Source organism: Bordetella sp., from assembly GCF_057362025.1.
In genome coordinates, this window is record NZ_JBMQQZ010000074.1 from 1 (window position 1) to 113,751 (window position 113,751).

Annotated in this window: 103 protein-coding genes and 1 pseudogene; 57 read left to right on the plus strand and 47 right to left on the minus strand. The window is 66.3% G+C overall.

From position 1 onward, the window contains the following. The 14 genes from ACO1P8_RS14235 to ACO1P8_RS14300 form a co-directional block, all read left to right on the plus strand. Positions 1 to 964, plus strand: a 964-nt coding sequence (locus ACO1P8_RS14235; protein WP_486296542.1) for a lysylphosphatidylglycerol synthase domain-containing protein, incomplete at its 5' end; no start/stop codon positions are given. 209 nt (positions 965 to 1,173) lie between these two features. Further along, positions 1,174 to 2,055 carry a MurR/RpiR family transcriptional regulator gene (locus ACO1P8_RS14240; protein WP_486296543.1) on the plus strand — a complete coding sequence of 294 codons (882 nt, stop codon included), beginning with the start codon at positions 1,174 to 1,176 and terminating at the stop codon, positions 2,053 to 2,055. Next, positions 2,052 to 3,029 carry an isoaspartyl peptidase/L-asparaginase family protein gene (locus ACO1P8_RS14245; RefSeq protein ID WP_486296544.1) on the plus strand — a complete coding sequence of 326 codons (978 nt, stop codon included), beginning with the start codon at positions 2,052 to 2,054 and terminating at the stop codon, positions 3,027 to 3,029. Before ACO1P8_RS14240 ends, ACO1P8_RS14245 begins: the two co-directional genes overlap by 4 nt. 46 nt (positions 3,030 to 3,075) lie before the next feature. Further along, positions 3,076 to 5,004 (plus strand): dipeptide ABC transporter ATP-binding protein, encoded by a 1,929-nt coding sequence (locus tag ACO1P8_RS14250; RefSeq protein WP_486296545.1) that lies wholly within the window; start codon positions 3,076 to 3,078, stop codon positions 5,002 to 5,004. A gap of 82 nt (positions 5,005 to 5,086) precedes the next feature. Beyond that, positions 5,087 to 6,643 carry a glutathione ABC transporter substrate-binding protein GsiB gene (gene gsiB, locus ACO1P8_RS14255; protein ID WP_486296546.1) on the plus strand — a complete coding sequence of 519 codons (1,557 nt, stop codon included), beginning with the start codon at positions 5,087 to 5,089 and terminating at the stop codon, positions 6,641 to 6,643. Positions 6,644 to 6,733: 90 nt separating this feature from the next. Further along, positions 6,734 to 7,654 (plus strand): glutathione ABC transporter permease GsiC, encoded by a 921-nt coding sequence (gsiC, locus tag ACO1P8_RS14260; RefSeq protein ID WP_486296547.1) that lies wholly within the window; start codon positions 6,734 to 6,736, stop codon positions 7,652 to 7,654. A 7-nt stretch (positions 7,655 to 7,661) separates the two neighbouring features. Beyond that, positions 7,662 to 8,579, plus strand: a complete 918-nt coding sequence (gene gsiD, locus ACO1P8_RS14265; RefSeq protein WP_486296548.1) for a glutathione ABC transporter permease GsiD — start codon at positions 7,662 to 7,664, stop codon at positions 8,577 to 8,579. A 2-nt stretch (positions 8,580 to 8,581) separates the two neighbouring features. Then, on the plus strand, positions 8,582 to 9,751 hold the full coding sequence (locus ACO1P8_RS14270) for a DmpA family aminopeptidase (RefSeq protein WP_486296549.1): 1,170 nt from the start codon (positions 8,582 to 8,584) through the stop codon (positions 9,749 to 9,751). 27 nt (positions 9,752 to 9,778) lie between these two features. Further along, entirely contained in the window at positions 9,779 to 10,597 is an 819-nt protein-coding gene (locus ACO1P8_RS14275) for a M55 family metallopeptidase (RefSeq protein WP_486296550.1), read from the plus strand. Positions 10,598 to 10,616: 19 nt separating this feature from the next. Beyond that, on the plus strand, positions 10,617 to 12,500 hold the full coding sequence (locus ACO1P8_RS14280) for a M24 family metallopeptidase (RefSeq protein WP_486296551.1): 1,884 nt from the start codon (positions 10,617 to 10,619) through the stop codon (positions 12,498 to 12,500). Between the two features lie 169 nt (positions 12,501 to 12,669). Further along, positions 12,670 to 14,325: a CTP synthase gene (gene pyrG, locus ACO1P8_RS14285; RefSeq protein ID WP_486296552.1), complete on the plus strand. Its 1,656-nt coding sequence runs from the start codon at positions 12,670 to 12,672 to the stop codon at positions 14,323 to 14,325. Positions 14,326 to 14,418: 93 nt separating this feature from the next. Next, positions 14,419 to 15,705: a phosphopyruvate hydratase gene (eno, locus tag ACO1P8_RS14290; protein WP_486296553.1), complete on the plus strand. Its 1,287-nt coding sequence runs from the start codon at positions 14,419 to 14,421 to the stop codon at positions 15,703 to 15,705. A gap of 66 nt (positions 15,706 to 15,771) precedes the next feature. Then, the gene (ftsB, locus tag ACO1P8_RS14295) at positions 15,772 to 16,149 is read left to right on the plus strand and encodes a cell division protein FtsB (protein WP_486296554.1); all 378 of its coding nucleotides are present in this window, start codon (positions 15,772 to 15,774) and stop codon (positions 16,147 to 16,149) included. Between the two features lie 244 nt (positions 16,150 to 16,393). Continuing rightward, positions 16,394 to 17,122 carry a hypothetical protein gene (locus ACO1P8_RS14300; RefSeq protein WP_486296555.1) on the plus strand — a complete coding sequence of 243 codons (729 nt, stop codon included), beginning with the start codon at positions 16,394 to 16,396 and terminating at the stop codon, positions 17,120 to 17,122. Positions 17,123 to 17,218: 96 nt separating this feature from the next. Here the strand turns inward: ACO1P8_RS14300 and hslO are convergent, their stop codons facing one another. The 13 genes from hslO to ACO1P8_RS14365 form a co-directional block, all read right to left on the minus strand. Beyond that, positions 17,219 to 18,139 carry an Hsp33 family molecular chaperone HslO gene (gene hslO, locus ACO1P8_RS14305; protein ID WP_486296556.1) on the minus strand — a complete coding sequence of 307 codons (921 nt, stop codon included), beginning with the start codon at positions 18,137 to 18,139 and terminating at the stop codon, positions 17,219 to 17,221. 87 nt (positions 18,140 to 18,226) lie between these two features. Further along, the gene (locus ACO1P8_RS14310; RefSeq protein WP_094841145.1) at positions 18,227 to 18,748 is read right to left on the minus strand and encodes a gamma carbonic anhydrase family protein; all 522 of its coding nucleotides are present in this window, start codon (positions 18,746 to 18,748) and stop codon (positions 18,227 to 18,229) included. Positions 18,749 to 18,767: 19 nt separating this feature from the next. Beyond that, the gene (locus ACO1P8_RS14315; protein WP_486296557.1) at positions 18,768 to 20,444 is read right to left on the minus strand and encodes an acetate--CoA ligase; all 1,677 of its coding nucleotides are present in this window, start codon (positions 20,442 to 20,444) and stop codon (positions 18,768 to 18,770) included. Between the two features lie 165 nt (positions 20,445 to 20,609). After that, positions 20,610 to 21,482: a UDP-2,3-diacylglucosamine diphosphatase gene (locus ACO1P8_RS14320; RefSeq protein ID WP_486296558.1), complete on the minus strand. Its 873-nt coding sequence runs from the start codon at positions 21,480 to 21,482 to the stop codon at positions 20,610 to 20,612. An 87-nt stretch (positions 21,483 to 21,569) separates the two neighbouring features. Continuing rightward, positions 21,570 to 23,090: a gamma-glutamyltransferase family protein gene (locus tag ACO1P8_RS14325; protein WP_486296559.1), complete on the minus strand. Its 1,521-nt coding sequence runs from the start codon at positions 23,088 to 23,090 to the stop codon at positions 21,570 to 21,572. Then, a complete protein-coding gene (locus ACO1P8_RS14330; protein ID WP_486296560.1) occupies positions 23,087 to 23,713 on the minus strand; it encodes an SRPBCC family protein in 627 nt (208 codons plus the stop codon). The genes ACO1P8_RS14325 and ACO1P8_RS14330 overlap by 4 nt, the downstream gene beginning before the upstream one ends. Next, on the minus strand, positions 23,697 to 24,854 hold the full coding sequence (locus ACO1P8_RS14335; RefSeq protein WP_486296561.1) for an FAD-dependent oxidoreductase: 1,158 nt from the start codon (positions 24,852 to 24,854) through the stop codon (positions 23,697 to 23,699). The genes ACO1P8_RS14330 and ACO1P8_RS14335 overlap by 17 nt, the downstream gene beginning before the upstream one ends. 7 nt (positions 24,855 to 24,861) lie before the next feature. Beyond that, on the minus strand, positions 24,862 to 25,353 hold the full coding sequence (locus ACO1P8_RS14340) for a RidA family protein (protein WP_486296562.1): 492 nt from the start codon (positions 25,351 to 25,353) through the stop codon (positions 24,862 to 24,864). Between the two features lie 9 nt (positions 25,354 to 25,362). Further along, complete coding sequence (locus tag ACO1P8_RS14345; RefSeq protein WP_486296563.1) at positions 25,363 to 26,457, minus strand: DODA-type extradiol aromatic ring-opening family dioxygenase; 1,095 nt, start codon at positions 26,455 to 26,457, stop codon at positions 25,363 to 25,365. Then, a complete protein-coding gene (locus tag ACO1P8_RS14350) occupies positions 26,454 to 26,927 on the minus strand; it encodes a (2Fe-2S)-binding protein (RefSeq protein ID WP_486296564.1) in 474 nt (157 codons plus the stop codon). The genes ACO1P8_RS14345 and ACO1P8_RS14350 overlap by 4 nt, the downstream gene beginning before the upstream one ends. Further along, positions 26,920 to 27,762, minus strand: coding sequence for an FAD binding domain-containing protein (locus tag ACO1P8_RS14355; RefSeq protein WP_486296565.1), 843 nt, complete (start codon positions 27,760 to 27,762; stop codon positions 26,920 to 26,922). Before ACO1P8_RS14355 ends, ACO1P8_RS14350 begins: the two co-directional genes overlap by 8 nt. Continuing rightward, a complete protein-coding gene (locus tag ACO1P8_RS14360; protein ID WP_486296566.1) occupies positions 27,759 to 30,149 on the minus strand; it encodes a xanthine dehydrogenase family protein molybdopterin-binding subunit in 2,391 nt (796 codons plus the stop codon). Before ACO1P8_RS14360 ends, ACO1P8_RS14355 begins: the two co-directional genes overlap by 4 nt. Positions 30,150 to 30,153: 4 nt before the next feature. After that, positions 30,154 to 31,164, minus strand: a complete 1,011-nt coding sequence (locus ACO1P8_RS14365; protein ID WP_486296567.1) for a Bug family tripartite tricarboxylate transporter substrate binding protein — start codon at positions 31,162 to 31,164, stop codon at positions 30,154 to 30,156. A 122-nt stretch (positions 31,165 to 31,286) separates the two neighbouring features. On the opposite strand from ACO1P8_RS14365, the gene ACO1P8_RS14370 reads away from it, so the two are divergent. Continuing rightward, on the plus strand, positions 31,287 to 31,991 hold the full coding sequence (locus ACO1P8_RS14370; protein ID WP_486296568.1) for a GntR family transcriptional regulator: 705 nt from the start codon (positions 31,287 to 31,289) through the stop codon (positions 31,989 to 31,991). Between the two features lie 102 nt (positions 31,992 to 32,093). On the opposite strand, the gene ACO1P8_RS14375 is transcribed toward ACO1P8_RS14370, so the two are convergent. The 4 genes from ACO1P8_RS14375 to ACO1P8_RS14390 form a co-directional block, all read right to left on the minus strand. Then, positions 32,094 to 32,630, minus strand: a complete 537-nt coding sequence (locus tag ACO1P8_RS14375) for an RDD family protein (protein ID WP_486296569.1) — start codon at positions 32,628 to 32,630, stop codon at positions 32,094 to 32,096. 9 nt (positions 32,631 to 32,639) lie between these two features. Continuing rightward, positions 32,640 to 33,386: an alpha/beta fold hydrolase gene (locus tag ACO1P8_RS14380; RefSeq protein ID WP_486296570.1), complete on the minus strand. Its 747-nt coding sequence runs from the start codon at positions 33,384 to 33,386 to the stop codon at positions 32,640 to 32,642. Beyond that, complete coding sequence (locus ACO1P8_RS14385) at positions 33,386 to 33,841, minus strand: DUF1330 domain-containing protein (protein ID WP_486296571.1); 456 nt, start codon at positions 33,839 to 33,841, stop codon at positions 33,386 to 33,388. The genes ACO1P8_RS14380 and ACO1P8_RS14385 overlap by 1 nt, the downstream gene beginning before the upstream one ends. 387 nt (positions 33,842 to 34,228) lie before the next feature. Next, positions 34,229 to 34,408 (minus strand): hypothetical protein, encoded by a 180-nt coding sequence (locus ACO1P8_RS14390; RefSeq protein ID WP_486296637.1) that lies wholly within the window; start codon positions 34,406 to 34,408, stop codon positions 34,229 to 34,231. 210 nt (positions 34,409 to 34,618) lie between these two features. Here ACO1P8_RS14390 and pxpB point away from each other — a divergent pair, with 210 nt between their 5' ends. Both pxpB and ACO1P8_RS14400 read left to right on the plus strand, forming a co-directional pair. Continuing rightward, complete coding sequence (gene pxpB / locus ACO1P8_RS14395) at positions 34,619 to 35,350, plus strand: 5-oxoprolinase subunit PxpB (RefSeq protein WP_486296572.1); 732 nt, start codon at positions 34,619 to 34,621, stop codon at positions 35,348 to 35,350. Next, the gene (locus ACO1P8_RS14400; protein WP_486296573.1) at positions 35,347 to 36,366 is read left to right on the plus strand and encodes a 5-oxoprolinase subunit C family protein; all 1,020 of its coding nucleotides are present in this window, start codon (positions 35,347 to 35,349) and stop codon (positions 36,364 to 36,366) included. Before pxpB ends, ACO1P8_RS14400 begins: the two co-directional genes overlap by 4 nt. A 136-nt stretch (positions 36,367 to 36,502) precedes the next feature. Here ACO1P8_RS14400 and ACO1P8_RS14405 read toward each other — a convergent pair whose 3' ends face one another. The 6 genes from ACO1P8_RS14405 to leuS form a co-directional block, all read right to left on the minus strand. Continuing rightward, positions 36,503 to 38,032, minus strand: a complete 1,530-nt coding sequence (locus ACO1P8_RS14405) for a THUMP domain-containing class I SAM-dependent RNA methyltransferase (protein WP_486296574.1) — start codon at positions 38,030 to 38,032, stop codon at positions 36,503 to 36,505. A 13-nt stretch (positions 38,033 to 38,045) separates the two neighbouring features. Beyond that, entirely contained in the window at positions 38,046 to 38,468 is a 423-nt protein-coding gene (locus ACO1P8_RS14410; RefSeq protein ID WP_486296575.1) for a CopD family protein, read from the minus strand. Positions 38,469 to 38,659: 191 nt separating this feature from the next. Continuing rightward, positions 38,660 to 39,925, minus strand: coding sequence for a glutamate-5-semialdehyde dehydrogenase (locus tag ACO1P8_RS14415; RefSeq protein WP_486296576.1), 1,266 nt, complete (start codon positions 39,923 to 39,925; stop codon positions 38,660 to 38,662). An 82-nt stretch (positions 39,926 to 40,007) separates the two neighbouring features. Continuing rightward, a complete protein-coding gene (gene holA / locus ACO1P8_RS14420; RefSeq protein ID WP_486296577.1) occupies positions 40,008 to 41,063 on the minus strand; it encodes a DNA polymerase III subunit delta in 1,056 nt (351 codons plus the stop codon). A 7-nt stretch (positions 41,064 to 41,070) separates the two neighbouring features. Next, positions 41,071 to 41,766, minus strand: a complete 696-nt coding sequence (locus tag ACO1P8_RS14425; RefSeq protein ID WP_486296578.1) for an LPS-assembly lipoprotein LptE — start codon at positions 41,764 to 41,766, stop codon at positions 41,071 to 41,073. 11 nt (positions 41,767 to 41,777) lie between these two features. After that, entirely contained in the window at positions 41,778 to 44,438 is a 2,661-nt protein-coding gene (leuS, locus tag ACO1P8_RS14430; RefSeq protein WP_486296579.1) for a leucine--tRNA ligase, read from the minus strand. A 379-nt stretch (positions 44,439 to 44,817) separates the two neighbouring features. Between leuS and ACO1P8_RS14435 the strand changes: the two genes are divergently transcribed. Beyond that, positions 44,818 to 45,063 (plus strand): KGG domain-containing protein, encoded by a 246-nt coding sequence (locus ACO1P8_RS14435; protein ID WP_094841178.1) that lies wholly within the window; start codon positions 44,818 to 44,820, stop codon positions 45,061 to 45,063. Positions 45,064 to 45,157: 94 nt separating this feature from the next. Here ACO1P8_RS14435 and ACO1P8_RS14440 read toward each other — a convergent pair whose 3' ends face one another. Beyond that, positions 45,158 to 45,442 (minus strand): hypothetical protein, encoded by a 285-nt coding sequence (locus ACO1P8_RS14440; protein WP_486296580.1) that lies wholly within the window; start codon positions 45,440 to 45,442, stop codon positions 45,158 to 45,160. Between the two features lie 298 nt (positions 45,443 to 45,740). Between ACO1P8_RS14440 and ACO1P8_RS14445 the strand changes: the two genes are divergently transcribed. From ACO1P8_RS14445 to ACO1P8_RS14455, 3 genes are all read left to right on the plus strand, one after another. Beyond that, entirely contained in the window at positions 45,741 to 46,166 is a 426-nt protein-coding gene (locus ACO1P8_RS14445; protein WP_486296581.1) for an organic hydroperoxide resistance protein, read from the plus strand. 114 nt (positions 46,167 to 46,280) lie between these two features. Next, positions 46,281 to 46,754 (plus strand): MarR family winged helix-turn-helix transcriptional regulator, encoded by a 474-nt coding sequence (locus ACO1P8_RS14450; RefSeq protein ID WP_486296582.1) that lies wholly within the window; start codon positions 46,281 to 46,283, stop codon positions 46,752 to 46,754. Then, the gene (locus ACO1P8_RS14455) at positions 46,745 to 47,395 is read left to right on the plus strand and encodes a GntR family transcriptional regulator (RefSeq protein WP_486296583.1); all 651 of its coding nucleotides are present in this window, start codon (positions 46,745 to 46,747) and stop codon (positions 47,393 to 47,395) included. The genes ACO1P8_RS14450 and ACO1P8_RS14455 overlap by 10 nt, the downstream gene beginning before the upstream one ends. 13 nt (positions 47,396 to 47,408) lie before the next feature. Here ACO1P8_RS14455 and ACO1P8_RS14460 read toward each other — a convergent pair whose 3' ends face one another. After that, entirely contained in the window at positions 47,409 to 48,233 is an 825-nt protein-coding gene (locus tag ACO1P8_RS14460) for an amidohydrolase family protein (protein ID WP_486296584.1), read from the minus strand. Between the two features lie 100 nt (positions 48,234 to 48,333). Further along, positions 48,334 to 49,320, minus strand: a complete 987-nt coding sequence (locus tag ACO1P8_RS14465) for a Bug family tripartite tricarboxylate transporter substrate binding protein (RefSeq protein ID WP_486296585.1) — start codon at positions 49,318 to 49,320, stop codon at positions 48,334 to 48,336. 326 nt (positions 49,321 to 49,646) lie between these two features. Between ACO1P8_RS14465 and ACO1P8_RS14470 the strand changes: the two genes are divergently transcribed. Next, complete coding sequence (locus ACO1P8_RS14470; RefSeq protein ID WP_486296586.1) at positions 49,647 to 51,230, plus strand: aldehyde dehydrogenase (NADP(+)); 1,584 nt, start codon at positions 49,647 to 49,649, stop codon at positions 51,228 to 51,230. Between the two features lie 104 nt (positions 51,231 to 51,334). On the opposite strand, the gene ACO1P8_RS14475 is transcribed toward ACO1P8_RS14470, so the two are convergent. The 4 genes from ACO1P8_RS14475 to ACO1P8_RS14490 all read right to left on the minus strand — a co-directional run bounded on the left by ACO1P8_RS14475 (position 51,335) and on the right by ACO1P8_RS14490 (position 55,141). Next, entirely contained in the window at positions 51,335 to 53,170 is a 1,836-nt protein-coding gene (locus tag ACO1P8_RS14475) for an ABC transporter substrate-binding protein (protein WP_486296587.1), read from the minus strand. A gap of 36 nt (positions 53,171 to 53,206) precedes the next feature. After that, positions 53,207 to 53,377 (minus strand): 50S ribosomal protein L33, encoded by a 171-nt coding sequence (rpmG, locus tag ACO1P8_RS14480; protein WP_094841185.1) that lies wholly within the window; start codon positions 53,375 to 53,377, stop codon positions 53,207 to 53,209. Between the two features lie 35 nt (positions 53,378 to 53,412). Then, the gene (gene rpmB / locus ACO1P8_RS14485; protein ID WP_094844519.1) at positions 53,413 to 53,649 is read right to left on the minus strand and encodes a 50S ribosomal protein L28; all 237 of its coding nucleotides are present in this window, start codon (positions 53,647 to 53,649) and stop codon (positions 53,413 to 53,415) included. Between the two features lie 298 nt (positions 53,650 to 53,947). Beyond that, positions 53,948 to 55,141, minus strand: a complete 1,194-nt coding sequence (locus ACO1P8_RS14490) for a multidrug effflux MFS transporter (RefSeq protein ID WP_486296588.1) — start codon at positions 55,139 to 55,141, stop codon at positions 53,948 to 53,950. Between the two features lie 144 nt (positions 55,142 to 55,285). On the opposite strand from ACO1P8_RS14490, the gene ACO1P8_RS14495 reads away from it, so the two are divergent. The 9 genes from ACO1P8_RS14495 to ACO1P8_RS14535 all read left to right on the plus strand — a co-directional run bounded on the left by ACO1P8_RS14495 (position 55,286) and on the right by ACO1P8_RS14535 (position 65,046). Further along, the gene (locus ACO1P8_RS14495; RefSeq protein ID WP_486296589.1) at positions 55,286 to 56,551 is read left to right on the plus strand and encodes a class I SAM-dependent methyltransferase; all 1,266 of its coding nucleotides are present in this window, start codon (positions 55,286 to 55,288) and stop codon (positions 56,549 to 56,551) included. Positions 56,552 to 56,675: 124 nt separating this feature from the next. Continuing rightward, complete coding sequence (locus tag ACO1P8_RS14500; protein ID WP_486296590.1) at positions 56,676 to 57,050, plus strand: tautomerase family protein; 375 nt, start codon at positions 56,676 to 56,678, stop codon at positions 57,048 to 57,050. Between the two features lie 107 nt (positions 57,051 to 57,157). Next, entirely contained in the window at positions 57,158 to 58,339 is a 1,182-nt protein-coding gene (locus ACO1P8_RS14505; protein WP_486296591.1) for an acetyl-CoA C-acyltransferase family protein, read from the plus strand. Positions 58,340 to 58,347: 8 nt separating this feature from the next. Beyond that, positions 58,348 to 59,118 carry a class I SAM-dependent methyltransferase gene (locus ACO1P8_RS14510; RefSeq protein WP_486296592.1) on the plus strand — a complete coding sequence of 257 codons (771 nt, stop codon included), beginning with the start codon at positions 58,348 to 58,350 and terminating at the stop codon, positions 59,116 to 59,118. Positions 59,119 to 59,228: 110 nt separating this feature from the next. Continuing rightward, positions 59,229 to 60,071 carry a GntR family transcriptional regulator gene (locus ACO1P8_RS14515; protein ID WP_486296593.1) on the plus strand — a complete coding sequence of 281 codons (843 nt, stop codon included), beginning with the start codon at positions 59,229 to 59,231 and terminating at the stop codon, positions 60,069 to 60,071. Positions 60,072 to 60,216: 145 nt separating this feature from the next. Next, positions 60,217 to 61,365, plus strand: a complete 1,149-nt coding sequence (locus ACO1P8_RS14520) for a malonyl-CoA decarboxylase domain-containing protein (RefSeq protein ID WP_486296632.1) — start codon at positions 60,217 to 60,219, stop codon at positions 61,363 to 61,365. A 134-nt stretch (positions 61,366 to 61,499) separates the two neighbouring features. Next, positions 61,500 to 62,336: an enoyl-CoA hydratase/isomerase family protein gene (locus ACO1P8_RS14525; RefSeq protein WP_486296594.1), complete on the plus strand. Its 837-nt coding sequence runs from the start codon at positions 61,500 to 61,502 to the stop codon at positions 62,334 to 62,336. Beyond that, on the plus strand, positions 62,333 to 63,874 hold the full coding sequence (locus ACO1P8_RS14530; protein WP_486296595.1) for a malonate--CoA ligase: 1,542 nt from the start codon (positions 62,333 to 62,335) through the stop codon (positions 63,872 to 63,874). The genes ACO1P8_RS14525 and ACO1P8_RS14530 overlap by 4 nt, the downstream gene beginning before the upstream one ends. Positions 63,875 to 64,071: 197 nt before the next feature. Beyond that, positions 64,072 to 65,046: a Bug family tripartite tricarboxylate transporter substrate binding protein gene (locus ACO1P8_RS14535; protein WP_486296596.1), complete on the plus strand. Its 975-nt coding sequence runs from the start codon at positions 64,072 to 64,074 to the stop codon at positions 65,044 to 65,046. A gap of 28 nt (positions 65,047 to 65,074) precedes the next feature. Here ACO1P8_RS14535 and ACO1P8_RS14540 read toward each other — a convergent pair whose 3' ends face one another. Then, positions 65,075 to 66,031: an aldo/keto reductase gene (locus ACO1P8_RS14540; RefSeq protein ID WP_486296597.1), complete on the minus strand. Its 957-nt coding sequence runs from the start codon at positions 66,029 to 66,031 to the stop codon at positions 65,075 to 65,077. 269 nt (positions 66,032 to 66,300) lie between these two features. Between ACO1P8_RS14540 and ACO1P8_RS14545 the strand changes: the two genes are divergently transcribed. The 12 genes from ACO1P8_RS14545 (at position 66,301) to ACO1P8_RS14600 (ending at position 78,415) form a co-directional block, all read left to right on the plus strand. Beyond that, positions 66,301 to 67,290 carry an ABC transporter substrate-binding protein gene (locus ACO1P8_RS14545; protein ID WP_486296598.1) on the plus strand — a complete coding sequence of 330 codons (990 nt, stop codon included), beginning with the start codon at positions 66,301 to 66,303 and terminating at the stop codon, positions 67,288 to 67,290. Positions 67,291 to 67,303: 13 nt separating this feature from the next. Then, positions 67,304 to 68,194, plus strand: coding sequence for an ABC transporter permease (locus ACO1P8_RS14550; protein WP_486296599.1), 891 nt, complete (start codon positions 67,304 to 67,306; stop codon positions 68,192 to 68,194). 1 nt (position 68,195) lies between these two features. Then, the gene (locus ACO1P8_RS14555) at positions 68,196 to 68,990 is read left to right on the plus strand and encodes an ABC transporter ATP-binding protein (protein ID WP_486296600.1); all 795 of its coding nucleotides are present in this window, start codon (positions 68,196 to 68,198) and stop codon (positions 68,988 to 68,990) included. Between the two features lie 4 nt (positions 68,991 to 68,994). Beyond that, complete coding sequence (locus ACO1P8_RS14560; protein WP_486296601.1) at positions 68,995 to 70,101, plus strand: patatin-like phospholipase family protein; 1,107 nt, start codon at positions 68,995 to 68,997, stop codon at positions 70,099 to 70,101. A gap of 214 nt (positions 70,102 to 70,315) precedes the next feature. Next, a complete protein-coding gene (locus ACO1P8_RS14565; protein ID WP_486296602.1) occupies positions 70,316 to 71,260 on the plus strand; it encodes a winged helix-turn-helix domain-containing protein in 945 nt (314 codons plus the stop codon). A gap of 99 nt (positions 71,261 to 71,359) precedes the next feature. Continuing rightward, complete coding sequence (locus ACO1P8_RS14570) at positions 71,360 to 72,088, plus strand: pyridoxine 5'-phosphate synthase (protein WP_486296633.1); 729 nt, start codon at positions 71,360 to 71,362, stop codon at positions 72,086 to 72,088. Positions 72,089 to 72,107: 19 nt separating this feature from the next. Next, positions 72,108 to 72,551, plus strand: a complete 444-nt coding sequence (gene acpS / locus ACO1P8_RS14575; protein WP_486296603.1) for a holo-ACP synthase — start codon at positions 72,108 to 72,110, stop codon at positions 72,549 to 72,551. Between the two features lie 118 nt (positions 72,552 to 72,669). Further along, positions 72,670 to 73,725: a beta-N-acetylhexosaminidase gene (nagZ, locus tag ACO1P8_RS14580; protein ID WP_094841198.1), complete on the plus strand. Its 1,056-nt coding sequence runs from the start codon at positions 72,670 to 72,672 to the stop codon at positions 73,723 to 73,725. Next, complete coding sequence (gene uvrC, locus ACO1P8_RS14585; RefSeq protein ID WP_486296634.1) at positions 73,688 to 75,511, plus strand: excinuclease ABC subunit UvrC; 1,824 nt, start codon at positions 73,688 to 73,690, stop codon at positions 75,509 to 75,511. The genes nagZ and uvrC overlap by 38 nt, the downstream gene beginning before the upstream one ends. Before the next feature lie 82 nt (positions 75,512 to 75,593). Beyond that, a complete protein-coding gene (gene pgsA, locus ACO1P8_RS14590; RefSeq protein WP_486296604.1) occupies positions 75,594 to 76,166 on the plus strand; it encodes a CDP-diacylglycerol--glycerol-3-phosphate 3-phosphatidyltransferase in 573 nt (190 codons plus the stop codon). Next, positions 76,163 to 77,254: a mandelate racemase/muconate lactonizing enzyme family protein gene (locus ACO1P8_RS14595; RefSeq protein WP_486296605.1), complete on the plus strand. Its 1,092-nt coding sequence runs from the start codon at positions 76,163 to 76,165 to the stop codon at positions 77,252 to 77,254. The genes pgsA and ACO1P8_RS14595 overlap by 4 nt, the downstream gene beginning before the upstream one ends. Positions 77,255 to 77,434: 180 nt before the next feature. Further along, positions 77,435 to 78,415, plus strand: coding sequence for a Bug family tripartite tricarboxylate transporter substrate binding protein (locus ACO1P8_RS14600; RefSeq protein ID WP_486296606.1), 981 nt, complete (start codon positions 77,435 to 77,437; stop codon positions 78,413 to 78,415). A gap of 138 nt (positions 78,416 to 78,553) precedes the next feature. Here the strand turns inward: ACO1P8_RS14600 and queF are convergent, their stop codons facing one another. Further along, the gene (queF, locus tag ACO1P8_RS14605) at positions 78,554 to 79,381 is read right to left on the minus strand and encodes an NADPH-dependent 7-cyano-7-deazaguanine reductase QueF (RefSeq protein ID WP_486296607.1); all 828 of its coding nucleotides are present in this window, start codon (positions 79,379 to 79,381) and stop codon (positions 78,554 to 78,556) included. 498 nt (positions 79,382 to 79,879) lie between these two features. On the opposite strand from queF, the gene ACO1P8_RS14610 reads away from it, so the two are divergent. The 3 genes from ACO1P8_RS14610 (at position 79,880) to ACO1P8_RS14620 (ending at position 83,077) form a co-directional block, all read left to right on the plus strand. Then, positions 79,880 to 80,800: an ABC transporter ATP-binding protein gene (locus ACO1P8_RS14610; protein WP_094841203.1), complete on the plus strand. Its 921-nt coding sequence runs from the start codon at positions 79,880 to 79,882 to the stop codon at positions 80,798 to 80,800. Positions 80,801 to 80,811: 11 nt separating this feature from the next. Next, entirely contained in the window at positions 80,812 to 81,573 is a 762-nt protein-coding gene (locus tag ACO1P8_RS14615; RefSeq protein ID WP_486296608.1) for an ABC transporter permease, read from the plus strand. A gap of 148 nt (positions 81,574 to 81,721) precedes the next feature. Beyond that, the gene (locus tag ACO1P8_RS14620) at positions 81,722 to 83,077 is read left to right on the plus strand and encodes a hypothetical protein (RefSeq protein ID WP_486296609.1); all 1,356 of its coding nucleotides are present in this window, start codon (positions 81,722 to 81,724) and stop codon (positions 83,075 to 83,077) included. A gap of 28 nt (positions 83,078 to 83,105) precedes the next feature. Here the strand turns inward: ACO1P8_RS14620 and lon are convergent, their stop codons facing one another. From lon to ACO1P8_RS14660, 8 genes are all read right to left on the minus strand, one after another. Continuing rightward, on the minus strand, positions 83,106 to 85,400 hold the full coding sequence (gene lon, locus ACO1P8_RS14625; protein ID WP_486296635.1) for an endopeptidase La: 2,295 nt from the start codon (positions 85,398 to 85,400) through the stop codon (positions 83,106 to 83,108). Between the two features lie 116 nt (positions 85,401 to 85,516). Beyond that, positions 85,517 to 85,924, minus strand: coding sequence for an Hsp20/alpha crystallin family protein (locus ACO1P8_RS14630; protein WP_486296610.1), 408 nt, complete (start codon positions 85,922 to 85,924; stop codon positions 85,517 to 85,519). 279 nt (positions 85,925 to 86,203) lie between these two features. Next, complete coding sequence (locus tag ACO1P8_RS14635; protein ID WP_486296611.1) at positions 86,204 to 86,398, minus strand: hypothetical protein; 195 nt, start codon at positions 86,396 to 86,398, stop codon at positions 86,204 to 86,206. Between the two features lie 156 nt (positions 86,399 to 86,554). Beyond that, positions 86,555 to 87,310: a hypothetical protein gene (locus ACO1P8_RS14640; RefSeq protein ID WP_486296612.1), complete on the minus strand. Its 756-nt coding sequence runs from the start codon at positions 87,308 to 87,310 to the stop codon at positions 86,555 to 86,557. A 19-nt stretch (positions 87,311 to 87,329) separates the two neighbouring features. Continuing rightward, a complete protein-coding gene (locus tag ACO1P8_RS14645; protein ID WP_486296613.1) occupies positions 87,330 to 88,025 on the minus strand; it encodes a peptidoglycan DD-metalloendopeptidase family protein in 696 nt (231 codons plus the stop codon). Between the two features lie 222 nt (positions 88,026 to 88,247). Further along, a complete protein-coding gene (locus tag ACO1P8_RS14650; protein ID WP_486296614.1) occupies positions 88,248 to 89,708 on the minus strand; it encodes a DegQ family serine endoprotease in 1,461 nt (486 codons plus the stop codon). A 69-nt stretch (positions 89,709 to 89,777) separates the two neighbouring features. Beyond that, positions 89,778 to 91,109: an ATP-binding protein gene (locus ACO1P8_RS14655; protein WP_486296615.1), complete on the minus strand. Its 1,332-nt coding sequence runs from the start codon at positions 91,107 to 91,109 to the stop codon at positions 89,778 to 89,780. Next, positions 91,106 to 91,765, minus strand: a complete 660-nt coding sequence (locus tag ACO1P8_RS14660) for a response regulator (RefSeq protein WP_486296616.1) — start codon at positions 91,763 to 91,765, stop codon at positions 91,106 to 91,108. Before ACO1P8_RS14660 ends, ACO1P8_RS14655 begins: the two co-directional genes overlap by 4 nt. A 176-nt stretch (positions 91,766 to 91,941) precedes the next feature. Between ACO1P8_RS14660 and otsB the strand changes: the two genes are divergently transcribed. After that, positions 91,942 to 92,679, plus strand: coding sequence for a trehalose-phosphatase (gene otsB, locus ACO1P8_RS14665; RefSeq protein WP_486296617.1), 738 nt, complete (start codon positions 91,942 to 91,944; stop codon positions 92,677 to 92,679). Positions 92,680 to 92,711: 32 nt separating this feature from the next. Then, positions 92,712 to 94,115 (plus strand): alpha,alpha-trehalose-phosphate synthase (UDP-forming), encoded by a 1,404-nt coding sequence (otsA, locus tag ACO1P8_RS14670; protein WP_486296618.1) that lies wholly within the window; start codon positions 92,712 to 92,714, stop codon positions 94,113 to 94,115. 85 nt (positions 94,116 to 94,200) lie between these two features. Here otsA and ACO1P8_RS14675 read toward each other — a convergent pair whose 3' ends face one another. Continuing rightward, a complete protein-coding gene (locus tag ACO1P8_RS14675; protein WP_486296619.1) occupies positions 94,201 to 94,449 on the minus strand; it encodes a hypothetical protein in 249 nt (82 codons plus the stop codon). Between the two features lie 217 nt (positions 94,450 to 94,666). Between ACO1P8_RS14675 and ACO1P8_RS14680 the strand changes: the two genes are divergently transcribed. Genes ACO1P8_RS14680 through tehA form a run of 3 tightly spaced genes read left to right on the plus strand, consistent with a single transcriptional unit; the run spans position 94,667 to position 100,487 of the window. Then, positions 94,667 to 96,652, plus strand: a complete 1,986-nt coding sequence (locus ACO1P8_RS14680; protein WP_486296620.1) for an amylo-alpha-1,6-glucosidase — start codon at positions 94,667 to 94,669, stop codon at positions 96,650 to 96,652. A 31-nt stretch (positions 96,653 to 96,683) separates the two neighbouring features. Next, positions 96,684 to 99,443, plus strand: a complete 2,760-nt coding sequence (locus tag ACO1P8_RS14685) for an MGH1-like glycoside hydrolase domain-containing protein (protein ID WP_486296621.1) — start codon at positions 96,684 to 96,686, stop codon at positions 99,441 to 99,443. 36 nt (positions 99,444 to 99,479) lie between these two features. Then, positions 99,480 to 100,487: a dicarboxylate transporter/tellurite-resistance protein TehA gene (gene tehA, locus ACO1P8_RS14690; RefSeq protein WP_486296622.1), complete on the plus strand. Its 1,008-nt coding sequence runs from the start codon at positions 99,480 to 99,482 to the stop codon at positions 100,485 to 100,487. A gap of 30 nt (positions 100,488 to 100,517) precedes the next feature. Here tehA and ACO1P8_RS14695 read toward each other — a convergent pair whose 3' ends face one another. Continuing rightward, positions 100,518 to 101,156 carry an LON peptidase substrate-binding domain-containing protein gene (locus ACO1P8_RS14695; RefSeq protein WP_486296623.1) on the minus strand — a complete coding sequence of 213 codons (639 nt, stop codon included), beginning with the start codon at positions 101,154 to 101,156 and terminating at the stop codon, positions 100,518 to 100,520. Positions 101,157 to 101,261: 105 nt separating this feature from the next. On the opposite strand from ACO1P8_RS14695, the gene ACO1P8_RS14700 reads away from it, so the two are divergent. Continuing rightward, on the plus strand, positions 101,262 to 102,968 hold the full coding sequence (locus tag ACO1P8_RS14700; RefSeq protein ID WP_486296624.1) for a glycine betaine ABC transporter substrate-binding protein: 1,707 nt from the start codon (positions 101,262 to 101,264) through the stop codon (positions 102,966 to 102,968). Positions 102,969 to 102,990: 22 nt separating this feature from the next. Here ACO1P8_RS14700 and ACO1P8_RS14705 read toward each other — a convergent pair. Next, positions 102,991 to 103,125 (minus strand): annotated as a pseudogene (locus ACO1P8_RS14705) (tripartite tricarboxylate transporter substrate binding protein); the annotation flags it as partial. 106 nt (positions 103,126 to 103,231) lie between these two features. On the opposite strand from ACO1P8_RS14705, the gene ACO1P8_RS14710 reads away from it, so the two are divergent. From ACO1P8_RS14710 to bglX, 3 genes are all read left to right on the plus strand, one after another. Next, a complete protein-coding gene (locus ACO1P8_RS14710) occupies positions 103,232 to 103,816 on the plus strand; it encodes an NUDIX domain-containing protein (protein WP_486296625.1) in 585 nt (194 codons plus the stop codon). Further along, a complete protein-coding gene (locus tag ACO1P8_RS14715; protein ID WP_486296636.1) occupies positions 103,813 to 104,232 on the plus strand; it encodes a DUF1810 domain-containing protein in 420 nt (139 codons plus the stop codon). Before ACO1P8_RS14710 ends, ACO1P8_RS14715 begins: the two co-directional genes overlap by 4 nt. 139 nt (positions 104,233 to 104,371) lie before the next feature. Beyond that, complete coding sequence (gene bglX, locus ACO1P8_RS14720) at positions 104,372 to 106,690, plus strand: beta-glucosidase BglX (RefSeq protein WP_486296626.1); 2,319 nt, start codon at positions 104,372 to 104,374, stop codon at positions 106,688 to 106,690. A 30-nt stretch (positions 106,691 to 106,720) separates the two neighbouring features. Here bglX and folE read toward each other — a convergent pair whose 3' ends face one another. The 3 genes from folE to ACO1P8_RS14735 all read right to left on the minus strand — a co-directional run bounded on the left by folE (position 106,721) and on the right by ACO1P8_RS14735 (position 109,467). Further along, positions 106,721 to 107,266 carry a GTP cyclohydrolase I FolE gene (gene folE / locus ACO1P8_RS14725; RefSeq protein WP_094841219.1) on the minus strand — a complete coding sequence of 182 codons (546 nt, stop codon included), beginning with the start codon at positions 107,264 to 107,266 and terminating at the stop codon, positions 106,721 to 106,723. A 107-nt stretch (positions 107,267 to 107,373) separates the two neighbouring features. Then, entirely contained in the window at positions 107,374 to 108,462 is a 1,089-nt protein-coding gene (locus tag ACO1P8_RS14730) for a hypothetical protein (protein WP_486296627.1), read from the minus strand. An 87-nt stretch (positions 108,463 to 108,549) separates the two neighbouring features. Further along, positions 108,550 to 109,467, minus strand: coding sequence for a LysR family transcriptional regulator (locus ACO1P8_RS14735; protein ID WP_486296628.1), 918 nt, complete (start codon positions 109,465 to 109,467; stop codon positions 108,550 to 108,552). Between the two features lie 125 nt (positions 109,468 to 109,592). On the opposite strand from ACO1P8_RS14735, the gene aceB reads away from it, so the two are divergent. Beyond that, on the plus strand, positions 109,593 to 111,176 hold the full coding sequence (gene aceB / locus ACO1P8_RS14740) for a malate synthase A (protein ID WP_486296629.1): 1,584 nt from the start codon (positions 109,593 to 109,595) through the stop codon (positions 111,174 to 111,176). 76 nt (positions 111,177 to 111,252) lie between these two features. On the opposite strand, the gene ACO1P8_RS14745 is transcribed toward aceB, so the two are convergent. Beyond that, positions 111,253 to 111,663 (minus strand): gamma-glutamylcyclotransferase family protein, encoded by a 411-nt coding sequence (locus tag ACO1P8_RS14745; RefSeq protein ID WP_486296630.1) that lies wholly within the window; start codon positions 111,661 to 111,663, stop codon positions 111,253 to 111,255. Between the two features lie 118 nt (positions 111,664 to 111,781). Here ACO1P8_RS14745 and ACO1P8_RS14750 point away from each other — a divergent pair. Then, on the plus strand, positions 111,782 to 113,751 hold a 1,970-nt coding region (locus tag ACO1P8_RS14750), incomplete at its 3' end, for a Clp protease N-terminal domain-containing protein (protein WP_486296631.1).

Genomic DNA, 113,751 nt, shown 5'->3' on the forward strand with positions numbered 1-113,751 from the left:
GATGCGGAAGTTGCGGGCCCGCTGGCCCCTGCTGCGCCGGATCGTCTTTATTGCCTTCGCGCTACTGGTTATCGGCCTGCTGGTGGATCAGGCGCGCGAGGTCGAATGGGAAAAAGTGATGGAGGCCGTGCAAGCCAACACTTGGCCCGTGCTATTGCGCGCCAGCGGCGTGGCCGTGGCGAGCTACCTGATTTATAGCTGTTTCGATCTGCTGGCGATTCCCTATCTCGGGCATCGGATCCCGCCCTTGCGCGTGATGGCGGTGGGCATCGTGGCCTATGCCTTCAACCTGAACATGGGTTCGCTGGTGGGCAGCGTGGGGTTTCGCTTCCGCCTGTACCTGAAGCTTGGGCTGGACGCGGCGGAGATCACGCGTATCGTCGGTCTAAGTCTGACGACCAACTGGCTGGGGTATTTCTGGGTCGCTGGCGGCCTGTTCGCCTGGGGCGTGCTGCCCATCCCGGATAACTGGAGCATCGGTGCCGGCGCGCTGCGGCTGATCGGCGTGGCGATGGTGGCGGCGGCGTTCGCCTATGTGGCGGCGTGTGCGTGGTCGAAGCGCCGTTCGTGGACGGTACGCGGCCACGATATCCAGCTGCCCTCGGGGAAGGTCGCCCTGGGCCAGAGCGTCCTGGGCAGCGCGTGCTGGATGTCGATCGGCCTGGTGGTTTGGGTCCTGATGCGCCATGACGTGCCGTATCCCCTGGTGCTGGGGGTGCTGCTGCTGAGCGGCATCGCCGGCGCGGTGACGCATATCCCGGGCGGGTTGGGGGTCGTGGAGGCGGTCTTCGTCGCCATGCTGTCCGGGCAGGTTCCGCATTATGAAATCCTGGGAACGCTGCTGACGTACCGGGCGGTGTATTACCTGGGGCCGTTCGCGCTGGCGGCGGTCCTGTATTTCATCCTGGAAGCGGGGTTCCGCAGGGGCGCGGAGCTGCCGCCGACGCCCAAGTCGGCCACCTGACACGGCCTTGGGCGGCCGTGTTGCGTTGCAGCAGGGGTAAACCCGGGTGTGAAAATTTATTTTCATAAATACAATAGCGCCCGAAATCTGTTTACATTTTTGCGTCCGTTCAACGGTCCTCAGCCCGTCCGCGCCATCGTCGCTTAGCCCCAGCCACCTGCGTTGGCCGAGCCATGTGGCGTGGCGGGCGATGAAGCCCGCCCGCCTGCATGAATCAGCCCGCCGTCACCATCGCAGAACGCATCGCCAGTGCGCAACCCGCGTTCAGCCGTACCCAGCATCGGCTGGCGGAATACGTGCTGGCGCACCAATTCCGCGCCGCGACGATGACCATCGACGAGTTCGCTGCCGCGAATGGCGTCTCGGTGGCAACGGCAAACCGGTTTGCCCGCATCCTCGGCCTGCCGGGATATCCGCAGTTCCGCGCCGAACTGGCACGCGGCTTCGAGTCGGCACTGGCGCCGGTGGAAAAGCTGCGCACCCGGCTGGCGCATCCGGCCACCGCGGCCGAGGTGTTCGCCGCGTCGCTGCAGGAAGACATCCGCAATGCCGAACGTTCCCTGCAGTCGCTGGACGCGGCCGCCTGCGAGCGCGCCGTGGATGCCGTGCTGGCGGCCCGCCGGATCTACATCGTCGGTTTCGGCGCCAGCGGCTTCCTGGCCGGCCTGCTGCACCGCTCGCTGTTCATGCATTGCGACGTGGTCGAATCCCTGGCAGGGCCCGGCGGCGTGTCCCAGGCCGCGCGGCGGCTGCCGCGCATGAAGCAGGACGATCTGATGATCGTCATCGGCTTTCCGCGCTACGTCAACGATACCGTCGCGCTTGCCAAGGCGGCCAAGGACGCGCGCGTTCCCGTGCTGGCGCTGACCGACAAGCCCACGTCGCCGTTGGCGCCGCTGGCGTCCGTGGCGCTGTATGCCTATTCCGAGCGGCAGCTGTCCGCCAACGCGGAAACCGCGGCGCTGGGCCTGATCGAGGCCCTGGCGGCGGCGGTGGCATTCCGCGCGAAAGACTCGGTCGCATCCGCGCTTGAAGCGACCCAATCCATCATGCCGTGGCTGATCCATGGTGCAGGAGATAGAAACCGATGATCCAACCCGTAGTTGCCATCCACGGCGGCGCCGGCACCATGTCCCGGGCCTCGATATCGCCGGCGCAGGAACGCGAGTACCTGGATGCCTTGAACGAGATTCTGGCCGCCGCGCAAGCAGTGCTGGCGCGGGGCGGCAGCGCGCTGGACGCGGTGACGGAAGCCGTCACCCGGCTGGAGGACTGTCCGCTGTTCAACGCCGGTCATGGCGCCGTCTACACCAGCGCGGGCACGCACGAGCTGGACGCCTCCATCATGGACGGCGCCACGCTGCGTTCCGGCGCCATCGCCAATGTGAGTTGCGTGCGCAATCCGGTGCTCGCCGCGCGCCGCGTCATGGAGCACAGCAAGCACGTGTTCTTCGTGGGCGAGGGGGCGGAAGCATTCGCCCGCGAGGAAGGGCTGGAAATCGTCGACCCGTCGTACTTTTCGACGCCGGCGCGCTACGAACAGCTGCTGCGCGTCCAGCGCGAGCAGCCCGGCGCGGCGGTGCTGGACCACGATGGCCAGGCCATGGTGGCGGGCGTGCAACCGGCCGCGGCGCCCATCGATCCTGACCGCAAGTTCGGCACGGTGGGCGCGGTGGCGCTGGACGCACAGGGCAACCTGGCGGCGGCGACCTCGACGGGCGGCGTGACCAACAAACAGGTGGGCCGCGTCGGCGATGCCCCGCTGATCGGTGCCGGCTGCTACGCCGCCAATGCGACCTGCGCGGTGTCCACCACGGGAACCGGCGAGATGTTCATCCGCATGGTGGCGTCCTATGACGTCGCGGCGCAGATGGAATACCGCGGCGTATCCCTGGAAGATGCGACTCATTCGGTCATGCACGAAAAGCTGCCGCGCATCGGCGGCAAGGGCGGCCTGATCGCGGTGGACGCCAAAGGCAATGTGTCGCTGACGTTCAATACCGAAGGGATGTACCGCGGGTATGCCCGCGTGGGCGAAGCGCCGGTGGCCGCGATATATCGATGATCGCGGTGGCGAACGCGCATGGCAATTGTTTTGCAAGGGGATGAATATGGCCGATAGCAGGATGGCCAACCAGGCAGCGGACCGCCGCGGCGATAGGCTGGCGTTGCCGGAAAATCGCGTGGTCCAGGTAAGCGACCTGACCGTGCGCTTCGTGTCCGCGGAGCGGACCGTGGAGGCCGTGCGCGAGCTGTCCTTCCATGTCGACCGGGGCGAGACCCTGGCCATCGTGGGGGAATCCGGATCGGGCAAGTCGGTGACATCGCTGGCGCTGATGCGCCTGGTCGAGCACGGCGGCGGCCGCATCGCCCAGGGCAGCATGCTGCTGCGCCGGCGTGCCGGCCAGGTCATCGAACTGGCCGGCGCCAGCCAGCGCGACATGCGCGGCGTGCGTGGCGCCGATATGGCGATGATTTTCCAGGAGCCGATGACCTCGCTCAATCCGGTCTTCACGGCCGGCGACCAGATCGCGGAATCGATCCGCCTGCATCAAGGCAAGGATCGCGCGGCCTCGCGCGCCGAAGCGCTGCGCATGCTGGAACAGGTGCGCATCCCCGAGGCGCGGTCCATCATGGACCGGTATCCCCACCAGTTGTCCGGCGGGATGCGCCAGCGCGTGATGATCGCGATGGCATTGGCCTGCAAACCGGCGCTATTGATCGCCGACGAGCCCACCACGGCGCTGGACGTCACCATCCAGGCGCAGATCCTGCAACTGATCCGCGCCCTGCAGGAAGAGATGCACATGGGCGTGGTGTTCATCACGCACGACATGGGCGTGGTGGCCGAAGTCGCGGACCGCGTACTGGTGATGTATCGCGGCGACAAGGTGGAAGAGGGGCCGTCGGCGGAGATCTTCAGCGCGCCGCGCCATCGTTATACGCAGGCGCTGCTCTCGGCGGTGCCCCGGCTGGGCTCCATGCGCGGCACGGAATTGCCCGAACGTTTCGAACTGGTGCGGCTGGATGCGGCTTCCGCCACTGCCGCGGCCGATGCCGCCGCGGCGCGCGCGCGGGCCGAAGCGCAGCCGCCGCACATGGCGGGCGAACCCATACTGAGCGTGCGCGACCTGGTCACGCGTTTCGATCTGCGCGGCGGCATCCTGAGCCGCGTGCGCGGGCGCGTGCATGCCGTGGAAAAGGTCAGCTTCGACCTCTATCCCGGCGAAACGCTGGCGCTGGTCGGCGAATCGGGCTGCGGCAAATCGACGACGGGTCGGTCGCTGCTGCGCCTGACGGAAAGCCAGGGCGGCAGCATCGTGCTGGAAGGCCGCGATATCGGCAAGCTCAGGGGGCAGGAACTGCAGGCGCTGCGCCGCGATATCCAGTTCGTTTTCCAGGATCCGTTCGCTTCGCTCGACCCGCGCGTGACGGTGGGATTCTCCATCATGGAGCCCCTGCTGGTGCATGGCGTGGCCAGCGGCAAGGAAGCGGAGCGCCGCGTCGCCGAATTGCTGGAACGCGTCGGTTTGCCGGCAGCCATGGCACAGCGCTATCCGCACGAGTTTTCCGGCGGCCAGCGGCAGCGGGTGTGCATCGCCCGGGCGCTGGCGCTTAACCCCAAAGTGGTGATCGCGGACGAATCGGTGTCGGCGCTGGATGTATCCATCCAGGCGCAGATCGTCAATTTGCTGATCGATCTGCAGCGCGACCTGGGCGTGTCTTTCCTGTTCATCTCGCACGATATGGCAGTGGTCGAACGCGTCAGCCATCGCGTGGCGGTGATGTATCTGGGCCAGATCGTCGAAATCGGCCCGCGCCGTGCGATTTTCGAGAACCCCCAGCATGCCTATACCAAGAAGCTGATGGCGGCCGTGCCGATCGCCGATCCGGCGCGACGCCACTTGAAGCGCACCCTGTTGACCGAAGAGATCCCCAGTCCCATCCGCAAGCCCGGCGACGAGCCCGTCGTCGCGCCGCTGGTCAACGTCGGGCCTGGCCATTTCGTGGCGCGGCATGCCGTGGGCGGCCTGTATTGAACCCAGGCTGCCCGCATTCCGTCGCGCCGTATCTGCCGTTGTTTCTCCACCAACCCTCCTTTACGAACCAGGAGTGCATCACATGAAAACATTGCGCCCCACCCGCCTGATGGCCGCCGCCGCGCTGGCCTTCGGCATCGCCGCGTCGCCGCTCGCGCATGCGACCAAGGATGTGACCTTCGCGGTGTCCATCGCGCTGGAAACGCTGGATCCCTACAACACCAATAGCACCCTGAACCAGGCCGCCGGCAAGGCGTACTACGAAGGCTTGTTCGAGTTCGACAAGGACCTGAAGATCCAGCCCGTGCTGGCCACCGGCTATGAAGTCAGCCCCGACGGCCTGGTCTACACGATCAAGCTGCGCAAGGGCGTGAAATTCCAGGACGGTACGGACTTCACGGCGGAGGCCGTCAAGGTCAACTTCGACCGCGTGTCCAACCCCGAGAACCACCTGACGCGCTATACGCAGTTCAACCAGGTGGAAAAAACCGAAGTCGTCGATCCCTACACCGTCCGCATCACCCTCAAGCGTCCGTTCTCGGCATTCATCAACGCGCTGGCCCATCCCGCCGCGATGATGATCTCGCCCGCCGCGCTGAAGAAGTGGGGCAACAAGGATATCGGCTTTCACCCCGTCGGGACGGGTCCCTTCGAATTCGTCGAATGGAAGCCGGCCGAATACCTGAAGGTGAAGAAGTTCGACGGCTACTGGCGCAAGGGCTATCCCAAGATCGATACGCTGACCTTCCGCACCGTGACGGACAACAACACCCGCGCCGCCGTGGTGCAGACCGGCGAGGCGCAGTTTGCCTTCCCCGTCCCGTACGAGCAGGCGGCCACGCTGGCCAAGAACGACAAGATCGACGTGGTCGACCGCAAGAATTCGATCATGGCCCGCTATATGTCGATGAACGTCCAGCAAAAGCCTTTCGATAATCCGAAGGTGCGCCAGGCGATCAATTACGCCATCAACAAGCAGGCGCTGATCAAGGTGGCCTATGCCGGCTATGCCACCGTCTCCACCGGCGTTGTTCCGCAGGGCGTCGAGTATGCCTACGAGATCGACAAGAAAGGCTGGCCCTACGATCCCAAGAAGGCGCGCGAACTGCTGAAGGAAGCCGGCTATCCCAACGGTTTCGAAAGCACGCTGTGGTCCGCCTATAACGACGGCACGTCGCAGAAGATCGTGCAGTTCCTGCAGCAGCAGCTGGCCCAGGTCGGCATCAAGGTGTCGGTCGAGGTGCTGGAATCCGGCCAGCGCGTGCAGCGCGTCCAGCAGGTGCAAAAGCCCGCCGATGCCAAGGTGCGGATGTACTACGCCGGCTGGTCGTCGTCCACGGGCGAGGCGGATTGGGGCCTGCGTCCCTTGCTGGCTACCGAAGCCTTCCCGCCGCAGCTGAACAACACGGCCTACTACTCCAACCCCAAGGTCGACGATGACATCAAGAAGGCGTTGACGACCACCAACAAGGATGAGAAGACGGCCCTGTACAAGGATGCGCAGGAAACCATCTGGAAGGATGCGCCGTGGGCCTTTTTGGTCACCCAGGGCAACGTGTACATCAAGTCGAAGAACCTGACCGGCGTGTATGTGATGCCCGACACCAGCTTCTGGTTCGGCGACGTCGATCTGAAGTGATGAACGTTCGGCCGGCCGTGGCGCCGCGGCGCCACGGCCGCGCCGTGGCATGACCGCGCGGATGCCGCGCATCCGCGCGCAGGAATTCTTATGCTTACCTATATCGTCAAGCGCCTTCTGGGCATGATCCCCACGCTGCTGCTGGTTATCGCGGTGGTGTTCATGTTCGTCCATATGCTGCCCGGAGACCCCGCGCGGCTGGCGGCCGGCCAGGAGGCCGACGAGCAGACCGTGCAGCTGGTGCGCCAGGAACTGGGACTGGACCTGCCGCTGCCACAGCAGTTCGTCCGCTATTTCACGCATATGCTCCGGGGCGACCTGGGCGTTTCGCTGCGCAGCAAGCGTCCGGTCAGCACCGAGATCGCCGATCGCTTCGTGCCGACGCTATTGCTGACGCTGGCCAGCATGGTGTGGTCGGTACTGTTCGGCATGATCATCGGCATCGCGTCGGCCGTGTGGCGCAACCGTTGGCCCGACCGGCTGGGCATGACGCTGGCGGTCTCCGGCATTTCGTTTCCGGCATTCGCGCTGGGCATGATGCTGATGCAGGTTTTCTCTGTCCAGCTCGGATGGCTGCCGACCATAGGCGCGTCCAGCTGGAAACACTACATATTGCCCTCGATTACGCTGGGTGCCGCCGTGGCGGCCGTGATGGCGCGTTTTACCCGCGCTTCCTTTGTCGAGGTCATCCAGGAGGACTTCGTGCGCACGGCGCGGGCCAAGGGCCTGGCCGAATCGGTGGTCGTGGCCAAGCACACGCTGCGCAATGCCCTGATTCCCGTGGTGACGATGATGGGCCTGCAGTTCGGCTTCCTGCTGGGTGGGTCCATCGTGGTGGAGACCGTTTTCAGCTGGCCCGGACTGGGTGCGCTGCTGGTCGATGCCGTTACGCAGCGCGACTATCCGGTCATCCAGGGCCTGGTGCTGCTGTTTTCCCTGGAGTTCATTCTGATCAACCTGGTGGTCGACGTGCTGTATGGCGTGATCAATCCCAGCATCCGGTACAAGTGAGGCGGCCATGACGCAACTCGATAACACCGCCGCCGCGGCCACCGCCACGGCCGCCGTACCCGCCGCCACGGAAGCGGTGCGCACGCCTTTCAGCGAGTTCTGGCGCAAGTTCAAGAAGCAGCACCTGGCGGTCGCGGCCGGCATCTTCGTGCTGCTGCTGATCCTGGTGGCCGTATTCGCGCCGTGGATCGTGCCCTTCGACGCCGAGAACTATTTCGACTACGACAACCTGAACGCCGGCCCGTCGCTGGTGCACTGGCTGGGCGTGGACGCGCTGGGCCGCGATATCTTCAGCCGCATCCTGATGGGCGCGCGCATTTCGCTGGTGACCGGCTTCGTGTCGGTGCTGCTGGGCGCCGCGGTGGGGACGTTCCTGGGCCTGATGGCCGGCTATTACGAAGGCTGGTGGGAGCGCATCAGCATGCGTCTTTCCGACGTGCTGCTCGCATTCCCCGGCATGTTGCTGGCCATCGGCGTGGTGGCCATCCTCGGTTCCAGCATGGTCAACGTGGTCGTGGCCGTGGCGGTGTTCAGCGTACCGGCCTTCGCCCGCCTGGTGCGCGGCAATACGCTGGCGATCAAGCACATGACCTATGTGGAAGCGGTACGCAGCATCGGCGCTTCGGACTGGACCATCATCCTGCGCCATATCCTGCCGGGCACGATCTCGCCCATCGTGGTCTACGGCACCATGCGTATCGGCACCTCCATCATCACGGCCGCCAGCCTGTCCTTCCTGGGCATGGGCGCGCAGCCGCCCACGCCGGAGTGGGGCGCGATGCTGAACGAGGCGCGTGCCGATATGGTGACCTCGCCGCATATTGCCGTGTTTCCTGCGCTGGCGATCTTCCTGACCGTATTGGCGTTCAACCTATTGGGCGACGGCTTGCGCGATGCCCTGGATCCCAAGATAGACCGGCGCTAGGCATGATCGAGCCGCAACCTCGTTTCCCGCGCGTCGGCACGCTGCCCAGCGGCCCGCTGGATTCCCTGTGCGACATCGATGGCGTGACCGTCGGCCATGCCACATTGGCGCGGGGATCCGTCCAGACCGGCGTGACCGTCGTACGGCCGCATGCGGGCGATATCTATCGTGACAAGGTACCGGCGGCCGCCAGCGTGCTGAACGGCTTCGGCAAGAGCGTGGGCCTGGTGCAGGTGGAAGAGCTCGGCGTACTGGAAACGCCGATCGCGCTGACCAACACCTTCGCCGTCGGTACGGTGGCGAATGCCCAGATCCGCCAGGCCGTCGCGGCCAACGTGGAGATCGGCCGCGCCTGGCCCACGGTCAATCCACTGGTGTTCGAATGCAATGACGGCTACCTGAACGACATCCAGGCGATGGCGGTCAGCGAAGCCGACTACGTGGCTGCCCTGGATGCCGCGGGGGCGCGTTGCGCGCAGGGCGCCGTCGGCGCCGGCCGCGGCATGTCCTGCTTCGGCTTCAAGGGCGGCATCGGCAGCGCATCGCGGCGCACGCGGTCGATCGACGGGCGGTCGTGGATGGTCGGCGCGCTGGTCCTGGCCAATTTCGGCCGCCAGCCGCTGTTGACGGTCGCCGGCAGGCCGTTCGGCCGTTGGCTGGAACAGGCGCGTACCGGGGCCGGGGACCTTGCCGTGGCGGGCGGCGAACGAGCGCCGCATGCCGGCAAGAGGCAGTCGAGCCATGCCGACGCCCATACCGCAGGCCACGGCGCCCGTTCGGCTGAGGACGACACCGAGAAAGGCTCCATCATCCTGATGCTGGCCACCGACGCGCCGCTCGATGCCCGGCAACTGCGCCGGCTTTCCCTGCGCGCGGGCGCCGGCCTGGCCCGCACCGGTTCGGTGTTCGGCCATGGCAGCGGCGACATCGCCCTGGCGTTTTCCACGGCGTACACCGTGCCGCACCTGGCGCAGCGGCCGATGCCGGCCATCGCCATGCTGCACGAAACCCGCATCGATCCGCTGTTCGAGGCGGCCGCGGAAGCCACGGAGCAGGCCATCCTGCACGCCCTGTGGCATGCCGAGGGCGTGACCGGCCGCGACGGCCATGAGCGCCGGGCCATCCGCGATGCCATTCCCGCGTGGCCGCAATGGCTGGCCGCGGGGCCATGATCACATTCCTCTCTTGATCGAGCAGTCATGCGCATATTGATTTCCACCGATATCGAAGGCGTCGCAGGCGTCTTCCATTCCCAGCAGGTCACCGCCGGCAATGCCGAATACGAGCGCGCCCGCGCCTGGATGACGGGGGAAGCCAATGCCGCCGTCGCCGGGGCCTTCGAAGGCGGCGCCGACGACGTGCTGGTCAACGACTCGCATGGCGGCTATCGCAATCTGCTGCCCGACGGGATCGACGAACGCGCCCGTCTGGTGCTGGGCAAGCCGCGCTACCTCGGCATGGTCGGCGGCCTGGAAGAAGCCTGCGACGCCGTATTCATGATCGGCTATCACTCGCGGGCCCAGGGACGCGGCGTGCTGGCCCACACCATCAACGGGTTTTCCTTCGCCAAGGTCCGCATCAACGGCATGGAGTTGGGCGAAGCCGGGCTGTACGGCGCGCTGGCAGGGGAACTGGGCGTGCCGGTGGCCCTGGCCAGCGGCGACGATGTCTTCATCGGCGAAACGCGCGAGCTCTTTCCCGGGGCGGTCTGGGTGCAGACCAAGATCGCGCGCGGGCAGGGGAGCGGCGTGTCGCTGTCGCCGGCCGCCGCGCGAGCCGCCATCCGCGAGGCCGCGCGCGCGGCCACGGGCAATATCGGCACGCTCAAGCCCTGGCGCATCGAACCGCCTATAGAATGCGTCCTGCAGACCCAGACCTCGGCCCTGGCCGACCTGTTCTGCACCTGGCCCGCGCTGGAGCGCGTGGACGGCGTGACGCTGCGCTTCACCACGGAAAGCATGCAGGCCGCCATCCGGACGCTGAACAGCCTGGCCGCCATGTCATTCATGCTGCGCTGAAAGGCGCCCGAGGATTCCGATGTCGCATACCGACGCCCGTATCGCCGCGCTGCGCCAGGCCATGGCCACGCACGGCCTGTCCGCCTATGTCGTTCCTTCCGCCGACCCGCACTTGTCCGAGTACCTGCCGTCGCGCTGGCAGGGACGCCAGTGGCTGTCCGGCTTTACCGGTTCGGTGGGTACCCTGGTGGTCACGGCGGATTTCGCGGGCCTGTGGGTGGACAGCCGGTACTGGGTTCAGGCCGGGTCGCAGCTGGCCGGCACCTGTGTCAGCCTGATGAAGCTGGGGGACGCGGGCGTGCCCGCCCACCCGGAATGGCTGGGCGACTACTGCGCCAACCTCCTTTCCGGCGGTGGCGCCACGACCGCGCCGAACGGTTCCTCGCAGGCAGGCCAGGGCAAACCGGCCGGCAGCGTTGCCGCTGGCCCGGTCGTGGGCGCCGACGGCCAGGTCCTCTCGCTGGCGGCGCATCGGGCGCTGTCCGATGCGGTCCGCGCCGCGGGCGGCAGCCTGGACATCCGGCACGACCTGCTGGCGGAAATCTGGCCGGACCGGCCCGGCCTGCCAGTCACGCCGGTGCGCGAGCACCTGCCCCCCTACGCCTGCGTGCCGCGCGCCGACAAACTGGCCCAGCTGCGCGCCGCCATGCGGGCCAAGGGCGCGGGCGCGCACGTCATCAGTTCCCTGGACGACGTGGCCTGGCTGCTCAACCTGCGCGGCGCCGACGTCGACTACAACCCGGTGTTCGTGGCGCACGCGCTGGTCCTGCCGGACCGCGTGGAGGTTTTCACGGCCGCCGGCAAGATCGACGCCGCGGTGGCCGACCGGCTGGCCGCCGACGGCGTGGCGGTGCGTCCCTACGAGGCTTTCGCGGCCGCGCTGGCGGCGCTGCCCGCGGACACCGCGGTCCTGGTCGACCCGGCGCGCACGACGATCGGTGTGCTGGCGGCCCTGCCGGCGCAGGCTCGCCGGGTGGAATCCATCAACCCCAGTACGCTGGCCAAATCCCGCAAGACCGACGACGAGCTGGCCCACGTGCGCGCCGCCATGGAGCAGGACGGCGCGGCGCTGTGCGAATTCTTCGCCTGGTTCGCGGCGGCCGCCGGACGCGAGCGCATCACCGAGCTGACCATAGACGAAAAACTGTCGGCCGCCCGCGCACGCCGGCCGGGCTTCGTCTCGCTCAGCTTCGGCACCATCGCCGCCTATAACGCCAACGGCGCCATGCCGCATTACCGCGCCACGGCCGCGTCGCACGCGGTCATCGAAGGCGACGGCCTGCTCCTGATCGACTCCGGCGGGCAGTACGAGGGCGGCACGACCGACATTACCCGGGTGGTGGCGGTGGGTACGCCGACGGCGGAGCAGAAGCGCGATTTCACGCTGGTGCTCAAGGGCATGATTGCGCTGTCCCGCGCCCGCTTCCCGCGCGGTGTGCTCTCGCCGATGCTGGACGCCATCGCCCGTGCGCCCATCTGGGAAGGGGGCGCGGAATACGGCCACGGTACGGGCCACGGCGTCGGTTATTTCATGAATGTCCACGAAGGGCCGCAGGTGATTTCGCATCGTGCCCCGGCGTCGCCGCACACGGCCATGGAGCCGGGCATGATCACCTCCAACGAACCCGGGATCTATCGGCCTGGCCGTTGGGGCGTGCGCATCGAGAACCTGGTCTGCAATCGGCCGGCGCAGACGACCGAGCTGGGCGAATTCCTTGCCTTCGAAACCCTGACCTTGTGTCCTATCGATACGTCTTGCATCCAGGCCGATCTGATGCGATCCGACGAAATCGCCTGGCTGGACGATTACCACGCCCAGGTCCGGGAGCGGCTGCTGCCGTACGTCGACGGCGCCGCGCGCGAATGGCTGGTGGCGCGGACCCTGCCGTTGGCGGCGTCCTAGAGGCCGCCGGTCCCCGGCGGGCCACCGGCCGCGATCCGGTTGCGGGCGCCCGCGGAGCGGTGCCGGCGTTGTTACTTCACGACGCCGGGCGAAATAGAAGGATTCGCCGCCCTGGCGGCTATAATCCAAATTTCCCGCACGCGCCCGGCCGCCCCGGGCGCTATTCACGATGACCAAATACGTATTTGTCACCGGCGGCGTGGTGTCTTCCCTGGGGAAAGGCATTGCCGCCGCGTCCCTCGGCGCGATCCTCGAATCGCGCGGTCTGCAAGTCACCCTGCTCAAGCTCGATCCTTACATCAACGTCGATCCGGGCACGATGAGCCCCTTCCAGCATGGCGAGGTTTTCGTCACGGAAGACGGCGCCGAAACCGACCTGGACCTGGGTCACTACGAGCGCTTTATTTCCACCCGGATGCGCAAGGTGAACAACTTCACCACGGGGCAGATCTACGAATCGGTGCTGCGCAAGGAACGCCGTGGCGACTACCTGGGCAAAACCGTCCAGGTCATTCCGCACATCACCAACGAGATCCAGGACTTCATCGCGCGCGGCGCGGAAGCCGGCTGGGATGGCAATACCGACGTGGCCATCGTCGAAATCGGCGGTACCGTCGGCGATATCGAATCGCTGCCGTTCCTCGAAGCCGCCCGGCAAATGAGCCTGCGCATGGGCCGCAATAATGCGGCCTTTATCCATCTGACCCTGGTGCCCTTCATCGCCTCGGCGGGCGAACTGAAAACCAAGCCCACGCAGCACTCCGTGCAGAAATTGCGTGAAATCGGTATCTATCCGCACGCGCTGCTGTGCCGCGCCGACCGTCCCATCCCCGAAGACGAACGCGCCAAGATTTCACTGTTTTCCAACGTGCCGCTGGATGCCGTGATCTCCGTGTGGGACGCGGACTCCATCTACAAGATCCCCGCCATGCTGCACAAGCAGGGCCTGGATAACCTGGTGTGCGACGCTTTGGGCCTGACGCCGCCGCCGGCGGATCTTTCCATGTGGGACGACCTGGTCGAAGCCCTGGAACATCCCGTGCGGGAGGTCACCATCGGCATGGTGGGCAAGTACGTCGACCTGACCGAATCGTACAAATCCCTGACCGAGGCCCTGGTGCACGCGGGCATCCATACCCGCTCCCGCGTCAAGATCGAATACATCGATTCGGAAGACCTGGAAGAGCACGGCACGGACAGCCTGAAGCACCTGGACGCCATTCTGGTGCCGGGGGGCTTCGGCAAGCGCGGCACCGAGGGCAAGATTGCGGCCATACGCTACGCCCGTGAAAACGGCGTTCCTTACCTCGGCATCTGCCTGGGCATGCAGTTGGCCGTCATCGAGTTCTCGCGCCACGTCGCCGGCCTGGGCGGTGCCAACAGCACCGAATTCGACCCGGCCGCGCCGCACCCGGTGGTGGCGCTGATTACCGAATGGATGGACCGCGAAGGCCGCGTCGAAAAACGCGATGCCAATTCCGACCTGGGCGGCACCATGCGCAAGGGCGCCCAGCGCTGCCCGGTCAAGCCCGGCACGCGCGCCGCGCAGATCTATGGGCCGGAAGTCAACGAACGGCATCGCCATCGCTATGAGGTGAACAACGTATACGTGCCGCGCCTGGAAGAGGCCGGCATGGTGATCAGCGCGCGCACCCCGACCGAGAACCTGCCTGAAATGATGGAACTGCCGGCGCATCCCTGGTTCGTGGGGGTGCAATTCCACCCCGAGTTCACGTCCACGCCGCGCGATGGACATCCCTTGTTCTCCAGCTACATCCAGGCCGCCATCGATCGCCAGGACCGGCGTGCCAAGGACACCGCGTGAAGCGCCACGGCCGCTTCATCCCCGACGACGCCGGCCACCCCGGCGTCGCCGCGTAAAAGTTTCTTGATCTTATCGACTTAGGGAAGAACCATCATGAGTGCAATCGTCGACATCATCGGCCGCGAGATCCTGGATTCCCGCGGCAATCCGACCGTGGAATGCGATGTGTTGCTGGAATCGGGCGCCATGGGCCGCGCAGCGGTGCCGTCCGGTGCCTCGACCGGCACGCGCGAGGCCATCGAATTGCGCGACGGCGACAAAAGCCGCTACCTGGGCAAGGGCGTGCTGCGCGCGGTGGAGAACCTGAATACCGAGATTTCGGAAGCCCTGATGGGCCTGGACGCGCAGGAACAGACCTTCGTCGACCGCACCCTGATCGAGCTCGACGGCACCGACGCGAAGGAACGCCTGGGCGCCAATGCCATCCTGGCTGCCAGCATGGCGGTGGCGCGTGCCGCGGCCGATGAATCCGGCCTGTCGCTGTACCGCTATTTCGGCGGCAGCGGCCCCATGAGCATGCCCGTTCCCATGATGAACGTCATCAACGGCGGCGCGCATGCCAACAACACCCTGGACCTGCAGGAATTCATGATCCTGCCGGTGGGCGCGGCCAGCTTCCGCGAAGCCCTGCGCTGGGGGGCGGAGGTCTTCCACGCCCTGAAGAAGCTGATCAATGCCCAGGGCATGTCGACGGCGGTGGGCGACGAAGGTGGCTTCGCGCCCAACGTGGCCAACCACGAGGCCGCCATCCAGTTGATTCTGAAGGCGATCGGCGAAGCGGGCTACGAGCCGGGCACGCAGATCGCGCTGGGCCTGGATTGCGCCAGCTCCGAGTTCTTCAAGAACGGCAAGTACGTGCTGGAAGGCGAGGGCGGCATTTCGCTCAGCTCGCAGGAATTCGCCAATCTGCTGGCGACGTGGTGCGACAAGTACCCCATCATTTCCATCGAGGACGGCATGGCCGAAAACGACTGGGACGGCTGGAAGTTGCTGACCGACCAGTTGGGCAAGAAGGTGCAGCTGGTGGGCGACGATTTGTTCGTGACCAACACGCGCATCCTGAAGGAAGGCATCGCCAAGGGCGTGGCCAATTCCATCCTGATCAAGGTCAACCAGATCGGTACGCTGACCGAAACCTTTGCCGCCATCGAAATGGCCAAGCGCGCCGGCTACACCGCCGTGGTGTCGCACCGTTCGGGGGAAACGGAAGACTCCACCATCGCGGATATCGCGGTGGCCACCAACGCGATGCAGATCAAGACCGGTTCGCTCTCGCGCTCGGATCGCATGGCGAAATACAACCAGCTGCTGCGCATCGAAGAGGAACTGGCGGAGGTCGCCTCCTATCCCGGCCTGGAAGCCTTCTACAACCTGCGCTAGCGTTCAGTGCGCCCGGCGGCGCGCCCGACATGGCGCGCCGCTCAACTTCAATCGGATAACCCCCGCATGCGCCTGTTGTTCCTGGTTCTGCTGGCCTTGGTTTGCCTGATCCAATACCCGCTTTGGCTGGGCAAGGGCGGGTGGTTCAAGGTTTGGGACCTGCAGAAACAGGTCGCGGCGCAGCGCACGGTGAACGAAGGGATGCGTGCGCGCAATGCGGCGTTGGACGCCGAAGTGCGCGACCTCCAGACCGGCACCGGCGCCCTGGAAGAACGGGCCCGCAGCGAGCTGGGCATGATGAAAGAAGGCGAGGTATTCGTACAGATCGTCCCGGCCGGCAGCAATCCCCCCGCCACGGCGCCCGCGTCCGACCGCGGCGCCCCCGGTACGGCTCCCGCGCCGGCCAACCGCCCTGCGCCCGCCCAGCAGCCGGCGCGCCGCTGAACGCGGCCGGAGGCCTCGGCGCGCAGCACAAAAGGACGCCGCATGCCGGATCGTCCGCCTGTTCCCCACCTGTGATAGCGCTGGCGCCGCCAGGCGGAGCGAGCATGTCCCGCAAAGCCTGGCGTGGCGGCTCCTGTGCCGCGCGCCGCCCGGGTTCCCCTTTGCCGCCGGCGCGCCATGGCGTCGCCGCGCCCAGCGCGCGGCGGGCCGATGGGCCGTGCCGTGCCGCCTGCCACCGCACCGGATGCGACTGCATGGGCAGGGCGATCTCCATCGAGATCGGCAGCATCCCGGCGCGAGCCGCCGGGCCACGGTCGCCGCGCATCGCCGCGAGCTGCCGCAATACGGCGCGCAACCCCGGCACGCCGGGGCGATACGCATAGCTCAGGCGCAGCCGCAACATATTCGCCTCGAAGATGGTCTGTCCCGAGCGCGGGCCGCGGCCGCCCGGCCATCCCATGCGGCGGCGCCGCAGGTGCTGCTCGCCCTGGTAGTCGTTGCTGATGGCGGGCAGGCCTGCCGCGCCAGCCACCCGCAGGGCCGTATCGGCGAAGTCCGCATAGGCGCCATCCGTGGGGGACAGGGCGTCGATGCGCCATGGGAAGGCGCCGGTCTCCTGCAGCATGTCCTGGAAGGTAGCCCGCATGCGGGCGCGCGGACTGCCGTGCCGGCCGGGCGGTTGAAACAGGGGCAGCAGGGCGGTTTCGAAGGCCTGTTCGATGGCAGTGGGCCGGCCGTGCGCGGTCGCGCCGGCCCGGGCGGCCTCCAGCAAGGCGAGATGCAGCATCTGCCGAACGAGGTGCCAGCGCGCGGCCTCAATGGCGAACAGCGCGCAGAACAACAGCGGCAGCGCGGTAACGATGAAGCTGGCCATGGCTGCGCCGCGCTGGCGGGCAATGGGATGCGGAAGGCAAGGCATGCCGCCAGTCTGCGGTGCCGCGCGTCATGCGTCGATTGCGACATCTACGCGTGACGCGCCCGACACAGGATTGCCTGTAGGGCGCGTCCGCTTCGCCGCGTCCGGGCAGCGCGTGCCGACGTCGCCGCTCGTCGCGCGTCGGGCCGATCTTCAGTGAACCGTGGGCGGGTCCTGCTCCGGCACCGCTTTCGAGTCCGTGAACAAACCGGCACAATCCACCGCGTCGAAGAGATACGGCTTGCCGCAGAAGTCGCAAGCCACTTCGACCTGGCCGCGCTCGGCCAGGATGTCCTCGATTTCCGCTCGCCCCAGCATGCGCAGCATATCGGCCACCTTGCCGCGGTTGCATGGGCAATGCCAACGGACCCCGGCCGGCTCGAAAGTCAGCAGGGTCTCTTCCCAGTACAGCCGATGGACCAGCGTATCGATGTCCGTGGCCAGCAGCTCGTCCGGCTTCAATGTCTGCGCCAGCTGGACCGCGCGGTTCCACGTTTCTTCCGCGGCTTCCGGCGTTTGCGCCACGCCGCCCTGGCCCGGCATCCGTTGCAGCAGCATGCCGGCCGCCTGGCTTTCGTCGGCGGCGAGCCACAAGCGGGTTTCCAGCTGCTCCGACTGCTGCATGTAATGGCCCAGCGCGTCGGCGACGGTTTCACCCACAATGGGAACGATGCCCTGGTAGGGCTGCTGGCCGGGGATCTTGCGCTGCGGATCCAGGACGACGATGAAACGGCCGTTTCCGCCCGGGTTCATCAGGCTTTGCATGGTGCCGGTATCCGGTACCGCGTGATCCTGGCGCAGCTTGACGGTGGCGCGCAGGCTGAGATCCGCCCGGCATTCCACCACCAACAGGGCAATGGGCCCATCGCCCTGGATTTGCATGACGAGCGAGCCGTCGAACTTCAGGTTGGCGGCCAGCAGCGTGGAGGCGGCGATCAGTTCGCCCAGCAGCCGCTTGATCGCGACGGGGTAGTCATGGTTGACCTGGGCGGAACGCCAGGTATCCTGCAGCCGTACCGCCTGCACCCGCACGGTACGATCCTCGAACAGGTATTTCTTCAGAAGATCAGTCATGCCTCGAATGTTAGCCGATACGGCCCGCGCTGCCGGACCGTATCGGCCATCATCCGGGCCGGCGAGGCTATGGCTGAGCAGACCCTGTCAGGCGATCCGCTTGAGCACGCGCTTGTATTCCTGTCCCCGATCGACATAGCCCTGCGTATTGCGGTGCATCTGGTCGATTTCTTCCGGCGTCAGTTCGCGTACGACCTTGCCGATGCCGATGACCAGGCTGTTGTCCGGGATGACACGGCCTTCCGGGATGAGGGCACCGGCGCCTATCAGGCAATTGCGGCCCACCACGGCGTCGTTCAGCACGATGGCCTGGATGCCCACCAGCGCGCCCTCGCGTATCGTGCAGCCATGCAGCATGGCCTGATGGCCCACCGTGACACGCGGTTCGACGATCAGGCCGTGGCCCTTGTCGACGTGCAGGACAGAGGATTCCTGGATATTGCTGCCGCGGCGGATGACGATGGGCGCGTTGTCGCCGCGTATCGTTACCTGCGGCCAGATGCTGACTTCCGCTTCCAGGGTGACGTCGCCGATGATGTCGGCGCTGTCGGCGATATAGGCGCTGGCGTCGATGCGCGGCGCGACGCCGTCGAGTTCGTAAATGGCCATGGCCCGGTTCTCCGTTGCATCAGGCGCGCTGGTCGCCGCGCGCCTTTTCCGCTTTTTCCTCTTCCCGCTGCCGCAGTATCCGCCGCTGGACCTTGCCCGTGGTCGTCATGGGCAATTCTTCGAGGAACTCGATTTCCTTCGGGTATTCATAAGGCGCCAGGCGTTCGCGCACGTGGTCTTGCAGGGCCTGCACGATGCCTTCCGTCGCCTGCCCGGCGAACTCCGGCGTCAGCACGACGTAGGCCTTGACCAGCGCGCCCCGCTCCGGGTCGGGCTTGGGGACGACAGCCGCATTGGCCACCGCGGGATGCCCCAGCAGGCAGCTTTCGATTTCGCCCGGCCCGATGCGATAGCCCGCGGATTTGAAGACATCGTCGCTGCGGCCGGCGTACCAGAGGTAGCCGTCTTCGTCCATGCGGGCAAGGTCGCCTGTGCGGCACCAGTCGCCCGAGAATTTGGCCGCGGTCGCGACGGGGTTGCGCCAATACTGCAGGAAAAGAATCGGGTCCGGATGACCGTGGATGTCGTAGCGGTTCAGCGCGATTTCGCCGATTTCCCCTGTTTTGACCGGCTGCCCCTGCTCGTCGATGACGGCTACCCGGTGCCCCGGGTAGGGCCGGCCCATGCTGCCCGGCTTGGCGGGCCAGCGTGCCTGGCTATTGCCGACCAGGTAGTTCATCTCGGTCTGGCCGAACATTTCGTTCGGCGTGATGCCCAGTGCCGACTGGCACCAGCCGAACACCGTTTCGCCGACGCTTTCGCCCGCGCTCATGAGCGCGCGCAGCACCAGCTTGTAACGTTCGCGCGGCGCGGGGACCGCTTTCATCATCGCTTTCAGGGCGGTCGGGAACAGGAAGGTATTGGTGACCTGATAGCGTTCCAGCAGCTCGAAGGCGCGTTCGGGAGAAAAACGCCCGCGCGTTCCGACGATGGGGTGGCCGAAATACAGCGTGGGCAGCAGCGCATCCATCATGCCGCCCGTCCAGGCCCAGTCCGCGGGCGACCAGAAAACATCGCCCTGCTTGGGGAACCAATCCTGCGAGGCGACGAAACCGGGCAGGTTGCCGATCAGCACCGAATGGGGCAGCAGCGCACCCTTGGGCGCGCCCGTGGTCCCGGAGGTGTAAAGCAGGATGGCGGGGTCGGTCGCCAGCGTATTGATCCGCTTGAAGTCCGCCGATTGCCGCGCGAGCAGGCTGCGCCAGGGCAGCACGCGTTCGTCGGCGAAGCCTATGCCGATGATCTGTTGCAGCGCCGGGCATTGCTCGGCGATGGACAGCAGATTGGCGCTGGAGGCGGCGTCCACCACAGCCACCCGCGCCTCCGAATCACGCAGGCGCGATTCGAGGGCCTCGGGACCGAACAGGCCGGACAGGGGCACGATGACCGCGCCCACGCTGTAGGTCGCCATATGGACCACGACGGTCTCTGGCCGTTGTCCCAAAACAACAGCCACGCGGTCGCCCTTGCCCACACCCATGCGCAACAGGCCATTGGCCAGCTGGTTCACAGCTTCGGCCAGGCGGCCGTATGTCCAGACCTCTCTATTGCCCGCTTCGTCTTCGTAATAAATGGCAATGCGCCGCGCGTCGAGACCGCTTTCGGCCCAACGGTGGCAGCACACCTCGGCGATGTTGAACTGGGTCGGTACTAGCCAGCGGAATGAGTCGTAAAGCGCCTGGTATTGATCGTTCATGGCCCTGTTATGAGCGGTTACAACGATGGAACTCGTCGGCAGTGCTTTTGGGGCCGGATTGCCCCAGACGCAAGCATGACCTAGCGAGCCACTATCTGCAACATTGGCGTGTTGCCCCTACTCATGTCTAGGGTTTTCACGGATGTTCCGCGGGCGTTCCTGGCCCTACGGGTGCCTGCCCTGACGGCGCAGGGCCGACGGCAGGGCAGGCAGGGAGACCGGGCGCGGCGCGCGCGCGGGAGGCGCGCCGGCGACCCGCTCGGCAAGCACGGCCGCCCAATCCACCAGCTGCAGGCGGCCGCTATGGTCTTCGGCCAGTGCCGACAGGCTTTCCACCCAATCGCCGTCGTTGCAGTAGAGGACGCCATCGATGTCGCGCATTTCCGGCTTATGGATGTGGCCGCAGACGACACCATCCAGGCCGCGCCGGCGGGCCTCGCCGGCCAGTGCATGCTCGAAATCCGTGATGAAGGCGACGGCGTTCTTGACCTTGTGCTTCAGGTACTGGGACAAGGACCAGTAGTGCAAGCCCATGCGGTGCCGCATGCGGTTGAAATAATGATTCAGCCAGAGCGCGAACTGGTACAGCGTATCGCCCAGGTGTGCCAGCCATTTGCTGTGCTGGATCACGCCGTCGAATTGGTCGCCGTGCAGCACCAGCAGCCTGCGGCCGTCGGCGGTGTGGTGGACATCCTCATCGACGATCTCGATGTCGCCGAACGCGTAGCCGATGAATTCGCGGGCGAATTCGTCATGATTTCCCGGTACGAATACCACCCGGGTGCCCTCCCGCGCCTTGCGCAGGATGCGCTGCACGATGTCGTTATGCGCGCGTGGCCAGTGCCAGTGCTTGCGCAATTGCCAGCCATCCACGATGTCGCCGACCAGGTACAGCGTCTCGGCTTCGTTGTGGTCCAGGAAATCGAGCAGGAATTCGGCCTTGCACCCCGTCGTGCCGAGATGCAAGTCGGAAATCCACACGGTGCGCCAATGCGTCGGCCGAATCTCGTCCACATATCCCTCGGGTCGCGCTGTCATGTCGGCATGAGATCACTGCGCGATGACGCGGATGTGAAATTGGCATGGCGGTTTTATGACACGCCGGGCGCCCGACGCGAGCAGCCTTCACCAGGCCGCGGCACAGGCCTGGCGCCGCAGATCCGCCGCAGCCTCCAGCATGCCAGACCCATGCCTTTGCACCGCCTTGATCGAGCCGAAGTAGAAAGGATGCGTCGAGTCCGCTTCCACCGCGACGCCCGACGCTTCGAGCAGTGCAAGCGCGCCGTCGGAGAATCCCGGCTCGCACATGACCTGGCCGTCCCGCCCGATGCTCCAGCGCGGCAGGTCGATGGCAAGGGAAAGGGGCGCGCGGTCGACCAGGACATTCGAGATGCATTGCACCCCGGTCGTCGTCTGGCTGATGCCGCCCGGCGACACGGCAAACAGCTCGGGCGCGCCATCCCGGAACACGATATAGGGATTCAATGTATGTACCGGCCGCTTGCCGGGGGCCAGCACATTGAAGTGCCGGCGATCGGTGCTGAACTCTCCGAGCCGGTTGTTCATCAGCACGCCCGTGACGGGATCGACGCACCCGCTACCAAAGGGCTGGAACACGCTTTGCAACATGACCAGGCCGTTGCCGGACCCGTCCGCCAGCACGATGCCGGCGGTGTCTCCCGGTTCCGCGCCGGCGTCCGGGAAGCGGGGTGATTCCGAACCGTCGTCGTGCCATGGCCAGCGCGCCGCGGGATCCGCGACGCGGTCGCGCAGTCCTGGCAGGCAGGCGCGCGCATTCATGACCTGCGCATACAGCCGCCGTTCCCGCGGAACGTCCAGGCGCCATTGCAAGCGGGACAGTTGTGCGAGCATCAGCACGCCCACCGAGTTCGGCGGCATGACGGCAACCCGCCGTCGGCCATAGTCCTGGTGGACGGGCTCCGTCCAATCCGCCGCGATGCGCTTAAGGTCCTCGGGGCGCAACAGGCCGCCGGTTTCCGCGGCGAAGCGGCACAAGGCGTCGGCCACTGGTCCTTCGTAGAACCCGTCTTCCCCATGCGCCGCGATGCGTTGCAGCGTTGCGGCCACGGCAATCTGCCGCCATGGCGTTCCTGCCTGGCGGTCCTGTCCATCGACTTGGAATGCCTGCGCAAAGCCCGGCTGTTTACGAACCTGCGTGGTGGCAAGCGCAAGATTCCGGCGGATTTCGCTGGAGAACGCCGCGCCGTCGGCGGCCAGTTCGATGGCGTCGTGGAACAGCGTGTTCCAGGGCAGCCGTCCGTGCCGGCGATGTGCCTGTGCCCATAAGCGGACCAGGCCGGGAACCACCCAGCTGCGCGGGCCGCGTGCGTCGACTGCCCCGCCGAACAAGGCGGGGTCGGCGCTTCCCGGCGCGATACCGGATCCGTTGAGCGCATGGGTTTGTCCGCCGGCGGCGTCGTGCAGGAGCATCATGCCGCAGCCGCCCAGCGACGTCGCATGCGGCAGGACCACGGTCAATACCGCCGAGGCGGCGATCATCGCGTCCACCAAGGCGCCGCCCCGCTCCAGTTGTATGCAGGCGGCACGGGTTGCCAGATGATGGCCCGTGGCAACGCTATGGCGATGCCCGTAAAGAGCGGCGCGCGCGCCGGACGGGCCGCTCATCGCAGGTAGCTTCCCAGGAAGGTTCCGGCGAAGCAGCCCAGGCCGCACGCCAGCGGCAGCCACCATGCGAGTGGGGATCCACGGGCCGTGGTGCCGGGCTCCGGCGTGCCGGCTGCCCATCCCCGCCCCGTGGCGCCGGGGGCTTCCGCGCGGGCCGTCCGCGTCGCCGCGATGGGCTCGGCGGGGGAGGCCAGGCGCTTCTGCACGTTCTGGAAAAAGCGCTCCGAGAACTTGCGCGCCGCGTGGTCGATCAGCCGGCTTCCCAGTTGCGCCAGCTTGCCATTGATGGTGGTCTCGGCGGAATACGTGAGCAGCGTGCCGCCCGGCATATCGCTCAGTTCGATGCGGATGCGGCCCGCGGCCGAACCGGCCATCCCGCCATTGCCTTCGCCAACGAGTACGTAGGATTGCATCGCGGTTTCGACCTCACGGCGGAAGGTGACGTCGAATGTCGCCCGCACCGGGCCGACCGCGCTGACGAGCGTGGCGGCGTAGCGGTCCGCGTCGATGGCCTGCAGCGTTTTGCAGTCGGGGATCGTCGCGCGCAGGAAGTCGGCGTCGCCCAGTGCCTGCCAGACGGCGGTGCGGTCCGCCGCCAGCGTCTTGCTACCGTCGATCAGCATGGCCGTACCTCGTGTCGATCTCGATGCCCGCCAGGCTCAGGCCGCGGTCGGCGATGCGCATGCGGTCGTTCAGCGAGCGAAAGCGCCCGAAACTCCATACCACCAGCGGGCGGGCGAAATCGAGCACGGTAGGCCATTGGCGCGTGAAAGCGTCATAGCGGCAGGACCAGGCCTGGGTTCGATCGCTGATGAAGCGCACGCGTTGCTCCCAGCTTCGCAGCGCGGCGGGGATGTCGGTCGCGTCGCGCACCAGCGTGGCCAGCGCCAGCGCGTTCATCAGCGTCAGGCCGGCGCCCTGGCCCAGGGTCGGCGGCAGGCCATGCGCCGCGTCGCCCAGGATGGCGACGTTGCCCACCGCCCAACGCGGGCAGCTGACCACGCCATAGGGATACTGGGTCGCCGGCGCGGCCGCCAGCATCTCGAACAACGGGCGCAGCAAGGGAAAGCGCCGCGACCAGTCGGCCACGTCCAGCGGCAGCCGCGCCGCGCGCGTATCGGCCGCGGGCGCCACCATGTAGACATAGGTATGGAGCGGTCCGGCCGGCGTTACGCCGATGCGGCGGTTACCCGACCAATGTTCGACCGTTTGCAGTTCGGGCGTGAACTGGCGCGATTCGATCAAAAAACGGTCTATCAGCGTCGGCAGTTCGCTGAAGCCGCCGCCGATACCCAGGGATGCACGCACCGCGGAATGGACGCCGTCCGCGGCGATAACGAGATCGGCGGGATAGCTCCCTTCCTTCGTGTGCAGCCTGCCGTCGCGCGCGCCGGTGACGCGGCTGCCCGTCAGGATTTGCACCCCGCTGTCCAGGGCAACGTCGCGCAGCCCTTCTATCAATGTCTGGCGCGCGAAGGTGTGCACGCGCGATGCGCCGGTCAGCTGCCGCTCCTGCTTTACCCGGCCGTCGGCGAAGCGGATCTGCGCGCGGTCCAGCCTGGTGCCGTGGGCTTCGATGCGGCGCATGACGCCCAGGTGCTCCAGGACTTCCAGGCTGTTGTTCTTGATGTAGATCCCGGCGCCGATCTCGCGGATGTCGTCGCCCTGTTCGTGGACGCGGACGCGCCAGCCCTGACGGGCCAGCAAGGCGCCGGCGGCCAGGCCGCCGATTCCGCCGCCGGCAATTTCTGCGGTACGTGTCATGCTGTCCTCACTCGATCTCGACGACCATTTCCAGCTCGATGGGCATGTTGAATGGCAATGCCGCGAACCCGACCGCGCAGCGGGCATGGATGCCTGCGGCACCGAATACGGCGGTCAGGATGTCCGACGCACCGTCGATGACTTCCGGCTGGCGGAAGAAATCCGGCGTCGACGCGACCATGCCGAACAGACGCACCACTCGCTTGACTCGCGACAGCTCACCGATTTCGGCCTTCAGCGATGTCAGCGCGCTGATCACCGCGTTGCGGGCCCCCATCTTGCCTTCTTCGATGGAAATTTCCGCGCCCAGCTTGCCCTTGTGCGTCTGCTCCGCTCCCTTGAACGTGCCGTGGCCCGCGACGAACACCAGATTGCCTGTCGTGACGGCGCCGGCATAGTTGCCCACCGGTTGCCGCCGCTCCGGCAATACGATGCCAAGTTCGGCCAGGCGGGCTTCCGGGGTCGTGCCTTTGAGTGAGTTGAAGGTTTCGATGGACATGGCAAGTTCCTAAGGGTTGGAGGATGCGGTGCGTTCGCGCAGCAGGCGCAATTGCGTGGCGGCCCCGGAGGTCAGCAACGCATGGATGGAAAATTCATCGCGTAGCCGGTCCGGATTCATCTCCAGCAAGGCTGCGCGTTCGTCGGCGGCAAGGGCATAGGCATCGCACCATGCCTGCGGATCGGCCAGGTAGCGTTGCGCACTGTCCGGGTCGCTGCGCAGCCGGTAAAGCGCTTCGACCAGGGCGACTCGTCGCGGCGGCAGCGCGGGGTAGATCAAGGGGGCCGCCGGCTCGTCCTCGGTCAGGTCCCAGGCCAGCACGCTATAGGTGTGGTGCCAGGAAGGTTCGAAAGTGGCCAGGAAGGGCTTGCGATTGCCGATGGCGCCGGCGGCGATCAGCGGCTCCCGCAGTTCCAGGTTGCCTGTGCGGTCCAGCGCGGCCTCGTCCAGCGCGAGCAGGCCGGTGAGGTTGCCGGCGCGCATCTGCTCGTACAGCCCCGTGTCGGTCTCGACATCGGGATTCGGGTAATGCACGGTCCCGGGATAGTGCGACAGACCGCCGCTGGCGATCAGCACGGCGCGGCGTCCCATGCGCGTTACGGCGCGTGCCAGCGCCTGTCCGAACGCATGGCAGCGCAGGGGCGAAGGCTGCGGCGGCACGTAGGCATTCACGAAGATGGGCGTCATCGGAATGCCGCGATCGAAGCCCATGAACGCGTAGGGGATGGTAAAAGCCGTCGGCAGTTTGGCCGACAATGTGTAGGCCAGATCGAAACCTTCCTCTTCCATGCGGCGCACCAGTCCATAGCCCATGGAGGGATCGAGCGTCCAGTCCCCGCGGTGCTTGTGCATGCCGTCGGCGGTCGCCGCGGCATGCACGCAGAACGCGGGCACGGAATGGGTCACGAAGTGGTCGCCATGATCGTTGGACACCACGATGATGCAGTCGGGCTGCAGCGCGCGCAGCCGTTCGCCCGCCTGCGCCATCGCGGCTCTGACGCGTTCGATCCGATCCGGGTCTTCGGTGTCCGGCCGGGACAGGAATTGGGGCGCGTGCGGCACGCAGGCCACGCCGACGATACCGGCTCGCGGGGTTGGGCTCATGTCGATTCCTCTATGGTGGTCTGGATCGCGGCGACGATGCCCTGGTAGCCCGTGCAGCGGCAGATGTTGCCGCACAGCTGTTCGCGGATGCCGGCGGGGCAGGTCGCCTGGCCGCGCGACACCATGTCGTGGGCCGTGATCAGCATGCCCGGCGTGCAGAAGCCGCATTGCAGGCCGTGATGGCGGTGCATGGCGTCGCGCAGGCGGTGCGACAGGGGATCGGTCAGTCCCTCCGCGGTGGTGATGGTGCTGTTCGCGCAGGCGGCGGCCAGGATCAGGCAGGCGCGCGCCACTTCGCCGTCGACGATGACATTGCAGGCGCCGCAAACGCCGTGTTCGCATCCCAGGTGCACGGAGGTCGTGCCGGCCTGTTCGCGCAGGGCGTCCGCCAGGCTGGCGTTGGGCTCGACGGTCAGCGTCGCGGCGCTGCCGTTCACCGTCAGGTCCACGCTTATCCGGATATCAGTCATGGCGAGGCTCCCGCGCCTGGTCGATGGCGCGTATCAGGTTCACGGCATGGCGGTAGCGGGCCACGGCCGGTTCGTCGGGGAGCAGGCCGGCGATCTCCCGCCCGGCCTGGTCCCACAGCGCGCCGGGGTCGGCGCAGCCCGCCTGGAGCAAGGCCGCGCACCCCGGCAGCGGGCGCGGGCCGGCGCTGGGCGCGGCGATCCAGCACGACCAGTGCCCCGACGCGCGGCGCAATGCCACCGCCGAGGCGGTGGCATATTCACCGGCCCGGTGCATCAGCTTGGCGCGCCCCCACGCGGTCAGGCACGCGTTGTCCGCGTCCAGGATGATGTCCGTCAGCACTTCGTCGATCTCGATGTCGGTGGCGAGCGGCCCCTGAATGAACGCACTCAATGGCGCTTCACGCCCTCCGCGCAGGCTGCGCAATCGGACGCGCGCATCCAGCGCGGATAGCAGCAGGGGCCAGTCCCCCGCGGGATCGGCATGGACCAGGCTGCCGCCGACGGTCCCTCGTGTGCGCACCGCGGGAAAGGCGATCTGCGCCGCGTGCGCGGCGAGCAGCGCCGCCGCCGGCGTGTCCGCCGGGGCGCGAGCGAGGTCGGCGTGGGTCGTCATGGCGCCGATGGACAGGCCGGCATCCTGCGCTCGGGTTCCTCGCAGCGCGGGCACGCGTTTCAGGTCGATCAGTACCATCGGGCGCGCCAATCCGTAGCGCATCGTGGGCAGCAGGCTCTGGCCTCCGGCCAGCACCTTCGCGTCGCTGCCCGCGGCGGCCAGCATTTCCAGCAGCCCGTCCAATGTGTCGGGCGCGCGGTATTCGAAGTCCGGCAGTTTCACGGTTTCTCTCCCGCCGCGAGCCACTGCGCGAGCAGGTAATCGGGTTCGATGGGCGTACGGTCCACCGCCACGTCCCGTTCGCGCAGCGCCGCGCGTATCGCGTTGGCTATGGCGGCGGGCGGCGGCACCGAACCGCCTTCTCCCATTCCCTTGACGCCGAAGGCCGAGAACGGCGATGGCGTGCACAGATGGATGATTTCGATGCGGGGCACTTCCAGGGCGCTGGGTACGAGGTAATCGCCGAACGTCACCGTCTGAGGCTGGCCGTCGGCGTTGTAGCGCATGGCCTCGTACAGGGCCTGTCCGATGCCCTGCGCGACACCGCCGATCACCTGGCCGTCGGCGATCAGCGGATTGACCACCGTGCCGCAATCCTCCACGACCAGGTAGTCCAGGATCCTGGCAAAGCCCGTGTCGATATCGACTTCGACGCGCGCGGCGTGGACCGCGTAGGAAAACGTGCCCGTTTCCACGGTGGGCCGGTAGAAGGTTTGCAGCGACATGCCGGGCTCGATGTCCTTGGGCAGCTTGTGTATCTGTACGGTGGAGATGCGGGCGATCTCCGCCAGCGTCAGGCTGCCGTGCGCGCCGTGCAGGGCGCCGTCGCGCAATTGCAGTGCGCCCGGCGCGTCGCCCAGATTGGCCGATGCAATTCGCCGTGCCTTGTCGATGAGCGCGGCGCAGGCCTGGGCGACCGCACCGCCGCCCATGACGATGGACCGCGATGCCACCGTTCCCATGCCGTATGGGGCGGCCGCGGTGTCACCCTGGCGTACCCGGATATCGGCGAGCGCGACGGCGGTGATCTGCGCCGCGATCTGGGCATAGCTGGTGGCATGACCCTGTCCATGGGCCAGCGTACCGACGTCGATCTCCAGCGTACCGTCGCCGTTCAGGCTGACGCGGGCGGCTTCATGTCCATAGACGGTCGGCGAACCGCGGCGGAACCATTCCTCCGACCCATGGCCGGCCTGTTCCACCAGCACGGCGTAGCCCGTGCCGATGCGCGTGCGGGCATACGCCGGGCGGCTGTCCGTCCAGTTCGCCCGCACATGGGCCGCCGCCTCGTCGACCGCTTGGCGGTAATCGCCGGAATCGTAGGCCAGGCCGGTCGCCGTGACGTATGGCATCTTCATGGATGGAATCAGATTGCGCCGGCGTACGTCCACCGGGTCCATGTCCAGGATATGCGCCACTTCGTCGACGATGCGCTCCATGGCGAAACAACCGCCGGGACGGCCGACGCCGCGATACGGGCCGACCGGGCTTTTGTTCGTGTAGATGCTGATCGCCTGGTAGCGGTAGTTCCGGATATCGTAGGGACCGAGCATGACGTTGGCCGCCATATTGGCCTCGATCGCGCCCGTCGACGTCTTGGCGCAATAGGCGCCGCCGTCCACGATGAAGGTCGCGTCGATCGCGTGGATGCGGCCGCTCTCGTCGAAATAGGCTGCGATGTCCTGATCGTGCTGGCGGCTATGGTTGCTGGCGACGAAATGTTCGTAGCGGTCCTCTATCCACCGCACCGGGCGGTCCAGCTCCATGGCCAGGGCGGTCAGTAGCACTTCTTCGGGATACAGGTTGCTTTTGGCGCCGAAGCCGCCGCCCACGTCAGGCACGATGACGCGCAGATCGCTCTCCCGCAGGCCCGGGATCTGCTGCGCGATGAAGCTGCGTATCAGATGCGGGCGCTGTGTCGATAGATGGACGTGCAGCGCGCCGCTCGCCTTGTCGCGTTGGGCCAGGCAGCCGCGGCCCTCCAGCGGGCTGGCGAGCACCCTTTCCATGGTGAAGCGCCGGCAAACCCGGCGCAGCCCCGCATCGCCCCGCGCGGTCGCCGCTTCGATCGCATCGAAGTCGCCGATCGTGCGCGCGGCCCGCATGATCAAATTGGAGTCCAGGTTTCCATGCAACGGAACGCCGGGCTTTTCCCATTCCGTCCGCGCGTCCAGGACGGGCGGAAGCGTTTCGATATCCAGCGCGATGGCTTCCGCCCAGCGCTCCGCCTGGGCGCGGGTGGGCGCCATGACCAGCGCCACCGGCTCGCCGACGAAGCGCACCTTGTCCGTTGCCAACAGCGGATAAGGCGCACCGTGAAAGCCCTCCCGCAGCAGTTCCGCCTTGATGGGCAACGCCCGTCCTTCGAAGTGCCGCGCCAGCCGCACGTTTTGCGGCGGGACATCTTCGCCGATCCGCACGCCCTTGAGCACGCCGTGCGCCACGGGACTGCGAACGAAGGCGATTTCCAGGCAGTCGCGCACGGCGATGTCGGCAATGAATGCCGCGGCGCCGGCCAGGTGGCGCGCGTCTTCCCTGCGTGGGACGCGGGCGCCGATCAGCCCCTGCGTCATGCCGGCATCGCGCACGGGCGCGTCTACGCTATCCATGACGTCATTGATCCACGGTGATGTTGCCCGCCTTGATGATGGCGATCCACTTCTGGCTGTCGGCCTTCATGCGGTCGGCCAGTTGCTGCGGGGTGCCGCCGGTAGGCACCAGGCCGAGGTCGAGCAGCCTTTTCTGGATATCCGGCCTGCCCAGGATGCGATTGACGGAGGCATTCAATTGCTGGACGACGGCGTCCGGCGTGGCGGCCGGGGCCAGCAGGACGAACCAGCTGGCCATGTCGGTATCGGGCACGCCGAAATCCTTCATCGGGGGCACTTCGGGCAGGGTGGGAAAGCGTTTCGGCCCGGCGATGGCAAGGATGCGGACCCGCCCGTTGCTGACCTGGGGCAGGGCGGGCGCGAGGTTTTCGAAGGAATAGTCGACCTCGCCGGACGCGAGCGCGACGACTTCCGGCCCGCTTCCCTTGTAGGGGATATGGACGCCTTTCAGATGTTCGACCTGGTTGAGCCACTCGCCCGCCAGATGCAGGGTGCTGGCCGTGCCGGCGGAACCGAATGACAACTTGTTGTTGTCCGATCGCTGGTGCGCAATCGTAAGAAACTCCGGCACCGTCTTCGCGGGCATGGTGGGGCCCACGATGAGGAAAGCGGGAACGTCGACCAGGCCGACAACGGGCCGCAGCGAGCGTTCGGCGTCGTAGTTCAGGTTCCTGTAGAGGTAGGCGTTGTTGACGACCGACGTCGTGGCCAGAAGCAGCGTATGGCCATCTGCAGGCGCGTTGATCACGAAGCGCGTCGCGATCTGGGTGCTGGCGCCCGGTTTGTTTTCGACGATGAATGCCTGGTGGTATTCATCGTTCAGCTGCTGCGCGATCAGCCGCGCGACGATATCGGAAGCTCCCCCCGCGGCGAAGGGCACGACGAGTGTGACGGGACGGTCCGGGTAGGCCGCGCTGGCGGTCCCAAGCCCGCAGGCCAGGATGCCTGCCGCACAGCCCGCGCGCACCCTGCGCTGGAGCCAGCCGGCTCCGCCGGCATTGAAGATTCTGAACATTATTCACCCCTTGAAGTATACGTTTATCAATTAAAGTATACGAGATGACAGAATAATATCTGAGCGTGCTAGCATGTCAAGCACAATCTGGCTCGACTCGGGCCGCGATAAACGGAACATCCATGGCAACCATTGCTGAGGGCCCCAGGTCTTCAACCGCAGGCGGGGAGGCGCGCGCGGCCCGTCTGCCGAACGTGTACGAAGCTTTGTTCGAGCAGATCGTGACGGGCAAGCTGCGCGCGGGGGAACGGCTGCTGATCGATGAGCTTGCCGAACGATTCGGCGTCAGCAAAATCCCGGTGCGGGAAGCATTGAAGGCGCTCGAAGCAAAGGGTTGGGTAGAGTCGGCGCCCCGGCGGGGCACCTATGTGCGGCGTCTGTCGATGGCCGAGCTCCATGAACTTTTCGAGTTGCGCCAGATCATCGAGCCGGAGATCACCGCCATGGCAGCCCACCGGCGCCGCGCCGCCCACCTTCAGCAACTGCTGGCGCTGGTAGAGGAGGGCGAGCGGGCGGTAGAGCGCAACGACTTCGTCAGCAGCTCCCGCATCAACTCCCAATTCCATACGGTGATCGCGCAGGCGGCCGACAATGCGCTGGCTTTCTCGGTGATTCAGGAGCTGGAACTGCGGCTCTGCCGGTATTTCTTCGTGGCGGAGTGGGAAGAGCGCAAGGAATCCATGCGTCAGCACCAGCGCCTGTACGAAGCGATCCTCGCGCAGAATGCCGATGAGGCGCGTCGTCTGACCATCGCGCATCTGCGGCATACCGAGGCGATGGCGACGCGCTCGATTTCCGCGCAACGCACGCCGGAGCTCGCGGAATAGGCGCGGTCCCCGAACGGGGAGTGAGCGCGGCCTTGCAAGGATCCGGAAGGGCGGGTGCGGGGCGCCGAAAGGCGGCCAGGGGAAGGCCGCTTGCGCCGCGCTTCAGGCGCCGAGGGCGCCCTTGCGTGCCGCCTTGGCCGTGTGGGGCACGGACACCAGCCGGGTGCCGGCCCAGCGGTCATGCAGGAACTGGCCTTCGGGATCCAGCCACGACCCGACGAAAACGGCGAACGGCGCGGCCACGATGAACATCAGCGTGGCTGGCCAGTGCGTCACTGATTCGATACCCCAGACCGCCAGCGCCGCGATCATCGGCAGGATCCAGGCGAAGCCATAGCGCCACACCAGCCGTGCCAAGGACGCCGGGGTTCCGTCCCGACCCACCAGCCGGATATTCCAGGTCTTCATGGGCAGCGTCTGGCCCGAGCGGGCCCAGCAAACGACGAAATAGCAGCCGATGGCAAGAAAAAGCCATACCTGGCGGGCCGTACGCAGCATCAGGCCGCTGCGGCTTTGGGTCAGGGTGTCGAACAGATAATCGGCCAGGAAGACCACGCCGAAGAGCAGGACAGCCTCGTACATCATGCAGGCGAAACGGCGCAGGCGCGGCGGCGTGGGCAGGACGGGCGGATTGTTCATAGCCGCGTATTATCCGACAGATTTGCCCCCGTCCGACGGGGAAGATGGCCCTGCGCCACGCCTGCGCGCGGTTCTGCCGATCGCATCGGCGATCGCGCCCAATTGCCTTCCGAACGCGGCCGGATCGTAGGCGCGCCTCAGTTCTTCCAAAACCAGGATTCGGTGGGCTTCCTCGTTGAATGGATAGCCAGGACTTGCGATGCGCCGGGCAAACGCAAGGCTATGCTCCAGGAATCCTGCTTCATCCTTGGAGGGGTGAGGCGCGCGTGTCGTCAGCATCGCCATGATGTCTGTCGCGGCCGGGGGAAGATTCGGATTCCCGGTGCTGGACATGATGGACGTCAGCGACAATATCCGTTCGGGATATTCACTGGACATCAATTGGGCGATCATGCCCCCCATCGACCTGCCAACGACGTGTGCACGGTCGATTTCCAGGCTATCGAGCAACCCAATGGCATCCGCCGCCATGTCGTGCAGCGTGTAAGGCACGTCCGGCGTTCGACCTGCCGCGATCGCATTGGCCAATGCCGAAAAATCCGGTGGCGGAACGTGTGTGAAATACGTCGAGCGACCTGCATCGCGGTTGTCGAACCGGATGACGCGAAAACCTTTAGCCGCCAGGCGATCGCAGAATGGCGTTGTCCACCGGATCATCTGAGCGCCAAGGCCCGAGATCAACAGAATGACCTCAACGTTTTCATCGCCGAAACTGTCATAGCCTATGGTGATGCCGTTTGCTTCTACGGATTTCATCAGTCTATTCCCTTATGGAATTCGGCCCCATCGAGCTGCGTGACGGGAAGAAGGCGTGAGTCTTCGACTGCAGCCGTCCGGTGTCCCATTCCGGCGAGGTACTCTTGGTTGTCCGCGAAAGCGAGGAATGATTGGGCACTGCTTTGGCGGACCATCATGAGCAGATCCCACCGTTCGTGTTCGGGCCCGATCAAGAGGGGGCCTCCGGCACCGAGAAATAGAAGTTCACCGCCGCTTGCGCGCAGCAAGGGAAGCGTGTGGCGGATGTAGCGATCAAACGCTTCGGCACCGCTGATCGGCGTCTTTGCCGCCAGCTCCGGATTGCGGGAATAATCGGCAATTTCGCGAAAGCGCAACAGGTTCATCATGACGATGCTGCCCTGCATTCCCCGCAGGACAAACGCGCGTCCCGATTCCTGCGTCGGCTCCAGGAAACGCGGAAGGGGAGTGGCCATTTTTGATTTCTCGTGTCAGTGTCGAAACGCCGGTCGCATGTCGAAGACCTACATGGGGCGGGCCGCATCGCTTGCGTGCGCCCTCATGACGGTCGGCATTCGGTTGCGGAGCTCCCGCAGTCGTGTTGGGACCTGAAGCACCCTTCATAGAGCGGCGTCGTCAAATAATACCCGGGTGAAAATAATCCGTCAATAATACCCGGGTATAAAAAGCCGGCCGTTGCACCTTGCAGTGACGTGCTCTCGCAGGCGTCAGCCGGGCCCGGCGAAGTTCCAGGCCGCGAGGGCAAAAAAAAGCCCGCCACGAGGGCGGGTTTTAAAAGGGGCTTATGCAGCCCCCAAGGGGAACTTAAGCTTTGCAGGGCGCTGGAGCCTCTTGAGGCTGCTTCAGGCGCGGACTGCTTCGCCGCTGTGGCGGCCGGCCGGGTCCCGGAAGGAGCGGCCGAGCTTGCTGATCAGTTTGCCCAGGGCCCGGAGGGGACGGGGGCGGAATTGTTCTTCAATGGCCTGGCGCATCAGTTGGCGTTCCAGTTCATCAGTCAGGCGGAGCGGTTCACGTTCGTTCACGATAATATCCTGGGTACTAAAAGCAAGCGCCGCGTTCCGTCAGATGGGGTCACTTCATTTCGCGCGCTCTAGGGATAACCCGAATTTTAGGGGTTAACCCTAGATAATGCAAGTCGCGGAAAAGCAACAGTTTGGGTCCCGGCGACGTCGCCGCAGCAGAGCAGCTGAAAACGGGGCCGCATAACGCGAGCCAAGCTCTACAATCCGCGCATGGACACCCCCGCCTTTGCTCCCGTTCCGGCCTGGCGTATCGACCCTGTTGGCGATCGCTGCCTTCTCATTACGCTGGGCGACCGGGTGAACGCGGAGGTTAACTGCGCGGTGCTGGCGTTGGCGGCGCATTTGCTGGCCGAACCCCTCGAGGGTGTGATCGACGTGGTGCCGGCATTTACGACCGTGGCCCTGCATTACCTGCCGCAAGCCTATGCGGGACGCGACACGACACCCTTTGCGTGCCTGGAAGCGGAGCTGCGCGGGCGGTTCAGCCGCGGCATACCCGACGTCGCGGCGGAGTCCCGGCTGGTGGAGATTCCCGCCTGTTACGGTGGAACGTACGGACCCGACCTCGACGAGGTCGCCCGGCGCTGCGGCCTGACGACGCAGGAGGTCATCGACCTGCACGGCGCCTCGCCCCTCGTGGTGTACACCTTCTTTTTCGCGCCCGGCACGCCTTTCGCCGGCGGCCTGGACCCGCGCCTGGCGGTGCCGCGGCGGGCCACCCCTCGTACCGAGGTGCCGGCGGGTTCCGTGGCGATCGCCAACGGCCTGTCGATGATCTACCAATTGGCGATGCCGGGGGGCTGGAACCTGATCGGACGCACACCCTGGAGCCTGTTCGATCTGGCGCAGGATCCGCCGGTGCGGCTGCGCCTGGGGGATCGCCTTCATTTCGTGCCGATCTCCGCCGCCGAATTCGACCGTCTTTATGAGGCGAGGCGATGATACGGGTCCTCAAGCCGGGCGCGCTGTCCCAACTCCAGGACCTGGGCCGTTATGGGCACCAGCGATACGGCGTGCCGGTAAATGGCGTCATGGATGAATGGTCGCACCGCGTCGCCAACATTCTGGTCGGCAACCCGGAATCCTTCGCCACGCTGGAATGCACGTTGACCGGCCCCACGCTGCGTTTCACGCGGGACCGCCTGATCGCGCTGTCGGGCGCCGATCTGCGCGCGCGCATCGACGATATTCCCGTTCCGCTGAACCAGCCATTGCTGGTGCGTGGCGGAACGACGCTCAGCTTCGGCGAGCGCCGCCGCGGCGCTCGCGTGTATCTGGCCGTGCGTGGGGGGTTCGACGTGCCGGCCGTCATGGACAGCCGCAGCACCTTCCTGCGCGGCGGCTACGGCGGGTTCCAGGGGCGGGCGCTGGCGCGGGATGACCGGTTGCCGCTGTGCGCGGCCGATGCCGGCTATCCGGCGGCGACCCGCCTGCTGGTGCAGTGCGGGCTGCCCTGGATAAGCGCGGGCCAGTTCGACATACCCGTGGCCGGTAGCGCGCCTGATGCGCTGCGTGCGATGCCCGGCCCTCAATGGGAGCGTTTCACCGACGCCACCCGCGCCGCCTTCCTGGAGCAGTCGTTCGAGATCGACCACCGCTCGGATCGCATGGGATACCGCTTGAGCGGCGCCCGCCTGGCGCTCGCGGAACCCTTGGAAATGGTGTCCGAGGCAGTTGCCTTCGGCACCGTCCAGGTCCCGCCGGACGGCAGCCCTATCGTGCTGATGGCCGACCGCCAGAGTGCTGGCGGCTATCCCAAGATCGCCTATGTCGCCAGCGTCGACCTGCCCCTGCTGGCGCAGGCGGTGCCCGGCGATCGCATTCGTTTCGCGACGATTACGCTGGAACAGGCGCAAACCTTGTATCTGGAGCGCGAAGCGTCGTTGGCGGGGCTGCGCGGACAGGTCGAGCGGGCGATGGCGCCGGTGTTGGCCGAAACGGACCCTGACTGCGATTGAGAGCCCTGTTGCCAGGGTGCTTGCAGCGTTGACGAGGGCAGATCGCGGCGCCGATAAACGATAGCGCCGCCTTGGCGGCCTATGGGGACAAGCCGTATCGGGTTCTACAATTTCGTCCGGCAGGATGCATGCGGGGTTATTCGTCTTTCCCGTCGTTCGTCTCGTCCATGTCGGAAGGCGCATGCGCGTCGTCCGCATCCCCACCATCATGCGCGGCGTTGCGGTCTGCCGGTTTGTCGCGGTAGCTTTTGCTGACGACCTCGAAGCCGAACAGGCGGCAGTCCAGGGGCCCGTTGTGCAGCGGAATACGGCGCAGCGGCTTCAGGCGCATCTTCTGCGGCAGCGTCATGTCGCTGGAAATGGCATGCACCTGCCAGCCCGCGAATTCCCGTTTGAGGCAGGCCGCCCACTCGCGCCACAGGGTCTCATCCTGGCCTGCCGGCATCCGTTCGCCGTAAGGCGGATTGGTGACGATCCAGCCCTGGTGCGCGGGCGCATGCAGGGTACGGGCGTCGCCGATTTCGAATTGGATGGCGTTTTCGGTCAGCCATGCGCGTTCGGCGTTGCGGCGCGCATGCTCGATCGCGGCGGGATCGACGTCGTAGCCGAACAGGGGCGTATCCAGCGTGGGCTGGATATGCGCGCGCGCGTCGTCTTTCATGTCGTGCCAGCGGCGCTCGTCGTGGTCGCGCAGGCGTTCGAAGGAAAAGGGTCGCGCGATGCCCGGCGGCACGCCCAGCGCGATCCATGCGGCTTCGATCAGGATGGTGCCGCTGCCGCAGAAAGGATCCAGCAGGGGCGCGGCGGGATCCCAGCCGGCCAGCGCCAGCATGCCCGCCGCCAGATTCTCGCGCAGCGGCGCTTCGCCTTTGTCCAGGCGCCATCCGCGCTTGAACAGCGATTCGCCACTGGTATCGAGATACAGGGTCGCGGTATCGGCGGTCAGGAAAGCGTGCACGCGTGCGTCGGGGCGCACCGTATCGATATCGGGCCGCGCGCCTTCGCGGTCCAACAGGCGGTCGCAGATGCCGTCTTTGACGCGCAGATTGCAGTACTGCAGGCTGCGCATGGGACTCTTGATCGCCGAGGTGTCCACGCGCAGGCTTTGCTCGGCGCCAAACCAGCGTTCCCAGGGCGTGGCGTATGCCAGGTCCAGCAGATCGTTCTCGTCCTGCACCGGCCCCTGCGCCACCTGTACGAGGATGCGCGCGGCCAGACGCGAGTAGAGGTTGGCGCGCTGCACGCCTTCCCAGTCGGCGCTGAAGTGCGCGCCTGCCCGGCCGGCGCGCGCGTCTTCGTAGCCCAACGCCTGCAGTTCGATGGTAAGTACTTCTTCCAGGCCTTGGGGGCAGGATGCGAAGACGTGGAACCGCTCTGCCTTGCGCGTGCCGGTATTGCGCGCACGCATGCGCGGCTGCTCCGGATGCGCCGCGAAACGCGGATCGCCATCGTGGCGGCCCCGTGGCGCTTCGGCGCGCTGGCGACGTGGCGGTGGGGAAGGTTCTTCCGCCCGCGACTTTTCCCGCTGCTTTTCCTGCAAGGCCACCAGCCTTGCCCGGGCGCCGCTGCGTGTGCGCGTTCCCGGCTTTGCGCCGGGCGCGCTGCCGGCGGGGCGCTTCGATAGCGTAAGCGTTTTGCGGGGGCGGTCGGAGTCGTCGGCGGACATGGAATAGGAAGATCTAGAAAGGCTTGACGACCACCAGCGCCACCACGATGAACAGCAGCAGCACCGAGATTTCGTTGAACCAGCGGTAGAAAGTATGGGGGCGCGTGTTGCGTCCCTGCTCGAACTTGCGCAGCATGACGCCACAGGCGTGATGGTAGCCGATGATCAAGAGCACGAAGAACAGCTTCGCATGCATCCAGCCGTTGCCCGGGCCCATGCCGATACCGTAGCCGATATAAAGCCAGAGCCCGAAAATGATCGCGATGACGGCCAGCAGGGTAGTGAAGCGGAACAGGCGCCGCGCCATGCCCAGCAGTACCGTGCGCACCGCGGGTTCGTCGTGCTGGGCCAGATTCACATAGATGCGCGGCAGATAAAACAGGCCCGCGAACCAGGCGGCGATAAACACGATGTGCAGGGTCTTGATCCAGAGCATGGGTTGATACCTCGGTGCAAGGGGGGGGGCGGAACGCGTATTTCAGGCCGGTGGCCTGTTTACGTCGGCGTCGGGTCACGCGATATTACGCGGATCCGGTCCACGATGAGGGGATGGCTGCTCGCGCCGCAGGGAGGCGATGCGCGATGCCGCGTCGGCTCACCGGGCTGGGCGGGGATGGCGCCAGGATCTCAACCGCGAAGCTGTCCTTCGCCCGTCAGCACCCATTTGTACGTGGTCAGTCCTTCCAGTCCCACCGGACCGCGCGCGTGCAGGCGGTTCGTGGAGATGCCGATTTCCGATCCCAATCCGTATTCATAGCCATCCGCGAATACGGTGGGCAGGTTGACGTAGACCGAGCTGGAATCCACTTCGCGCTGGAAGCGGCGGGCTGCGCCGAGGTTTTCGGTGACGATGGCGTCCGTATGCCCGGAACCCCAGCGGCCGATGTGATCGATGGCCTCGTCCAGCGTGTCCACGATACGGACGGCCAGGATTGGGCCGAGGTATTCCTCCGCCCAATCCGCATCCGTTGCCGGCTTGGCGGCCGGCACGAGATCCCGGGTGCGCGCGCAGCCGCGCAGTTCAACGCCGTAGGCAATCAGCGCATCGGCCAGGCGCGGCAGGATGGCCGCGGCGACGGCCGCGTGCACCAGCAGCGTTTCCATCGAGCCGCATACGCCGTAGCGGTACGTCTTGGCATTGAACGCGATGGCGTGGGCTTTTTCGGGATCCGCCGCGGCATCGATATAGACGTGGCAGTTGCCGTCCAGATGCTTGATGACCGGGACGCGGGCTTCCGCGCTGATGCGCTGGATCAGGCTTTTGCCGCCGCGCGGCACGATGACGTCGATGTGTTCCGTCATGGTGATGAGCTCGCCGACGGCGGCGCGGTCGGTCGTGTCGACCACCTGTACTGCATGGGCCGGCAGGCCGGCGGCCTCCAGGCCCTGGCGCACGATGGCCGCCAGCGCGAGATTGGATCGCAGCGCTTCGCTGCCACCGCGCAGAATGGCGGCATTGCCGGATTTCAGGCAGAGGGCCGCCGCGTCGATCGTGACGTTGGGCCGCGACTCGTAGATGATGCCGATGACGCCCAGCGGGACTCGCATCTGCGCCACGCGCATGCCGTTGGGCCGCACGGTCGTCGGGCCGGTACTGCCGACAGGGTCGGGCAGGGCAGCGACCTGGCGCAGGCCGTCCGCCATCAGATCCAGCGTCCGGTCGGACAGTGCCAGGCGGTCCAGCAGGGCCGCCGTCAGGCCGTTTTCGCGGGCGGCGTCCAGGTCCTGCCGGTTGGCGTCTTTCAGGGCGTCGCGATTGGCCTCGACGGCATCGGCCATGGCATGAAGGGCGCGCACCTTCGCCACGCCGCTGGCGCGCATCATCTCGCGCGCCGCTCGACGGGCGTTCACGCCCAGGGTGATCATGGCTTCTTGTACGGTCTGCGTGGACATGGCAATCGGTGAGTCGGCATTGCGAGCGCGGTTTGGATGACTTCGTAGTGTATCCGTTCGCGGCCGGCCGCCGTCCGCGCGATCAGGCCTGGCGCCGGCCCGCCGCCGCTACCCGCAGTGCCAGACGCGTCATCTCTTCCCAGGGGTCGGATAGCCTGCCGGGCACGGACAGGCCCTTGATGATGCGGTCCACGTCGTGCGCGTGCTGGACGGCGGCCGGCCATGCGCCGGCAGGCACGCGTGACAGGGCCTGCAATGCAAGGCGCTCATGGGCGCCGAAAATGCGCAGGCGCCGCATGGCCGCGCCGCTGTCCTGGCCGCTGGCGCGCGCCTGGGCGACTCGGGCCAGGATGCGGATTTCCTCGCCTACAGCCCAGAGCACCAGGGGCAGCGCTTCGCCTTCCGCGCGCAGGCCGTCCAGCATGCGCACCGTGCGTCCCACGTCGCCGGCCAGCATGGCATCGCGCAGGCCGAACACGTCGTAGCGCGCGACGTTCAGCACAGCCCGTTCGACGGCCTCGGCATCCAGTGCGCCTTCGGGGTACAGCAGACCCAGCTTTTGTATTTCCTGGTGCGCGGCAAGCAGGTTGCCTTCGACCTTGTCCGCCATCCACTGCAGCGTCGCGGCGTCGGCGCGCTGGTTCTGGCGCGCCAGCCGCTCGCCGATCCAGGCCGGCAGCCGCGCGCGTTCGATGTTCGGGATATCCACCACGGTGCCCCGGGCCAGGGCAGTCATCCAGCGGCTTTCGCGGGTGGCCTTGTCCAGGCGGGGCAGGCCGATGGCGATGACGGTGTCGGGATCGCCGCCGCTGTCGGCCTGTTCGGCCAGCCTGGCCAGCATATCGCCGCCGGCCTTGCCTGGCTTGCCGGTCGGGATCTTCAGTTCCAGCAGCCTGCGGTCGCCGAATAGCGAAACGGTCTGGGTGGCGGCGACGACCGCGCTCCAGTCGCTGCGCGCGTCCATGACCAGCGACGTCCGCTCGGTGTAGCCGGCGGCGCGCGCCGCCGCGCGCAGGCTGTCCATCGCTTCGGTGACGAGCAGGGGTTCGTCGCCGCTGATCGTGTACAGCGGGGCAAGTTGCGCACCGGCGCGCCGCAGGTGGTCGGCGAAGCGTTCGGCGTCCAGGGATTGCGCCATGGGCCTGTCAGTAGGAAGTATCTTCGTCGAGGCTGGGCGGGCCGTTGGTGATGTTCGGGCGGTTCCACGGCTGCCGGTTGTTCTGCGGCGGGGGCGTGGTGCTGTACACCGGGCCCACGTCCTCTCCGGGCTTGGCCGATTGCGCCTTTTGCATCGCCAGGCGCACGTCGGGGGCGGTCAGGCGCCGCACGATGCGGCTGACCAGGCTCTGTTCCATATTGCGGTACAGGCTTTCGGCCTGGCCTTCCTTGGCCTGCACGACCTGGTCGTTGTAAGGCATTTCCCGGTAGGCTTCGAGCGTGGTGTCCGGCAGCAGGGCCCGGCCCTTGGCGTCGATCACGCGGAAGGTGAAGACCAGCCCCAGTTCGTATTCCTCGACCTTGCCCTGGGCATTGAGCGATACCTCGCGCATCGAACGCGCATTGCGGATCTGCTGCAACTGCGCTTCGGCTTCCTTGGGGCTATCGAGCAGCTTCGTCTCGGGCGATGCCGCGGCGATCGCCCGCCGTACTTCGGCGCCGAACCGGGAATTCTGCGGAATGCCGACATACAGCGAGTCGAAAGGGAGCGGGGTGGTACCCCGCATCTGGAAACCGCAGGCGGACAGCAGCATGAGCGTTGCCAGGCCGGCGACGCGCAGCGCCCATCCCCGGCCGCGTTCCCGTGCGCCCACCGGGCGATTCCCTAGCCTGGCGAAATTCATGCGGTACCTCATTAACCTACGACGTTGACCAGTTTGCCGGGCACCACGATAACCCGTTTCGGCGGCCGGCCTTCAAGGAAGCGCCCCACGGCCTCGTGCGCGGCGGCCAGGCTTTCGATCTGTTCGCGCGTGGCCTGCGCGGATACCCGCAGCGCGCCGCGCAGTTTGCCGTTGACCTGCAGCATCAGATCGACCTCGTCGGCCACCAGCGCGGCTTCGTCGACCTCCGGCCATGGCGCATCCAGCAGATCGCCGTACAGGTCCGCATAACCCAGGTCGTTCCACAAATGCCAGGCGATGTGCGGCACGACGGGGTACAGCACACGCAACAGGACGCCCAGGCTTTCGGCGCGTGCGGCGTCCGCGGCGGCGTCGGCGGGCAAGTCGGCGTTTTCGATGGCGTTCAGCATTTTCATGCATGCCGATACCACCGTGTTGTACTGGATGCGTTCGTAGTCGTAGTCGGCCTGCTTGAGCAGGATGTGGATCTCGCGGCGCAGATCCTTGGCGGCGGCCGGGGCCGCCTGCCAGTCCACCGCGCGCGCCGCCAGCCCGGCCGCCACCGATTCGCGTTGCGCCCAGCCGTGCGACCACAGTCGGCGCAGGAAGCGGTTGGCGCCTTCGACGCCCGAGTCAGACCATTCCAGCGTCTGTTCCGGCGGGCTGGCAAACATAACGAACAGGCGGGCGGTATCCGCGCCGAGCGTATCGATCAGCGATTGCGGATCCACGCCGTTGTTCTTGGACTTCGACATGGTGCCGACGCCGCCGTAGTTCACTTCGCTGCCGTCGGACTTGCGCCGCGCGCCCACGATGGCGCCCTTGGCGTCGTAGACGTTTTCGACCTCGTCGGGCCAGAAGTATTCGATCCCGCCGTGTTCGGTCTTGCGCGAATAGATGTGGTTCAGCACCATGCCCTGGCACAGCAGGCGCGTGAACGGCTCGTCGAACTTGAGCATGTTCAGGTCGCGCATGACCTTGGTCCAGAAGCGGGCGTACAGCAGGTGCAGCACCGCATGCTCGATCCCGCCGATGTACTGGTCCATGGGCATCCAGTAATCGTTGCGGCTGTCCACCATGGCGTCGTTGTTGCCCGGCGAGGTATAGCGCATGAAATACCAGGCGGAATCGACGAAGGTATCCATCGTGTCCGTCTCGCGCCGCGCCGGCTTGCCGCAGGTGGGGCAGGTGCAGGACAGGAAGGCTTCGTTCTTTGCGAGCGGATTGCCCGAGCCATCCGGGATCAGGTCTTCGGGCAGCACCACCGGCAGGTCTTTTTCCGGGACGGGTACGGGGCCGCAGTCGGCGCAATGGATGATGGGGATGGGCGTGCCCCAGTAGCGTTGGCGCGAAATGCCCCAGTCGCGCAGCCGCCAGGTGGTCTGCTTTTCGCCTATGCCCAGGGTCGCCAGATCGGCCGCGATGGCATCCACCGCTTCCTTGCCCGTCATGCCGTCGTACTTTTCTGAGTGGATCAGCCGGCCGCTCTGCTTGTCGCCATACCATTCCTGCCAGGCGTCGGTGGAATAGGTCTTGCCCGGCACGTCCACGACCTGGCGGATTTCCAGGTGGTATTTGCGCGCGAAGGCGAAATCGCGCTCGTCATGCGCGGGCACACCCATGACCGCGCCATCGCCGTAGCTCATAAGGACGTAGTTGCCGACCCAGACATCGACCGGCTTGCCGGTCAAGGGATGGGTAACGGTCAACCCCGTCGGCAGGCCTTCTTTTTCGCGCGTCGCCAATTCGGCTTCGGTGGTGCCGCCCAGCTTGCACCTTTCGATGAATTCGGCCAACTGCGGGTTGCTGCGCGCGGCCAAGGTCGCCAGCGGGTGTTCCGGCGCGACGGCGCAGAAGGTCACGCCCATGATGGTGTCGGCGCGCGTCGTGAAGACGTACAGCTTGCCGTCCTGGACCTTTTGCCCGGATTCGTCCCGGATGTCGTGCAGGAAGGCGAAACGCACGCCCTCGCTCTTGCCGATCCAGTTTTCCTGCATCAGGCGTACGCGTTCCGGCCAGCCGGGAAGGCCGGTCTTGACCTGTTCGAGCAGTTCTTCCGCGTAATCCGTAATGCGCAGGTAGTAGCCCGGGATTTCGCGCTTTTCGACGAGGGCGCCCGACCGCCAGCCGCGGCCGTCGATGACCTGTTCGTTGGCCAGCACGGTCTGGTCTACCGGATCCCAGTTCACGACCTGGGTCTTGCGATAGGCAATCCCTTTTTCCAGCATTTTCAGGAACAGCCATTGGTTCCATTTGTAGTAAGCCGGATCGCAGGCGCTCATCTCGCGCGACCAGTCGATCGCCAGTCCCATCGCCTGCATCTGCTTCTTCATGTAGGCAATGTTGTCGTAGGTCCACTTCGCCGGCGGCACCTTGGATTTGATGGCGGCGTTTTCCGCGGGCATGCCGAAGGCATCCCAGCCCATGGGCATCAGCACGTTGTATCCGCGCATGCGCAGTTGCCGCGCCATCATGTCATTGATGGTGTAGTTGCGGACGTGGCCCATATGCAGTTTGCCGCTGGGGTAGGGCAGCATGGAGCACGCGTAGAACTTCGGCTTTTCGGCGCCGCTGGCATTGCGGGCGTGCTCGCTGACACGATAGGCGTCATTGCGGCGCCAGACGTCCTGGGCGGCGGCTTCGACGGCATTGGGGTTGTAGCGTTCCTGCATGGGCTGGATAGGATCGATGACGAATAAGGGCCGCCCCCGCCGACGCGGGGGTACGGTCAAAACCCTTGATTATAGGTTCTGCCAACCGGCGGCGATTCCGCGGCCGGTTTTCTCGTCTTGGCGGCCTGCGCCCGCCCGCGCGCCCTCGACGCAGGAGTCGCCGGCGCATCCCGCGCCCTGGGCGTAATAGTTGCTGGCGGGCACCCCGGGTGGCGGCGCTTTCGCGCCGCTTTCCAGGCCGCGCCGTCTCCGGCGCGCCGCAAGCGGAGCGGGTCATTGCTGTGGCGCACGGGGCGGCGCATTTTCCCGGCGGTGGGCGGGCATGCGCATTGCGCCCAGGCCGGCTCCTGAACCACCACCATCCACCAGGGGTTTTGATATGACCGATAACCAGGATCAAAAGGAGCGGCGCAAGCCGCGTGGTTTCGCCGCCATGGGGCCGGAGTTCCAGCGTGAAATTGCCGCGCAGGGCGGCAGGGCGGCCCATCGTTTGGGCAAGGCGCATCGCTTTACTTCCCAGGAAGCGCGGGCGGCGGCCACCAAGCGGCACGCGGCCCGCCAGGCGCAACCCGCCGGCTCGCCCGAGTCGCCCGCGGCGGCGACGGATCCGGCCAAGGACCGTTGAGGCGGCACCCCGCGACCTGCACGCGCAAGGGCGGCGATGGAGGCCGTCGCGCGGCCTTCGTTCCGGCCAGCGTGGCCGGCGGACACGGGTCGCATCAGGGAATGGGCAGTTTCAAGGTGTGTGCCTCGGAGTCGGCCTCGAAGCCCGTCACCGCGAATTCCCTTGCTTCCATATAGCCTTCGGCGTGGAAGCGGACATGCGTCGGCGACCATGAAAAATCGGCCAGCCGCGCGACATCGACGCCTCGCGCGATGAGATAACCCGGTGCCGTTCCGTCGTCGCGAGACGGCGGAATGTCGCCGGGCGGTTGCCAAGAGACCGATTCGCAAGGCACTGTCGCCTGGCGTTCGGCCTGGCCGGCCCGGTCGCGGGCGATCAAGGTAATTTCGTGTGTTTTCCAGTGTTCCATGGTGTTGGGCCGCAAGCGCCCGACGCGCGGGCAACGCAGTGCCTGCGGCAATCGTCGTACCCGACGGCCGGTCGCGGTCGAGCGGTTGAACCGCCGAATGCGCGATCCCGGGTTGTGCAGGAACGGGCGGGTCGACACGGCAGAATAAATAGCTTGCAATTAAATCGTGTGCGATCTAATATTTCTTTCAGGCGCCAGACGCCAGGAAATATCAAACCCGGCCAGCGGCCCGCCCGGCCCGGCTTCCACGACCAGTAAGGAGTTCGCCATGTCTATCGAAAAAGTGCTTTACCGTGCCCAAGCCACCGCCAATGGCGGCCGTGACGGCCGCGCCGTGTCTTCCGACGGCGTGCTGGACATCCAATTGAGCACGCCGCGCGAACTCGGTGGCGCCGGCGGTCCCGGCACCAATCCCGAGCAACTGTTCGCGGCGGGCTATTCGGCCTGCTTCCTGGGCGCGCTGAAGTTCGTGGCGGCACGCGAAAAGGTAGCGCTGCCCGCTGAAACCAGCATCACCGGTTCGGTGGGTATCGGCGCCATCCCCACCGGTTTCGGTATCGAGGTCGAATTGCGCATCGCTATCCCCGGCGTGGACCCGGCGCAGGCCCGCCAGCTGATCGATAAGGCGCACATCGTTTGCCCGTACTCCAACGCGACCCGCGGCAATATCGATGTGACGTTGACCCTGGCCTGATGATCCCGGCGTGCCCGTCCGAAAGGCCGGTACGCGGCGACGGTCCCCGCGCGGCGCGGCTTGCCTGCAGTGGCAGCCGCGCCGCGCTGGCCTGTGGATCGCGCACGATTTAATATGTCCGCTATGTCACATCCCTCTTCATCAGGCGGCGACCCTTATCTGCTGTTGGAAAACCAGCTGTGTTTCGCGCTGTATTCCACCAGCCTGGCGATGAGCAAGGTCTACCGCAGGCTGTTGGCCGACCTGGATCTGACCTACCCCCAATACCTCGTCATGCTGGTCCTGTGGGAACAGGATGGCCTGACGGTGTCCGCCATCGGCGAACGTCTGTTCCTGGACAGCGCCACGCTGACGCCATTGCTGAAACGGCTGGAAGCCGCCGGCCTGATCGAGCGCGCACGAGCCTCCCGCGACGAGCGGCAGGTGATCGTATCGCTGACGGAGCAGGGAAGGCAGATGAAGGCCAAGGCCCGCGCCGTCCCGCCCGGGGTGTTGCACGCCACCGGTTGCAGTGCCGCCGAGGCCGGCGGGATGATCAAGCGGCTGGACGCCCTGCGAGCTGCGTTGCAGGATTCCACATGCCCATAGCCAAGCAGAACACGCAGGCCAATCTGGCATACCAGGAGCTGAAAAAACGCATTCTGATGGGGTTCTTCGGCGCCAGCGACCGCCTGCGCGAAATCGAGGTGGCCGAGCTGCTGGACATGGGCCGCACGCCTGTGCGCGAAGCCCTGAAGCGCCTGGAAGACGAAGGCCTGGTCACCCACGAACCGCGTCGCGGTTTGGTGGTGACGTCGCTGGATCAGCAATCGGTCACCGAACTCTATGCCATGCGCGAGCTGCTGGAAGGCGGCGCGGCGCGCTTCGCCGCCAAGCACGCCAGCGAAGCGGAAATCGGCAACATGGCCCATATCCTGGAGGAAGGCCGGCACGGTGGCGACCCGGTGGCAGCCAATCTGGCTTTCCACCAATCCATTTACGGCGCCGCCCACAATAAATTCCTGATCCGTGCCTTGCAGTCCTTGACGGATTCCACCTACCTGCTGGGCCGCAGTACGCTGGAAACGCCGGGGCGCCCGGACGCCGCGCATGGCGAACACCAGGCCATCTACGAAGCCATCCGCGATGGCGACCCCGCGCGCGCCGAGCAGGTGGCGCGCGAGCATATCCGCAACGCCCTGCTGGAGCGGCTGAAAATCCTGCGCGCCAAGCAGTCGCGCGAGAACTGAGGCCGCGCCCGGGTCAATCGTAGAGCGCGCGCGGATTCTGCCGCAGGATGCGCTGGAAATCGGTGTCGCTCACCGAATCTTTCAGCAGGTCCACGAGGTCGCCATAGGGCATGGGCCGCCCGTGCGCGGCGTCGAAAAACCACGTGTGCGGCCAGTCCGACGCCCATACGATACGTTCGGGGTAGCGGCGCGCCAGCTCGCGCAGCAGATCGCCGAAATGCGCGGCCCAGGTCGCGACGGGATAACCGTAGCGGTAAAAGCCGGAGGCCTTCAGCCAGACGCGGCCGGTATCCAGCAGGCGGAATACGGCTTCGCGGATGCCGGCATATTCGGGTCCGTTGGCGGCGCCGCCCAGGTGGTCCACGACCACATCGGGACCCTCCCCATTGCGTATGGCTTCATGGACCGCAGCCAGCGCCTGCGGCGCCACGAAAAACTGCGCATGCCAGCCGGCGGCGCGCAGGCGCGGGGCAAGGCGCGTATAGCCGGCCATCCCGTTGCCGCTGCCGGAGACCGCGTTGAAGCGCACGCCGCGCGCGCCTTGCGCGCGCCATTGCAGCAGTTCCGCTTCGCTGGTTTCGTCGGGCACTACCAGCACGCCGCGCGCGCGCCCATCCGATTCACGCAGGGCGTCCAGCAGCAGGCTATTGTCGCTGCCATAGACACTGGGCTGGACCAGGACGAAGCGCTCGATGCCCTGCGCCGCGCCGATGCGCGACAGATCCTGCCAGGTGCGCACCGGCGGCGTGTAGTGGGAGCCCGGCAGCACGGGGCGGTGCCGGGGGTCGTCGAAAGCGTGCGTGTGGCAATCCCAGGCGGGAATGGCGGGAGGCGTCATGCGGCTAACCTCGTTTGGAAAAAAGGCGCAGCCGGCGGATGTGTTGCCCTGGCGCCCGGATACCGGCCGGCGAGCGGTATCGGGTTCGCACGGGAGGACGTCAATCCAGCTTGACGCCCGTTTCCTTGATGATTTCCTGGTAGCGGGCGCGTTCGGCGCTGAGGAATTGCATGAACTGCTCGACGGAGTTCGGCTTCACCACGGCGCCTTCCGCTTCCAGCCGCTTGCGGGTCTGCGGATCGGCGATGATGGCGTTGACCTCGGTATTCAGCTTCTGGATGACGTCCGCCGGCGTCCCCTTGGGCGCGAACAGTCCGCCCCACAGGCTGAAGGAGAAGCCGGGCAGGCCGGACTCCGCCACCGTCGGCACCTTCGGCAGCGCCGGCGAGCGTTCCAGCGTGGAGACCGCGATCGGCTTCAGTGTGCCGCTCTTGAAGTGCGGCAGTACGCCCGGGGCGCCGGAAAAGAACATGTCGACGTGATTGCCCAGCAAATCGCTCAGGGCGGCGCCGCCGCCCTTGTACGGAACGTGCGTCAGCTTGGCGCCCGTCTTCAGCGCCAGTGCCGCGGCGGCCAGGTGGCCGGGCGTACCGGTCCCCGACGAGGCGTAGTTAAAGCCCGACGGACGCTGTTTGCTTTGGGCGATCATCTCCTGGACGGTGTTGAAGGTCGCCGTGGGGTGCGCGGACAGGACCAGCGGCGAATCGCCCACCAGCACGACGGGCAGCAGATTCTCCGGCTTGTAGTTCAGCGTGGTGGAGAGCAGCGGGGTAACGATGATTTCGCCGGTTTGTCCCAGCAGCAGGATGCTGCCGTCCGCGGGTGCGTCGGCGACGTAGCGGGCACCGATGGCGCCGCTCGCGCCGGGACGGTTCTCGACGATAAAGGTCTGTCCCAGCCGGGAAGTCAATTTTTCCGCGATCAGCCGCGCGAAGACGTCGCCGGAGCCGCCAGGCGCGTAGGGAACGATGATGCGGACGGTCTTGTCCGGATAGGCGGCCTGCGCCGCGGCGGGCATGCCCAGGATCGCGGCGGCGCAGAACGCGGCCGCCAGAAAGTGGCGCCTGGCCCGGGGGAATGGTTTCATGGACTGTCTCCTGCGAGGGGCCGCTGGCCGGCGGCCCCAAGGGTCGTTAGTAAGAAGTGGTTCATCGTTCCCCGCGATCGGACCGCGCGTTCGCCCTATCGTCGGGAATTCAAGAATCGATTTTTATATATTTTTGCATACAAAAATATGTGGAACAAACGGTCCGATTTATCGCCGCAGTGGCGCGCTGCGGCGGGGGGGGCGGTGGCCCCGATCCCGAAGCACGATAGCGGTATCATCATCGGTTCGCGGCGTATCGGCTGCGCGACCCGCCAGCATGGCGGAGTCCGCCGTCGGGATCGCAAAAGAATCATAGGAGAGAGAACGTGAACAGCCCCATTACCGGCGAAATCCTCATCGGCCAGCGTGCCGTCGACAACGGCCAGCGGACGCTGAAGGCAGTGAACCCGGCCACCGGCGAAACGCTGGCACCCGATTTCGCCCAGGCGGGCCCGGCCGAGGTCGAGCAGGCCTGCGCACTGGCGTGGGCCGCCTTCGACGCCTACCGCGAAACCTCGCTGGAAGACCGTGCCCGCTTCCTGGAAGCCATTGGCGAGCAGATCATGCAGGTGGGCCAGCCGCTGATCGATCGCGCGGTGGCCGAAACCGCGCTGCCCCCGGCGCGCATCGAAGGCGAACGCGCCCGCACGGTGGGGCAGTTGCGGTTGTTCGCGCAAGTCGTGCGCGCCGGGGAATTCCTGGACGTGCGAGTGGATCCCGCGATGCCTGACCGCCAGCCCCTGCCGCGCCCCGATCTCCGCCTGCGCAATATCGCGCTGGGGCCGGTCGCGGTGTTCGGCGCCAGCAATTTCCCGCTGGCATTCTCCGTGGCGGGCGGCGACACGGCTTCCGCCTTGGCGGCGGGCTGCCCCGTCGTGGTCAAGGGCCATCCCGCGCATCCCGGCACCGGCGAGCTGGTAGGCCGCGCCATCCAGGCCGCGGCGCGCGAATGCGGTATGCCGGAAGGCGTGTTTTCGCTGTTGCTGGGCGGCATCGAAACGGGCGCGGCGCTGGTCCGGGACGAGCGCATCAAGGCGGTGGGGTTCACCGGTTCGCGCGGCGGCGGTCTGGCGCTGGTCGACATCGCGTCCAAGCGGCGCGAACCCATCCCGGTCTTTGCCGAAATGAGCAGCATCAATCCGGTTTTCCTGTTCCCGGGGGCGCTGGCCGCACGCGCCGCCGACCTGGGCAAGGCGTTCGTCGGCTCCCTGACCATGGGCGCGGGGCAGTTCTGCACCAACCCCGGCATCGTGGTGGCCCTGGAAAGTCCGGACCTGGATCGTTTCCTGAAGGCTGCCGACGAGGCGCTGTCCGCGCACGTTCCCAGCGCGATGCTGACGCCCGGCATCCATGGCGCGTATGAGAAAGGCGTACAGGCGCTGGAAAAGGCCGAGGGCGTGCAGGTATGCGCTCGCGGCGGCGCCGGCGAAGGCCCGAACCGCGGCCGCGCGGCGTTGTTTTCGACGTCCATCGGCAACTTCCTTTCGCAGGACGCGTTGCAGCACGAGGTCTTCGGCGCATCGAGCATGGTGGTGCGCTGCAAGTCGATCGACGATATGCGCCAGGTTGCCGAACGCATCGAGGGCCAATTGACCGTCACCCTGCATCTGGAAGAGGCGGACTACGAATTGGCGCGTTCGCTGGTGCCGGTACTGGAACGCAAGGCCGGCCGCATCCTGGCCAACGGCTGGCCGACCGGCGTGGAAGTGGCTCATGCCATGGTGCACGGCGGGCCGTTCCCGGCCACATCCGATAGCCGGTTTACGTCAGTCGGCACGCTGGCGATCCGCCGCTTCCTGCGGCCCGTCAGCTATCAGGCCCTGCCCACGCAACTGCTGCCGGAGTCGCTGCGCCCGGAAAACCTGGCACGGATTCCGCGTCTGGAAGACGGCAAGCGCCTGCTGCCGTAAGCAGGAAAGGGCGTCCCGCCTGCGCCGCACGGGTCACGCGCGGCGGGTAATGACGGCTCGCCGGCGGTGAAGTCCCGCGAAGTTTCTCGACGGGGCGCGGCCGGTCAGTGCGTGCCGGCGACGCCCTGGACCACCTTGTCGGGCCAGTCCGCCAGGGCGGGGGTCGAGGTTTCCACCCCTGGCCGTGCCCCCCGGACGGGAGCGCCAGGGTGAGCGATGTGCGCGTCGGCCGGTGCCGGCGAGACTATCGCCGCAGGCGCTGCCGACGTTGCCTTGGCGGGACGTGCGCCGCGCAGTCGCGCCGTCAGGTCGGTATCCGGTCGCGCCATCGGGCGGCTCGATCCGCTTATCGGGTGCGCAGAATTCGATGCGGAATGCGGGGGCACGGCGGCCGCCGCGTTTGCCGGTGGCCCGCTGACCGGCGGGGGCGATGCAGCGGATGCATTCGATGCATTCGACGCGTTCGACCCATTCGACATCTTCGATCCATTCGGGCCGTCAGGCCCGTTGTCGGCATGTGCCGCGTTGGCGCGCGCGGCCAGTACGCGCAGGCGGCGGATCTGTTCGTCCAGCGGCTGCAAACGGGCACCCGTGGTGTAGACGAAGCGGTCCATGACGATATGCCCATCCGCATGTCCGCTATATCCCAGGTAGACGCCCAGCGTGGCCTGGTGGTCCAGATTACGGTATTCGATGTTGCCGAAGGGCGTCGGCACCTGCAGGCGGGGAAAGGCGGCGGCCAGCGCTTCGCGGTCCGCCGAGCCTGCCCGCTTCAATCCTTCGGCGATCGAGCGCAGCGCGGAATAGCCGAGTACCGCCGCCATGCCGGGGGCGTCGCCGTACCGGTCGCGATAGGCCTGCACGAAAGCCTGGTTTTCCGGTGTGGCGACCGTATCGCGAGGGTAGCCGGTGATGATCCACCCGTCGGGCAGCATGCTGCCCGGCGACGGCGCATCGGGCATCGCGGCATCGGTATCGTTCAGGGCATCCAGGTTTTCCGGGTCTCCCAGCGACAGCGACACCACGCCCACGCCATCGAACAGATGCGCGGCCAGTCCGGCGCGCGCCAGGCTTGTCAGCTGGGTGCCGGTCAGCGTGTTGAAGATCGCCTCGGGTCGCGCGGCATTCAGTGCCGCCACCGTGGCCGCCGCGTCGAACTTGCCGGGAGGGACGGCCAGCTCGTCGACGAATTCGGTCTTGGATTGGAAGGTCTTCATCAGGCCTTTGAAGGCCTCTGCCACGGCGCGATCCGATTCGGTGTCCTGGTAGACCAGCGCCCAGCGCAGCTTTCGCAGCCCCAGCGCCTTGGGCGCGACGGCCGCGGCCTGCATCCAGGCGGCAGGCCGCAAGCGGAAGGTATAGCGGTTGCCTTCCTGCCACGTCAGCCGTTGCGTCAACGGCGCGACCGCCAGATACAGGACCTTGCCGCTAACCGCGTAACGGGATAGTGCCATGCCCACTTCGGACGAATAGCCGCCGAACAGGGCGACCACGTCGTCCTTTTCCACCAGCGTCCGGGCCGCTCGCACGGCCGCGTCGGGATCGCCATGGTCTTCGCGCGAGCGGACTTCCAGCTTGCGCCCCAGCACGCCGCCTTCCGCGTTGATTTGCGCCAGCGCCAGCATCCAGCCACGCCGATAGGGCTCGGAAAACCCGGGCAGCGTCTTGTATGTGTTGATTTCGCCGATGCGCAGCGCAGGCAAGCCCGGCGGTGCCGCGGCCGTGCGGGACGGCCTGGCCGCGCCGGCGGCCAGTACAGGGACGGCATGCGCGAACAGCACGCAGGCCGCGAGGAGGATGGCGCAGCCTGCGAGGCCGCGCGCCGCGCGCGGCAGCAACTGGCCGCACCCGGCGGCACGGCGAAAAAAAACCGACATCGCTGTCGGCTTTTCTTCCTGGAAACCCGGGGTCATCTCGGTGTGCTCGATGGTAATCCGCATGGCGGCGGGCGCGTCGCGCGATGGACCCGGTAGCTCTTACTTGAGCTTGGTTTCCTTGTAGTCCACATGCTTGCGCGCGACCGGATCAAATTTCTTGATCAGCATTTTTTCCGGCATCGTGCGCTTGTTCTTGGTCGTGGTGTAGAAGTGTCCCGTGCCGGCGGTCGATTCAAGCTTGATCTTTTCGCGGGTGCCTTTGGAAGCCATGTCGTACTCCTGGATAGTCTGGGGGCGGGGCTAGCTTAGATCGAGTCGCCGCGCGCGCGCATTTCGGCCAAAACGGCGTCAATGCCTTTCTTGTCGATGGTGCGCAGGGCCTTGGTGCTGACACGCAAGGTGATCCAGCGGTTTTCGCTTTCCACGAAGAAACGACGCGATTGCAGGTTGGGCAGGAAACGACGCTTGGTCTTGTTGTTCGCGTGGGAAACGTTGTTGCCCACCATCGGGCGCTTGCCCGTTACTTGGCATACGCGTGCCATGAGTTGCACCTCGGAAATTCAATGCTTGCCGCGTATGGTTCGGAAGACGGGAGCCCAGCCGCCGGTGGATGCCGGCCATCCCGTGGTTCCAGGATGCGGACCGTTGCCAAGGTACCCCGACTGGATGGTTTTGCCATCACGCTGTCGTTCCGTACCTGAAGCGATCGGCCTCAGTGCTTGTGCCCGCCGCCCCCTCCAATTACGCATCGGCGGGGTGGAAGTGCCCGGCTACAAAGCATAGTAGCTGGCACGGGTAAATGTGTAAGCCTGCGATTCTACTACGAAAAAAGCCGGCGGATCAAGCAGGGGTGCGGGCGACGCGTCCGGCCAGCCACGAGAGGCAGGCGCAGGCGGCCAGTACGCCCGTGAGCGGCAGCGGTGTATTGCCTTGCCACAGGCTGACGCACAGGCCCGCCAGGGCGCCGCAGGACAACTGCAGCGTGCCCAGCAGCGCCGAGGCCACGCCCAGCCGCTTGCCCTGTTCGGACAAGGCCAGGGCGGCCGAATTCGGATTCACGAATCCCTGGCTGCTCATGTAGCCGATCAGGCAGATCATCAGCAGCGGCAGGGTCATCCAGCCCGCCAGGGTCAGCAGCACACCCGCCAGGCTGGCCAGCGCCAGGGTAACCAGGGCGCGGCGCTGCAGGACGCGCGGCGGCAGACGGCGCAGCAGGCGGGCGCTGACCTGCGAGCCGCCGATCAAGCCGGCCGCGTTCAGCCCGAATAGCAGTCCGTAGTGCTGCGGATCCACGCCGTAGAGCTCGATGAACACGCGTGGCGAACCGACGATATAGGCGAACATACCGGCCTGCCCCAGCCCGCCGGCCAGGCTGTGCGCCATGAACCCGCGGTGGCGCAGCAGTTCTCCGTAATTGCGCGCGATGGTGCGCCAGTGCAGGTGCACGACGCGATCCGGCGGCAGCGATTCCTTCATGATGAAAAGCATGGCCGCCATCAGCGCCACGCCGGCCGCCAGCATCAGGCCGAAGATGCCGCGCCAGCCCGTCAGCAGCAGCAATTGGCCGCCGATCAGCGGCGCGAGTATGGGCGCCAGGCCCATGATCAGCAGCAGCAGCGACATGGCGCGGGCCGCTTCCTGGGTTTCGTAGTGATCCCGTATCACGGCGCGCGGGATGACGATGCCCGCCGCGCCGCCGAGCGCCTGCGCCGCGCGCCATGCCGTCAGGCTCTGGATGTCGACGGCCAGTGCGCATCCCAGCGAGGCGACGACGTAAAGCGACAGTCCGACCAGCAGCGGCGGCTTGCGTCCGTAGCGGTCGGCCAGCGGGCCGTAGAAAACCTGCGCCGCAGCCAGCCCCACCAGATAGGCGGCCATGGTGCGTTCGACGTCGCCCTGGCCGACGTTCAGGCCCGCCGCGATGGCCGGAAACGCCGGCAGGTACAGATCGATCGAAAAAGGCCCGATCGCGGTAAGGGCGCCCATCAGGATGAGCCAGCCGGGCAGGCCGCGGGTCGGTAGGAAGGTCGGCATTGATTGACGTTTGCCTGAATGGCAGAGGCACGGAAGGGGTATTTCGGATATACCGCAGCCAAAATGTAACATGTGGAGATGCGGTTCAAATCGGAAACAAATTCCGATAAAGTCCCCGGGTTCTTTCTTGCGAGGTTTACTGTCGTGAATCCTGTGCTGTCTGCGGTGGAACGCAAACTGGAGTCCGTTTCGATCCCGGTCCAACTGGAAATGCCCGATGGCACCAAGGTAGGGTCGCCCAATCCCAAGGTGAAGTTCACCGCCCGCAGCAAGGTCGCCCTGGCGCACCTGGCGGCCGGCGAAGTGGGTGTCCTGGGCCAGGATTACGTGGAAGGGCTGGTGGACATACAGGGCAATATGCACGACGTCATGGCGGCCGCGGCCCAGCTGCTGCCGGATTCCCCCGTGCAGGGCGAACAGGGCGGGTGGCTGCAGGCGCTGATGCGCCGCATGGTGTCCGTGCAGCGGCATTCGGTCGAACGCGACGCCAAGCAGATCGAATTCCACTACGACCTTTCCGACGACTTCTATGCGCTGTGGCTGGATCCCCGCCGGGTTTATTCGTGCGCGTACTACCGCACGCCCGACATGACGCTGGCGCAGGCGCAGGAAGCCAAGCTGGACCATATCTGCCGCAAGCTGCGCCTGGCGCCGGGCGAACGCTATCTGGACGTGGGCGCGGGCTGGGGCGGGCTGCTGCTCTGGGCGGCGGAGAACTACGGTGTCGACGCCACCGGCATTACGCTGTCGCGCAACCAGCACGCCCACGTCAACCGGCTGATCCAGGAGAAAGGATTGCAAGGCCGCGTGCGCATGGAGCTGCTGGACTACCGCAAACTCGACGAAAGCAAGCCGTACGACAAGATTTCGTCGGTGGGGATGTTCGAACACGTGGGCCGCGCGCAACTGCCGGACTACTTCGCCAAGCTGCGGCGCCTGCTGCGCCCGGGCGGGCTGATCATGAACCACGGCATTACCGCTGGCGGCGTGCACAACGCGCAGCTGGGCAGCGGCATGGGCGACTTCATCGAGAAGTACATCTTCCCCGGCGGCGAGCTCACGCACATCAGCCACGTGCTGGGCGCGATGGCCGAAGGCGGCCTGGAAGCGACCGACGTCGAGAACCTGCGGCCGCACTACGCCCGCACCCTGTGGGCCTGGAGCGACAGCCTGGAAAGCCAGCTCGACGCCGCCGCCAGGATATTGACGGGCGAGCAGGGCGCGAAGTCGCTGCGCGCCTATCGGCTTTACCTGGCCGGTTGCGCCATGGCCTTCGAGCATGGGTGGATCGCCCTGCACCAGGTGCTCGGCCAACGCCTGGCCACCGGCCGTGCGGATGAGCTCGACCATCCGGCTGACCTGGCCTACCCCTGGCGCCGGGATTACATCTACGCCGGTACTCCCGCCTGACGCCAATCAAACGGAATGCGCGGCAACCGTATTACCATAGGCCGTGATGCGTCCCGTCGCGCGTGCAACATCTCCGGAACGCCGCCCCAGCGCGGCGTTCTTTCTTCGCTTACATGGAACCTCCATGCCCATTCTTCATGTCCACGTCTTGTCCGGATGGCCCGCGGACAAGAAGTCATCGCTGCTGAAAGGGGCCACGCAGGCCGTGGTCGAGAGCCTCGGCGCGCCGCTGCGCAGCGTGCGCATCATGCTGCATGAAATCGCACCGGAACACATCATCGTCGGCGGCGAAGTCGGCAGGCAGTCGGTGGTGTTCCACGTGCACCTGATCGTCGGGCGCACGGAAGCGCAGAAGAATGCCCTGTACCAGGCCCTGAACGGTGCCGCCTGCGCGGCGCTGGGCGTATCGGGCGAGGACGTCCGCGTCCTGCTGGACGACATACCGAATACCGACATGGGCATGGCCAACGGCGTCAGCGCCAAGGCGGCCGGCCGCTAGGCCGCGCCGCATCGCAGCGGCCGCGCTGGAATCCAGTCCCTCGTCATCCGACCATTGCTGTCATGCGGCGCTGCGGCGCGGGTGGCGGCGCTCACAGGAGAGCCATCATGAAAGAAGTCATCATTGCCGCCGGCGCGCGGACCGCGGTGGGAACCTTTGGCGGGGCGCTCAAGGAAGTGCCGCCCATCGACCTGGGCAGTACGGCCATCCGTGAAGCGCTGGCGCGGGCCGGCGTGGACGGCGGGGAAGTCGGCCACGTCGCCGTCGGGCACGTGATCAACACCGAAACGCGCGATATGTACCTGTCGCGGGTCGCCGCCCTGAATGCCGGAATCGCCAAGGAGACGCCGGCCTTCAACGTCAATCGGCTGTGCGGTTCCGGCTTGCAGGCCATCGTGTCGGCGGCACAATCCATCATGCTGGGCGACGCGGATATCGCCGTCGGCGCCGGCGCGGAAAACATGAGCCGCGGGCCTTATATCTCGCCAGCCCAGCGCTGGGGTTCGCGCATGGGCGACGCGACCTTGTCGGACATGATGGTCGGGGCGCTGACCGACCCTTTCCAGCGCATCCATATGGGCATCACCGCGGAAAACGTCGCGGCCAAGTACGAGATCAGCCGCGACGATCAGGATGCGCTGGCGCTGGAGTCGCATCGGCGCGCGGCGGCGGCCATCGACGCGGGATATTTCAAGGACCAGATCGTCCCGGTGGTCATCAAGACCCGCAAGGGAGAGGTGCGCTTCGAGGTCGATGAGCATGTACGCCGCGACGTCGATGCCGGCACGATGGGCAAGCTCAAGCCCGTGTTCCAGAAAGAGAACGGCACCGTCACGGCGGGCAATGCCAGCGGGATCAACGACGGCGCGGCCGCCGTCGTGCTGATGAGCGCCGACGTCGCGGGCAAGCGCGGGGTCAAGCCGCTCGCGAGGCTGGTGGCCTATGGCCATGCGGGCGTCGATCCCGCCTATATGGGCATCGGCCCGGTCCCGGCGACGCAGGCCGCCTTGAAACGGGCGGGGCTGAGCATCGACCAGTTGGATGTCGTCGAAGCCAACGAAGCTTTCGCCGCGCAGGCCTGCGCCGTCACGCGCCAACTGGGCCTGGACCCCGCCAAGGTCAATCCCAATGGCAGCGGTATTGCACTGGGCCACCCCATCGGCGCCACGGGCGCCATCATTACGGTCAAGGCCTTGTACGAGCTGCAGCGCATCAAGGGCCGCTACGCCCTGGTCACCATGTGCATCGGCGGCGGACAGGGTATCGCCGCGATCTTCGAGCGGATCTGACGCGCTGTATGCCACGACGCGCCACGCCGTCCGCCCAGGATATCCCCACGCTTTCCGAATCGGACGGCATCCGCTATCTGCATTTCGACAGCCCCTGGATTCAGGGCGCCATGCGAGTGGCCGATCCGGCCGATCTCGTCCTCGAGTACACCGGCCAGATGATGGCCTGGCTGCTCTTCATGGAACCGCCCAAGGACGGCGCGATCGGCCTGCTGGGCTTGGGCGCCGGTTCGCTGGCGCGCTTCTGCGTGAAGCGCACCCGCAGCCCCGTGGTCGCGGTGGAGTGGAATCCGCGCGTTACCGCGATTTGCCATGCTTTCTTTCGGCTGCCCGGCCCGCCACGGCTGGTTGTGGAGGAGGGCGACGCCGGGGCCTGGGTGGCGGAACCGGCGAATGCCGGGCGCTGCCCCATCCTGATGGTGGACCTGTACGACGCCCAGGCCCGCGGGCCGGTGCGCGACTCCGTGCGTTTCTATCGCGATTGCCGGCGCGTGCTGGGCGATACCGGCGTACTGGCGGTCAACCTGTTCGGCGAACACGAAAGCTTTCCGCGCAATATCGATAACCTCTCCGCCGCCTTCGACGGCAGGCTGGCCATGTTGCCCGAAATCGACGCGGGCAATCGCATCGTGCTGGGATTCAGGGGACCGCCCATCGATATCCCCGTCGAGGCCCTGCTGGATCGCGCGGCAATAGTAGAGGCGGTGTACGGCTTGCCCGCGCGCCGCTGGGCACGCGCGCTGGCCGGCCATGCGAACGGGGGGCGGCTGGTGTACTGAGCCATAGGCGCGGCCCTCATCCTGAACGGGGGTTGCGCGTGCCGTTCACCGGTGCAAGAATGAACACACCATAATTATGAATTACGGTGACGTTCGCACCGTTTCATGCCATGCACGCAAGTCACTCCTCCGCCGGCTCGCCGCGGCCCATCGTGCGCCAGGCCTTGTACCTGGAAGCGGCGCAGCGCCTGCGGGAGATGATCCGCTCGCGCGCCTTGACGGCGGGAGAATGGATAGACGAATTGCCCCTTGCCGCGCAGCTCGGCATCTCGCGCACGCCGCTGCGCGAGGCGCTCAAGCTGTTGGCCAGCGAAGGCCTGGTTCGGCTGGGGCCGCGGCGCGGCTGTTTCGTCAACGAACTCTCGATGCGGGATCTGGACGACATCTTCCCGCTGATGGCGATGCTGGAGGGCCGGTGTGCCTACGAGGCCGCGCGCAAGGCGGGGGACGAGGACATCCGCCGCCTGGCCGCCCTCCACGAAACGCTGCAGGAGCATGCCGCAGCCGGCCGTATCGACGCGTACTACGAGGCCAACTACGTCATCCACGAGGCTATCCAGGCACTGGCCGATAATCGGTGGCTGTCCGACACCATCGGGAACCTGCGCAAGGTGCTGAGCCTGTCGCGCCATAAAAGTTTGATGCTGCCCGGACGCCTGCGCGCCTCTTGCGCGGAGCACATGGCCATTTTCGCGGCCATCCGGGACCATGACCCCGAACGCGCGGAATCCGTCGCCCGCAAGCACCTGCTGCGCCAGCTTGACGCCCTGCATGCCATGGAGCGCCGTACAAAGGAAAGCGCGGCGACGGCCACGGCGCCGGCGGCGGCCGCCTCCAAACCCGCGAATTCCCGTTCCAAGATGGCCTCGTCCACCGCCACTACCGCCAAGGAGCTCGTTCATGATCGTTCCCGAACCGCTCGTTCCCGCCCGCGCGGCGCGCCAGCCCGATAAGGCCATGGCCCGGCGCGAGCTTGTCAGCGCACCGTCCGGCTCCGACGAGGACACCGGTAAGCCCGGTGCGGAGGCCGGATTGATGGCGCGCCTGGGCCGGCTGTGGGAGCGCGACCGCTTTCCGGACCCGGCCGCCTTGCGGCCCTTGTTCGCGCCACGCTTGACGGACGTGGCGGCCAACCGCCTGGCCCACGCCTGGTGCCAGACCTACACGGCGGCCGATGGCAAGATCAGGCGCACGATGCTGGGGGTGCTGGCGGCGGCCAGCACGGCGCAGGAGCAGCCGGACGACGCCAACGGCCGCTTGTTCCGCCGCTTCAACAACCAGCCCGAGGGGCTGCGCTTCCTGGTGGACCTGCGCGCCGATATGTTGCGCTGGCGCAAGCAGGTTTCCGGCCTGCAGGCGTTGGACAAGACCCTGGAAGGCCTGCTTTCCGCCTGGTTCGACGTGGGACTGCTCGATCTGCGGCGCCTGACCTGGGACAGCCCTGCCTCGCTGCTGGAAAAACTCATCGTGTACGAGGCGGTGCACGCGATCCAGTCATGGGACGACCTCAAGCATAGGGTTGCCGAGGATCGCCGCTGCTATGCGTTTTTCCATCCGCAGATGCCCGATGTGCCCTTGATCTTCGTCGAGGTCGCCTTCGCGCCGCAAATGGCCGACGATGTGCAGACGCTGCTGGACACGACCCAGCCGCCGCAGAATCTGGACAAGGCGCGCTGGGCCGTCTTCTATTCCATTTCGAATACCCAGCCCGGCCTGCGCGGCATCAGCTTCGGCAATTTCCTGCTCAAGCGTGTCGTCGACCAATTGCTGTCGGAGCTGCCCAAGCTGAAATCCTTCGCCACGCTGTCGCCCATCCCGGGTTTTGCCGATTGGCTGGGCAAGCTGAATGCCGACGAAGTGGAGGACATCGTGCGCGATAAAGCGCGCGACCGTGCGCGCCGCGGCGTGCCCGACGGCGCGCGCTGGCTGGCGCGGCTGCAAAAGGCCGCCGCCGGTCCCCGCGGTGGCGGCGAGGTCGTGCAGCGTGCCGGGATGAAGCTGGCGGCCGCCTACCTCCAATCGATGAAGGGCGGGGCGCCGCTGGACCCGGTGGCGCGCTTTCACCTGGGCAATGGCGCCCGCATCGAGCGCATCAACTGGGGGGCGGACCGGTCGCCCAAGGGGCTGGCGCAGTCCGCGGCGCTGATGGTCAACTACTTGTACGAGCTGGACGAACTGGACGACAACCTGGCGCGGCTGAATGCCGGCAAGCCGGCGGTCAGCCGGCTCATCACCAGGATAGGGTAGGGCGGCTGGCTGCCGCGGCCGCATGATGAATAATCCTGTACGAACAGGGCCGGCCTGAACGACAATCCGGCACGGTGTCAGGGCCGCGCGGGAGCGCGCGGCCGCGCCGCAGCCGCCATAAGAAAACAAGGGACATGACGTTCGACGATCCGTCCGCAGATGCGCCGATTTCGCCGCCCGAGGCCGCGGGCCGGGTCCTGTGCCGTCGCGAAGGGACGGTCGCGCGGGTATGCCTGTCGCATCCGGGCCGCATGAATGCGATCACCGTGGCAATGTGGCGGCAGCTTGCGACCGTATTCGGGCAGCTGTCCGCCGATCGCCAGCTGCGCTGCATCATCGTGCAGGGCGACGGCGGCCACTTCGCCGCGGGCGCCGATATCCGCGAATTTCCCCAGCAACGTGGCGATACCGCCGGCGTCGTCCGCTACCACCGCGAGATACTCGCGCCGGCGCTGACCGCCATCGAAACCTGCCCGCATCCCGTCGTGGCCCGCATCGACGGCGTGTGCGTCGGGGGCGGCCTGGAAATCGCCTGTCAATGCGATATCCGCATCGCCGCGCGTACGGCGCGTCTGGGCGTGCCCATCAATCGGCTGGGATTTCCCATGGCGCCTGACGAAATGCGCGGCCTGCTCGGCATTGCCGGCCGCGCCGTCACGCTGGAGCTGCTGCTGGAAGGCCGCATCCTGGACGCGGAGGAAGCCCGCGCCAAAGGGCTGCTGAGCCGCATCGTCGACGACGCCGAGCTCGACGCGGAAGTACGCCGCTGCGTCGGCCGTATCCTGGCGGGCGCCCCGCGCGCCGCCTGCCTGAACAAGGCCATGGCGGCGCGCCTGTCGCGCGACGAGCCGCTCGCCGAGGAAGAATACCAACGCTTTTTTTCTTATGCCGAAAGCCGCGACCATAGGGAGGGCGTGCGCGCCTTCCTCGCGGGCGAAGCGCCGTCATTCACTGGAGACTGGAAAGAGTGAGCAACGCCAATCTGTACGCGGTACTCAAAACGGGTTTTCCGCAGGATCGCAGCAGGATCGCGATCGAAACACCGACCTTGCGCTACACCTGGGACGATATCGATCGGGCCAGCGCCTGCCTGGCCAACCTGCTGAAGTCCCTGCGGCTGCCCAAGGATGCGCGCGTCGCCGTACAGGTGGAAAAGTCGCCCGAGGCCCTGTTGCTGTATCTCGCCACGCTGCGCGCCGGACTGGTCTATCTGCCCTTGAATACCGCGTACCGCGAGGCCGAGGTCGATTATTTCCTGGGTAATGCAGAGCCCTCCGTCGTGGTGTGTTCCAGCGGCAACCTGCCGTGGATACGCCGGCTGGCCGAAAAGTCCGGTGTGCCGCACGTCTATACGCTGGACGACAATCGCACCGGCACGCTGCTGGAAGCGGCCGGCGGATTGCCACAGACTTTCAAGACGGTGACGCGTGGCGGCGACGACCTGGCCGCTATTCTGTATACGTCCGGCACCACGGGGCGCAGCAAGGGCGCGATGCTGTCGCACGGCAACCTGGCCTCGAACGCCCGCGTCCTGAACGACTATTGGGGCTGGCGGTCCGATGACGTGCTGTTGCACATGCTGCCCATCTTCCATGTGCATGGCCTGTTCGTTGCGTCGCACGGCGCGCTGCTCGCGGGTGCCCGCATGATCTGGTTGCCCAGGCTGGATGTGGAACTGGCGCTGCGCTATCTGCCCGAAAGCACCGTGATGATGGGCGTTCCGACCTATTACGTGCGCCTGCTGGCGGACCCGCGATTCGGCCGCGATGTCTGCGGGCGCATGCGCCTGTTCATTTCCGGTTCGGCGCCGTTGCTGACCGAGACTTTCAATGCCTTCCAGGCGCGTACCGGCCACACCATCCTGGAACGCTACGGCATGAGCGAAACGGTCATGCTGACGTCGAATCCCTACGATCCTGTCGAAGGGGCGCGTATCGGCGGCACGGTGGGCAAGGCCCTGCCCGGCGTGGAGCTGCGCGTGGTGGACGATTCCGGCAGGAAGCTGCCGCCCGGCGAGATCGGCAACATCCAGGTGCGCGGTCCGAATGTGTTCTCCGGCTATTGGCGCATGCCCGAAAAAACGCGCGAGGAATTCACCGCGGACGGCTGGTTCAAGACCGGCGACGTCGGCCGCTGGGGCGGGGAAGCCAATGGCCATCCCATCCCGGTCGACTATGTGAGCATCGTCGGCCGCAGCAAGGACCTGATCATCTCGGGCGGCTACAACGTCTATCCCAAGGAAATCGAGTCGGTCATCGACGATATGCCCGGGGTGGAGGAATCCGCGGTCATCGGCGTGCCGCATCCGGAGTTCGGCGAAGCCGTCGTCGCCGTCGTCGTGCCGCGCATGGGGGCCGAACTGGATCCTGCCGCCATCCAGAGCGACCTGAAGAGCCGCATCGCCAACTTCAAGGTGCCCAAGCGCGTGCATGTGACGGATCAACTGCCTCGCAATACGATGGGCAAAGTGCAGAAGAACGTCTTGCGGGAAACGTTCGGCCAGCTTTGATCCGAGTTTTTCGGCGCAGTCCATTATGTCCCGCGGTGCGATCGTGCCGCGGCGACGTCCACCAGGAAAGGAGACGATCCACAGCCAACTGCATCACCGATGTGCGTAAGGATTCATACAACAGCGGGCGCGGCCGCGCACCGCCATCGATCGATGGGCGATAACCCATCCTACGCAGCACTCCGGAGGAGAACATCATGTCTTACCGTACCAGGTTCGCGGCGCTGGGCGCCGCGTTGCTCGCGCTTGTCCTGGCGAACCCGGCATCCGCCGATTGGCCGGAGCGGCCGGTCACCATCATCGTTCCTTTTCCCGCGGGAGGCGGCACCGATACCTTCGCGCGTCCTCTGGCCGAACAGTTGCGCACGCAGCTGGGCCAGACAGTGGTGATCGACAACAAGGGCGGCGCGGGCGGCACCGTGGGGGCGGGCGTGGCCGCCAAGGCGCGTCCGGATGGCTACACCTTCTTCATGGGCGGTGCGCATCACGCCGTCGCGCCGGCGCTGTACAAGCAGCTCAGCTACGACATCCAGAAGGATTTCATTCCCGTGGCGCTGCTGGCGCAGCCGCCGCAGGTCGTCGTTATCAACGCATCCAAACTGCCCGTCAAGACCCTGCAGGAGTTCATCGCCTATGCCAAGGCCCGCGCCGGGCAAATCAACTACGGCACGGCGGGCAAGGGCAGCACGCACCACCTTGCCGGCGAACTGTTCGCCATGCAGACCGGCATCCAGCTGGTGGACGTGCCGTACCAGGGCGCCGGGCCCATGCTGTCGGCCCTGATCGGCGGCCAGGTCGACATGGCTTTCGACGGACTGGGTTCGTCTGCCGGCCATATCCGTGCCGGTACCATCAAGCCGCTGGCCGTGGCCGCGGCACAGCGCTCGCCGTCGTTCCCCGACGTGCCCACCGCCGCCGAGGCCGGCGTGATGAACTACCAGGTCTCGACCTGGTATGCGCTATGGGCACCGGCCGGCACACCGCAGCCGGTCATCGACCGCATGATCCGCGCGGTTAGCGCGGCGTTGAATACGCCGAAGCTCAAAGAGCAATGGGCGTCCAACGGTTCCGCCACCCCCGACCTGACCGGCCCCGCCTTCGGCAAGTTCGTCGACGACGAAGTCGCCAGGTGGGGCAAAGTGGTGAAGGATTCCGGCGTCACCCTGGATTAGCGCGGCGCCGGATGGCCAGCGCCTGGCCCTAGCGCCAGGCGCTGGCCTCGTCCAGCTCGCGCATCAGGTCCGGCGGCAGCGTCAGATAGGCTGCGCTGACCAGGTCGTCCAGCTGGGTAAGCGACGTGGCGCTGGCAATCGGTGCGGTGATGCCGGGCTGCGCGATTGTCCAGGCCAGCGCCACCTGGGCCGGCGTCGCGCCGGTGGCCTGTGCGGCCCGGTCCAACGCGGCCAGGATACGCAGCCCGCGTTCGTTCAGGTAGGTTTCGACGATCTTCTTGCCGCGCACGCTCTTGGCGGCATCTGCCGGCGTCCGATACTTGCCGGAAAGAAAGCCGCTTGCCAGGGCGTAATAGTTGATGGTGCCCAGCCCTTGCGCGACCACTACCGCCTGCAGTCCGCTTTCGTAGGGTTCGCGCGCATACAGGTTGTATTCGGGCTGGATGGACTCGTAGCGTGGCAGCCCATTGCGTTCGCTCAGGATCAGGGCCTCGGAGAGGCGCGCCGGCGTGTAGTTGGAAGCCCCGATGGCCCGTATCTTGCCTTGCTCGCGGAGCTTGCCGTATGCGGCCAGGGTATCGGTCAGCGGCGTATCGGGATCGTCGCGGTGCGACTGGTACAGGTCGATATAGTCGGTCTGCAGCCGCGCCAGCGAGTCCTCCACCGCCCTCGCGATGTAGCCGGGCGACAGGCCCTTGGCCTTCGGCCCCATCTCCATGCCCACTTTCGTGGCGATGATGACTTTGTCCCGCTTGCCGGACCTGGCCAGCCATTTGCCGATGATGACTTCGGATTCGCCGCCGCGGTTGCCGGGTGCCCAGCGTGAATACACGTCGGCGGTATCGATGAAGTTCAGTCCGGCGTCCACCATGGCGTCCAGGAGGGAAAAGGCGTCTGCCTCGCCCACGGTCCAACCGAATACATTACCGCCGAATGCCAGGGGGGGCACGGAAAGGCCGGAACGGCCCAGTTGACGTTGTTGCATGGTCAGTCGCTCTCATCGATGGTTGTATTGCTTGTCAGGCAAATGCCTGGCAAGGCATCAGATTTTTCTTCTTCTCGTTCTGATTCTTTCGACCAAGTATATCGGTCGAAAGGCGATACGACGCAGTTATACGGAAGTTCAGGGATTTCCCGCGCCTGGCCATCCACTTCGTCAAGTTAGACTATGTATTTTTAGGGACGGGCGGCATCCCGCGCGCGGTTCGCCGCGTCCGTCCTACGCGATTCCCCAAGGTCGAGGAGCCTGCTTTTATGTCTAGGACAAAAGCCGCCGTACAAGCTGTCGCCGCCGCGTTCGCGCTGGCCGCCGCGCTGCATTCCGGCGGACCCGCGCAAGCCGCCCCTGCCGGGCAGAAGTCGGTGGCAGTCATTGCCATCGTCGAGCATCCCGCGCTGGATGCCGTGCGGGATGGCGTCAAGGATGCATTAAAGGCAAAGGGGTATGATGCCTCGAAGAATCTGAAGTGGCAGTACCAGAGCGCGCAGGGCAATACCGGCACGGCGGCGCAAATCGCCCGCAAGTTCGTCGGCGACCGTCCCGATGCCATCGTCGCCATCGCCACGCCCGCGGCGCAGGCCGTTGTCGCGGCCACCAAGGAAATTCCGGTCGTCTATGCCGCCGTGACCGACCCGGTCGCCGCACAGCTGGTGCCGTCCATGGAAGCCTCGGGCACCAACGTCACGGGTGTTTCTGATGCGCTGGACGTCAGCCACCAGATCGACCTGATCCGCAAGATCGTGCCCAATGCCAAGCGCGTCGGGATGGTCTATAACCCGGGCGAGGCGAATTCCGTCGTGGTGGTCAAGCAGTTGCAGGAGTTGCTGCCCCAGGCCGGAATGAGCCTGGTCGAGGCCGCCGCGCCGCGCACGGTCGATGTTGCCGCGGCCGCGCGCAGCCTGATCGGCAAGGTGGACGTCATCTACACCAGCACGGACAACAATGTCGTGTCGGCCTACGAATCGCTTGTGAAGGTCGGCAACGATGCGAAGATTCCCCTGATCGCGGCCGACAACGATAGCGTCAAGCGGGGCGCCATCGCCGCGCAGGGTGTCGATTATTACCAGCTGGGACAGCAGGTGGGCGATGTGGTGGCGCGCATATTGAAGGGCGAGAAGCCGGGAGCCATCCCCTCGGCCTCCGTCGGCAAGGTGCAGCTGACCCTCAACCCCGCTGCCGCGCAGGCGCAGGGCGTGGCACTGCCCGAAGCGTTGATCAAATCCGCCGCACAGGTCATCAAGTAAGCAAGCCGCGACGATGTCCCTCTTCTCATTGCTGGGCGCGCTGGAGGTCGGTCTGGTCTTCAGCCTCGTGGCCCTTGGTGTCCTGATCTCCTTTCGCCTGCTGCGTTTTCCCGACCTGACGGTCGACGGCAGCTTTCCCCTGGGCGCCGCGGTGGCCGCCACCTTGATCTCCGCCGGCTTCAACCCCTTCGCCGCCACGGCCTGCGCCATGGTCGCCGGCGCCGCGGCCGGCTGGCTGACCGGCTGGCTCAATGTCAAGCTGCGCATCATGGATCTGCTGGCCAGCATCCTGGTCATGATCGCCCTGTATTCGATCAACCTGCGGATAATGGGCCGGCCCAACGTTCCCTTGATCACCGAGCCGACCGTCTTCACGCTGCTGCAGCCGGCGTGGCTCAGCGACTACATCGCCCGGCCCCTGGTCCTGCTGGTCGTGGTCGTGGTTTGCAAACTGCTGCTCGACTGGTTCCTGTCCACCGAGCGCGGGCTGGCGCTGCGCGCGACCGGAGCCAATCCACGCATGGCGCGCGCGCAGGGGGTCAATACCGGCCGCATGGTGCTCGGCGGCATGGCGTTGTCCAATTCGCTGGTGGCGCTGGCGGGCGCCCTGTTCGCGCAGGCGCAGGGCGGCGCGGATATCTCCATGGGGCTGGGGACCATCGTCATCGGCCTGGCAGCGGTGATCGTCGGCGAAAGCCTGCTGCCGGCACGCCGCATCGCGCTCGCCACGCTGGCCGTCATACTGGGCGCCATCGTGTACCGCTTTTTCGTCGCACTGGCGCTGAATACCGACTTCATCGGCCTGCAGGCCCAGGACCTGAACCTGGTGACCGCCGTGCTGGTAACCATTGCGCTGGTCATCCCGCGCTTGCGCCGCCGTCGTCGCGCCGGACAGGGAGCCTGACATGCTGACCGCACACGACCTGCACATCACGTTCAATCCCGGCACGCCCATCGAAACCCGCGCGCTGCGCGGTTTATCGCTGCATATTCCCACCGGCCAGTTCGTTACCGTCATCGGATCCAACGGCGCCGGAAAATCGACCTTCCTGAACGCCGTGTCCGGCGACCAGTCCGTCGATAGCGGACGTATCGAGATCGACGGTACCGATATGACGCGCCAGCCTTCCTGGCACCGCGCCGAACATATCGCCCGCGTGTTCCAGGACCCGATGGCCGGGACCTGCGAAGACCTGACCATCGAGGAAAACATGGCGCTGGCCCAGGCACGCGGGCGCAGGCGCGGCCTGCGGCACGCGGTCAGGACATCGATGCGGAGCGCGTTTCGCGAACGCCTTTCCACGCTGGGGCTGGGCCTGGAGAACCGCCTGGGCGACCGCATCGGCCTGCTCTCGGGCGGCCAGCGCCAGGCCGTCAGCCTGCTCATGGCGGCCTTGCAGCCGTCGCGCCTGCTCTTGCTGGACGAGCACACGGCCGCGCTGGACCCGCGCACCGCCGACTTCGTGCTTGACCTGACCGCCCGCATCGTCGCCGAAAGCCGGCTGACCACCCTGATGGTCACGCATAGCATGCGGCAGGCACTGGAGGTCGGCGATCGCACCGTCATGCTGCACCAGGGCCAGGTGGTGCTGGACGTGTCCGGCGAAGAGCGCAGGGGCCTGACCGTGCCCGATCTCCTTGCCATGTTCGAGCGCGTGCGCGGCGAAAAACTGGCTGACGACGCTTTGCTGCTGGGATAAGGTCATGACTCGCCCCGCACGCCGCAAATGCGCGTACGGCACCGTGGCACTGGTGCTGCAGGGCGGCGGTGCGCTGGGGTCCTACCAGACGGGTGTGTACGAGGGGCTGCACGAATACGGGCTGCGGCCCGGCTGGGTTGCCGGTATTTCGATCGGCGCCATCAATGCCGCCATTATTGCCGGGTCGCCCGAGGACGAACGGGTCGAACGGCTGCGCGGCTTCTGGGAATCCATCTGCCGCTCGTACGGCTACGAAGCCCTGCCATGGGGAGAGTGGATGAACGGCCGGCTGGCCGCGGCAACCGCCCTGATGCACGGCCAGCCCGGCTTTTTCAAGCCGCGCTTTCCGCCGCCATTCTGGCAGGAAGGAATCGCGGCCACCAGTTACTACGACACCAGCCCATTACTGCAGACCCTGCGCACCTATGTCGATTTCCGACTGCTGAACAGCGGTGCCGTGCGCGCCAGCTTCGGCGCCGTCAACGTGCGCACCGGCAATTTTTCCTATTTCGACAGCACGCAGTGCGAACTGACGCCGCATCACGTCATGGCGTCCGGCGCCTTGCCGCCCGGTTTTCCACCCGTCGAGATCGACGGCGAATACTACTGGGACGGCGGCCTGGTATCGAATACGCCGCTGTACTACGTGCTGTCGGACAGTCCCATGCGCGATACGCTGGTTTTCCAGGTAGACCTCTGGCCGGCCCGCGGACCGCTGCCGACCAACATGGATGAAGTCGAGGAGCGCCGCAAGGACATCCAATATTCCAGCCGCACCCGGCTGGTCACCGATACGCTCAAACGCAACATCAAGCTGCGCGAGGATCTGCAACGGCTGCTGGCCTTATTGCCGCCGGCCAGGCGCAATGCCCCGGAACTGGCGGAAATCCGCCGCGATGCGATGATTCCGGCCGTCAACGTGGTGAACCTCGTCTACGACTCCAAGAATTACGAGCGCCATTCCAAAGACTACGAATTCGGCACGGAAGCCATGCACGATCATTGGGAGTCCGGCCTGGCCGATATTCGGGCCACCCTGGCCCTTCCGGGGTTGTTGGACCTTCCCGGCGAAGGCCAGCGGTTCGTGACGCACGATATTCACCGGGACTGAGCGCCGACTTGGCCGCGACAGCGGCCGGCCCGGCCTCGTATGTATGGGGAAGCCCGCGCTCGCGGTTCCGGTCCCGCAGCGAACGGCCGGAGGGCGGCACGGCGGGCCAGCTTGGCGGGATTGGTCCGAATTGACGTTCGATGAGGATATAGCGGGAATCACAATGGTAGTTTTCGCTGCGCATTGATCCTTCTTCGCAACCTTGTGGAATGTCATGGAACCGTGTAACGCAACCGAGAATGCTCCGCTTTCGCTGGCGCTGTGGGAACCGGACGACGATAGCCGCAATCGCACGGTGCACCTGCTTGCCCGGCTGGGCTTTCATGTCCATGGCTGCCGCGATGCGGCCGGCCTTTTCCAATGGCTGGACCTGCGGGATCCCGACCTGGTCCTGGTAGGGGCCAGCGCGCCCGTCCGGCAGGTGGTCGACGCCGTCCTGCCGCGCCTTAGCGCGCAGTATGGCGCCGGCATCCTGTTGCAGGCGCCGGACGCGGCCCAGCATACGCGCCTGAGCGCCCTGCGGGCGGGCGCCCACCTTTGCCTGGACCGCAGCTATGAGGCCACCGAGCTGGCCGCGCTGTTGCGGGCACAGGCGCGGCGCGCCGGGCGCCAGCGCCGCCGTCCCGCCGCGATGGCGCCTTCGGCGGCCACGCCGGCCGCGGCCCCCTCCGTACCCGCCGCCCCTGGCGCGCCGGTCCGGCCCGCGAGCCCGGCCAATGCGGTGGGACTGGTCGGTTCCGCCGATATTGCCGGGCTGCTCGGCGCCGCCTCCGGCATGCGTGCCGCAGGCTACGCCCTGCGCAGCCTGCCCGTGGCCGACGGCGGCCAGGCGGACGGGGACGCAATGCCGCGCCACTTGCCGTCCCGGGAACCCTGGCGCATCCTGTACCAGGGTTGGGTGCTGATTACGCCCGCGGGCAAGCGCATCCATCTGACAGGCACGGAGCGCGCCTGCTTCATCTGCCTGCTCGACAATCCGAAGCGCGAATTGTCCCGTGCCGCCATGAGCGAGTTCATGACGGCGACCAATCTGCGTTCGGTCAATGTGGCCATCAGCCGCCTGCGCAAGAAAGTGCACGACAGCGGCGAACGCCTGCCGCTGCATACGGTGCATGGCATGGGCTACGTGTTCGTCGGCGATCTGGCCACGCAGGAATAGGGCGGCCGTGGGCGCGGCGCGATAATATCGTCCTGTTCCGTTCCGGCCGCCCCGTATGGATGGGGTGGTGCGCCGGAATCCATGACGACACGCGATGCGATGATAGACCTAGGCGTAAATATCGACCACGTAGCCACGCTGCGCCAGCAGCGGCATACCGATTACCCCGATCCCGTCGAGGCCGCGCTGCGCGCCGAGGACGCCGGCGCGGACGTGATCACCCTGCATTTGCGCGAAGACCGGCGGCATATCCAGGATGCGGACGTGTACCGCCTGCGGCCGCAGTTGCGCACCCGCATGAACCTGGAATGCGCCATCACCCGTGAAATGCTGGACATTGCCTGCGCGGTGCGGCCGCAGGATGTCTGCCTGGTGCCGGAAAAGCGTACCGAGTTGACCACCGAAGGCGGTCTGGAGGTCGCCGGCGCTCAGGCCGCCGTGACCGACGCAGTGTCGCGACTGCATGATGCCGGCATCCGGGTGTCATTGTTCATCGACCCCGACGCCAGCCAGATCGCCGCCGCCGCGCGCACGGGCGCCCGTGTGATCGAATTGCACACCGGAGCCTACGCCGAAGCGGCTGGAGACGCCGCCGGGACCGAATTGGAGCGCATCCGGGGTGCCGTGGCGGAAGGCTTGCGCCACGGCCTGCAGGTGAATGCGGGGCACGGTCTGCACTACGGCAACGTGCAGGCCGTCGCCGCGCTGGACGGCATCGCGGAATTGAACATCGGCCATGCCATCGTCGCGCGCGCGGTGTTCGACGGCTGGGAAAAGGCCGTGCGCGACATGAAAGCCTTGATGGTCCAGGCACGCGCCGGGCGCTGATCGGCAGGATCCCTCTTCCATGAACACAGCGCAGCCCGTCGCCTCCCCATCCGCCGCGGCATCGGCCATCGCCGGCATCGGCCTGGACCTTATCCGCATCGACCGCATCGAACGCGCCTTGTTGCGCCACGGCGATCGTTTCGCCGAAAAAGTATTGGGCGAAGAGGAGCTGGCCAAATTCCATGCGCGGCGTGCGCGCGACGAACGCCGCGGCGTGCGCTTTCTGGCCACGCGTTTCGCCGTCAAGGAAGCCTTCTCCAAGGCCATCGGCCTGGGTATGCGCATGCCCATGACATGGCGGCGCGTGCAGACCTTGAACGCGCCGGGCGGCCGGCCGGTCCTGGTCCTGTCGCCGGAGCTGCTGGCCTGGTACGAGCCGCGCTACGGTGCCGCCCACGTCTCCCTGACCGACGAAACCGATATGGCCGCCGCCTATGTGATCGTCGAACGCCGGATGCCGTGAATGGATCGTCGAACCTCGTATAGGACGATCGCCGAACGCGCGCGTCCGGGATGCCACGCAGGGCGGCCCTTCGTACAAACGCGGCGCGTGCGCGCCCGACATTGAAAGAGATTTCCCCATGCCAAGCAAAAAGAACAAAGCGCTGCCACCCGGTCCCGTCATGGTCGACGTGGCCGGTCCGGTGCTTACCAAAGAGGAAAAAAAGCGCTTGCGCCATCCGCTGGTGGGCGGCGTGATCCTGTTTGCCCGCAATTTCCAGGACAGGCAGACGCTATGCGAACTGACCGCCCGCATCCACAAAGTGCGGGAAGAACCCTTGTTGATCGCGGTGGACCACGAAGGCGGCCGCGTGCAGCGCTTCCGCACGGACGGCTTCACGCCCCTGCCGCCGATGCGGGAGCTGGGCCGGATATGGGACCGGGAGCCCCTGCAGGCGATGCGCTTGGCGACGGAATCCGGCTATGTCCTGGCGGCCGAGCTGCGTGCCTGCGGCGTCGACTTGAGCTTCACGCCGGTGCTGGACCTGGACTACGGTGTCAGCAAGGTCATCGGGGATCGCGCCTTTCATCGCGATCCCCGCGTCGTCGCCATGCTGGCGCGCGCGCTCGTCCAAGGCCTGGCGTTGGCCGGGATGGCGGCGTGCGGCAAGCATTTCCCCGGGCATGGCTTCGTCAGTGCCGACTCCCACCACGAAATCCCCGTGGATCCGCGCAACCTGGAACGCATCCTCAGCGAGGATTCCGCGCCATATGGCTGGCTGGGCGATATCGTCCTGCCCTCGGTCATGCCGGCCCACGTGATCTATCCCAAGGTGGACGACAAGCCCGCGGGCTTCTCGCGCCGCTGGATCCAGGACATCCTGCGCCGCCGCATGGGATACGATGGCGTCGTGTTCTCCGACGATCTCACCATGGAAGGCGCGTCGGTGGCCGGCGATATCCTCGCGCGCGCCCAGGCCGCCCTGAACGCGGGATGCGATATGGTCCTGGTCTGCAACCGGCCCGACCTTGCCGACGAATTGCTCGGCCGCCTGACGCATGTATCCGAACCCGCATCCATCGAACGTATCCGCCGCCTGATGCCGCGTTATCCGGCCGCGGACTGGAATGACCTGCAGGCAGATCGCCGTTACCAGCATGCCCGAAGCCTTCAATCTCAAATCGTTTCTGGCTGACCTGCCGCATTTGCCGGGGGTCTACCGGCATATCGATGCGAATGGCGAGGTCATGTACGTCGGCAAGGCGCGCGACCTGAAAAAGCGCGTGTCTTCGTATTTCCAGAAGACGCTGACCAGCCCGCGTATCGCGCAGATGGTGACGAAGGTCGCGCAGGTCGAGGTGACGGTCACGCGTTCCGAGGCCGAGGCCCTGATCCTGGAAAACAACCTGATCAAAAGCCTGCGGCCGCGCTATAACATCCTGTTCCGGGATGACAAGTCGTACCCCTACCTGCTGATCACGGCGCACGAATGGCCGCGCATCGCGTATTACCGGGGCTCGACCAACAAGCCGGGCCAGTTCTTCGGTCCGTTTCCCAATGCGTGGGCGGTGCGCGAAACCATCCAGATCCTGCAAAAGGTCTTCCGCCTGCGCACCTGCGAGGATACCGTCTTCGCCAACCGCTCGCGCCCCTGCCTGCTGCACCAGATCGGCCGCTGTTCTGCCCCTTGCGTGGGCGCGGTGCAGGCCGACGACTACGCCAACGACGTCGCGCGCGCCGGTCGCTTCCTGAACGGCCAGGCCAAGGAAGTCATGCAGGATATCGAGGCGCGGATGCTGCGCGCCTCCGAGGCCCTGGAATTCGAGGCCGCCGCGGCGTTGCGCGACCAGATGGGTTCGCTGGCGCGCGTGCTGCACCAGCAAACCATGGAGGACATCGGCAGCGAGGACTGCGACATCATCGCGGTGGCGGTGGCCGGCGGCCGTGTCTGCGTCAATCTGGCCATGGTGCGCGGAGGCCGCCATCTGGGCGACAAGCCCTTTTTCCCCACGCATGCGGAGGGCGAGTCCGCGCCGGACGTGCTGGAAGCCTTCGTCGGCCAGCATTACACCGAAAATCCCATGCCGCCCATCCTGGTCTGTTCGCATGCCTTGCCGGACGACGAGCTGATCGCCCTGCTGGCGGAGCAGGCGGGCAAGCGCAGCCGGGTGCTGACCCGGCCCCAGGGGGTACGCCGTTCCTGGCTGGAGCAGGCCGTCCGCAACGCCGAAATGGCGCTGGCGCGGGCGCTGACCGAATCCGGCGCGCGCGCCGCCCGCACCCTGGCCCTGGCCGAAACGCTGGAGCTGGAGACCGACGAAGCCGCCCTGGACAGCCTGCGCATCGAATGTTTCGACATCAGCCATACGGCGGGCGAAGCCACGCAAGCGTCCTGCGTGGTGTTCGAACACCACGAAATGCAGCCTTCGCTGTACCGGCGCTACAACATCGCCGGCATCACGCCGGGCGACGACTACGCGGCCATGCGGCAGGTGCTGACGCGCCGCTTCGCCAAGGTGGCCGACGGCGAGGCGCCGCTGCCCGGACTGGTGCTGATCGACGGCGGCAAGGGTCAGGTGGAGATCGCCCGGCAGGTGTTCGCCGAGCTGGGTCTGGATGTGCATGTCCTGGTGGGCGTGGCCAAGGGCGAGGGCCGCAAGGTCGGCCTGGAGACCTTGGTGTTTGCCGATGAGCGCGCGCCCGTCGCCCTGGGGCCGGAGTCGGCCGCCTTGATGCTGATCGCCCAGATCCGCGACGAGGCGCACCGCTTCGCGATCACCGGCATGCGTGCCCGGCGGGCCAAGGCCCGCAACGTCTCGCGCCTGGAGGAAATCGAAGGCGTCGGCGCCCGGCGCCGCCAACGCCTGCTGGCGCGGTTCGGCGGGTTTTCGGGGGTATCGCGGGCCAGTATCGAGGATCTGGCGTCGGTGGACGGCATCTCGCAGGAACTGGCCGAACGCATCTACGACGCCTTGCACTGACGGGCCATTCCGGTGCCGAAACCGGCACCGGCCCCAATCATGACAGCCCGGAGCCGCCGGCTGATGTAGCATACGCGTCATCATGCCTATCAACGTTCCCATCATTCTGACGTGGCTGCGTATCGCCATGATCCCGCTGGTCGTCGGGCTTTTCTATCTGCCATCCAGCTGGCTGGCGGAGCCCAACCGGGATATGTTGGCCGCCTCGGCCTTCGTCATCGCCGCGCTGACGGACTGGTTCGACGGCTGGCTGGCCCGCAAATGGAACCAGACATCGGCCTTCGGCGCCTTCCTGGACCCGGTGGCGGACAAGCTGATGGTCAGCGCCGCGCTGATCGTGCTGCTGGACCTGGGGCGGGTCGATGCCTTCATATCGCTGATCATCATCGGCCGCGAAATCACGATTTCCGCGCTGCGCGAGTGGATGGCGAAGATCGGCGCCAGCGCCAGCGTCGCGGTACACCGCCTCGGCAAATTCAAGACCGCGGCGCAAATGGTGGCCATTCCCTGCCTGCTGTACTACCAGCCCGTCCATGGCATCAGCACGCGGGTATTGGGCAATATCCTGATCCTGGTCGCCGCCATCCTCACGGTATGGTCGATGCTGTACTACCTGCAGCGGGCGTGGCCCGCCATCCGCGAAAAAAGCCTATGACCATCCGTTCCATTTCCGCGATTCCGCTGTCCATGCCGTTTGAAATCGGCGGTCCCAAGCCGATGCTGGCGGGCAAACCGCGGGAAATGGAGATGCTGCTTATCCGTGTCGAGACGGATCGAGGGCTGGTGGGGTGGGGCGAGGCCTTCGGTTTTGCCGTGTGGCCGGCCACCAAGGCCGCCATCGAAGCGCTGGTGTCGCCCATGGCCGTGGGCCGGGACGAGAGCGATATCCCCGGCATCATGAACGATCTGACGCGCAAGTTCCATTTGTTGGGCCGTTCCGGTCCGGTCATGTATGCGCTGTCGGGGCTGGATATCGCCCTCTGGGACCTGGCAGGCAAGGCGGCCGGCAAGCCGGTGGCGGACTTGCTGGGCGGACGGCGGCGCGGCAGCGTGCCTGCCTATGCCAGCCTGATGCGCTATACCGATCCCGATGTCGTGGCGCGCAATGCTGCGCGCGCCGCGGCGGAAGGCTACGCCACGATCAAGCTGCACGAGATCGGCGTGGAGCAGGTCCGGCGCGCCCGGGAGGCGATAGGCCCCGGCGTCAGGCTGACGGTCGACACCAACTGCCCCTGGACCGCGGACGAGGCAATTTCCATGGCTCGCCAGATGCGCGACCTGGATCTGCACTGGCTGGAAGAGCCGGTGTTCCCGCCGGAGGACCATGCCAGCCTGGCGCGCGTGCGCCGCGAGGCGCCGGTGCCGACCGCGGCCGGTGAAAACGCCGCCGGCTACCTGGAATTCCAGGCCATGTTCGAGGCGGGCGCCGTCGACTATGCCCAGCCCAGCGCCACCAAAGTGGGCGGCATTTCCGAGCTGATGCGCATCGCCCGGCTGGCACGCGAGCATGGCGTCGCCCTGGCGCCGCATTCCCCCTATGTGGGTCCGGGCCTGCTGGCGACCATACACGTGCTGGCGGCGCTGGAAGAAGAGATCGAACTGGAATATTGCTACTGCACGATAGACGACAACCCGCTGGGCGACGCGGTGCTGGCGTCGCGCGCGCGCGTGGCCGTGCCGTCGGGCCCCGGCCTGGGGCGCGATCCGGACATGAGCGTGGTGGAGAAGTGCGCGGTACGCTGACGGGTGCCACGCTTTACCTGTCGGGGACATGAACGCGGGCGTTATCGCCGCGGGCCCGTGGCGGGACGGCGATACGCACTGTCCGCCAGCTGGACATCCGACGCCGGCCATCTTGCGCGAAACCATGCCAAGCCCCAACACTTGGCGGACAAGAAATCAAACACGCCGTCAGGAGACATCATGGCATCGATCAAGTGGGCCAGGCTTTGCGTGCCGGCCGTTTTGTCCATTCTATTCATGGCCTTCGCGCCGGCGGGCACGGCCCTCGCGCAGGGCAGCTATGTGCGCCTGGTGGTGGCCTTCCCCGCCGGCGGGCCTTCCGACCTGATGGCGCGCGTGATCAGCGAGCAACTGGGCAAGGAACTGAAGCAGAACGTGGTGGTCGAGAATCGTCCCGGCGGCAACGGCGCCGTCGCCGCGCAATATGTGCTGCATGAGCCGGCCGACGGCAAGACACTGTGGATCACCACGGCGGGCGCGATCACCATCAATCCCTCGCTATATCGCAAGCTCGCCTACAAGGTGCAGGATTTCGCGCCGGTGTCGCTGGTCGTGAATACCCCTGAAATGCTGGTGGTCAACCCCAAGAACCCGGCGCGGGACGCGAAGGAGTTCGTCGCCAATGCGCGCAAGGGCGGCCAGGTCAATTTCGCGTCGTCGGGCATCGGCAGCATGCCGCACATGGCCATCGCCCTGTTGACGGAAAAAACCAAGGTTGCCTTCCTGCACGTGCCCGAGAAGGGCGCCGCACCCGCGATTTCGGACCTGATGGGTGGCCATGTGGACGCTTTCGTCGGCGATGTCCCCGGCATCCAGGCGCTGGTCAAGTCGGGCGGCTTGAAGGGGCTGGCCATCGCCGCGCAGAAACGCAGCGCGCTGTTTCCGGATATCCCGACCTTCGAGGAACAGGGCATCCCGGGCATGGACCTGTTGAACAACTGGAGCGGCATCTACGTATCCGCCAAGACGCCGCCGGCGACCGTCGAACAGATCAACCAGGCCATACGCCGCACGCTGGCCGATCCTGCCGTCTCGGGCAAGCTGCGCGAACTCGGCGTGGAGCCGCAGGCTACCAGTCCCGCGGAGCTCGCGTCGCTGGCCGATCGCGATAGCGCCGTATGGGCGCGCATCATCAAGTCGAACAATATCCAGCCTGAATAAGCCGGGCCTCGCCTCGTGGATGCCACGGCAGTGCGTGGCGTCCGCGTATGCAACGGCTGGGGGCGCCATGGCTTGCGTGCGCCGTGTCTGGGACGCGCCCGCCGATGCCGGCCGCGTTTTCGTCCTGGCGGCTTCCTGCTATTGGCGGGCGGTGCGTGCCTGGACGTCGGGCGCCGGCCAATCGGGCGTCGCGCGCCACGGATTGATATCCAGGCCGCCGCGCCGGGTGTAGCGTGCATACACCAGCAGGCTCGATGGGCGGCAAATCGCCATCAGGTCCGTATAGATCCGTTCCACGCAGTGCTCGTGGAATTCGGCATGCTCCCGGAACGAAACGATGTACGCCAGCAGCGCGGCGCGGTCCAGCCTGGGGCCGCGATAGCGTATCTGTACACTGCCCCAGTCCGGCTGGCCCGTGACCGGGCAGTTGGATTTCAACAGGTCGGAGGTCAGGGTTTCCTCGACCGCGTCGGCGTCCGTCGCGCAGCGCAACAGCCCCGGTGCCGGTGTGTAGGCCTCGACGTCGATATCCAGGTCGTCCAGCGATTCGCCCGTCAAGTCGGCAAGGCGTTCGTCGCGGAAGCCGGCAGGCGGTATCAGTTCCACCCGCACGGGACCGCCGGCCGCGGCGCTGAGGTCGCGTTCGACGCACGCGGCATAGGCGGCCGGATCCGCCATGCGCGTCTGGTTAAGAGAGTTCAGGTACAGCTTGAACGACTTCGATTCGATGATGCGAGGCGTATCGGCGGGCACCGTGAATCGGCCGATGGCGATCTGCGGCTTGCCGCGCGGATTCAGCCAGGATAGCTCGTAGGCGTTCCATACGTCGGCGCCATGAAATGGCAAGGTCGTCCCGACACCTAGCGTCGCGCGGTTGGGGGCGCGGTCGATCGGGAATAGCAGGCCCGCATCGTACTGGCTGGGATAGGGGATGTCGTGCCCCAGGGGGGCGTGCTCGAGAGTCATGGATGGGCAGTGCGGCGATGCGTAAACAGGCCATTTTAAGCCGGCGACACGAATGCCGCCGTATCGCGCGCCCTCCATGCCGGGGCGCCGGACGCGCCTATCGATTGCCGGACGGCGGCCGCGGATGACGCGGGGTCGGGCCTGGCGGTGTAGCGCACGGCGGGCCATCGTGCCCTGTGTGATCATTGTTTTGTCTCCTCGAAGTGATATGTCGAAAAAGACGACGCGAGAAGCGCGATGGAGCTTCCGAGGGCGCTTCCCCGGGGAACCGTTCCGCGCGGGATTCGGCGAAAACCAGCGGAAATTCCAGGGTTTCGTGGTGACTTTCGCCTGTTCCCGGCGGTTTTGGCGATATCGCGGCGGACTGTCCGGAACCTTCTCCGCTGGTCCGGTGCATCGGGTATCGCGGTCTTCGGGAGGCGCGCATCGTGCGCGGTGGCGCCTTTCCGTCACCGCGCACGGGTAGAATCCCTGCAATTGAATTCGACGAGGAACGGCGTGGATCCGATCATTTCCGTCAGGGGCCTGTCCAAGACATACAAGTCTGGATTCCAGGCATTGAAGAACGTCGATCTCGATATCCAACGTGGCGAAATTTTCGCGCTGCTGGGACCGAACGGCGCGGGCAAGACAACGCTGATCAGCATCATCTGCGGCATCGTCAATCCTACCCAGGGTACCGTCCTGGCGGACGGGCACGACATCATCCGGGACTTTCGCGCGGCGCGAGCCAGTATCGGCCTGGTACCGCAAGAGTTGAACACCGACGCTTTCGAAAGCGTGTGGAGCACGGTCAGCTTCAGTCGCGGCCTGTTCGGCAAACCCGCAGACCCGGCCCATATCGAGCGCGTCCTGCGCGACCTGTCGCTGTGGGAAAAGAAGGACACGCGCATCATGGCGTTGTCGGGCGGCATGAAGCGCCGGGTCATGATCGCCAAGGCCCTGTCGCACGAACCGCGTATCCTGTTTCTCGACGAACCCACCGCGGGCGTCGACGTCGAGCTGCGCCGGGGGATGTGGGAAATGGTGCGGCGTTTGCGCGAGCAAGGGGTCACCATCATCCTGACCACGCATTACATCGAGGAAGCCCAGGAGATGGCGGACCGCGTGGGCGTGATCCGCCAGGGCGAGATCATCCTTGTCGAGGAAAAGAACGCCCTGATGAAAAAACTGGGCAAGCGCCAGTTGACGCTGACCTTGAAAGCGCCGCTGGCCGCCTTGCCGGACACGCTTGGCGCGTACCAGCTGGACGTGGCCGCGGAGGGGCACGAATTGGTCTACACCTACGATAACCAGGCCGGAACGGCCGATATCGCGGCGCTGCTGCGCAAGCTCGACGAGGCCGGTATCGAATTCACCGACCTGCGCACCTCCGAGAGCTCGCTGGAGGAAATCTTCGTCAGCCTCGTCCAGGGATGAAGGGCCAGCTTATGAATATCTATGCCATCCGCGCCATCTACCTGTTCGAAATGCATCGCATGTGGCGCACCCTGATGCAAAGCGTGGCCTCGCCGGTGATCTCGACGTCACTGTATTTCGTGGTGTTCGGGTCCGCCATCGGGTCGCACATGGTCAATATCGACGGCGTCAGCTATGGTGCCTTCATCGTGCCGGGCATGATCATGCTGGCGCTGTTGACGCAAAGCATCTCCAACGCGTCGTTCGGCATTTACATGCCGCGCTTTACCGGCACCATCTACGAAATCCACTCGGCGCCGATTTCCTATGTGGAAATCGTCATCGGCTACGTCGGCGCGGCCGCCTCCAAGTCCATTATCCTGGGCATCATCATGCTGATCACGGCGCGGATATTCGTGCCGTTCGGCGTCGCGCATCCCCTGTGGATGATCGGATTCCTGATACTGACGTCGATCACTTTCAGCCTGTTCGGCTTCATCATCGGCATTTGGGCGGACGGTTTCGAGAAATTGCAGGTGATCCCGCTGATGGTGGTGACGCCGCTGACCTTCCTGGGCGGCAGCTTCTATTCCATCAATATGCTGCCGGACTTCTGGCGCGCGGTGACGTTGTTCAATCCCGTCGTTTACCTGGTCAGCGGCTTTCGATGGAGCTTTTTCGGCGTGGCGGACGTCCACGTCGGCGTCAGCCTGGGCATGACGATGGTGTTCCTGGTGGCGTGCATGGCGGGCGTGCGCTGGATATTCAAGACCGGTTATCGCCTGAAAACGTGATCTTGCGCGGGTATTCAGGACCGGCCATTGCCCGAGACCTGATCCCGCGCGGCGGCGCCAATCGTCCTCTACGAATTTTCTGCTGGGGGCGACAGTCCCCCTTGAAGTAATTTGCCGGTCCATCTTTCCGGTCGGCCCGCAAATCTCCATGCCTTACGCATCCGCATCACCTTTCCGCAGTCCGCTGGACGCGAGTCTGCAGTTTCTCGAAGCGCAGCGATACGAAGCCCGCGTCAACACGCTTTGCCTGTTCTCCAACCTGACCGTCACCGGGTCCTACATCGGTGATGCCGCGAAGCTGCTGATCACCGGGGCCACCCGGGCCCTGGATCACGCCGGCGGCATGTCGGCGGTGCTGGCCTCGCTTAGGGATACCTCCGCCAAGGGTTATAGCAACTGGGCCGCCTGTCGGGCGGAGACTCTGACCAAAGGCGCCGCCGGTACCGGCAATGCGGACGCGAAGCGTCTGCCCAGCATCGTGGCCGGCGAGGTGGCACGGATCTGGCAAATGGTGAGGGACTTTCTTTGCGAGGTGGCGGGCTCCGTGAACCAGGCGTTACGCGCGTTTATCCGGGACAGCTTCGACAAGCCGGACGTTCTGATCACCCAGATCGTGACGGCCATTCTGGCCATCGTGGCGCAACCGGCCTTCCAGGCCTACTCCGCGGTCACCGCGATCAAGGACGGCATCCTGGAACTGTTCGACATGGGCATCCGGACGCTGGTCAGCAGCCTGCAAGCCCGTAGCGTCCGTATCCGCAAGGGGTTCGCGCAGGCGCTCGTCGACGGCGTCTGGGCAGGTGCCGCCATGCGTGCGGGCAACGGCCTGGCCAATATCGGCATAGGTTTGCTGACCTTGCCGCTTAGCGCGATGCCGGCCGCCGGTCCCGTCGCCAAGGCGGTGTTGACCATGGTGCAGTGCGCGGCGTTCCTGTTCTTCCGTCTGTACGAATCGTGCATGCTCGAGAAGCTCGCGGGGCAAGCGCGTCATCATTTGCAAACGGGCGGCTATATGCGCTACGGGCGCTTTACGCCCGGGGCGGAATGCAGCAATGCGCTCACGCACGATACCGAGGCCTTCTATCGCTGGTTCCGGCCATATGCCGTATGCGTGCCCGCGGTTTCCGCGCTGGTGCTGGCCAGCCGCATTTGCGGCAACCGGGATCTGTATCTGGAACTCTGCGGCGATGACGGCCAGCCGGTTGCTCCGCAGGTCTATGCGGCCGGCGTGGACCACCTCGGCCAGCTCGTGCATGTCGCCGAAGTCTATCTGAAGAATTCCGGCTTGACGTTCGATTTCGGCGGCACGTGGCTGACAGGCCATATGACCAAAATCATGAATCCCTCGCGTCGCGTCGGACCGCCGGCGGATAAGTTCGCCAGCATGCCGGAGGCGGTCCGACGGGCCTATACCGCGCGCGACCGGGCGACGGTGGCGCGCGGGGTGTGGAGCGGCATTGGCCACAGCTACGCCCAGGCGTTCGACCGGTGGCGCGGCAAGTAAGAACGCCGGGGCGTGGACGGATGCGTCCTTACACCGAGGGGACCGCTTCCTTTTCAAGCGCCACGTCCAGCGCGTCCTCCACGCGGTCCAGCAGGACGAACTTCAGCTTGTCGCGCGCTTCCTTGGGGACGTCCTCCAGGTCCTTTTCGTTGCGTCGCGGCAGCATGACGGTGGTGATACCGGCGCGCAGGGCGGCCAGCGTCTTTTCCTTGACGCCACCGATCGGCAGCACCAGCCCGCGCAGGCTGACCTCGCCCGTCATGGCCACGTCCGACCGCACCGGCGTGCCCTTGAGCAACGACGCCAGCGCCACGAACATCGCCACCCCGGCGCTGGGGCCGTCCTTGGGCGTCGCGCCCGCCGGCACGTGCACGTGGATGTCCACCTTCTCGAGCGAGTCGCCGCTCCAGGTCTTGGCCAGCGTCAGCGCCGCCTGCGCCGATTCCTTCATGACGTCGCCCAACTGCCCCGTCAGGATCAGCCTGCCGCCGCCCGGAACCTTGCTGGCTTCGATGAACAGGATGTCCCCGCCGACCGGCGTCCACGCCAGGCCGGTCGCCACGCCCGGCACGCTGGTCCGTAATGCGACTTCGTTCTCGAAGCGACGCGGGCCGAGTGGCTCGGCCAGATCGCCGGCATCGATGCGTACCGACTCCTGGCGTCCTTCGGCGATCTGCATGGCGGCGTGCCGCAGCACGGAGCCGATCTCGCGCTCCAGGTTGCGGACGCCCGCTTCGCGTGTGTAGTCCTCCACGATGGCCTTGAGCGCCGTATCGGTGATTTCGGCCTGTTCGGGCCGCAGGCCGTTGGCCTCGAGCTGGCGGCGCACCAGGTAGCGCCGCGCGATCTGGATCTTTTCTTCCTCGGTGTAGCCCGGCAGCTGGATGATCTCCATGCGGTCGCGCAGCGGGCCGGGAATGGTGTCCAGCACGTTGGCGGTGCAGATGAACATCACGTGCGAGAGATCGAAATCGACGCCCAGGTAGTTGTCGCGGAACTTGTGGTTCTGCTCCGGATCCAGGACTTCGAGCAAGGCGCTGCCCGGATCGCCATGAAAGCCACCGGCGCCCAGCTTGTCGATTTCGTCCAGCATCATCACGACCTTGTTCGTGCCGGCGCGCCGCATCGCCTGGATGATATTGCCCGGCAGGGCGCCCAGGTAGGTGCGGCGGTGGCCACGGATTTCCGCCTCGTCATGCACGCCGCCCAGCGCCACGCGCTGGAACACCCGTCCCGTCGCGCGGGCGATGGACTGCCCGAGCGAGGTTTTGCCCACGCCCGGAGGCCCCGCGAAACACAGCACGGGACTCTTGCCCTGCGGATTCAGTTTGCGCACCGCCAGGTATTCCAGGATGCGCCGCTTGATTTTCTCCAGCCCGAAGTGATCCTCGTCCAGGATGCGGCGCGCCTCCGCGATATCGATGGGCGGCTGCGCTTCCTGCTTCCATGGCAGTTCGGTCAGCCATTCCAGGTAGGTGCGCAGCATGGCGTATTCGCCGCCGCCTTCGCTCATGCGCTGCAGGCGCTTGAGTTCCTTGCGGGCGTGCGAGAGCACGTCCTCCGGCATGCCGGCGCTGTCGATGGCGTTCTTCAGCTCTTCGACTTCGGCGGCCGTATCGTCGCCTTCGCCCAATTCCTTCTGGATCTGGCGCAGCTGTTCGCGCAGCACGTGCTCGCGTTGCCGTTCGTCGAACTGGGCGCGCGTCTTTTCGCCGATCTCGCGGCTGAGCTTCAGCACATTCACGCGCGCGGACAGCAGTTCGATGACTTTATCCAGGCGGCGTCCGAGGTCGAAGGTTTCCAGGATGTCCTGCTTTTCCTCCGCCTTGACGTCGATCAGGTTGGCGACCATGTCGGCCAGGGTGGCGGGCGAGGTAATGCCCTGCACCACGCCGGCCAGCTCGTCCGGAACATGGGGCAGCAGGCCGATCGCCGTTACGGCCTGTTCCTTCAGTTGGAGAAAACGGGCCTCGATCTGCGGGTCCGTGGCTTCCACCGGTTCGACCATGGCCACGCGCGCCACCATATAGGGCCAGCCCTCCAGGAATTCGAGGACGCGAAAGCGCGACTGGCCCTGTACGACGATGTGGTGAGAGTCGTCCTGCCCGGTGATGTAGCGGACGATCGGTCCCTGCGTGCCGACCCAATAGAGGTCGGACGGCCCGACTTCGGTTTTGCTGGCGTCGCGCTGCAGCAGGAATCCCACCGGCAGCTCCGTCTTGACGGCCTCCTGCGCGGCGGCGACCGATCCGGGGCGCCGCACGGTGACCGGCGACAACACGCCAGGGAACAGGACCGTATCCCGCATGGGGATGAGGATCATCGCATCCTGCGGCAGCGGTTTGGTTGTGCGTGGTTCCTGGTCGCCGGTGGACGCGGCAGCGCCGCCCGCGCGCGCCCGGTCATCGTCGGTGCGCACTTGCATCGTGGGCCAAAGCTTCATGGCGTTTCCTTTCTTTTCCTGAACGTCAATACGAGGCAACCATCCGACATCTCGGGCGTGCTGGGCTCGAGCGCGGCAAGCGGCAGGATGATCCGGCGTTCGAATCGTCCATACGGAATTTCCATCCGATGGATATGCGCGGCGCGCGATGCCGGCAAGCGCCGGATGCCGGACACCGTTACGCCGTCGGCCTGAAAGCGCACGGCGACCGCGGACGAGGGGACTCCCGGCAATGCGATATGCACGATGACGGCTTCCGCCGTCTCGACCACATCGATGGGAGGCTCCCAGACTTGCGGATCCGCCGCGCACGCACGAAAGAATTGCCGCTGCAGGCGCTCGGCCTGTTCCAGCATGGAGAGGGCGTCACCCCACATCCAGGACGTCAAATCGCGTGATCTCATGGTGTTTTGCCTGCGAGGTATGTCGGCTAAATGGCGACGTCCTTCAACGTTTCAAGGGCGCTGTTCGACGGACGACGGCAAGGACGCCCGCCGCATATAGCGTACCCCCGGCGGCGCGATGCATGAAGGGGCCCGGCGCGGGCGTGCCTCCCGCCTGGAAAACCGGTCCGCGCGGGGCGTTATCGGGGGCCGGGCCCGGAGGGCCATGGGCTCGGTGCCCGTACTGCGAGGTACGGCACGGAGGGCGGCTGGCCGGTAAAAGGCGGGCGGTGGTGGCCGTTACGTGGCCTGTGGGGACCGCTGCCGGCGCAGGGTATGAAAGAGGATCACGGCGACGGGGACGGCGAGGGCCGCCCAGGATGCCCAATGCCAGGCTTCGCTGCCCAATAAGGCGGCCAGCAGGCCGAAGACGGTCAGCAGCAGCAGGATCGACGGCGTCCGCCACACGAACCAGAATTTACGCGAACCGGTCATGAGGAAGATTCCTTCGAAAGTGGGGTTGGGTCGATTTTATAATAAGAATCGTTATTGTTTGCTGATTATCCTTCCGCGGTTGTTCCCGGATCATGGCCCGGAAGGCGAAAGGATCCGTGCCGCGCCGCATTCGGTTCAGGAGCCTGGGCGGCCGGTTTATTCGTCAGGATGGCGGCGCCAGAAGAACCAGACCAGCGCGAATAGCCCGCCGACCCCCAGCAGCGCCACCGCGACCAGATACACCGGCCGGGCGCGCGTCGCCATTTCCTGGTAGACGCGGGTGGCGGCCGCGGTCGCGTCCGATGGCAGGGGCCGGGGGTCCACGCCGTAGGCGAAGGCCAACAAGGCGCCCCCCAATAGCAACACGAACAAAGCGCTCCATCCCAACTGCGGGATGCGCGGCCCGCGCACCCGCGCGGCGGCCTTGGCCCGTGAGGCGGCCGCCGTTCGCGCCTTGCGCGCCGTGGATTTGCCGTCCCGGTCGGCGGCGCGTTCCGTCTTGCGGTCCGCCTTGGCCGCGGCTTGCTGCTTGGCCACGGCGGGATCGCGGGGCGGGCGGACCATCCAGCCGCGCAGGCCGGCCAGGCAGCCGAAGCCGGCCAGCGCACCGAAGATCGCCGCCGGCGACAGCGTGTTGCCGCCGGCCAGCCAATGCGCCGTGCCGCCCACCAGGGACGACGTCCCCAAGGCATCGTAAAGCCGATGGCCCAGCCACACTATCGAGGCCAGGGCGCCCACGACGACCGCCGCGACGCAGGCCGCGCCCGCGATGTTGCCTTTGTCTTCTTCCTCGAACGCCACGACGGCGATGCCGACGAGGCGTATGCACAGCAAGGTGGCGGCAATTAGTACCGCCACCACGATCCAGGACAGGGAGAAACCGTAGAGAAAGCGAGCCAGAACCAGGGCCATGAGCAAACGCGTAAAGGGGTTAGCGCGCCGGCAGCGCGCGTGCCGGATCGACAGGCTTGCCGTTCTGGCGCAGTTCGAAGTACAGCTCAACCTGTTTGCTGTCGCTATTGCCCATCTCGGCGATTTTCTGGCCTTGCGCCACCCGCTGCCCCTGCTTGACCAGCAGCGTCCGGTTGTGTGCGTAGATGGTCAGGAAACCGGAGGTGTGCCGGATGATGACCAGATTGCCGTAGCCGCGCAAGCCGTTGCTGGCATAGGCGACCGAGCCGGCCGCCGCGGCGATGACCGGCGTGCCGGCGGTGTTGACGATGCGCAGGCCGTTCGAAGAGGAACCGTTGAATCGCTGCGCCACCGTGCCGGGCGCGGGCCACACCAGGGTGATGCCGCGCAGCGGCGACGTGTCGGCGGGCTTCGCGGTATGGGCTTTTTCGCCGCCGGCCCTGCCATTGCGCGAGCCGGCCTTGGATGACGATGCCGCCGCGGCGCTACCGCCCGGCGGCACCACGCGCAGTACCTGGCCCACATCGATGCGGTTGGCGCTTTCCAGGCTATTCCAACGCATCAGGTCGGCGACGCTTCGGCGATGTTCGCGCGCGATTTGCGTCAGGGTATCGCCCGATTTGACGCGATAGTAGCCCGGTCCTACGGGGGCGGAGGCGCATGCCGAGAGCAATACGGCGAAGGCGGCGGCGCAGGCGATACGCCGCGCACGCACGGCGTATCCGGTTCCGGCACGGCCGGGAAGAGACTTGGATGTATATGGCGATATGACTGGCACTGGCAAAACGCGTTTCGGGGGGCTTCTTGCGCGGGGACGCCACGATGGCGTCCCCGCGAAGGGTACCAAGAAACGCCGCCCGGTGCGCGGCGGTGCCGGAAAGGCACATAGGAGCCCTGGCGCGCGCGGCGGTTGCCCTGGCGCCGGGAAAGCGCTCGCTTAGCCGATCTGGACCGGAACGAACAACTTGCCGTCGCCGCGCTGGACCAGCAGGGCGGCGGTCTTGCCCGCCTTGGCCACGGCGTTGCGGACTTCGCCGACGCTGCGCGTCGGTATGCCGTTGACCGACAGGATGATGTCGCCGGCCTGGATTCCGGCCTTGGCGGCGGCACCGTCCGCCTGTTCGACCAGCAGCCCTTGCGTGCCTGCCTGTTCCTGCTCGTCGGGCGTCAGCGGCCGCAGCGCCAGCCCCAGCTTGGCATGCTGGCCGCTCTGCGGGGCATCGGAGGCGACGGCGTCCTGCTTGCCATAGGTGCCCAGGGTGGCCATCACCTGTTCGGGCTTGCCGTTGCGCCAGACGTCCAGCTTGACGCGCTGGCCGGGGTCTTGCAGCGTGATGACCGACGACAGATCGCCGGAAGAGACGATCGGACGGCCGTCGATGGCGCGGATGATGTCGCCGGACTTCAGGCCGGCCTTGTCGGCGGCGCTGCCTTTTTCCACGCTGGCGACCAGGGCACCGGTCGGGCTGTCCAGCTTGAAGGAGTTCGCCAGCTCCTGGTTCACCTCCTGGACCGTTACGCCCAGCATGGCGTGGCGCACCTTGCCGTGGGCGACGATTTCATCCTTGATCTTGGTCGCCACATCGATGGGGATCGCGAACGACAGGCCCTGGTAGCCGCCGGTGCGGGTGTAGATCTGCGAGTTGATGCCGACCACTTCGCCGCGCGCATTGAACAGCGGTCCGCCGGAGTTGCCGGGGTTGACCGCCACGTCGGTCTGGATGAAGGGCACGGAGGTGTCGTCGGGCAGCGAACGGCCCTTGGCGCTGACGATGCCCGCGGTCGCGGTGTTTTCCAGGCCATAGGGCGAACCGATGGCCAGCACCCAGTCGCCGACGTTCAGGTCCTGGACATTGCCCAGGCGCACCACCGGCAGGTTCGACGCATCGATCTTGATGACGGCCACGTCGGTTACCGGGTCGCTACCCAGGACCTTGGCACGGAATTCGCGGCGATCGGTCAGCTTGACGGTGACTTCGTCGGCGCCCTGCACCACGTGGGCATTGGTCAGGATCAGGCCGTCGTGGCTGACGATGAAGCCCGAGCCTTCACCGCGGATCGGCACTTCGCGGGTTCCGGGGCCCATCTGGCCGGGCATGCCGGGAAAGCCGGGCATGCCGCCGAAAAATTGCGCGAAAGGATCCTGCTGGAGGGCTACTTTCTTGGTGCCCGACACACTGATGTTCACCACGGCGGGGCCGAACTCGCGGGTGATCTGGGCGAAATTCGGCACGGACATCGGGCTCGCGAGAGGCTGGACCTGCTGGGTCATGGCGGGCGGCGCGGTCTCCGCGTGGGAGGCCGTGCCGAGGATGGCGGTGGCGGCGGTCGCGCCGATGACGCCGGCGGCAACCAGCGACATTGTCAGGCGGGTGGGCGAGAAAGATTTGAGTTTCATGTCGGGTCCTTGAGCGCTAGTCCAGTGAGCACTGGTGTTTGAACACGGCGCTATGTTCGGACCCGAGACTTAGGCGAAACTTAAGGGAAAGCGCACCCGGACGCGCAGGCCGCCCAGCCGGGGCGCGTCCTCCAGGAAAATCGTCGCGTCGTGGCGGCGCGCCACGGCCTCGACGATGGACAGTCCCAGGCCGCTGCCTACCGCGTCATGGTTCTGCGCGCGATAGAAGCGGTCGAACACCCGTTCGCGCTCGGCGGGGGGAATGCCCGGCCCGCTGTCGTCGACGATCAAGGTCACGGCCTCGCCATAGGTTTCGATGCAGACGTCGATGCGCCCTTCGGCGGGCGTATATTTGATGGCGTTGTCGAGCAGGTTGCGGGCCAGCAGCGCCAGCGCATCGGGGTCCGCGCGCACCCACGCTTCGGCTACGCCTTCCATGCCGACGTCCATGGCCTTGGCATTGGCCTCCGGCAGGATGTCCGAAATGGCCTGGCGCATCAGTTGCACGAGTTCCACCCGCCGGGGCGGCACCTGCGTCGCGGCGGCGTCGTGCCGCGCCATGGACAGCAGCTGTTCGATCAGGCGCGATGCGCGCTCGATGCCGGCGGCCAGGCGGTCGACGGCGATGCGGCGCGCCGCCTCGTCGCCGGGTCGCTGCAAGGCCTGCAATTGCAGGCGCAGCGCTGCCAGGGGCGAGCGCAGCTCATGCGCCGCGTCGCCGACGAAGCGCTTCTGTGCCGCGAAGGCCTGGCGGGTGCGGTCCAGCAGCAGGTTGAGTTCATGGACGAGAGGGCGGATCTCGTCGGGCAGGCCGGTTTCGCCTACGGGCGACAGGGCTTCGGGTTGCCGCTTGGCCAGTTCGTCGCGGGTGCGTCGCACGGGGCGCAGGGACGCCCCGACCACCCACCAGACCACGATCATCAGCAGGGGCGCGGCCGCGGCGATCGGCCCCACGCTGCGCAGCGCCAGAGCGCGTGCGGTCTTCTGGCGCACGGCCATGTCCTGGGCCACCTGCGTGACCTGGAACGGCGTGGCCATCGCATAGACGCGGTAGGTCGCGGTACCCGCCTTCACGGTGGAAAAACCGAGCATCACGGGATCGGGCAGCAGCTTGCCGGAGGCGGACTTGAACAGCCGCGCGCCGTCGGCGGTCCAGATCTGGATGATGAGGCTGTCCTCCGGCACCGAGCCCCCCGGCCCGGACGGCGCAGCGCTGAGCAGGCCGTCGCCCGCGGTCAGCGATGCCGCGGTGCGTTGCAGCTGGGCGTCGAAAATCTCGTCGGTCTGCTGGAGGATATTGCGATAGGCCACGATGCCCTGCACCAGAGCGGCCACAAAAATGGAGGCGAACAGAAAAAAAATCAGGCGCCCCCTGAGCGAGGAGCCAAGCGGAATCTTCATGTTTTGGGAATGACGTAGCCGACCCCGCGCACATTCTGGATGAAACGCTGGCCGAGTTTTTTGCGTAGCCCGTGAATATAGACCTCGACGGCGTTGCTGCTGATTTCTTCCTGCCAGCTATAGAGTTTTTCCTCCAGCTGGGCGCGCGACAGGATCATGCCTGGACGCGCGATCAAGGGTTCGAGCACGGCCCATTCGCGCGCGGTCAGCGTGACCGGTTCGCCATTGACGCGGGCGGAGCGGTCGTGCGGGTCGATGCTGACGCCGGCATGCTCGAAGACCGGCTCGGCACGGCCGGCGCTGCGCCGGATCAGCGCACGCATGCGCGCCAGCAGTTCGTCCATGTCATAAGGCTTGATGACGTAGTCGTCCGCGCCCGCATCCAGGCCCGCGATGCGATCGGCCACCGCGTCGCGTGCGGTCGCGATCAGGACGGGGGTACGGTTGCGTCGCGTCCGCAGGTCGCGCAACAGCGATAGTCCGTTGCCGTCCGGCAGCCCCAGGTCGAGCAGGACCAGGTCGTAGGGACCGGTGCGCAACGCCAGGTCGGCACCCTTGGCGTTTTTCTCCCAATCGACGGCATATTTTTCGGCGCGCAGCCCGTCGAAAACGCTTTCGCCGATCATCCTATCGTCTTCCACCAAAAGAATACGCATGCGTTTCTCCTTCAGCGGGGGTTGGAGCCTGACGCCCAACTTAAGTTCCGGCGGCGACAGGAACCGGCATGGCGTCTGCTCTCCTTTTGTAACTTCCCGAAGCGGCTTCTGGTTACACCCCTGGGCTATAACGTAACGGTCATATCCCGCTTCGCGCGGGGAAGAGCGAAATCAACGTGCAAAGCATTTCCATACCGGTCTCGAAAGACAATGTCGGTCGACACGCCTTGCTGTTCGACCTTGACGGCACGCTGGCGCCCATCGCCGCGACGCCGCAGCAGGCGCACGTTCCAGCCGAGACCCTCGACGTACTGGAGCGGTTGGGAAAGGTGACCGGCGGCGCTGTGGCGATTGTATCGGGGCGGCCGCTCGCGCAGATAGACGCATTGGTCCACCCGCTGGTGTTGCCCGCCGCGGGCCTGCATGGCGCGCAGTGGCGCGAGCCCGACGGTACCTTGCACGAAATGCCGGTCGATACCGCGGCGGTGGCGCGCATGGCCGAAAGTCTCGCGCACCTGGCGGATCGATGGCCCGGCACGCAGCTGGAGCACAAGGGTCTGTCGCTGGCATTCCACTATCGCAACGCCCCCGATCTGGAGCAGGAAGTCCGCATCGCGGCCGATATGGCGATGCAGCCGCATGCCGATCGCTTTGTCCTGCAGCCGGGCAAGATGGTGGTCGAGATCAAGCCACGGCACGCCAGCAAGGCCGCGGCCATCAGCCGTTTGATGGGGATGGCTCCCTTTGCCGGGCGCGTTCCCGTGTTCGCCGGCGATGACCTGACGGACGAAGCGGGGTTCCAGGCCGTCAAGGCCATCGGGGGGGTTACCATCAAGATAGGGGAAGGGGATAGCGTCGCCGACTGGCGCTTCCCCACGCCCGCCGCCTTGGCGGGCTGGCTCGCGCTGCTGTAAGTGCGCGCAAACACAGAAGATGGAGGTCGGCCATGAGCAGATTGATAGTCGTGTCGAACCGGGTCGCGCCCATCGCGGAAGGCAAGCCCACAGCCGGTGGGCTGGCGGTCGGCGTGTTCGACGCACTGAAGCAGACCGGCGGTATCTGGTTCGGGTGGAACGGCGATATCGCCGACGCGTCGACGCCGCCGGACATGGTGCACAAGGAGACGCGCGACAACATCACCTACGCCACCGTCGCCTTTTCGCGCGCCGATTACGACCTGTACTATCGTGGGTTTTCCAACGGCATGCTGTGGCCGGTCTTTCACTATCGGCCCGACCTGAGCCGCTATGATCGCCGCGAGTATGCGGGCTACTGCCGCGTCAATCACTGGCTGGTGGAACGCCTGAAGCCGCTGATCGAACCCGACGATATCCTTTGGGTGCACGACTATCACCTGCTGCCCTTCGCGCGAGCCTGCCGCCAGGCCGGCATCCAGAACCGCATCGGGTTTTTTCTGCACATTCCGTTTCCGGTCGAGCCCGTCATGGCCACAGTCCCGCCGCATCGGGAGCTGATGGAGGCCATGTGCGCCTACGATCTCGTGGGCTTCCAGACCGACGCCGATCGCCGGGCCTTCGTCGACTATGTGTCCCGGCGCCTGGGCGGTACCCGGCGCGGGGATCGCTACATCGATATCGGCGGCCACCGCATCGGTGCCGGGGTGTATCCGATCGGCATCTATCCCGACGAAATCCAGGAGCTATCGCTCAAGCACAACCGCTCGCGCCAGATCACGAATCTCAAGCAGGGTCTGCAGCAGCGCAGGCTGATGGTCAGTGTGGACCGGCTCGATTACAGCAAGGGTCTGGTCGAGCGGTTTACGGCCTTCGAGCGCCTGCTGGAAATGAAGCCGGCCCACCGCGGCCAGGTCACGTTCGTGCAGATCGCGCCGCCTTCGCGGTCGGACGTCGAACAATACCGCCAGATCCGGCGCCAGCTGGAGAGCGCCGCCGGCCGCATCAATGGACGCTGGTCGGACCTGGCGTGGACGCCGCTGCGCTACATCAACAAGTCCTACGACCGCGCGATGCTGATGTCGCTGTTCCGTGCGTCCCAGGTCGGCTATGTGACGCCGCTGCGCGACGGCATGAACCTGGTGGCCAAGGAATACGTCGCCGCGCAATCGTCGGACGACCCGGGCGTGCTGGTGCTGTCCGAGTTCGCCGGCGCCGCGGAGGAACTGGGCGACGGCGCGCTGCTGGTCAATCCCTATGATCCCGATGGCATGGCCGAAACGCTGGACCGTGCCCTGACCATGCCCCTGCCCGAGCGTAAGGCGCGCCATCGCGATATGCTGGCGAGGTTGACCGAGAACAACCTGTCGCGTTGGCGCGACCGTTTCCTGGACGACCTGCAAAGCGAAACGGTGGCACCGGAAGTGGTGGCCTAGCGTTGCGGCGCCGCCCATCCCACTGGGTGGATGGCAGGCGTCCGCGCCCGGCCTGGCGCGGAGCGGGGTTTTCCCATCGTATGTTTCAACGCCGATGCGCGGAAACCGTGTAGCGTTCCGAGCGGGCGCGAGCCATGGACTTGCGGACTTCGTTCACGGAATCCGCGAATTCGTCGATGAAATTGAATAGGCCCTCCATGGAATCCACGACGAAGGCGGCGGCCGGCATCGCCAGGCGGCGCTGGGCGAAGTGGGCGGTCGCGCGTGCACCGCGCTTCAGGGAAGCGGTGTCGGAAAGCGTGAAGGCAGAGGTGGAAAAACGGCGCGTACCCATGGTGCGACTCCTGTCGAAGGTAGAAAACTAGGCTCGGTGCAATCATGATAAACACCTATTTTGATGCGTCGCAACAAACATTTGGGCATGCGCCGCGCCACGGGAAAAATAAGCGTCAGCATGCCTTTCAGTGGTGCGCATGCCCCGGGAAATCCTCCGGAATGGTGCATTGCAATGTGGTCTTGCCGCAACGGTTGCGGCACTGAGGACCCCCGTCATGGACGACAACGCGGAATGGCTGGAGGCGGATGGGCGCGGGGGCTATGCCAGCGGGACCGCCAGCGGCTTGCGTACCCGCCGCTATCACGCTTTGCTGTTGTGCGCCACCGTTCCCCCGGCCGGCCGGAAAGTCCTGGTCAATGGCATCGAGGCCTGGGTCGAGGGCATCGACGGTCGCGAAGCCTTGACGCGGCAGCGTTATGCACCCGACCTTGTCGTCCCCGACGCAGCCGCGGCCGCGGTACTGGTGTCGTTCGATCTGCACCCCTGGCCCACGTGGCGGCTGAGGCTGCGGGACGGCCGCCTGGTGCGGATGTCGTGTTTCGTCGACAAGGCAAGCTCGCGTACGGTGCTGCGGTGGGACAGGGAGGGCGCTGGCGGTCCCTTGACCCTGAAGGTCCGGCCCCTGCTGTCGGGGCGCGATTACCACGCCCTGCATCATGAAAATCCCGCTTTCGATTTTTCCGCGGTGGTGGCAGGCGGATGCGTGCGCTGGCAACCCTATGGCGATGTGCCGGCCGTCGTGGCGCATACGAACGGCCGCTACGCCCACGAACCCGACTGGTATCGGAACTTCGTTTACGTCCGGGAGCGCGAGCGCGGCTTGGACGATACCGAGGACCTGGCCACGCCGGGCGTGTTTTCCTTCGACCTGGACGACGGCCCTGCCGTCATGATCCTGGCGGCCGGGCAGGGGGGCGGCGACGCCGCGGCCGGTGCCGCTACCGCCGATGCGGGGGCCGATGCCGATGATGCCGATGCCGGGGCACTCGCCGGACGTCTGGCCGCGCGAGAGGCCGCGCGGCGCGCCGCCTTTCCGGACCGGCTGCGGCGAGCCGCCGACGCCTATCTCGTGTCGCGCGCGCGGGGCCTGACGCTGGTGGCCGGCTATCCCTGGTTTACCGATTGGGGCCGCGATACCTTCATCGCCATGCGCGGGCTGCTGCTGGCGACGGGCCGGCTGGACGAGGCCTGCGCGATCCTGCTGGAATGGACCGGCTACATCTCCCAGGGCATGCTGCCGAACCGCTTCCCCGACGACGGCGGCGAACCGGCCTACAACTCGGTCGATGCTGCGCTGTGGTTCATCGTCGCCGCGCATGACTACCTGGCCACCGGGCATGCCGGCGACGCCGCGCGGACGCGCCTGCGCGGCGCTATCGATGCCATCGTCGCCGGCTACGCCGCGGGTACCCGGCATGGCATCGCCGCCGATGGGGACGGCTTGCTGCGCGCGGGATGCGCGGGGATGCAATTGACCTGGATGGACGCCAAGGTGGGCGACTGGGTGGTCACGCCGCGCATCGGCAAGCCGGTGGAAGTGCAGGCGCTATGGATCAACGCGCTGCGCATCGCCGGTGCCTGGGACGCCGCGAGCCGGGATCTGGAGCGGCGCGCCTCTGCCGCGTTCCTGCAGCGCTTTCCCAAGCCCGACGGCAGCGGCCTGTACGACGTCGTCGATGCGGAACACGAAGCCGGCGCCGTGGATGGCAGCATCCGCCCGAACCAGATATTCGCCGTGGGCGGCCTGCCGCACGCGGTCGTCGACGGATCTCTGGCGAGTGCCGTGGTGGCGCAGGTCGAGCGCGAACTGCTGACGCCATTGGGCCTGCGCACGCTCTCGCCCGGCGATCCGCGCTATATCGGCCGCTATCAGGGCGGGCCCATGCAGCGGGATGCCGCCTACCACCAGGGCACCGCCTGGCCCTGGCTGATGGGGCCCTTCCTGCAGGCATGGCTGCGCGTGCGCGCGCGGACCGGGATGCTGGATCGGGCCGCCGTGGACGATATGCGCGCCCGTCGGCTGGCGCCGCTGTATCGCCATCTGGACGAAGGCGGGCTGGATCATGTGTCGGAAATCGTCGACGGCGATGCGCCGCACCGCTGCGCGGGCGCGCCATTCCAGGCATGGTCGCTGGGCGAATTGCTGCGCATGGAAGCCATGCTGCGGGACGCCGTGCCGGGGGGCGCGCCGACGGAGTAAAGTCAATATTCACCTGTTCCAAGGATGTGCCATGTCGCCGCCGCGCGCCGCCCCTATATTTCAGACCGCAGAAGGCCGGCGTTTGGCCGAGGCCGAGTCCATTCCCTGGCGGCGCTGGGGGCCGTACCTGAGCGAGCGGCAATGGGGTACGGTGCGCGAGGACTATAGCGAGTTCGGCACGGCCTGGGATTATTTTCCCCACGATCACGCGCGCAGCAGGGCCTACCGCTGGGGCGAGGACGGCATCGCCGGCTACGGAGACGACCGCCTGCGCTGGTGCCTGTGCGTGGCCTTATGGAACGGCCGCGATCCCATCATCAAGGAGCGCCTGTTCGGCCTGACCAACGCCGAAGGCAACCATGGAGAAGATGTCAAGGAACTGTATTTCTACCAGGACTCCACCCCCACCCATTCCTACATGCGCATGATGTATCGGTATCCCATGGCGGCCTTTCCCTATGCCGACCTGGTGGCGGAAAATGCGCGCCGCGGTGTGGACCAGCCCGAATACGAACTTCTGGATACCGGTGTGCTGGACGACCAGCGCTATTTCGATGTGACGGTGGAATACGCGAAGCGCACGCCCGACGACATGGTCATGCGCGTCACCATCGAGAACCGCAGCGCGGAATATGCCACGTTGCACGTGATGCCCCAATTGTGGGCGCGCAACACGTGGTCGTGGGACGGCGTGTCGCCCAAGCCTTCGCTGCAGCGCGTCGCCGATGGCGCCGGGTCCGCGGTCCTGGCACGCCATCCGGCCCACGAGCCCATGATCGCGACGGTCTCCGCGCCGGGTCCGGTGCAATGGCTGTTCTGCGAGAACGAAACCAATGTCCGCCGCCTGTTCGGCAGCGAAGGGCCGGGTCCCTTCAAGGACGGCATCAATGATTACGTCGTGCACGGCATGGGGGATGCGGTGCGGCGCGACTCGGGCACCAAGGTCGCCGCGCATCGTATTGCGCGGTTGCCCCCCGGCGGACGGACCTCGATGGTCCTGCGCCTGCAGCCGCAGGCGCGGCGCGACGAATCGCCGCTGGATGCCGATGCGTTGATCGCGCAACGGCGCGCCGAGGCCGACGAGTTCTACGACTGCCTGCAGCAGGGCATAGAAGATGCGGACGCACGCCTGGTGCAGCGCCAGGCGCTGGCCGGGCTGTTGTGGTCCAAGCAGTACTACGAGTTCGACGTCACCCGCTGGCTGGACGGCGACCCGGCGCAGCCACCCCCGCCCGCGCGCCGGCGCCGCGGCCGCAACGCCGATTGGCGACACCTGTGCAATGGCGAGGTGGTCTCCATGCCGGACAAATGGGAGTATCCCTGGTATGCCTCCTGGGACCTGGCCTTTCAGGCGACGGGGCTGGCGCTGGTCGACCCGGTCTTCGCCAAGACGCAGCTCCTGCTGCTGGTGAAGGACCGATACCAGCATCCCAACGGGCAACTCCCCGCCTACGAGTGGGCTTTCGGCGACGGCAATCCGCCGGTGCACGCTTGGGCAACCTGGCGCGTATATGAAATCGACCGCACATGGAGCGGCGAGCCGGACCACGCCTTCCTGGAGCTGGTGTTCCACAAGCTGCTGCTGAACTTCGGCTGGTGGGTGAACCGCCGCGATGCCGATGGGCACAATATCTTCCAGGGTGGTTTCCTGGGCCTGGACAATATCGGCATTTTCGACCGCTCCGCGCCGCTGCCGACCGGTGGCCACATCGACCAGGCCGACGGCACCGCGTGGATGGCGGCCTATGCGCTGGACATGATGCGCATCGCTTTGGAATTGGCCACCGTCAACAAAAGCTATGTCGATATCGGCGTCAAGTTCTTCGAGCACTTCCTGTATATCGCCGAAGCCGTGAACAGCGGCGACGAATGCGAAACCGGCCTGTGGGACGAAGAGGACGAGTTTTTCTACGATGCGCTGCACTTGCCCGGCCAGGACAGCATGCCGATGCGGGTACGTTCGATCGTCGGGCTGATACCGCTGTTCGCGGTGCAGGTGCTGGAAGAGGGCGTCCATGGACGCGTGCCGGGATTCAAGGAACGGCTGCGCTGGTTCCTGCGCCATCGGCCCGATCTGGCCAAGCTGGTTTCGCGCTGGACCGAGCCGGGCAAAGGCAATTCCGCGCTGCTCTCGCTGTTGCGCGGACACCGCGTGAAGGCGCTGTTGCGGCGCGCGCTGGATGAAGGCGAATTCCTGTCCGACTACGGGATCCGCGCCCTGTCGCGGTATCACCGCGACGCGCCTTACGAATTCCATCACAACGGCGAGAGCTTCTGCATCCGCTATCTTCCCGGTGAATCGGATTCGCGGATATTCGGCGGCAACTCGAATTGGCGCGGGCCGATCTGGCTGCCCGTCAACTACCTGCTGATCGAATCGCTGTACGAATTCCAGCGCTACTACGGCGACGATTTCCGCGTGGAATATCCTACCGGTTCGGGGCGCCGGTATTCGCTGCGCGAGATCGCCGACCGGCTGGCCCAGCGTGTTACCCGCCTGTTCCTGAAGAACGCCGACGGCGAACGGCCGTCCATGATGGGGTATCCGCTGCTGCAGGCGGACCCGGCCTCGCGCGACCTGGTGCTGTTCCATGAATTCTTCCACGGCGACACCGGACGGGGCCTGGGTGCGTCGCACCAGACCGGCTGGACCGCGCTGGTCGCATTGCTGTTGCAGCCGCGCGCGGCTGCCGACAGCGGCATCGTGCCGGTAGTGGAACCGGAGGACGAAGACGCCGAGGCGGAAGCCGCCGCCGCGGTCGCCCGCGCGCGGGAGCAGGCGGTGAAGTAGAAGGCGCCGCGGGCGCGACTCCAGGAGATTCACACAATGAGCAATGACACCACGCCTCGGCGATTTCCGCTTGTGCCGCCGTCCTTCTTCGGGATCGTATTGGGGCTGGCCGGCCTGGGGGGCAATTGGCGGGCGGCGCATGCCGCCTGGTCCCTGCCCGGCTGGGTCGGGGAAGCGCTGTACGCCGCGGCGGCCGTCGTAGGGCTGGTCATCGGCCTGCTCTATCTCGTCAAATGGATAGTCGCGCCCGCGGTGGCCCGGGAAGAGGCCGCGCACGCCATCCAATGCTGCTTCATCGGACTGGCCGGGGTTGCGACCATGCTCGTCGCGCAGGGCGCGCTGCCGTATTCGCGGCCGGCAGCCTTTGTGCTGTTCATGCTCGGCGCCGGTTTTACGGCCGTATTCGCCCTGTGGCGCACCGGGTTGTTGTGGCGTGGCGGCCGCGATGCGGCCTCGACGACCCCGGTTCTCTACCTGCCCCTGGTGGCGGGTGGCTTCGTTACGGGTACTGTTGCGGCGTCGCTGGGGTGGCGCGAATTCGGCGAGCTTGCTTTCGGCGCGGGGTTCTTTACATGGCTGGCCGTCGAGTCGGTGTTGCTGCATCGCCTTTACACGGCGCCACCCCTGACCCCCGCATTGCGCCCGACCCTGGGGATCCAGCTGGCGCCGCCGGCGGTGGGCGCGGTGTGCTATCTATCGGTCGGCGAAGGCCATACGGACCTGTTTGCGCACATGATGATCGGTTACGCGCTTATCCAGGCCCTGATCCTGATCCGGATGATCCGATGGATCGCCGAGCAGTCTTTCGGCGCCTCTTACTGGGCCTTCACCTTCGGCGCGACCGCGCTTTGCGGCGCCGTCATCCGGCTGTCGATCCAGGATCCCGGCGGCCTGTTCGGGGTGCTCGCACCGACGTTATTCGTGCTCGCGAACATCGTGGTAGGCGGCATCGCCGCGGGAACGCTCGCGCAGTTGTTCTCAGGGAAATTACTTCCTGCCATTCCGCCTGCCGTGGCGGCGGCGGTGTCTTCGCCGCCGCGATAGGACGACCCGCCTCGGTCCCCGCCATCCTGCCTAGCTGTCCGCATCGTCCCCGGGCGCGGACAACAGGCCCCGGTCTTCCAGCATGGCGTGTATATGCGCCAGGCGCAATTCCGGATCGCCGGTCAGCAGCAGCTCCTGCTTGACGGTGGCCGACAAGGGCAGGAGTTCGCTCCAGCGGTTCGCGACCCAGCCGCATTCGTCCAGGCGAAAAGGGGGCGTGATGGGCATCAGGGCCGCCGGCGTGCCCCGGCGTTGCAGATCGGCGATCAGGGCCCCCAATGCATTGGCGGACGGTTGCAGTTCCGACGGGATTTCGCGCGGCGCGTCGTCCTCCAGCATTTCGATTTCACCCGTCCAGAGGCCGAAGCGGCCTTCGTGGGCGGACAGCAGCCGGAAGCGGCTGGTGCCCATGCAGACGACCTGCAGCAGGCCCGGCATGGGCGCGGCGGATTCCACGACGCGGGCCAGGGTGCCGGCGCTGGCCAGGACTTCCTTTCCCTCCGGGGTGCGGACCTCCCGGCCCTGCAGCAGGGGAACGACGCCGAAGGGAGATCCGTCGGCGATGCACTTGCCGATCATATCCAGGTAGCGGACCTCGAATATCCGCAAATGCATGGCCCCGTCGGGAAACAGGGCGTTGCCCAGGGGAAATAGGGGAATCGTCGCCATGCGGGCATGATGGCACAATTGGCGGCTGCCCGTTAACCGTCGATGACCGACTCTCGCACGCCGACCATACGGATGACTCCGACTCCATTGCTATCGATGGCATGCATGCCACGCCGGTTTCCGACGACCCCGGATGCCGATCGTGCCCCGGGGCCCCATGCCCCTACGGGGGCGCCCATTGGCGGCGGCCGCGTCGACGCCAATGGCTTGCTGAAGCGGGCCTGGGTGGTCCTGCTGATGGCGCTTTGGATGCTGGCGCAAGGCGGCACCGCGGCGGCGCAGTCCGCCAACGTCCCCGCCCAGGCGGGAACGTCCTCCGCGCCGGCGCAGGCGTCCGGGCCTTCCGCGCAGGCACTGCGCATCGGTTCCAAGCGCTTCACCGAGTCATACATCCTTGCGCAACTGCTGGCGCAGCAGGTCGCTCGGCGCACCGGCCAGATGCCGGCGGTGTCGCAGGGCCTGGGCAATACCGCCATCGTGTACCAGGCCTTGCAGAGCGGCGGCATCGATCTTTACCCGGAGTACGCGGGCACCATCTCGCTGGAAATCCTCAAAAGCGCGCAGCCTTTGTCGCTGGACGAGATGCGGCCCAGGCTCGCGGCCCTCGGGCTGGGCGTCGATATCCCGTTCGGATTCAACGATGGATATGCCCTGGCGATGCGGGCCGCCGATGCCGACAGGCTGGGCATACGCACGCTGAGCGACCTGGCGCGCCACCCCGAGCTGCGCCTGGGCCTGTCCAGCGAATTCATCGGCCGTGCCGACGGCTGGCGGGGCCTGGCGCAGCGTTACGGGCTGACGCAGAAGCCGACCGGCCTGGACCACGGATTGGCATACGACGCCATCCAGAAGAAGCAGACCGATGTCATCGATATCTACACCACCGATGCGAAGATCGACGCGCTGGGGTTGCGCGTCCTGGACGACGACCTGAAGTACTTTCCGCGCTACGACGCCGTGGTGCTGTACCGGCTGGATGTCCCGCGCCGCTTTCCCGCCGCCTGGGCGGCGATGCGCGAACTCGCCGGCACGATCGACGAGCACGCCATGATCGCAATGAACGCGCGCGCGGAACTGGACGGCGTGCCCTTCGACGTGATCGCGCGCGATCGCCTGGCCTCCGCCGGTGCGGTCCCGGGCGCGGCCCCGGACGCCGGGCAGCGCTATGGATTCTGGCGCAAGCTGGCGGGGCCGGACCTGGGCCGGCTGGCCTGGCAGCACTTGCTGCTGGTATCGGTCGCGGTGGCGATCGCGGTGCTGGTGGCCGTGCCGGCTGGCGTCTTCGTGCACGGCCGCCGCCGGCTGCGTGCCGTGGTGCTCGGGATGACGGGTCTCTTGCAGACCATCCCTTCACTGGCCATGCTGGCGATCCTGATTACCGTGACCGGCCGCATCGGCGCGGTCCCGGCCCTGGTCGCGTTGACGCTGTATGCCCTGCTGCCCGTCATGCGCAATACGGTCGCCGGCCTGGACGAGGTTTCATCGGGTATGCGCATGGCGGCCACCGCGCTGGGCATGACGGCGCGCCAGCGCATCCTGTTGATCGAATTGCCGCTGGCGCGCCCGACCATCGTGGCCGGCGTACGCACCGCCACGTCGATTTCCATCGGCACCGCGACCATCGCCGCCTTCATCGGCGCGGGCGGCTTCGGCGAGCGCATCGTTACCGGTTTGGCGCTTAACGATGGCCAATTGCTGTTGGCGGGCGCCTTGCCCCCCGCCGCCATGGCGCTGGCCAGCGAATTGCTGTTCGAAGTGGCGGATTGGCGGCTGCGACGGCATCGCGGCAGGAACGGGGACTTCGCGCGCTAGCCAGGGGGCTGCATCGGCTGCTGGCACCGTCCGCCGTCATTTTTTCCTTCAGGCTCGGCAGCGCGGCATTCACGGCCCGGTTCGATGTCTCGATGGCCGCCGGCGGTGTTCCCTTGGGCGCGAACATGCCGAACCATGAACCCGCTTCGAAGCCGGGGATCCGGCCCATCGTGGAAAGCCGGTATGGGCGGCGGGACATGCCGTTGCAACTGCTAAAGTGGGATATCTTTTCTTGCCGTGGACCGCCTCCGGATATGAATGACATGAACATGAACGACGACGCCCACCTCATCGAAAAGCCCCTGAAACAGGAAACGCTATTCGAAGGCGGTTTCCTGCGCGCGCGCCGCGATACCGTGCAGTTGCCCAACGGGCATAGCACCACCCGCGAATACATCGTGCACCCCGGCGCGGTGGTGGTGGTGCCGATGCTGGACGATGGGCGCGTATTGATGGTGCGCCAGTACCGCTATCCGATCGGCCGCGTGATGATCGAGTTCCCCGCGGGCAAGCTCGATCCCGGTGAAGACCCGCTGTCCTGCGGCCAGCGCGAATTGCTGGAGGAAACCGGCTATCGCGGCGGCGTCTGGGCCGCGGCGGGCGCCATGCATGTGGCCATCGCTTATTCAACCGAAATCATCCACATCTTCTTCGCGCGCGGCCTGCAGCCGGGCCCGGCGCAGACGGACGTCGACGAATTCGTCGATGTCCACCCGATGACGGTCGAGGAACTCTTTGCCGCCTGCCGCAATGGCGACATCACGGATTCCAAGACCCTGACGTGCGCGTTGTGGCTGCAGAACGTGCGCAACGGTGCGTGGGAGCTGACATGGAAACCGGCGGACTGAGCGATCCCTACGATCTGCGGCGCTTCGTGGCGGCGCAGGATCCCGTCTTCGAAACAGTCTGCGCCGAACTGGAGGGCGGACGCAAGCGCAGCCATTGGATGTGGTTCGTGTTTCCGCAAATGCAGGGTCTGGGTCGTAGCGAGATGGCGCGCCGCTATGCCATTTCGTGCCTGGACGAGGCCAGGGCGTATGTCAGTCATCCTGTCCTCGGGCCACGCCTGAAGCAGGTTTGCGCGCTGGCCGCGCGCGCTCCAGCGGCGTCGGCGGCGGATATCTTCGGGCCCATCGATGCGGTGAAATTCCGCTCGTGCCTGACGCTGTTTACCTGGGCAGCCCCGGAAGAGCCGATTTTCCGCGCCTGCCTGGACCGTTTTTTCGATGGGCAGGCCGACCCGCTGACGCTGTCGCACCTGTAGCGGCGGCAGGCCCGCCGCCGTCTTTCGCGGTCTTTCGACCGCGATGTGGCAAACTTGGTCCCCCGCCGTCCCGCACGGGGCCGGCGTTGCGCGCAAGGCGCCAGGGAATTCCACATCGAGACCACAGAGACGCATACGCATGAACAAGCTACGTTTGACGCTTTCCTTGCTGATCGCGCTGGCCGCCGCTCCGGCATCTGCTCAAACGAGCCATACTCCAGGCAACCCGCCTTCCATGATGCGCGAGCATGCGGCGCGCGAAGCGTATATCGACGATCTGATGCGGCGGATGACGGTGGACGAGAAAATCGGGCAGTTGCGCCTGGTCAGCCTGCCCGCTGGCGCGAATCCGGACAAGGCCGGGTTCATGGCCGATATTCGCGAGGGCAAGGTGGGGGCGGTGTTCAATACCGTCACGCCCAAGGACATCCGCGTGCTGCAGCAGGCCGCGCTGCAAAGCCGGCTGAAGGTCCCGTTGTTCTTTGCCTATGACGTCATCCATGGGCAACGTACCATTTTTCCCATCGGCCTGGGCCTGGCTTCGACCTGGAACCTGGACGCGATACGGCAAACAGGCCGCGTGTCGGCCCTCGAAGCCAGCGCCGACGGGCTGGACCTGACCTGGTCGCCGATGGTCGACATTTCGCGCGATCCGCGCTGGGGACGCAATTCCGAAGGCTTTGGCGAGGACACCTACCTGACGTCGCAGATAGGCGCCGAACTGGTCAAGGCGTACCAGGGCGACGATCCCGCCGCACCGGGCAGCATCATGGCGGTGGTCAAGCATTTCGCCGCGTATGGCGCGGTAGAGGGCGGGCGCGACTACAACACCGTGGACATGAGCCCGCAGCGGCTGTTCCAGGACTACCTGCCGCCGTACAAGGCGGCGCTGGATGCCGGCGCCGCCGGGGTGATGATCGCCCTGAATTCGCTGAACGGCGTGCCGGCCACCGGCGACAAATGGCTGCTGCAGGACGTGCTGCGCAAACAATGGGGCTTCAAGGGCATCACCATCAGCGATCATGGCGCGATCATGGAGATGATCAAGCACGGCGTGGCCGCCGACGGCCGCGATGCCGCCCGGTTGGCCATTACCGCCGGCGCCGACATGAGCATGAGCGACACGATGTACGGCGAAAACCTGAAGCCGCTGCTGGACAGCGGCCGGATCGGCATGGCCGACCTGGACCGCGCGACGCGCGACGTGCTGCGCGTCAAATACGACCTGGGCCTGTTCCGCGACCCGTATCGGCATCTCGGCCCGCCGCAGGACGACCCGCCCGACGTCAACGCGGAAAGCCGCCTGCATCGGGGCGCGGCGCGCGAGGTGGCACGCGAAAGCCTGGTGCTGTTGAAGAACCAGGGCGGAGTGCTGCCGCTGCGCAAGCAGGGCACGATCGCCGTGGTCGGCCCGCTGGCCAAGAGCCAGCGCGACATGATGGGCAACTGGTCGGCGGCCGGCCGGACCGAGCAGACCGTGTCCGTGTACCAGGGCCTGGCCAATGCCGTCGGCGAGCGGGCCAGGCTGCTGTATGCCAAGGGCGCCAATGTCGTCGACGACCCCGAGATCGTCAAGTACCTGAACCTGTACGAGCAGGATGTGGACGTGGACCCGCGGCCGCCCGCCCAGCTCATCGATGAGGCCGTCGCCGCGGCACGCCAGGCCGACGTGGTGCTGGCGGTGGTGGGCGAGTCCCAGGGCATGGCGCACGAGGCGTCCAGCCGCAGCGACATCGTGATTCCCGACAGCCAGGTCAGGCTGCTCAAGGCATTGAAGGCGACGGGCAAGCCGCTGGTGATCGTTCTGATGAACGGCCGCCCGCTGGCCCTGACGTGGGAAAACGACAACGCCGACGCCATCCTGGAAACCTGGTTCGCCGGTACCGAGGGGGGCAACGCCATCGCCGACGTGCTGTTCGGCGACTACAACCCCTCGGGCAAGCTGCCCATGACGTTTCCGAGATCGGTGGGGCAGATCCCGATCTACTACAACCACCTGAACACGGGACGGCCCTTCGATCCCTTGCATCCGGACAAGTACACCTCTCGCTATTTCGACGCGACCAACGGGCCCTTGTACCCCTTCGGCTACGGGCTCAGCTATACCACTTTCCAGCTTTCCGACGTGGCCCTGTCCGACCCGTCCATGCCGCGCGGCGGCACGGTGCAGGCCAGCGTGACCGTTACCAATACGGGCAGCCGCGACGGCGCGACGGTGGTGCAGCTGTACATACAGGACCCGGTGGCCTCCATCAGCAGGCCGGTCAAGGAGCTGAAGCATTTCCAGAAGGTCATGCTGAAGGCCGGCGAGTCGCGCAAGGTGACCTTCATCCTGGACGAGGACGACCTGGCTTTCTACAACGCGCAGCTGCACTACGGCGCGGAGCCCGGGCTGTTCAACGTCTACGTGGGCCTGGATTCGCAGGACGTGAAGCAGGCCAGCTTTACGCTGAAATAGATACGCCCGGCGCCGCGCCGTCGCGCGGCGTCAGCGGATCAGATTCATGAATTCCGCCCGCGTGGCGGCGTTGCCATGGAATTCGCCCAGCATGACGGACGTCACCATGGACGAGTTCTGCTTTTCCACCCCGCGCATCATCATGCACATGTGCTGGGCCTCGATGACCACGGCCACGCCCGCCGCGCCGGTGACCTGCTGGACGGCTTCGGCGATCTGGCGGCTGAGGTTCTCCTGGATCTGCAGGCGGCGGGCGAACATATCGACGATGCGGGCGACCTTGGACAGCCCCAGCACCTTGCCGTCGGGCAGGTAGGCCACGTGCGCCTTGCCGATGAAAGGCAGCATGTGGTGCTCGCACAGCGAATACAGCTCGATGTTCTTGACCAGGACGATTTCCTTGGTGTCCGAGGTGAAGAGCGCGCCGTTCACGATCTCATCCAGGTTCTGGGCGTAGCCGCGGCACAAATACTGCATGGCCCTGGCGGCCCGCGCCGGCGTGTCGCGCAGGCCTTCTCGGGTGGGATCCTCGCCCAGTTGTTGCAGGATGGCGGTGTAGTGTTCTTCGAGCGACATGATGGTGGCGTGCGTGAGCGTGCTTGCGTGGGCGGATGGGTCGAACCGATACGATACCAGCCGCAGTCGGGCCCGGGATATCGTCCGGGTATCGTCGGGCGGCCGGATCAGGGCCCCTTGATGCCGGCGGGAGCCACGCAGGCCGCGGCGCCGGGCGTGGTTTTGGCGTCGGGGCCCAGCAGCGCGCGCGCGCCGCATTCGGACCCGAAAATGCCGCGCTGGTCGTGTCCGACGCCGACGACCTCCCAGGCCTGGTGGATGTTGTCCTTCAACGCGGGCAGCCAGGCTTCGTAGCGCAGGTAGGCGCGTCCGCGCGACAGACGGGTTGCGCCCTGGGCCTCGGCGCCGCAGCGCTTGTCCAGCCAGCGGTGTTCGGGATTGGTATCGGCGCCGCCCAGCAGATAGCTGACCGCGCGGCTGGCATAACGCGATGCCAGCCGCAGGCGATCCTGCACGCGGACGCCGTGCGGCAGGTGATCCAGGCCGTAGCGGAAATCGTTGAAGTCCGGACACAACCCGCGGTTATAAGGCCCGAAGCCGCCATCGCCGCGCGGCCGATCGGTCGTGAAGTACAGGTAGGAAGAGGGATTGGCAATGACGTAGCGCAGGTCGATGCCGCGCTTGCGGACGGTTTCATCGATGTCGTTCAGGACGGCGTAGCGCTGCACCATCTGCGCGCCGGCGGAGTGCCCCGCCAGCACGATGTCGGCCAGCGCGGGCAGCGTCCGGCGATTCGCCAGCCATTCCAGCAGGTCGTCCAGGACATCGAAGGACGAGACGGGCGCCGGCCGGGTTGCCGCCTTGACGCTCTCGCCGTCGGCGATCCAGCGTTCGCGGTGCCATGCCGGCATGCGCTCGAAGCCGCGGTCTATGGTGTCCGCGAACTTCGGCGCGATCACCAGCGTGTTCTCCAGGGCGGGCGGATTCATCCACAGCAGGCCGGCCGCGGTCTCGTAATAGTGGCCGGCGTCGCGCTTGACTCCGTGCAGGATGACGACGACGTGTTCGATATGGGCCAGGTTTTCGGCCGTCAGCGCGCGGCTGGCGTAGACGGGAAACGGATAGCGATGTGTCCGCGGGCCGAGCTCCAGCGTCTGCCAGGGAGGCGTGCCGACGCGCGGCGGTCCGGTGTCGTCCTGGGCCCTCGCCGAGACGGCGGCGCACAGCGCCAGCAAAAGGCAAAAAACCAAGCGCATGAAAGATCCGGGCGGAAGCGGCCAGGGCCGCGGGATGGCATGCGCGGCATTGTAGGGCCGCCCGCGTGGCAAGCCGCTGAATGCACGTCAGCCGGACGCGGGCGCGCCCCAATAGCCCGGATCGGCGTAGGCCTGGCGCAACAGGTCGACGAAAGCGCGCACCCGCGCGGGCAGGTGCTTGCGTTCCGGCAGCATGGCATAGATGCCGTTGGGGGGCGCGCAGTAATCGTCCAGGACGGTCCTGAGCCGGCCGCTGGCCAGATCCTGCTGCACCTCCCACATCGAGCGCCAGGCCAGGCCGCAGCCCGCGAGCGTCCATTGATGGAGCACGCTGCCATCGCTGCATTCCAGCCGGCCGGCGACGCGATAAGGCGTCACCTGTCCGTTCACGCGGAACAGCCAGCCGCGCGACTGGTTGCCCTGGCTGCCGAAGGACAGGCAGTGGTGGCTGGCCAGGTCCGCGGGCGTGCGCGGCGTGCCATGTCGGGCCAGGTAGGAGGGGGCCGCGACGACGACGCGCCGGTTGTCGGCCAGCCGGATGGCCACCATGTCCGAGTCGTCGAGGTCGCCGATGCGCACAGCGCAGTCGTAGCGCTCCTCGACGAGGTCGGCCAGGCGATCGCTCAGGTCCAGCGTGACGCTGACGTCGGGATAGTGTTCGGCGTATCCGGGCAGCAGGGGAGCGACGTGGCGTCGGCCGAATCCCGCCGGCGCGGTGATGCGCAGCAGCCCTGTGGGGCGCGCGCTGCCCTGGGCGACCAGGCTTTCGGAATCGTTCAGGTCGCGCAGGATGCGCTGGGCGTCCTCCAGCAGGGTGCCGCCTTCCGCGGTCAGCGAGATGCGGCGGGTGGACCGCACCAGCAGCTTCACCCCCAGGCGGGCCTCCAGCGCGTCGATGCGGCGGCCGATCATGGCTGGAGCCACGCCTTCGGCGCGGGCGGCGGCCGACAGGCTGCCCAGGGCGGCGACGGCGACGAAGGTCTGCAATTGCTTGAAGCGGTCCATGGCATACCGGGGCAAACCGGCCACTTGTGCATAAATATAAAAGATGAATCTACTTTTATATGCTTTTTTATTCAATATGTGCTTCGTACACTGGGAAACATCAGATTCTTTCGCGGAGACTGCAAATGAGCTTGAACCTGCCCACGGGCGTCGCCATCGGCGCCCCCATCGAACCCGGCTTCGAAACCGTGTTGACGCATGACGCGCTGGCCCTGGTCGCCGACCTGCACCGTACCTTCGAGACCCGCAGGCAGGAACTGCTGGCCGCCCGTGCGGCCCGCGTCAAGCGCCTGGATGCCGGCGAGAAGCCCGATTTCCTGGCGGAAACCCGCCATATCCGCGAGGGCGACTGGACCATCGCCCCCATTCCCGAAGACCTGAAATGCCGCCGTGTCGAAATCACCGGCCCGGTCGAGCGCAAGATGGTGATCAATGCCTTGAATTCCGGCGCCGACAGCTACATGACGGACTTCGAGGATTCCAATACGCCGAACTGGCATAACCAGATATCCGGCCAGATCAACCTGATGGACGCCGTGCGGCGCACGATACGCCTGGAGCAAGGCGGCAAAACCTACCAGTTGAACGACAAGACGGCGGTCCTGCTGGTGCGCCCGCGCGGCTGGCACCTGGACGAGAAGCACGTCACGGTCGACGGCAAGCGGGTATCCGGCGGCATTTTCGACTTCGCCCTGTATTTCTTCCATAACGCCAAGGAACTGCTGGCACGCGGCAGCGGCCCCTACTTCTATCTGCCGAAGATGGAAAGCCATCTGGAAGCGCGTTTGTGGAACGACATCTTCGTCCATACCCAGAAGGCCCTGGGTATTCCGCAGGGCACGATCAAGGCGACGGTCCTGGTGGAAACCATCCTGGCCGCCTTCGAAATGGACGAAATCCTGTACGAGCTGCGCGAGCATAGCGCCGGACTGAATGCCGGCCGCTGGGACTATATCTTCAGCTGCATCAAGAAATTCAAGGTGGAACGCGATTTCTGCCTGGCCGACCGTGCCAAGGTCACGATGACCGCGCCGTTCATGCGCGCTTACGCGCTGCTGTTGCTGAAGACCTGCCATCGCCGCAACGCGCCGGCCATCGGCGGCATGAGCGCCTTGATCCCGATCAAGAGCGACCCGGTCAAGAACGAGCAGGCCATGGCCGGCATTCGCGCGGACAAGACGCGCGACGCGACGGACGGCTACGACGGCGGTTGGGTGGCGCATCCCGGCCTCGTGTCGGTCGCGATGGAGGAATTCGTCAAGGTGTTGGGCGACGCGCCGAACCAGATCGCCAAGCAGCGGCCGGACGTGGACGTGAAGGCGGCCGATCTGCTGGACTTCCAGCCCGAGGCGCCGATCACCGAAACCGGCCTGCGCATGAACATCAACGTGGGCATCCATTACCTGGGCTCCTGGCTGGACGGCAACGGCTGCGTGCCCATCCACAACCTGATGGAGGATGCCGCCACGGCGGAAATCTCGCGTTCGCAGGTATGGCAGTGGATCCGGTCGCCCAAGGGCGTGCTGGATGACGGCACCAAGGTCACCGCCGAGCTGGTGCGCAAGCTCATTCCCCAGGAGCTGGCCAAGGTGCACGAGGTGGCCGGCCCCAGCCAGGCCTATGACCGCGCGGCGCGCATCTTCGAGCAGATGAGCACGCAGGACGAATTCGCCGAATTCCTGACTCTGCCGCTGTACGAAGAAGTCTGACGGGACCGCGCCGGAGCGCCCGGCCACATGCCCGCCACCGGCTGCCGGTGGCGGGCATTTTTTCGTCGCGGCCCCTCTAGCGCATCCTGGTCTTGCGGTGGACGATCCAGTCCGTCGCGTCCGTGCGGATCGCATCGCCGATATGGGCCGGGTCGATCGGGTAGTAGTAGCAATCCAGCAGGCGGCCGGCGACCTCCAGCCGCAGCCGGCGGCGGACGAAACAGGACTCGCCGGCCGGGTCGTATTCCTCGATGGCGTCCATCAGGGGCAGCAGGGCCGGGTCGATGCGGTAGACGTCGCCCGTCACCGGTGCCGCGTCCGGATCGGGCAGCAGCCCGGGCCAGTCGCCGAAGTCGTACAGCCGGCCGCGCAGGCTGGCCAGGCCGGCGTATTCCGGCGCGGGCAGGCCGGCGCGCGCGGCGGCGGCCGTCAGGTCGTTGATTTCTCCGCGCCGCAGGGTGCCGTAGACGAAAACGTAGGTATCCATCGGGAGGGTGTATCGCTTATTGTGGAGACCGGGCATTGAAATCCCGCCAGGGAGCCCGCATTTGTGGATCATCGAGACGGCTCCCGGCCGGTCTCCAACCCAACAAACCGACCACATTATGCGATTCGACAAGCTCACCACCAAGTTCCAGCAGGCCTTGGCCGATGCGCAAAGCCTGGCCGCTCGCAACGACCACCCTTACATCGAGCCCCTGCACGTCCTTTCCGCCCTGATCGGCGATCCCGACAGCGGAGCATCCAGCCTGCTGGCGCGCGCCGGCGTGGCGGTCAACCGCCTGCCCTCGGCCATCGACAGTGCGCTGAAAGGCCTGCCCCAGGTGCAGGGCGAAGGCAATGTGCAGGTCGGACGGGATCTGCAGAACGTGCTGACGCGCACCGACAAGGAAGCGGCGCGGCGCGGTGACACCTATATCGCCAGCGAGCTCTTCCTGCTTGCCCTGGCCGACGACAAGGGCGAGGCAGGCCGCATCCTGCGCGAGGCCGGCCTGCAGAAGAAGGCCCTGGAAGCCGCCGTGGACGCCGTGCGTGGCGGCGAGGCGGTGCAGGGCGCCGAAGGCGAATCCAACCGCCAGGCGCTGGCCAAGTACACGCTGGACCTGACCGACCGCGCCCGCCAGGGCAAGCTGGATCCGGTGATCGGCCGCGATGACGAAATCCGCCGCACCATCCAGATCCTGCAACGCCGCACCAAGAACAACCCCGTGCTGATCGGCGAACCCGGCGTCGGCAAGACCGCCATCGTCGAAGGCTTGGCGCAGCGCATCGTCAATGACGAAGTGCCGGAAAGCCTGCGCGGCAAGCGCGTCCTGTCGCTGGACATGGCGGCGCTGCTGGCGGGCGCCAAGTTCCGCGGCGAATTCGAAGAGCGCCTGAAGGCCGTGCTGAAGGAGCTGGCGCAGGACGACGGCAGCAACATCGTCTTTATCGACGAGCTGCACACCATGGTGGGGGCGGGCAAGGCCGAAGGCGCCATCGACGCCGGCAACATGCTCAAGCCCGCGCTGGCGCGCGGAGAGCTCCACTGCATCGGCGCGACCACGCTGGACGAATACCGCAAGTACATCGAAAAGGACGCCGCGCTGGGGCGCCGCTTCCAGAAAGTGCTGGTCGGCGAGCCCGACGTGGAATCCACGATCGCCATCCTGCGCGGCTTGCAGGAGCGCTATGAGCTGCACCACGGCGTGGAGATCACCGATCCCGCGATCGTTGCCGCGGCCGAGCTCTCGCACCGCTACATAACGGACCGCTTCCTGCCGGACAAGGCCATCGACCTCATCGACGAGGCGGCGGCCCGCATCCGCATGGAAATCGATTCCAAGCCCGAGGTGATGGACCGGCTGGACCGCCGGATCATCCAGCTGAAGATCGAACGCGAGGCCGTCAAGAAGGAAGCCGACGAAGCTTCCAAGCGCCGGCTGGGCGTCATCGAAGACGAGCTGGAAAAACTCCAGCGCGAGTACAACGACTACGAGGAAATCTGGAAGGCCGAAAAAGCCGCCGTGCAAGGCAGCCAGGCCATCAAGGAAGAAATCGAGCAAGTACGTGCCGAGATGGCCGAGCTGCAGCGCAAGGGCCAGTTCGACAAGCTGGCCGAGCTGCAGTACGGCAAGCTGCCGGAACTGGAGGCCCGCCTGAAATCCGCGGAAAGCGGCGCACAGGAGGCCGAATCGGGCAACCGTCCGCGTCTGCTGCGCACCCAGGTCGGCGCCGAGGAAATCGCCGAGGTCGTGTCGCGTGCCACAGGCATCCCCGTATCGAAGATGATGCAGGGCGAGCGCGAGAAGCTGCTGGACATGGAAGAGTTCCTGCACCGCCGCGTGGTGGGCCAGGATGAGGCCGTGCGCCTGGTGTCCGATGCCATCCGCCGTTCGCGGGCCGGCTTGTCCGATCCCTCGCGGCCCTACGGTTCTTTCCTGTTCCTCGGGCCGACCGGCGTGGGCAAGACCGAACTGACGCGCGCGCTCGCGGACTTCCTCTTCGATTCCGAGGATCACATGATCCGCATCGACATGAGCGAGTTCATGGAAAAGCACTCGGTGGCCCGCCTGATCGGCGCGCCTCCGGGGTA

Bases quoted from the DNA above. Each gene is read 5' to 3' on its own strand.
- ACO1P8_RS14695 (WP_486296623.1), bottom strand. From the start codon at position 101,156: ATGGCGACGATTCCCCTATTTCCCCTGGGCAACGCCCTGTTTCCCGAC.
- ACO1P8_RS14570 (WP_486296633.1), top strand. From the start codon at position 71,360: ATGATAGACCTAGGCGTAAATATCGACCACGTAGCCACGCTGCGCCAG.
- ACO1P8_RS14600 (WP_486296606.1), top strand. From the start codon at position 77,435: ATGGCATCGATCAAGTGGGCCAGGCTTTGCGTGCCGGCCGTTTTGTCC.
- ACO1P8_RS14505 (WP_486296591.1), top strand. From the start codon at position 57,158: ATGAAAGAAGTCATCATTGCCGCCGGCGCGCGGACCGCGGTGGGAACC.
- nagZ (WP_094841198.1), top strand. From the start codon at position 72,670: ATGCCAAGCAAAAAGAACAAAGCGCTGCCACCCGGTCCCGTCATGGTC.
- ACO1P8_RS14425 (WP_486296578.1), bottom strand. From the start codon at position 41,766: ATGAATTTCGCCAGGCTAGGGAATCGCCCGGTGGGCGCACGGGAACGC.
- ACO1P8_RS14325 (WP_486296559.1), bottom strand. From the start codon at position 23,090: ATGAGCGGCCCGTCCGGCGCGCGCGCCGCTCTTTACGGGCATCGCCAT.
- ACO1P8_RS14270 (WP_486296549.1), top strand. From the start codon at position 8,582: ATGATCGAGCCGCAACCTCGTTTCCCGCGCGTCGGCACGCTGCCCAGC.
- ACO1P8_RS14365 (WP_486296567.1), bottom strand. From the start codon at position 31,164: ATGTTCAGAATCTTCAATGCCGGCGGAGCCGGCTGGCTCCAGCGCAGG.
- ACO1P8_RS14385 (WP_486296571.1), bottom strand. From the start codon at position 33,841: ATGGCCACTCCCCTTCCGCGTTTCCTGGAGCCGACGCAGGAATCGGGA.
- ACO1P8_RS14400 (WP_486296573.1), top strand. From the start codon at position 35,347: ATGATACGGGTCCTCAAGCCGGGCGCGCTGTCCCAACTCCAGGACCTG.
- ACO1P8_RS14635 (WP_486296611.1), bottom strand. From the start codon at position 86,398: ATGACCGGTTCGCGTAAATTCTGGTTCGTGTGGCGGACGCCGTCGATC.
- ACO1P8_RS14370 (WP_486296568.1), top strand. From the start codon at position 31,287: ATGGCAACCATTGCTGAGGGCCCCAGGTCTTCAACCGCAGGCGGGGAG.
- ACO1P8_RS14415 (WP_486296576.1), bottom strand. From the start codon at position 39,925: ATGTCCACGCAGACCGTACAAGAAGCCATGATCACCCTGGGCGTGAAC.
- gsiD (WP_486296548.1), top strand. From the start codon at position 7,662: ATGACGCAACTCGATAACACCGCCGCCGCGGCCACCGCCACGGCCGCC.
- ACO1P8_RS14660 (WP_486296616.1), bottom strand. From the start codon at position 91,765: ATGCGTATTCTTTTGGTGGAAGACGATAGGATGATCGGCGAAAGCGTT.
- ACO1P8_RS14510 (WP_486296592.1), top strand. From the start codon at position 58,348: ATGCCACGACGCGCCACGCCGTCCGCCCAGGATATCCCCACGCTTTCC.
- ACO1P8_RS14345 (WP_486296563.1), bottom strand. From the start codon at position 26,457: ATGAGCCCAACCCCGCGAGCCGGTATCGTCGGCGTGGCCTGCGTGCCG.
- ACO1P8_RS14460 (WP_486296584.1), bottom strand. From the start codon at position 48,233: ATGACGCCTCCCGCCATTCCCGCCTGGGATTGCCACACGCACGCTTTC.
- ACO1P8_RS14685 (WP_486296621.1), top strand. From the start codon at position 96,684: ATGTCGCCGCCGCGCGCCGCCCCTATATTTCAGACCGCAGAAGGCCGG.
- ACO1P8_RS14525 (WP_486296594.1), top strand. From the start codon at position 61,500: ATGACGTTCGACGATCCGTCCGCAGATGCGCCGATTTCGCCGCCCGAG.
- leuS (WP_486296579.1), bottom strand. From the start codon at position 44,438: ATGCAGGAACGCTACAACCCCAATGCCGTCGAAGCCGCCGCCCAGGAC.
- ACO1P8_RS14245 (WP_486296544.1), top strand. From the start codon at position 2,052: ATGATCCAACCCGTAGTTGCCATCCACGGCGGCGCCGGCACCATGTCC.
- otsA (WP_486296618.1), top strand. From the start codon at position 92,712: ATGAGCAGATTGATAGTCGTGTCGAACCGGGTCGCGCCCATCGCGGAA.
- tehA (WP_486296622.1), top strand. From the start codon at position 99,480: ATGAGCAATGACACCACGCCTCGGCGATTTCCGCTTGTGCCGCCGTCC.
- ACO1P8_RS14350 (WP_486296564.1), bottom strand. From the start codon at position 26,927: ATGACTGATATCCGGATAAGCGTGGACCTGACGGTGAACGGCAGCGCC.
- rpmB (WP_094844519.1), bottom strand. From the start codon at position 53,649: ATGGCACGCGTATGCCAAGTAACGGGCAAGCGCCCGATGGTGGGCAAC.
- ACO1P8_RS14710 (WP_486296625.1), top strand. From the start codon at position 103,232: ATGAACATGAACGACGACGCCCACCTCATCGAAAAGCCCCTGAAACAG.
- pgsA (WP_486296604.1), top strand. From the start codon at position 75,594: ATGCCTATCAACGTTCCCATCATTCTGACGTGGCTGCGTATCGCCATG.
- ACO1P8_RS14315 (WP_486296557.1), bottom strand. From the start codon at position 20,444: ATGAACGATCAATACCAGGCGCTTTACGACTCATTCCGCTGGCTAGTA.
- ACO1P8_RS14475 (WP_486296587.1), bottom strand. From the start codon at position 53,170: ATGCGGATTACCATCGAGCACACCGAGATGACCCCGGGTTTCCAGGAA.
- ACO1P8_RS14500 (WP_486296590.1), top strand. From the start codon at position 56,676: ATGCCCATTCTTCATGTCCACGTCTTGTCCGGATGGCCCGCGGACAAG.
- ACO1P8_RS14445 (WP_486296581.1), top strand. From the start codon at position 45,741: ATGTCTATCGAAAAAGTGCTTTACCGTGCCCAAGCCACCGCCAATGGC.
- ACO1P8_RS14730 (WP_486296627.1), bottom strand. From the start codon at position 108,462: ATGCGCTTGGTTTTTTGCCTTTTGCTGGCGCTGTGCGCCGCCGTCTCG.
- eno (WP_486296553.1), top strand. From the start codon at position 14,419: ATGAGTGCAATCGTCGACATCATCGGCCGCGAGATCCTGGATTCCCGC.
- ACO1P8_RS14640 (WP_486296612.1), bottom strand. From the start codon at position 87,310: ATGGCCCTGGTTCTGGCTCGCTTTCTCTACGGTTTCTCCCTGTCCTGG.
- ACO1P8_RS14465 (WP_486296585.1), bottom strand. From the start codon at position 49,320: ATGAAACCATTCCCCCGGGCCAGGCGCCACTTTCTGGCGGCCGCGTTC.
- ACO1P8_RS14540 (WP_486296597.1), bottom strand. From the start codon at position 66,031: ATGCAACAACGTCAACTGGGCCGTTCCGGCCTTTCCGTGCCCCCCCTG.
- ACO1P8_RS14550 (WP_486296599.1), top strand. From the start codon at position 67,304: ATGTCCCTCTTCTCATTGCTGGGCGCGCTGGAGGTCGGTCTGGTCTTC.
- ACO1P8_RS14700 (WP_486296624.1), top strand. From the start codon at position 101,262: ATGCCACGCCGGTTTCCGACGACCCCGGATGCCGATCGTGCCCCGGGG.
- ACO1P8_RS14280 (WP_486296551.1), top strand. From the start codon at position 10,617: ATGTCGCATACCGACGCCCGTATCGCCGCGCTGCGCCAGGCCATGGCC.
- ACO1P8_RS14630 (WP_486296610.1), bottom strand. From the start codon at position 85,924: ATGAGATCACGCGATTTGACGTCCTGGATGTGGGGTGACGCCCTCTCC.
- ACO1P8_RS14680 (WP_486296620.1), top strand. From the start codon at position 94,667: ATGGACGACAACGCGGAATGGCTGGAGGCGGATGGGCGCGGGGGCTAT.
- ACO1P8_RS14435 (WP_094841178.1), top strand. From the start codon at position 44,818: ATGACCGATAACCAGGATCAAAAGGAGCGGCGCAAGCCGCGTGGTTTC.
- ACO1P8_RS14450 (WP_486296582.1), top strand. From the start codon at position 46,281: ATGTCCGCTATGTCACATCCCTCTTCATCAGGCGGCGACCCTTATCTG.
- ACO1P8_RS14745 (WP_486296630.1), bottom strand. From the start codon at position 111,663: ATGGATACCTACGTTTTCGTCTACGGCACCCTGCGGCGCGGAGAAATC.
- holA (WP_486296577.1), bottom strand. From the start codon at position 41,063: ATGGCGCAATCCCTGGACGCCGAACGCTTCGCCGACCACCTGCGGCGC.
- ACO1P8_RS14515 (WP_486296593.1), top strand. From the start codon at position 59,229: ATGCACGCAAGTCACTCCTCCGCCGGCTCGCCGCGGCCCATCGTGCGC.
- ACO1P8_RS14615 (WP_486296608.1), top strand. From the start codon at position 80,812: ATGAATATCTATGCCATCCGCGCCATCTACCTGTTCGAAATGCATCGC.
- ACO1P8_RS14555 (WP_486296600.1), top strand. From the start codon at position 68,196: ATGCTGACCGCACACGACCTGCACATCACGTTCAATCCCGGCACGCCC.
- folE (WP_094841219.1), bottom strand. From the start codon at position 107,266: ATGTCGCTCGAAGAACACTACACCGCCATCCTGCAACAACTGGGCGAG.
- ACO1P8_RS14360 (WP_486296566.1), bottom strand. From the start codon at position 30,149: ATGGATAGCGTAGACGCGCCCGTGCGCGATGCCGGCATGACGCAGGGG.
- ACO1P8_RS14650 (WP_486296614.1), bottom strand. From the start codon at position 89,708: ATGAAACTCAAATCTTTCTCGCCCACCCGCCTGACAATGTCGCTGGTT.
- ACO1P8_RS14595 (WP_486296605.1), top strand. From the start codon at position 76,163: ATGACCATCCGTTCCATTTCCGCGATTCCGCTGTCCATGCCGTTTGAA.
- pxpB (WP_486296572.1), top strand. From the start codon at position 34,619: ATGGACACCCCCGCCTTTGCTCCCGTTCCGGCCTGGCGTATCGACCCT.
- ACO1P8_RS14655 (WP_486296615.1), bottom strand. From the start codon at position 91,109: ATGAAGATTCCGCTTGGCTCCTCGCTCAGGGGGCGCCTGATTTTTTTT.
- ACO1P8_RS14310 (WP_094841145.1), bottom strand. From the start codon at position 18,748: ATGGCCATTTACGAACTCGACGGCGTCGCGCCGCGCATCGACGCCAGC.
- ACO1P8_RS14380 (WP_486296570.1), bottom strand. From the start codon at position 33,386: ATGAAATCCGTAGAAGCAAACGGCATCACCATAGGCTATGACAGTTTC.
- ACO1P8_RS14455 (WP_486296583.1), top strand. From the start codon at position 46,745: ATGCCCATAGCCAAGCAGAACACGCAGGCCAATCTGGCATACCAGGAG.
- ACO1P8_RS14405 (WP_486296574.1), bottom strand. From the start codon at position 38,032: ATGTCCGCCGACGACTCCGACCGCCCCCGCAAAACGCTTACGCTATCG.
- ACO1P8_RS14735 (WP_486296628.1), bottom strand. From the start codon at position 109,467: ATGGACCGCTTCAAGCAATTGCAGACCTTCGTCGCCGTCGCCGCCCTG.
- ACO1P8_RS14240 (WP_486296543.1), top strand. From the start codon at position 1,174: ATGAATCAGCCCGCCGTCACCATCGCAGAACGCATCGCCAGTGCGCAA.
- ACO1P8_RS14375 (WP_486296569.1), bottom strand. From the start codon at position 32,630: ATGAACAATCCGCCCGTCCTGCCCACGCCGCCGCGCCTGCGCCGTTTC.
- ACO1P8_RS14560 (WP_486296601.1), top strand. From the start codon at position 68,995: ATGACTCGCCCCGCACGCCGCAAATGCGCGTACGGCACCGTGGCACTG.
- pyrG (WP_486296552.1), top strand. From the start codon at position 12,670: ATGACCAAATACGTATTTGTCACCGGCGGCGTGGTGTCTTCCCTGGGG.
- queF (WP_486296607.1), bottom strand. From the start codon at position 79,381: ATGACTCTCGAGCACGCCCCCCTGGGGCACGACATCCCCTATCCCAGC.
- acpS (WP_486296603.1), top strand. From the start codon at position 72,108: ATGAACACAGCGCAGCCCGTCGCCTCCCCATCCGCCGCGGCATCGGCC.
- ACO1P8_RS14490 (WP_486296588.1), bottom strand. From the start codon at position 55,141: ATGCCGACCTTCCTACCGACCCGCGGCCTGCCCGGCTGGCTCATCCTG.
- ACO1P8_RS14320 (WP_486296558.1), bottom strand. From the start codon at position 21,482: ATGACAGCGCGACCCGAGGGATATGTGGACGAGATTCGGCCGACGCAT.
- ACO1P8_RS14300 (WP_486296555.1), top strand. From the start codon at position 16,394: ATGCGACTGCATGGGCAGGGCGATCTCCATCGAGATCGGCAGCATCCC.
- gsiC (WP_486296547.1), top strand. From the start codon at position 6,734: ATGCTTACCTATATCGTCAAGCGCCTTCTGGGCATGATCCCCACGCTG.
- gsiB (WP_486296546.1), top strand. From the start codon at position 5,087: ATGAAAACATTGCGCCCCACCCGCCTGATGGCCGCCGCCGCGCTGGCC.
- ACO1P8_RS14675 (WP_486296619.1), bottom strand. From the start codon at position 94,449: ATGGGTACGCGCCGTTTTTCCACCTCTGCCTTCACGCTTTCCGACACC.
- hslO (WP_486296556.1), bottom strand. From the start codon at position 18,139: ATGACTGATCTTCTGAAGAAATACCTGTTCGAGGATCGTACCGTGCGG.
- ACO1P8_RS14275 (WP_486296550.1), top strand. From the start codon at position 9,779: ATGCGCATATTGATTTCCACCGATATCGAAGGCGTCGCAGGCGTCTTC.
- aceB (WP_486296629.1), top strand. From the start codon at position 109,593: ATGAGCTTGAACCTGCCCACGGGCGTCGCCATCGGCGCCCCCATCGAA.
- ACO1P8_RS14565 (WP_486296602.1), top strand. From the start codon at position 70,316: ATGGAACCGTGTAACGCAACCGAGAATGCTCCGCTTTCGCTGGCGCTG.
- rpmG (WP_094841185.1), bottom strand. From the start codon at position 53,377: ATGGCTTCCAAAGGCACCCGCGAAAAGATCAAGCTTGAATCGACCGCC.
- uvrC (WP_486296634.1), top strand. From the start codon at position 73,688: ATGCCCGAAGCCTTCAATCTCAAATCGTTTCTGGCTGACCTGCCGCAT.
- ftsB (WP_486296554.1), top strand. From the start codon at position 15,772: ATGCGCCTGTTGTTCCTGGTTCTGCTGGCCTTGGTTTGCCTGATCCAA.
- lon (WP_486296635.1), bottom strand. From the start codon at position 85,400: ATGATCCTCATCCCCATGCGGGATACGGTCCTGTTCCCTGGCGTGTTG.
- ACO1P8_RS14620 (WP_486296609.1), top strand. From the start codon at position 81,722: ATGCCTTACGCATCCGCATCACCTTTCCGCAGTCCGCTGGACGCGAGT.
- ACO1P8_RS14535 (WP_486296596.1), top strand. From the start codon at position 64,072: ATGTCTTACCGTACCAGGTTCGCGGCGCTGGGCGCCGCGTTGCTCGCG.
- ACO1P8_RS14340 (WP_486296562.1), bottom strand. From the start codon at position 25,353: ATGTCCATCGAAACCTTCAACTCACTCAAAGGCACGACCCCGGAAGCC.
- ACO1P8_RS14250 (WP_486296545.1), top strand. From the start codon at position 3,076: ATGGCCGATAGCAGGATGGCCAACCAGGCAGCGGACCGCCGCGGCGAT.
- ACO1P8_RS14335 (WP_486296561.1), bottom strand. From the start codon at position 24,854: ATGACACGTACCGCAGAAATTGCCGGCGGCGGAATCGGCGGCCTGGCC.
- bglX (WP_486296626.1), top strand. From the start codon at position 104,372: ATGAACAAGCTACGTTTGACGCTTTCCTTGCTGATCGCGCTGGCCGCC.
- ACO1P8_RS14545 (WP_486296598.1), top strand. From the start codon at position 66,301: ATGTCTAGGACAAAAGCCGCCGTACAAGCTGTCGCCGCCGCGTTCGCG.
- ACO1P8_RS14330 (WP_486296560.1), bottom strand. From the start codon at position 23,713: ATGCTGATCGACGGTAGCAAGACGCTGGCGGCGGACCGCACCGCCGTC.
- ACO1P8_RS14410 (WP_486296575.1), bottom strand. From the start codon at position 38,468: ATGCTCTGGATCAAGACCCTGCACATCGTGTTTATCGCCGCCTGGTTC.